At 60.2% G+C, this 115,343-nt stretch carries 103 protein-coding genes (2 of these 103 running past the window's edge); 54 read left to right on the forward strand and 49 right to left on the reverse strand.

Annotation, left to right across the window (positions count from 1 at the left end):
* The 3 genes in view from tssK to tagH are tightly spaced (at most 56 nt apart) and all read right to left on the reverse strand, a layout consistent with a single transcriptional unit that may run on beyond the window.
* Positions 1-342: the beginning of a type VI secretion system baseplate subunit TssK gene (gene tssK, locus IH404_RS00265; RefSeq protein ID WP_005792507.1), read on the reverse strand. It extends 993 nt beyond the left edge of the window; the window shows 342 of its 1,335 coding nt (coding positions 1-342); it begins with the start codon at positions 340-342; its stop codon lies beyond the left edge, outside the window.
* Positions 343-360: 18 nt separating this feature from the next.
* A complete protein-coding gene (tssJ, locus tag IH404_RS00270) occupies positions 361-870 on the reverse strand; it encodes a type VI secretion system lipoprotein TssJ (RefSeq protein ID WP_005792508.1) in 510 nt (169 codons plus the stop codon).
* A 56-nt stretch (positions 871-926) separates the two neighbouring features.
* The gene (tagH, locus tag IH404_RS00275; RefSeq protein ID WP_194439595.1) at positions 927-2,273 is read right to left on the reverse strand and encodes a type VI secretion system-associated FHA domain protein TagH; all 1,347 of its coding nucleotides are present in this window, start codon (positions 2,271-2,273) and stop codon (positions 927-929) included.
* Positions 2,274-2,666: 393 nt separating this feature from the next.
* On the opposite strand from tagH, the gene tssA reads away from it, so the two are divergent.
* The 12 genes from tssA (at position 2,667) to IH404_RS00335 (ending at position 19,917) form a co-directional block, all read left to right on the forward strand.
* Entirely contained in the window at positions 2,667-3,686 is a 1,020-nt protein-coding gene (gene tssA / locus IH404_RS00280; RefSeq protein WP_194439597.1) for a type VI secretion system protein TssA, read from the forward strand.
* A gap of 54 nt (positions 3,687-3,740) precedes the next feature.
* Complete coding sequence (tssB, locus tag IH404_RS00285) at positions 3,741-4,247, forward strand: type VI secretion system contractile sheath small subunit (protein ID WP_003195557.1); 507 nt, start codon at positions 3,741-3,743, stop codon at positions 4,245-4,247.
* Between the two features lie 2 nt (positions 4,248-4,249).
* A complete protein-coding gene (gene tssC, locus IH404_RS00290) occupies positions 4,250-5,746 on the forward strand; it encodes a type VI secretion system contractile sheath large subunit (protein ID WP_005792511.1) in 1,497 nt (498 codons plus the stop codon).
* A 172-nt stretch (positions 5,747-5,918) separates the two neighbouring features.
* Positions 5,919-6,407: a type VI secretion system tube protein Hcp gene (locus tag IH404_RS00295; RefSeq protein ID WP_005792512.1), complete on the forward strand. Its 489-nt coding sequence runs from the start codon at positions 5,919-5,921 to the stop codon at positions 6,405-6,407.
* A 78-nt stretch (positions 6,408-6,485) separates the two neighbouring features.
* Positions 6,486-7,001 carry a type VI secretion system baseplate subunit TssE gene (gene tssE, locus IH404_RS00300; RefSeq protein WP_005792513.1) on the forward strand — a complete coding sequence of 172 codons (516 nt, stop codon included), beginning with the start codon at positions 6,486-6,488 and terminating at the stop codon, positions 6,999-7,001.
* On the forward strand, positions 6,998-8,857 hold the full coding sequence (tssF, locus tag IH404_RS00305) for a type VI secretion system baseplate subunit TssF (protein ID WP_122732973.1): 1,860 nt from the start codon (positions 6,998-7,000) through the stop codon (positions 8,855-8,857). The genes tssE and tssF overlap by 4 nt, the downstream gene beginning before the upstream one ends.
* Positions 8,821-9,864 carry a type VI secretion system baseplate subunit TssG gene (gene tssG / locus IH404_RS00310; protein ID WP_122732972.1) on the forward strand — a complete coding sequence of 348 codons (1,044 nt, stop codon included), beginning with the start codon at positions 8,821-8,823 and terminating at the stop codon, positions 9,862-9,864. The genes tssF and tssG overlap by 37 nt, the downstream gene beginning before the upstream one ends.
* Complete coding sequence (tssH, locus tag IH404_RS00315) at positions 9,857-12,520, forward strand: type VI secretion system ATPase TssH (protein WP_194439598.1); 2,664 nt, start codon at positions 9,857-9,859, stop codon at positions 12,518-12,520. The genes tssG and tssH overlap by 8 nt, the downstream gene beginning before the upstream one ends.
* A gap of 156 nt (positions 12,521-12,676) precedes the next feature.
* Complete coding sequence (locus IH404_RS00320; protein WP_194439600.1) at positions 12,677-14,623, forward strand: type VI secretion system Vgr family protein; 1,947 nt, start codon at positions 12,677-12,679, stop codon at positions 14,621-14,623.
* A 15-nt stretch (positions 14,624-14,638) separates the two neighbouring features.
* Positions 14,639-15,073: a DcrB-related protein gene (locus IH404_RS00325; RefSeq protein ID WP_005792518.1), complete on the forward strand. Its 435-nt coding sequence runs from the start codon at positions 14,639-14,641 to the stop codon at positions 15,071-15,073.
* 14 nt (positions 15,074-15,087) lie between these two features.
* The gene (locus IH404_RS00330; RefSeq protein WP_194439603.1) at positions 15,088-19,446 is read left to right on the forward strand and encodes an RHS repeat-associated core domain-containing protein; all 4,359 of its coding nucleotides are present in this window, start codon (positions 15,088-15,090) and stop codon (positions 19,444-19,446) included.
* 24 nt (positions 19,447-19,470) lie between these two features.
* Positions 19,471-19,917 carry a hypothetical protein gene (locus tag IH404_RS00335; RefSeq protein WP_032803752.1) on the forward strand — a complete coding sequence of 149 codons (447 nt, stop codon included), beginning with the start codon at positions 19,471-19,473 and terminating at the stop codon, positions 19,915-19,917.
* A gap of 87 nt (positions 19,918-20,004) precedes the next feature.
* Here IH404_RS00335 and IH404_RS27740 read toward each other — a convergent pair whose 3' ends face one another.
* The 4 genes from IH404_RS27740 to IH404_RS00355 form a co-directional block, all read right to left on the reverse strand.
* Positions 20,005-20,988 (reverse strand): type III secretion effector protein, encoded by a 984-nt coding sequence (locus IH404_RS27740; protein WP_242462634.1) that lies wholly within the window; start codon positions 20,986-20,988, stop codon positions 20,005-20,007.
* Between the two features lie 285 nt (positions 20,989-21,273).
* On the reverse strand, positions 21,274-21,549 hold the full coding sequence (locus IH404_RS00345) for an HU family DNA-binding protein (protein ID WP_003195589.1): 276 nt from the start codon (positions 21,547-21,549) through the stop codon (positions 21,274-21,276).
* 191 nt (positions 21,550-21,740) lie between these two features.
* Positions 21,741-22,889 carry an FAD-dependent oxidoreductase gene (locus tag IH404_RS00350; protein WP_005792521.1) on the reverse strand — a complete coding sequence of 383 codons (1,149 nt, stop codon included), beginning with the start codon at positions 22,887-22,889 and terminating at the stop codon, positions 21,741-21,743.
* Between the two features lie 28 nt (positions 22,890-22,917).
* Positions 22,918-23,085: a rubredoxin gene (locus IH404_RS00355; RefSeq protein WP_005792522.1), complete on the reverse strand. Its 168-nt coding sequence runs from the start codon at positions 23,083-23,085 to the stop codon at positions 22,918-22,920.
* 195 nt (positions 23,086-23,280) lie between these two features.
* Here IH404_RS00355 and IH404_RS00360 point away from each other — a divergent pair, with 195 nt between their 5' ends.
* Positions 23,281-23,844, forward strand: a complete 564-nt coding sequence (locus IH404_RS00360) for a chorismate lyase (protein ID WP_194439605.1) — start codon at positions 23,281-23,283, stop codon at positions 23,842-23,844.
* Positions 23,844-24,734 carry a 4-hydroxybenzoate octaprenyltransferase gene (gene ubiA, locus IH404_RS00365; RefSeq protein WP_194439607.1) on the forward strand — a complete coding sequence of 297 codons (891 nt, stop codon included), beginning with the start codon at positions 23,844-23,846 and terminating at the stop codon, positions 24,732-24,734. The genes IH404_RS00360 and ubiA overlap by 1 nt, the downstream gene beginning before the upstream one ends.
* Positions 24,735-24,842: 108 nt before the next feature.
* On the opposite strand, the gene IH404_RS00370 is transcribed toward ubiA, so the two are convergent.
* A complete protein-coding gene (locus IH404_RS00370; RefSeq protein ID WP_122732688.1) occupies positions 24,843-25,220 on the reverse strand; it encodes a hypothetical protein in 378 nt (125 codons plus the stop codon).
* 154 nt (positions 25,221-25,374) lie between these two features.
* Here IH404_RS00370 and phoB point away from each other — a divergent pair, with 154 nt between their 5' ends.
* From phoB to IH404_RS00385, 3 genes are all read left to right on the forward strand, one after another.
* Entirely contained in the window at positions 25,375-26,064 is a 690-nt protein-coding gene (gene phoB, locus IH404_RS00375; protein ID WP_005792526.1) for a phosphate regulon transcriptional regulator PhoB, read from the forward strand.
* Between the two features lie 81 nt (positions 26,065-26,145).
* Complete coding sequence (phoR, locus tag IH404_RS00380) at positions 26,146-27,432, forward strand: phosphate regulon sensor histidine kinase PhoR (RefSeq protein ID WP_236648093.1); 1,287 nt, start codon at positions 26,146-26,148, stop codon at positions 27,430-27,432.
* Between the two features lie 208 nt (positions 27,433-27,640).
* The gene (locus IH404_RS00385) at positions 27,641-28,981 is read left to right on the forward strand and encodes a hemolysin family protein (RefSeq protein ID WP_005792528.1); all 1,341 of its coding nucleotides are present in this window, start codon (positions 27,641-27,643) and stop codon (positions 28,979-28,981) included.
* A gap of 62 nt (positions 28,982-29,043) precedes the next feature.
* Here the strand turns inward: IH404_RS00385 and IH404_RS00390 are convergent, their stop codons facing one another.
* From IH404_RS00390 to IH404_RS00430, 9 genes are all read right to left on the reverse strand, one after another.
* Positions 29,044-29,343, reverse strand: coding sequence for an XRE family transcriptional regulator (locus IH404_RS00390; RefSeq protein ID WP_005792529.1), 300 nt, complete (start codon positions 29,341-29,343; stop codon positions 29,044-29,046).
* A 4-nt stretch (positions 29,344-29,347) separates the two neighbouring features.
* A complete protein-coding gene (locus tag IH404_RS00395) occupies positions 29,348-29,671 on the reverse strand; it encodes a type II toxin-antitoxin system RelE/ParE family toxin (protein ID WP_005792530.1) in 324 nt (107 codons plus the stop codon).
* A gap of 186 nt (positions 29,672-29,857) precedes the next feature.
* Positions 29,858-30,757, reverse strand: a complete 900-nt coding sequence (locus IH404_RS00400) for a response regulator (RefSeq protein WP_005792531.1) — start codon at positions 30,755-30,757, stop codon at positions 29,858-29,860.
* 167 nt (positions 30,758-30,924) lie between these two features.
* Positions 30,925-31,686: a phosphate signaling complex protein PhoU gene (gene phoU / locus IH404_RS00405; RefSeq protein ID WP_005792532.1), complete on the reverse strand. Its 762-nt coding sequence runs from the start codon at positions 31,684-31,686 to the stop codon at positions 30,925-30,927.
* Positions 31,687-31,756: 70 nt separating this feature from the next.
* Positions 31,757-32,590 carry a phosphate ABC transporter ATP-binding protein PstB gene (gene pstB, locus IH404_RS00410; RefSeq protein ID WP_005792533.1) on the reverse strand — a complete coding sequence of 278 codons (834 nt, stop codon included), beginning with the start codon at positions 32,588-32,590 and terminating at the stop codon, positions 31,757-31,759.
* Positions 32,591-32,754: 164 nt separating this feature from the next.
* Positions 32,755-34,425, reverse strand: a complete 1,671-nt coding sequence (pstA, locus tag IH404_RS00415; RefSeq protein WP_122732691.1) for a phosphate ABC transporter permease PstA — start codon at positions 34,423-34,425, stop codon at positions 32,755-32,757.
* 15 nt (positions 34,426-34,440) lie between these two features.
* Positions 34,441-36,474, reverse strand: a complete 2,034-nt coding sequence (locus IH404_RS00420) for an ABC transporter permease subunit (protein WP_194440637.1) — start codon at positions 36,472-36,474, stop codon at positions 34,441-34,443.
* A gap of 417 nt (positions 36,475-36,891) precedes the next feature.
* Positions 36,892-37,878, reverse strand: coding sequence for a phosphate ABC transporter substrate-binding protein PstS (locus IH404_RS00425; RefSeq protein ID WP_005792536.1), 987 nt, complete (start codon positions 37,876-37,878; stop codon positions 36,892-36,894).
* Positions 37,879-38,074: 196 nt separating this feature from the next.
* On the reverse strand, positions 38,075-39,364 hold the full coding sequence (locus IH404_RS00430) for an MFS transporter (RefSeq protein WP_005792537.1): 1,290 nt from the start codon (positions 39,362-39,364) through the stop codon (positions 38,075-38,077).
* Between the two features lie 405 nt (positions 39,365-39,769).
* Between IH404_RS00430 and IH404_RS00435 the strand changes: the two genes are divergently transcribed.
* Complete coding sequence (locus IH404_RS00435; RefSeq protein WP_003176975.1) at positions 39,770-40,174, forward strand: acyl-CoA thioesterase; 405 nt, start codon at positions 39,770-39,772, stop codon at positions 40,172-40,174.
* A gap of 59 nt (positions 40,175-40,233) precedes the next feature.
* The gene (locus IH404_RS00440) at positions 40,234-41,133 is read left to right on the forward strand and encodes a D-hexose-6-phosphate mutarotase (protein WP_005792538.1); all 900 of its coding nucleotides are present in this window, start codon (positions 40,234-40,236) and stop codon (positions 41,131-41,133) included.
* Between the two features lie 57 nt (positions 41,134-41,190).
* On the opposite strand, the gene IH404_RS00445 is transcribed toward IH404_RS00440, so the two are convergent.
* The 4 genes from IH404_RS00445 to purE form a co-directional block, all read right to left on the reverse strand.
* The gene (locus tag IH404_RS00445) at positions 41,191-41,727 is read right to left on the reverse strand and encodes a DUF3299 domain-containing protein (protein ID WP_032803754.1); all 537 of its coding nucleotides are present in this window, start codon (positions 41,725-41,727) and stop codon (positions 41,191-41,193) included.
* Between the two features lie 77 nt (positions 41,728-41,804).
* Positions 41,805-42,050 (reverse strand): GlsB/YeaQ/YmgE family stress response membrane protein, encoded by a 246-nt coding sequence (locus tag IH404_RS00450; protein ID WP_005792540.1) that lies wholly within the window; start codon positions 42,048-42,050, stop codon positions 41,805-41,807.
* 105 nt (positions 42,051-42,155) lie between these two features.
* Positions 42,156-43,241 (reverse strand): 5-(carboxyamino)imidazole ribonucleotide synthase, encoded by a 1,086-nt coding sequence (locus tag IH404_RS00455; protein WP_194439609.1) that lies wholly within the window; start codon positions 43,239-43,241, stop codon positions 42,156-42,158.
* 11 nt (positions 43,242-43,252) lie between these two features.
* Positions 43,253-43,744: a 5-(carboxyamino)imidazole ribonucleotide mutase gene (gene purE, locus IH404_RS00460; protein ID WP_003195648.1), complete on the reverse strand. Its 492-nt coding sequence runs from the start codon at positions 43,742-43,744 to the stop codon at positions 43,253-43,255.
* Positions 43,745-44,128: 384 nt separating this feature from the next.
* Between purE and IH404_RS00465 the strand changes: the two genes are divergently transcribed.
* Positions 44,129-45,997: a hypothetical protein gene (locus IH404_RS00465; protein ID WP_194439611.1), complete on the forward strand. Its 1,869-nt coding sequence runs from the start codon at positions 44,129-44,131 to the stop codon at positions 45,995-45,997.
* 60 nt (positions 45,998-46,057) lie between these two features.
* Here IH404_RS00465 and IH404_RS00470 read toward each other — a convergent pair whose 3' ends face one another.
* Positions 46,058-46,969 (reverse strand): LysR substrate-binding domain-containing protein, encoded by a 912-nt coding sequence (locus tag IH404_RS00470; protein ID WP_005792544.1) that lies wholly within the window; start codon positions 46,967-46,969, stop codon positions 46,058-46,060.
* Positions 46,970-47,152: 183 nt separating this feature from the next.
* Here IH404_RS00470 and aspA point away from each other — a divergent pair, with 183 nt between their 5' ends.
* From aspA to IH404_RS00505, 7 genes are all read left to right on the forward strand, one after another.
* Positions 47,153-48,577, forward strand: a complete 1,425-nt coding sequence (gene aspA / locus IH404_RS00475; protein ID WP_003195657.1) for an aspartate ammonia-lyase — start codon at positions 47,153-47,155, stop codon at positions 48,575-48,577.
* Between the two features lie 392 nt (positions 48,578-48,969).
* Positions 48,970-50,415, forward strand: a complete 1,446-nt coding sequence (locus IH404_RS00480) for an alanine/glycine:cation symporter family protein (RefSeq protein WP_194439613.1) — start codon at positions 48,970-48,972, stop codon at positions 50,413-50,415.
* 76 nt (positions 50,416-50,491) lie between these two features.
* Positions 50,492-51,469, forward strand: coding sequence for an asparaginase (locus tag IH404_RS00485; protein ID WP_005792546.1), 978 nt, complete (start codon positions 50,492-50,494; stop codon positions 51,467-51,469).
* A 49-nt stretch (positions 51,470-51,518) separates the two neighbouring features.
* Complete coding sequence (locus tag IH404_RS00490) at positions 51,519-52,511, forward strand: AraC family transcriptional regulator (protein WP_005792547.1); 993 nt, start codon at positions 51,519-51,521, stop codon at positions 52,509-52,511.
* 132 nt (positions 52,512-52,643) lie between these two features.
* The gene (locus IH404_RS00495; RefSeq protein ID WP_005792548.1) at positions 52,644-53,678 is read left to right on the forward strand and encodes a histone deacetylase family protein; all 1,035 of its coding nucleotides are present in this window, start codon (positions 52,644-52,646) and stop codon (positions 53,676-53,678) included.
* Complete coding sequence (locus IH404_RS00500) at positions 53,675-54,766, forward strand: polyamine ABC transporter substrate-binding protein (protein WP_005792549.1); 1,092 nt, start codon at positions 53,675-53,677, stop codon at positions 54,764-54,766. The genes IH404_RS00495 and IH404_RS00500 overlap by 4 nt, the downstream gene beginning before the upstream one ends.
* A 151-nt stretch (positions 54,767-54,917) precedes the next feature.
* Positions 54,918-59,522 (forward strand): DUF6543 domain-containing protein, encoded by a 4,605-nt coding sequence (locus IH404_RS00505; RefSeq protein ID WP_194439615.1) that lies wholly within the window; start codon positions 54,918-54,920, stop codon positions 59,520-59,522.
* 19 nt (positions 59,523-59,541) lie between these two features.
* On the opposite strand, the gene IH404_RS00510 is transcribed toward IH404_RS00505, so the two are convergent.
* Positions 59,542-61,080 carry a PLP-dependent aminotransferase family protein gene (locus IH404_RS00510; RefSeq protein ID WP_005792551.1) on the reverse strand — a complete coding sequence of 513 codons (1,539 nt, stop codon included), beginning with the start codon at positions 61,078-61,080 and terminating at the stop codon, positions 59,542-59,544.
* A gap of 87 nt (positions 61,081-61,167) precedes the next feature.
* On the opposite strand from IH404_RS00510, the gene IH404_RS00515 reads away from it, so the two are divergent.
* From IH404_RS00515 to IH404_RS00525, 3 genes are read left to right on the forward strand one after another with little or no spacing between them, the layout of a single operon-like run.
* Positions 61,168-61,806 (forward strand): FMN-binding negative transcriptional regulator, encoded by a 639-nt coding sequence (locus IH404_RS00515; RefSeq protein WP_005792552.1) that lies wholly within the window; start codon positions 61,168-61,170, stop codon positions 61,804-61,806.
* Positions 61,803-62,249, forward strand: a complete 447-nt coding sequence (locus IH404_RS00520) for a GNAT family N-acetyltransferase (RefSeq protein ID WP_005792553.1) — start codon at positions 61,803-61,805, stop codon at positions 62,247-62,249. The genes IH404_RS00515 and IH404_RS00520 overlap by 4 nt, the downstream gene beginning before the upstream one ends.
* Before the next feature lie 10 nt (positions 62,250-62,259).
* Positions 62,260-62,931 carry a GNAT family protein gene (locus tag IH404_RS00525; RefSeq protein WP_005792554.1) on the forward strand — a complete coding sequence of 224 codons (672 nt, stop codon included), beginning with the start codon at positions 62,260-62,262 and terminating at the stop codon, positions 62,929-62,931.
* A 43-nt stretch (positions 62,932-62,974) separates the two neighbouring features.
* Here IH404_RS00525 and IH404_RS00530 read toward each other — a convergent pair whose 3' ends face one another.
* Positions 62,975-63,877, reverse strand: a complete 903-nt coding sequence (locus tag IH404_RS00530) for a homocysteine S-methyltransferase family protein (protein WP_194439617.1) — start codon at positions 63,875-63,877, stop codon at positions 62,975-62,977.
* A 114-nt stretch (positions 63,878-63,991) separates the two neighbouring features.
* Here IH404_RS00530 and IH404_RS00535 point away from each other — a divergent pair, with 114 nt between their 5' ends.
* Both IH404_RS00535 and IH404_RS00540 read left to right on the forward strand, forming a co-directional pair.
* Complete coding sequence (locus IH404_RS00535) at positions 63,992-64,813, forward strand: ABC transporter substrate-binding protein (RefSeq protein WP_005792556.1); 822 nt, start codon at positions 63,992-63,994, stop codon at positions 64,811-64,813.
* Positions 64,810-65,580 (forward strand): amino acid ABC transporter permease, encoded by a 771-nt coding sequence (locus IH404_RS00540; RefSeq protein WP_005792557.1) that lies wholly within the window; start codon positions 64,810-64,812, stop codon positions 65,578-65,580. The genes IH404_RS00535 and IH404_RS00540 overlap by 4 nt, the downstream gene beginning before the upstream one ends.
* A gap of 3 nt (positions 65,581-65,583) precedes the next feature.
* On the opposite strand, the gene IH404_RS00545 is transcribed toward IH404_RS00540, so the two are convergent.
* Together IH404_RS00545 and IH404_RS00550 are read right to left on the reverse strand one after the other, a co-directional pair.
* Entirely contained in the window at positions 65,584-65,862 is a 279-nt protein-coding gene (locus IH404_RS00545; protein WP_005792558.1) for a helix-turn-helix transcriptional regulator, read from the reverse strand.
* Positions 65,859-67,184 (reverse strand): HipA domain-containing protein, encoded by a 1,326-nt coding sequence (locus IH404_RS00550; protein ID WP_032803756.1) that lies wholly within the window; start codon positions 67,182-67,184, stop codon positions 65,859-65,861. Before IH404_RS00550 ends, IH404_RS00545 begins: the two co-directional genes overlap by 4 nt.
* Before the next feature lie 282 nt (positions 67,185-67,466).
* On the opposite strand from IH404_RS00550, the gene IH404_RS00555 reads away from it, so the two are divergent.
* Together IH404_RS00555 and IH404_RS00560 are read left to right on the forward strand one after the other, a co-directional pair.
* Positions 67,467-68,768 carry an autotransporter outer membrane beta-barrel domain-containing protein gene (locus IH404_RS00555; protein WP_005792560.1) on the forward strand — a complete coding sequence of 434 codons (1,302 nt, stop codon included), beginning with the start codon at positions 67,467-67,469 and terminating at the stop codon, positions 68,766-68,768.
* A 125-nt stretch (positions 68,769-68,893) separates the two neighbouring features.
* Positions 68,894-70,285 carry a hypothetical protein gene (locus IH404_RS00560; protein ID WP_194439618.1) on the forward strand — a complete coding sequence of 464 codons (1,392 nt, stop codon included), beginning with the start codon at positions 68,894-68,896 and terminating at the stop codon, positions 70,283-70,285.
* A gap of 67 nt (positions 70,286-70,352) precedes the next feature.
* On the opposite strand, the gene oadA is transcribed toward IH404_RS00560, so the two are convergent.
* Positions 70,353-72,161 (reverse strand): sodium-extruding oxaloacetate decarboxylase subunit alpha, encoded by a 1,809-nt coding sequence (oadA, locus tag IH404_RS00565; RefSeq protein ID WP_005792562.1) that lies wholly within the window; start codon positions 72,159-72,161, stop codon positions 70,353-70,355.
* Positions 72,162-72,172: 11 nt separating this feature from the next.
* The gene (locus tag IH404_RS00570; RefSeq protein WP_003195732.1) at positions 72,173-73,588 is read right to left on the reverse strand and encodes an acetyl-CoA carboxylase biotin carboxylase subunit; all 1,416 of its coding nucleotides are present in this window, start codon (positions 73,586-73,588) and stop codon (positions 72,173-72,175) included.
* A gap of 196 nt (positions 73,589-73,784) precedes the next feature.
* Between IH404_RS00570 and IH404_RS00575 the strand changes: the two genes are divergently transcribed.
* Entirely contained in the window at positions 73,785-74,759 is a 975-nt protein-coding gene (locus IH404_RS00575; RefSeq protein WP_005792563.1) for a LysR family transcriptional regulator, read from the forward strand.
* Here IH404_RS00575 and IH404_RS00580 read toward each other — a convergent pair.
* The 3 genes from IH404_RS00580 to IH404_RS00590 all read right to left on the reverse strand — a co-directional run bounded on the left by IH404_RS00580 (position 74,689) and on the right by IH404_RS00590 (position 78,936).
* Entirely contained in the window at positions 74,689-74,886 is a 198-nt protein-coding gene (locus IH404_RS00580; protein WP_087945270.1) for a hypothetical protein, read from the reverse strand. The genes IH404_RS00575 and IH404_RS00580 overlap by 71 nt on opposite strands.
* A 146-nt stretch (positions 74,887-75,032) precedes the next feature.
* Positions 75,033-75,899 (reverse strand): transcriptional regulator HexR, encoded by an 867-nt coding sequence (gene hexR / locus IH404_RS00585; RefSeq protein ID WP_003177007.1) that lies wholly within the window; start codon positions 75,897-75,899, stop codon positions 75,033-75,035.
* 163 nt (positions 75,900-76,062) lie between these two features.
* Positions 76,063-78,936, reverse strand: a complete 2,874-nt coding sequence (locus IH404_RS00590; protein WP_194439620.1) for an EAL domain-containing protein — start codon at positions 78,934-78,936, stop codon at positions 76,063-76,065.
* A 279-nt stretch (positions 78,937-79,215) separates the two neighbouring features.
* Here IH404_RS00590 and uvrD point away from each other — a divergent pair, with 279 nt between their 5' ends.
* The 3 genes from uvrD (at position 79,216) to IH404_RS00605 (ending at position 83,045) form a co-directional block, all read left to right on the forward strand.
* The gene (gene uvrD / locus IH404_RS00595; RefSeq protein WP_005792565.1) at positions 79,216-81,399 is read left to right on the forward strand and encodes a DNA helicase II; all 2,184 of its coding nucleotides are present in this window, start codon (positions 79,216-79,218) and stop codon (positions 81,397-81,399) included.
* Positions 81,400-81,632: 233 nt separating this feature from the next.
* A complete protein-coding gene (locus IH404_RS00600; protein ID WP_005792566.1) occupies positions 81,633-82,502 on the forward strand; it encodes a Tim44 domain-containing protein in 870 nt (289 codons plus the stop codon).
* A 135-nt stretch (positions 82,503-82,637) separates the two neighbouring features.
* Positions 82,638-83,045 (forward strand): SMI1/KNR4 family protein, encoded by a 408-nt coding sequence (locus tag IH404_RS00605; RefSeq protein ID WP_005792567.1) that lies wholly within the window; start codon positions 82,638-82,640, stop codon positions 83,043-83,045.
* 16 nt (positions 83,046-83,061) lie between these two features.
* On the opposite strand, the gene IH404_RS00610 is transcribed toward IH404_RS00605, so the two are convergent.
* Positions 83,062-84,825, reverse strand: coding sequence for a cation:proton antiporter (locus IH404_RS00610; protein WP_005792568.1), 1,764 nt, complete (start codon positions 84,823-84,825; stop codon positions 83,062-83,064).
* A gap of 292 nt (positions 84,826-85,117) precedes the next feature.
* Between IH404_RS00610 and IH404_RS00615 the strand changes: the two genes are divergently transcribed.
* Positions 85,118-85,603: an acyl-CoA thioesterase gene (locus IH404_RS00615; protein WP_003195747.1), complete on the forward strand. Its 486-nt coding sequence runs from the start codon at positions 85,118-85,120 to the stop codon at positions 85,601-85,603.
* 26 nt (positions 85,604-85,629) lie between these two features.
* Here the strand turns inward: IH404_RS00615 and pdxY are convergent, their stop codons facing one another.
* Positions 85,630-86,502 (reverse strand): pyridoxal kinase PdxY, encoded by an 873-nt coding sequence (pdxY, locus tag IH404_RS00620; RefSeq protein WP_005792569.1) that lies wholly within the window; start codon positions 86,500-86,502, stop codon positions 85,630-85,632.
* Positions 86,503-86,619: 117 nt separating this feature from the next.
* Between pdxY and IH404_RS00625 the strand changes: the two genes are divergently transcribed.
* Positions 86,620-87,015: a DUF3301 domain-containing protein gene (locus IH404_RS00625; protein WP_005792570.1), complete on the forward strand. Its 396-nt coding sequence runs from the start codon at positions 86,620-86,622 to the stop codon at positions 87,013-87,015.
* On the opposite strand, the gene IH404_RS00630 is transcribed toward IH404_RS00625, so the two are convergent.
* The 4 genes from IH404_RS00630 to dksA are packed head-to-tail and all read right to left on the reverse strand — an operon-like array spanning position 87,009 to position 90,297.
* Positions 87,009-87,971 carry a CobW-like GTP-binding protein gene (locus IH404_RS00630; RefSeq protein WP_005792571.1) on the reverse strand — a complete coding sequence of 321 codons (963 nt, stop codon included), beginning with the start codon at positions 87,969-87,971 and terminating at the stop codon, positions 87,009-87,011. The genes IH404_RS00625 and IH404_RS00630 overlap by 7 nt on opposite strands.
* Before the next feature lie 44 nt (positions 87,972-88,015).
* Entirely contained in the window at positions 88,016-88,660 is a 645-nt protein-coding gene (locus IH404_RS00635; protein WP_194439622.1) for a DUF1826 domain-containing protein, read from the reverse strand.
* On the reverse strand, positions 88,660-89,865 hold the full coding sequence (gene zigA, locus IH404_RS00640; protein ID WP_005792573.1) for a zinc metallochaperone GTPase ZigA: 1,206 nt from the start codon (positions 89,863-89,865) through the stop codon (positions 88,660-88,662). Before zigA ends, IH404_RS00635 begins: the two co-directional genes overlap by 1 nt.
* A 27-nt stretch (positions 89,866-89,892) precedes the next feature.
* Entirely contained in the window at positions 89,893-90,297 is a 405-nt protein-coding gene (dksA, locus tag IH404_RS00645) for an RNA polymerase-binding protein DksA (RefSeq protein WP_005792574.1), read from the reverse strand.
* Positions 90,298-90,424: 127 nt separating this feature from the next.
* Between dksA and IH404_RS00650 the strand changes: the two genes are divergently transcribed.
* A complete protein-coding gene (locus IH404_RS00650; protein WP_032803757.1) occupies positions 90,425-90,793 on the forward strand; it encodes a hypothetical protein in 369 nt (122 codons plus the stop codon).
* Here IH404_RS00650 and IH404_RS00655 read toward each other — a convergent pair.
* Entirely contained in the window at positions 90,790-92,001 is a 1,212-nt protein-coding gene (locus IH404_RS00655; protein ID WP_194439624.1) for an N-acetylmuramoyl-L-alanine amidase, read from the reverse strand. The two genes, IH404_RS00650 and IH404_RS00655, sit on opposite strands and share 4 nt — an antisense overlap.
* A gap of 128 nt (positions 92,002-92,129) precedes the next feature.
* Here IH404_RS00655 and folE2 point away from each other — a divergent pair, with 128 nt between their 5' ends.
* From folE2 to IH404_RS00685, 6 genes are read left to right on the forward strand one after another with little or no spacing between them, the layout of a single operon-like run.
* Entirely contained in the window at positions 92,130-93,020 is an 891-nt protein-coding gene (folE2, locus tag IH404_RS00660; protein ID WP_194439626.1) for a GTP cyclohydrolase FolE2, read from the forward strand.
* Positions 93,017-93,685 (forward strand): ATP-binding cassette domain-containing protein, encoded by a 669-nt coding sequence (locus IH404_RS00665; RefSeq protein WP_005792578.1) that lies wholly within the window; start codon positions 93,017-93,019, stop codon positions 93,683-93,685. The genes folE2 and IH404_RS00665 overlap by 4 nt, the downstream gene beginning before the upstream one ends.
* Positions 93,685-94,551: a metal ABC transporter permease gene (locus IH404_RS00670; protein WP_005792579.1), complete on the forward strand. Its 867-nt coding sequence runs from the start codon at positions 93,685-93,687 to the stop codon at positions 94,549-94,551. Before IH404_RS00665 ends, IH404_RS00670 begins: the two co-directional genes overlap by 1 nt.
* A gap of 11 nt (positions 94,552-94,562) precedes the next feature.
* Positions 94,563-95,441 (forward strand): metal ABC transporter substrate-binding protein, encoded by an 879-nt coding sequence (locus IH404_RS00675; RefSeq protein ID WP_005792580.1) that lies wholly within the window; start codon positions 94,563-94,565, stop codon positions 95,439-95,441.
* Positions 95,438-95,998, forward strand: coding sequence for a DapH/DapD/GlmU-related protein (locus IH404_RS00680; protein WP_194439628.1), 561 nt, complete (start codon positions 95,438-95,440; stop codon positions 95,996-95,998). The genes IH404_RS00675 and IH404_RS00680 overlap by 4 nt, the downstream gene beginning before the upstream one ends.
* 3 nt (positions 95,999-96,001) lie before the next feature.
* Positions 96,002-97,339 carry a dihydroorotase gene (locus IH404_RS00685; protein ID WP_194439630.1) on the forward strand — a complete coding sequence of 446 codons (1,338 nt, stop codon included), beginning with the start codon at positions 96,002-96,004 and terminating at the stop codon, positions 97,337-97,339.
* Here IH404_RS00685 and IH404_RS00690 read toward each other — a convergent pair.
* The gene (locus IH404_RS00690) at positions 97,336-97,857 is read right to left on the reverse strand and encodes a DUF3617 domain-containing protein (RefSeq protein ID WP_194439632.1); all 522 of its coding nucleotides are present in this window, start codon (positions 97,855-97,857) and stop codon (positions 97,336-97,338) included. The two genes, IH404_RS00685 and IH404_RS00690, sit on opposite strands and share 4 nt — an antisense overlap.
* 130 nt (positions 97,858-97,987) lie before the next feature.
* Here IH404_RS00690 and cls point away from each other — a divergent pair, with 130 nt between their 5' ends.
* Positions 97,988-99,427, forward strand: coding sequence for a cardiolipin synthase (gene cls / locus IH404_RS00695; protein WP_005792584.1), 1,440 nt, complete (start codon positions 97,988-97,990; stop codon positions 99,425-99,427).
* 76 nt (positions 99,428-99,503) lie between these two features.
* On the opposite strand, the gene cfaB is transcribed toward cls, so the two are convergent.
* From cfaB to IH404_RS00735, 8 genes are all read right to left on the reverse strand, one after another.
* Complete coding sequence (cfaB, locus tag IH404_RS00700) at positions 99,504-100,688, reverse strand: C17 cyclopropane fatty acid synthase CfaB (RefSeq protein WP_005792585.1); 1,185 nt, start codon at positions 100,686-100,688, stop codon at positions 99,504-99,506.
* A gap of 87 nt (positions 100,689-100,775) precedes the next feature.
* On the reverse strand, positions 100,776-101,564 hold the full coding sequence (locus IH404_RS00705) for a DNA-binding domain-containing protein (RefSeq protein WP_005792586.1): 789 nt from the start codon (positions 101,562-101,564) through the stop codon (positions 100,776-100,778).
* Positions 101,555-102,400, reverse strand: coding sequence for a DUF692 domain-containing protein (locus IH404_RS00710; protein WP_005792587.1), 846 nt, complete (start codon positions 102,398-102,400; stop codon positions 101,555-101,557). Before IH404_RS00710 ends, IH404_RS00705 begins: the two co-directional genes overlap by 10 nt.
* A gap of 67 nt (positions 102,401-102,467) precedes the next feature.
* On the reverse strand, positions 102,468-102,719 hold the full coding sequence (locus IH404_RS00715) for a membrane protein (protein WP_003195792.1): 252 nt from the start codon (positions 102,717-102,719) through the stop codon (positions 102,468-102,470).
* Positions 102,720-102,835: 116 nt separating this feature from the next.
* Positions 102,836-104,722 (reverse strand): cation-translocating P-type ATPase, encoded by a 1,887-nt coding sequence (locus IH404_RS00720; RefSeq protein ID WP_194439634.1) that lies wholly within the window; start codon positions 104,720-104,722, stop codon positions 102,836-102,838.
* Positions 104,719-105,753: a protease modulator HflK gene (locus IH404_RS00725; protein WP_005792589.1), complete on the reverse strand. Its 1,035-nt coding sequence runs from the start codon at positions 105,751-105,753 to the stop codon at positions 104,719-104,721. Before IH404_RS00725 ends, IH404_RS00720 begins: the two co-directional genes overlap by 4 nt.
* Positions 105,750-106,739, reverse strand: a complete 990-nt coding sequence (locus IH404_RS00730; protein ID WP_194439636.1) for a protease modulator HflC — start codon at positions 106,737-106,739, stop codon at positions 105,750-105,752. The genes IH404_RS00725 and IH404_RS00730 overlap by 4 nt, the downstream gene beginning before the upstream one ends.
* Positions 106,740-106,751: 12 nt before the next feature.
* Positions 106,752-108,677 (reverse strand): protease modulator HflK, encoded by a 1,926-nt coding sequence (locus IH404_RS00735; protein WP_194439638.1) that lies wholly within the window; start codon positions 108,675-108,677, stop codon positions 106,752-106,754.
* Positions 108,678-108,985: 308 nt separating this feature from the next.
* Here IH404_RS00735 and IH404_RS00740 point away from each other — a divergent pair, with 308 nt between their 5' ends.
* From IH404_RS00740 to IH404_RS00765, 6 genes are read left to right on the forward strand one after another with little or no spacing between them, the layout of a single operon-like run.
* Positions 108,986-109,609: a CDP-alcohol phosphatidyltransferase family protein gene (locus tag IH404_RS00740; protein WP_005792592.1), complete on the forward strand. Its 624-nt coding sequence runs from the start codon at positions 108,986-108,988 to the stop codon at positions 109,607-109,609.
* Positions 109,610-109,619: 10 nt separating this feature from the next.
* A complete protein-coding gene (locus IH404_RS00745) occupies positions 109,620-111,368 on the forward strand; it encodes a bifunctional alpha/beta hydrolase/class I SAM-dependent methyltransferase (RefSeq protein ID WP_194439640.1) in 1,749 nt (582 codons plus the stop codon).
* Positions 111,369-111,370: 2 nt separating this feature from the next.
* Positions 111,371-112,669: a phosphatase PAP2/dual specificity phosphatase family protein gene (locus IH404_RS00750; protein ID WP_194439642.1), complete on the forward strand. Its 1,299-nt coding sequence runs from the start codon at positions 111,371-111,373 to the stop codon at positions 112,667-112,669.
* On the forward strand, positions 112,659-113,102 hold the full coding sequence (locus IH404_RS00755; protein WP_194439644.1) for a hypothetical protein: 444 nt from the start codon (positions 112,659-112,661) through the stop codon (positions 113,100-113,102). The genes IH404_RS00750 and IH404_RS00755 overlap by 11 nt, the downstream gene beginning before the upstream one ends.
* 9 nt (positions 113,103-113,111) lie before the next feature.
* Positions 113,112-113,732: a lysophospholipid acyltransferase family protein gene (locus IH404_RS00760; protein ID WP_103734102.1), complete on the forward strand. Its 621-nt coding sequence runs from the start codon at positions 113,112-113,114 to the stop codon at positions 113,730-113,732.
* Between the two features lies 1 nt (position 113,733).
* Positions 113,734-114,666 carry a phosphatidate cytidylyltransferase gene (locus tag IH404_RS00765; protein WP_005792597.1) on the forward strand — a complete coding sequence of 311 codons (933 nt, stop codon included), beginning with the start codon at positions 113,734-113,736 and terminating at the stop codon, positions 114,664-114,666.
* Positions 114,667-114,730: 64 nt separating this feature from the next.
* Here the strand turns inward: IH404_RS00765 and IH404_RS00770 are convergent, their stop codons facing one another.
* Both IH404_RS00770 and glmS read right to left on the reverse strand, forming a co-directional pair.
* The gene (locus IH404_RS00770; RefSeq protein WP_194439646.1) at positions 114,731-115,096 is read right to left on the reverse strand and encodes a hypothetical protein; all 366 of its coding nucleotides are present in this window, start codon (positions 115,094-115,096) and stop codon (positions 114,731-114,733) included.
* Positions 115,097-115,180: 84 nt separating this feature from the next.
* Positions 115,181-115,343 carry the end of a glutamine--fructose-6-phosphate transaminase (isomerizing) gene (gene glmS, locus IH404_RS00775; protein ID WP_005792598.1) on the reverse strand. The gene runs 1,670 nt beyond the window's last position, so 163 of the gene's 1,833 nt are visible here — the last part of the coding sequence; its start codon lies beyond the right edge, outside the window — the gene reads right to left on this strand; the stop codon is at positions 115,181-115,183.

The raw sequence follows: 115,343 nt of genomic DNA on the forward strand, positions 1-115,343 counted from the left end.
CTCAACCGTGTCACGCGCACCGGCACGCTTGAGCGGCAGGGCCAGGTACACCAAGCCGTCGCGCAGGTTGTCGTCGATACTCAAAGGGCTCGGCGCCAAATCATCCTGGGGGATATTGAAGGGCGTGCCATCGGGCAACAGGCCGCGGGCCGATACGATCGCCAGTTTGCCCTGGGCCAGCAGGCCCTGGTCGATCAGCAACTCGGAAAAACCCCAGGCCCCTGCCGACAACGGACGGCTGCGCGCGTCGATTAGGTTTTCCAGGTAACGGTCATGCTGCTGGAAGTGCTGCGTTGCGATGAACATGCCTTCCGACCAGACCACGCGATTGTTCCAGGACATGGGGGCTCCGATTGCTTGTTATTGGGCTGGGCTGGAGGGGGAAACCACGACGTCGGCGCGCACGGCACGCACATCGAGGCTGATCTGGTATTCGCTGGATTGGCGCGGCGCTACGTTGATCACGGCGCGCCATTGCGCGCGGTCCAACTCGCGATAGCCCACCAGCACGCCGATCTGGCGCGTGGCCGGGTTGAGGTCGCGCTGAATGCTCAATTGCTGGCCGGGTTGCACCACCACTTCGTCCTGGTCCAGCAGGTCGAGGCCGAGGGTGGATTGCGCACGGTCAGCCAGGGCGAAGTAATCGGAGCGGGAAAAGGTCGCGGCGTTTTTCAGTTCGAAAATACGCACCCGCACCGGCGCAGCCTGGCCATTGGCGCCGGGGTTAAGCCCGGCGATCGCGTGGAAATGCAACTCGACGGCGGCGCTGTTGGCTTGCGTGTCGGCAGCCGCTTCGGGTTTGGCCGCATCGTTTGCACACGCGGTCAGCAGCAGCGCGGTAGCAGCTGCGAGTAAAAACCTGGGAATCATCCTGCGTCCTCAATGACGTGTTTAGCTATCCGTTTTATCCATAAGTGCGACGCGCTTTAGCGTCGCTGTCGTGCGCTATGCTCTTCGTAGGCCCGGCTGAATTCGCGACCGAACAGGTCCTGGAAATCCTCCTGGGCCTCGCGCGAAATGTTGCTGTAGAGCTCGGTAAACTGCTGCCAGTACTGGGCCTGGCGCGAGCCGTTGAAAATGCTCGAAAGGCCACCGGGCTTGCCCATGCGTTCCTCCAACTGCGCCGGTTCAAAGCGCGTGAGCAGGTGTTTGATCGCCGCCTCCACGCCGGCCATCACGGCCAACTGGTGGGCGCGCAAATCGTCGAAACTGTCCCGTACCGCGATGTCCGGCGCCATAAACGCCTGGTTGCCATGACGAAGCAGCAGCAGTAACGCTTCGTCGGCATTCGGGGCGAATTTCAACGGGTTGTTTTCGGCGGGGCGGATCATCGTCTGCTGCATACGGAACTCGCCCTTGAGGCTAGCCCGGGCGCGCAATACGTCGATCAGGCCCTCGACCATCAGCCGGTAGCTGCGGCCGATGCTTTCCATCTGGGCGCTGGCGTCGGCCTGGTCCAGGCGCAACTGGTCGAGACCGGCACCACGCAGGAAGGCTTGCAACAGGTCGGTAGGTTGCGCAGCGTCGGCCACGGTGAGCGCAACCGGCTCGACCACGGGCGGCGGAGCAATCGGTGCTGGGGCAATCGGCGCCGGGGCAGGCGCGGCATTGGCGACCGGCGCGGGCGCAGGCGCGTCGCCAAACAGGTCCCAGTCTTCAGGAATGACAGCGCCTTGCACCACCGGTTTCTCCACTAGCGGTACAGCAACCGGAGCCGGCGGGCGGAAATCGTGTTGTTCGGATGGCACATGGTCCGCCACGGTGGGCGGCGGCACGGCGGTGGGGCTGAGGAAGTCGAACAGGTCTGGCAGGGTCTCCATCGACGAGGCGCCGTGGAATTGCGGCGCGATCATCGGCGTAGGCGCAGGCGGACTCGCCACAGCGCCCATCAGCGCTTCGAAGCTGTTTGGCGACTCACCGGCAAACGGCTGGCTGTCGACGGCTTGCACGTTGAAGTCGATGCGCGCCTGGATTTCGTAATCGCCGATGCGGATCAACTCGCCATCTTGCAGCGGCTCGCTGTTACCCCGGCGCATACGAATACCGGCCTTGACCAACTCCACACCATTGGTGCTGTTATCGGTTAAGTAATAACGGCCATCTTTGTATTGAATAACGCAATGCTGGGAGGAGACGAGACGCTCAGGATCAGGCAATACCCAGTCATTATCCGAACTGCGACCAATAGCTATCCTGCCCTGATCCATGGACTTTTCAGCGCATTGCCCTGGGGTAATCTTGTGATAACTAGTGATAGTCAAACACAGCGACATCTTGCCTCCTTGCTGATGCATCGCGCGCGGTCTACCCAAAGGGCCACGCTTCCCTGAAGATTTGCCCGCGGTCGCGAAAACGACCGCCAAAATCTGCTTTTACCAGCATGATCGCTGATCTTAACTGGCTTGCATGACAAAAATCCTCCATGGGCACGCCTTTCGACCCGCCAGTCGCGCAGGTTGTTAAACACCGCACATCTGTCACAGAGGGCGAATAGCTTACCTTGACAAGGCATAAGTACTACACCAAAAATGCACAACTTCTTGAACATCAGTGATGGCGCAGTAGTGGCACTCTGATTGTATGACCAAGAAAACATGCACAGTTCATTGCGCAACTAATGCATGCGTTGCCCGCCTTCCAGCGGGCTGATAAGGAGATCGAATTCAGTGGATGTGCCGTTGCTGCTCACCGCCGTTTCTGCAACTTCGCCCTGTGGCGAAGACATGGAATATGACGCGCAATTTCTGCAATTGGAACGTGATGCCAAGGGCCAGCCCGAACGCAGCATGGGCGACTCGATCCTGCCCGCCGAGCCGCCGGAGTGGCGCAGCATCCAGCAGCAGAGCCTCGACTTGTTGCAGCGCAGCAAAGACCTGCGCATCACTCATTTCCTGCTGCAAAGCTCCCTCGCCTTGCAGGGCGTGGCCGGGCTGGCTGAAGTCCTTGGCCTGATCAACGCCTTGCTGCGCGAATACTGGGCCGACGTGCATCCACGCCTGGATGCCGACGACGACAACGACCCCACCGTGCGCATCAACGCCCTGACCGGCCTGACCTGCGACACCAATATTCGCCTGTTGCGCGAAAGCATCCTGACACGCTCACGCACCTTCGGGCCCGTAAGCCTGCGCGCCGCGCTCAATGCCAGCGGCCTGCAGAATTTTGCCGACGAGCAGCTGGGCAACCAGCAGCTCAACGCAGCATTCCTCGACAGCGACCCCGAGCTGCTGCAAGCCACCCGCGACGCGTTGATCGCAGCGCGTACGGCCTGCGAAGCCATCGAGCAACAGGTCAATGACCGGGTCGGCTCCGCCCAGGGCGTGGACCTCAGCGCCTTGAAGCAACCGCTCAAACAGGCCCTGCAAATACTCAATCAAGCGGTGCCTGGCACCGACAGCAGCAGCGAACCCGAGGCCGTCAGTGAAGACAATGCCCCCTCGGTCGATTTCGCCGCTGCGCCCGCAGCCCCTCGCCCGACGGGCGACATCGCTACTCGCGATGATGTGCTGCGCAGCCTCGACAAAATCCTTGCGTACTACACTCGGCACGAGCCTTCGAGCCCGCTGCCGGTGTTGTTGAACCGAGCGAAAAATCTGGTGCACGCCGACTTCGCGGCCATTGTGCGCAATCTGATTCCCGACGGCATGTCCCAATTTGAAAACCTGCGCGGCCCGGACAGCGAGTAAGCCGCCGGACCGTGCAGTAACAACACCGTCGCTCAAGCGACCAGGAGCAGCAACGTGGCGAAGCAAAGTTCTCAGAAATTCATCGCGCGCAACCGTGCGCCTCGAGTGCAGATCGAGTACGACGTCGAGCTCTACGGCGCCGAGAAAAAGGTCCAGCTGCCCTTCGTAATGGGTGTGATGGCCGACCTCGCCGGCAAGCCCGCCGAGCCGCTGGCACCCGTGGCCGACCGCAAGTTCCTTGAAGTGGACGTCGACAACTTCGACTCACGCCTCAAGGCCATGCAGCCACGCGTGGCGTTCCACGTACCCAACGAGCTGACCGGCGAAGGCAACCTGAGCCTGGATATCACCTTCGAAAGCATGGACGACTTCAGCCCGGCCGCCGTAGCGCGCAAGGTTGACTCGCTGAACCAGTTGCTCGAAGCCCGCACTCAGTTGGCCAACCTGCTGACCTACATGGACGGCAAGACCGGCGCTGAAGAAATCATCATGAAGGCGATCAAGGACCCGGCACTGCTTCAGGCACTTGCCAGCGCGCCCAAGCCTGCAGGGGAGCAGTAATCATGACTGACAATACCGCCCGCGAAGGCAGCCAGATCCTGGGTGCTACCGAAGAAGCCAGCGAGTTCGCCAACCTGCTGCTGCAAGAATTCAAACCCAAGACCGAGCGTGCCCGCGAAGCCGTGGAAACCGCGGTGCGCACCCTGGCCGAACAAGCCCTGGCGCAAACCGACCTGGTGTCCAACGACGCGATCAAGTCGATCGAATCGATCATCGCCGCCATCGACGCCAAGCTCACCGCCCAGGTTAACCAGATCATCCACCACCAGGATTTCCAACAGTTGGAAAGCGCCTGGCGTGGCCTGCACTACCTGGTCAACAACACCGAGAGCGACGAGCAACTGAAGATTCGCGTGCTCAACATTTCCAAGCCGGAGCTGCACAAGACCTTGAAGAAATTCAAGGGCACCGCGTGGGACCAGAGCCCGATCTTCAAGAAGATGTACGAAGAAGAATACGGCCAGTTCGGCGGCGAGCCTTACGGTTGCCTGGTAGGCGATTACTACTTCGACCAGTCGCCACCCGACGTGGAACTGCTGGGCGAGCTGTCGAAAGTCTGCGCCGCCATGCACTCGCCGTTCATCGCGGCCGCATCGCCCACCGTAATGGGCATGGGCTCTTGGCAGGAACTGTCGAACCCACGCGACCTGACCAAGATTTTCACCACCCCGGAATACGCCGGCTGGCGTTCGCTGCGTGAATCGGAAGACTCGCGCTACATCGGCCTGACCATGCCGCGCTTCCTGGCGCGCCTGCCATATGGCGCCAAGACCGACCCGGTGGAAGCCTTTGCCTTCGAAGAAAACACCGACGGCGCCGACAGCTCCAAGTACACCTGGGCCAACGCCGCCTACGCGATGGCGGTGAACATCAACCGTTCGTTCAAGCACTACGGCTGGTGCTCGCGCATCCGTGGTATCGAGTCTGGCGGTGAAGTGGAAAACCTGCCGGCCCACACCTTCCCTACCGATGACGGTGGTGTGGACATGAAGTGCCCGACCGAAATCGCCATCAGCGACCGCCGTGAAGCGGAACTGGCGAAGAACGGTTTCATGCCGCTGCTGCACAAGAAAAACACCGACTTCGCCGCGTTCATCGGCGCCCAGTCGTTGCAGAAGCCGGCTGAATACGACGATCCGGACGCCACCGCCAACGCCAACCTGGCCGCACGTCTGCCGTACCTGTTCGCCACCTGCCGTTTCGCCCACTACTTGAAGTGCATCGTGCGCGACAAGGTCGGCTCCTTCAAAGAGAAGGACGAGATGCAGCGCTGGTTGCAGGACTGGATCCTCAACTACGTCGACGGCGACCCTGCGCACTCCACCGAAACCACCAAGGCCCAGCACCCATTGGCGGCTGCCGAAGTGATCGTGGAAGAAGTCGAAGGCAACCCGGGGTATTACAACTCCAAGTTCTACCTGCGCCCGCACTACCAGCTTGAAGGGCTGACGGTGTCGTTGCGACTGGTATCGAAGCTGCCTTCTGCCAAGAGTGCATAAGTAACTGTTGAACCGGTTCTTCTGTGGGAGCCGGGCTTGCCCGCGATGCAGGCGACGCGGTCTGCCAGCCAGACCGCGGTGATGCTATCGCAGGCAAGCCAGCTCCCCCAGAAAAGCACTGCCCCATTGGCGGTAACCCAACATCGTGGCTGAGACCACACAGGGAGAAAACATGGCTGTTGATATTTTCATCAAGATCGGCGACATCAAGGGCGAGTCCATGGACAAGGCCCACAAGGACGAAATCGACGTATTGAACTGGAGCTGGGGCATGGCCCAGTCCGGCAACATGCATGTTGGCGGTGGCGGCGGCGCGGGCAAGGTGAATATCCAGGACCTGTCGCTGACCAAGTACGTCGACAAGGCTTCGCCCAACCTGATGATGCACTGCGCCAGCGGCAAGCACATCGACAAGGTCAAGCTGACCGTGCGCAAGGCCGGTGGCGAAAGCCAGGTCGAGTACATGGTGATCAACCTGGAAGAAGTGCTGGTCACGTCCCTGAGCACCGGCGGCTCGGGCACCGATGATCGCCTGACCGAGAACGTGACCCTGAACTTCGCCCAAGTGATGGTCGACTACCAGCCGCAGAAAGCCGACGGCACCAAAGACGGCGGCGCGATCAAGTTTGGCTGGAACATCCGTTCCAACACCAAGCGCTGATAGCCCCTGTGGCCGTGACCCCGCGCCACGGCCACAGGCATCTTGTCCCTCTCGCAACCCGTCCGTGGAGCTGCTTTGGTGGTAACTGAAATCGCTTCCCGCGACCGTCTGCAACCGTCCCTGCTGGACCGGCTGACCGACGACGACCCGACCAATCCCAAGGAAAGCGCCGACAAACGCGTGCTATCCCTGACCCAATTGAAAGCCTCGGTACTGCGTGACCTGGCGTGGCTGCTCAACACCACCTCGTTGCTTGATGCCGATGCGACGCTGCACACCCCGGCCGGTACCTCGGTGGTCAATTACGGCCTGCCGGCACTGGCGGGCAACAGCGTTTCCAGTGTCGACATCAAGGCCCTGGAAGCCCTGATCTACCAGGCCATCGCCACCTTCGAGCCACGCATCCTGCGCCACACCCTGCGGGTCAAAGCCCGTGTCGGCCATGGCGAGATGAACCACAACGCCCTGAGTTTCGAGATCGAAGGCGACCTGTGGGCACAGCCAGTGCCGTTGCGCCTGCTGCTGCAAACCGACCTCGACCTGGAGTCGGGCCATGTACGCGTGGTCAATGCCGACCAGCGGAGACGCCCATGAATCCGCGCCTGCTGGAGCTGTACAACCAGGAACTGCACCACGTGCGCGAAAGCGCCGCCGAGTTCGCCAAGGAATACCCGAAGATCGCCAGTCGGCTGACCCTGTCCGGCATGGACTGCGCCGACCCCTACGTCGAACGCTTGCTTGAAGGCTTTGCCTACCTCACGGCCCGGGTGCAGCTCAAGCTCGACGCCGAGTACCCGACCTTCACCCACAACCTGCTGGAAATCGCCTACCCGCACTACCTGGCGCCCACCCCGTCGATGACCGTGGTGCAGTTGCAGACCGACCCGGATGAAGGCTCTCTGGCCAGCGGTTTCCCCCTGCCCCGCGACACGGTACTGCGCGCCGCCCTGGGCCGCGAAACCCAGACCTGCTGTGAGTACCGCACCGCACATCCAGTAACGCTGTGGCCGTTGCAGGTCAGCGCCGCCGAATACTTCGGCAACCCCGCCGCCGTGCTCGGTCGCCTGGCCGCCAGCGAGCCGAAAGCCAAGGCGGGTTTGCGCCTGACCCTGCGCACCGGTGCCGAATTGCCGTTCAGCAGCCTTGAGCTGGATAACCTGCCGCTGTACCTCAGCGGCGCCGATGAGCAACCATTCCGCCTCTACGAACAACTGCTGGGCAATGCCTGCGCGGTGTTTGCACGCCAACCCGGCGGCGATTGGGTTGAGCGTTTGCCCCAAGACGCGTTGCGCTCCCGCGGGTTTGACGATGCCGACGCGGCGATGCCGGTAGTGGCGCGGGCGTTCCAGGGCTACCGGCTGTTGCAGGAATACTTCGCCCTGCCCCACCGCTTCCTGTTCGTCGAGTTTGCCGAACTGGGCCGGGCGGTCAAGCGTTGCGACGGCCAGGAGCTGGAACTGATTGTGCTGTTCGACCGCCACGAACCGAGCCTGGAAGGCAGCGTTGGCGCAGCGCAGTTTTTGCCCTTCTGCACCCCCGCGATCAACCTGTTCCCAAAACGCGTGGACCGCATCCACTTGTCTGACCGGGTCAACGAACACCACGTGATCGCCGACCGCACGCGGCCGATGGATTTCGAGATTCACTCGTTGAGCGGCATCACCGGCCACGGCACCGGGCCGGAGCAGCCGTTTTTACCCTTCTATGCGGTGCGTGATCCGTCGCGTTATGGCCGTGACCAGGCTTACTACACGGTGCGCCGCGAGCCACGCGTGCTGTCCAGCGACCAGCGCCGCAACGGCCCGCGCTCCACCTACGTGGGCAGCGAAACCTTCGTCAGCCTGGTGGACAGCCGCCAGGCGCCCTACGGCCATGATTTGCGCCAGTTGGGCGTCACGGCGCTGTGCACCAACCGTGACTTGCCGCTGTTCATGAGCGTGGGCAACGGCAAGACCGATTTCACCCTGGCCGACAGCGCTCCGGTGCTTTCAGTGCGTTGCGTCGCAGGTCCCAGCCGCCCACGCGCCAGCCATGCCCACGATGCCAAGGCCTGGCGCCTGATCAGCCAGCTGTCGCTCAATTACCTGTCTTTGAGCGAACAGGGCCAGGGTGCCGGCGCCCTGCGTGAGTTATTGCGCCTGTACGGCGACAGTAACGACGCCGCTCTGCAATTGCAGATCGAAGGCTTGCGCGAAGTCAGCAGCAAGGCGGTGACCCGGCGCCTGCCGATGCCCGGGCCGATCGTGTTTGGCCGGGGCCTGGAAATCACCCTGCAATTCGATGAAAACGCGTTTCGCGGCACCGGTGTGTTCCTGCTCGGTGCGGTGTTGGAGCGCTTCCTGGCACGCTATGTGTCGATCAACAGTTTTACCGAGACGGTGATCCGTACCACCGAACGCGGCGAGATCATGCGATGGAAAGCCAAGCCCGGACGGCGTCCGACCCTGTGAGTACCCTGGATGCGATGCATCAGGAGCCCTGGGAATATGACTTCTTCCAGGCGCTGCGGCGTATCGAGTGCGAATCGCCGGACCTGCCGCGCCTGGGCCATTCCCTGCGCCTGTCGGATGACCCGTTGCGCCTCGGGCAACAGGCCGATTGCACCTTCGCGCCGGCCACGCTGGCGTCGGTCGACCCCGGCGGCGACGGCAAGCCGGCGCGGCTGGAGCAGTTCTTCTTCGGCCTCGGCGGCCCCAACGGCCCACTGCCGCTGCATATCACCGAGTACGTGCGCGAGCGTCAGCGCAATAACGCCGACAGCACCAGCAAGCAGTTCCTGGATGTGTTCCACCATCGCTTGCTGACGCTGTTCTACCGAGCCTGGGCCGAGGCGCGTCCGACGGTCAGCCACGACCGGCCGGACGATGACTACTGGTCCGCACGCCTCGCCGCCCTCAGTGGCCGCGGTATGCCAAGCCTGCAGAATCAGGGCCTTATCCCGGATACCGCCAAGCTGCACTACAGCGGCCACCTGTCGGCGCAAACCCGCTACCCGGATGGCTTGAAGGCGATCCTTGGCGAGTATTTCGGCCTGCCGGTAGCGATCGAGGAATACGTCGGCCAATGGCTGGAATTACCCGAGCGCAGCCGCGTCGGTGTGAGCGCCAACCAGTTGGGCGTGGATTTTTGCCTGGGCCGCTTTGTGTGGGACCGCCAGCATAAATTCCGTATCCGCCTGGGCCCGCTCAAGCTGGACGACTACATGGGCATGCTGCCCGGCAGCCAGCCATTCAACGAGCTGGTGGCCTGGGTGGCCGAGTACCTGGGCCATGAACTGGACTGGGACCTGAACCTGGTTTTGCAACAACCCGAAGTTCCGGCACTGCAACTCAACGGCCAGTTCCGCCTGGGTTTCAACACCTGGCTCGGCCAACCTGCGCATGACGCCAACGACCTAATCCTGGCCCGGCATTACGCCGATCACGCCACTACCTCAAGGAATCCAGAGCATGGGTGAAATCAGTCGCGCCGCACTGTTCGGCAAACTCAACAGCGTGGCCTACAAAGCCATCGAAGCCGCCACCGTGTTCTGCAAGTTGCGGGGCAATCCGTATGTGGAGCTGGCCCACTGGTTTCACCAGTTACTGCAATTGCAGGACTCGGACCTGCACCGCATCATCCGCCAGTTCAATGTAGAGCCGGCGCGCCTGGCCCGTGACCTTACCGAGGCCCTGGACCGCCTGCCGCGCGGCTCGACCTCCATCACCGACCTGTCCTCCCACGTGGAAGAAGCGGTGGAACGTGGCTGGGTGTACGGCAGCCTGATGTTTGGCGAAAGCCAGGTGCGCACCGGTTACCTGGTGCTGGGCATTCTGAAAACGCCGAGCCTGCGCCATGCGCTGCTGGGCTTGTCCGCCGAATTCGACAAAATCAAGGCCGAAGCCCTGAGCGAGCGCTTTGACGAGTATGTCGGCGACTCGCCGGAAAATGCCTTGAGCGCCAGCGATGGTTTCAATGCCGGTGCAGTGCCGGGTGAAGCCAGCGGTGCGATGGCGCCGAGTGCGATGGGCAAGCAGGAAGCGCTCAAGCGCTTCACCGTTGACCTGACCGAACAGGCCCGTAGCGGCAAGCTCGACCCTATCGTCGGCCGTGACGAAGAGATCCGCCAACTGGTAGACATCCTCATGCGTCGACGCCAGAACAACCCGATCCTCACCGGTGAGGCCGGGGTGGGCAAGACCGCCGTGGTCGAAGGTTTCGCCCTGCGCATTGTCGCCGGTGATGTGCCACCCGCCTTGAAAGACGTGGAACTGCGCAGCCTCGACGTGGGCCTGCTGCAAGCCGGCGCCAGCATGAAAGGCGAGTTCGAACAGCGCCTGCGCCAGGTCATTGAAGACGTGCAGGCGTCGCCCAAGCCGATCATCCTTTTTATCGACGAAGCCCATACCCTGGTGGGCGCCGGTGGTGCCGCCGGTACAGGTGACGCGGCCAACCTGCTCAAGCCCGCTCTCGCCCGTGGCACCTTGCGCACCGTGGCCGCGACGACCTGGGCCGAGTACAAGAAACACATCGAGAAAGACCCGGCGCTGACCCGCCGTTTCCAGGTGGTACAGGTTGCCGAGCCGTCGGAAGACAAGGCGCTGCTGATGATGCGCGGCGTGGCCTCGACCATGGAAAAACACCACCAGGTGCAGATCCTCGATGAAGCCCTGGAAGCCTCGGTCAAGCTGTCGCACCGCTACATCCCGGCGCGCCAGTTGCCGGACAAGTCCGTGAGCCTGCTGGACACCGCCTGCGCCCGTGTCGCCATCAGCCTGCACGCAGTGCCCGCCGAAGTGGACGACAGCCGTCGCCGCATCGAAGCGCTGGAAACCGAGCTGCAAATCATCGCCCGCGAACAGGCCATCGGCATTGCCATTGGTACGCGCCAGAGCAACAGCGAAGCCCTGTTGAGCACCGAGCGCGAGCGCCTGGCGACCCTGGAAAACCGTTGGGCCGAAGAGAAAGCCCTGGTGGATGAACTGCTCGCCACCCGTGCCACCTTGCGCGAAAAGGCCGGCGTCGTAGACAGCGGCAGCGATGAACTCCGCACGCAACTGATCGACCTGCAACAACGCCTCACCGCCCTGCAAGGCGAAACCCCGCTGATCCTGCCGACCGTGGATTACCAGGCCGTGGCCTCGGTGGTCGCCGACTGGACCGGCATCCCGGTGGGCCGCATGGCGCGCAACGAACTGGAGACCGTGCTCAACCTCGACCAGCACCTGAAAAAACGCATCATCGGCCAGGACCACGCCCTGCAGATGATCGCCAAGCGCATCCAGACTTCCCGCGCCGGCCTCGACAACCCGAGCAAGCCGATTGGCGTGTTCATGCTGGCCGGCACCTCGGGTGTGGGCAAGACCGAAACCGCCCTGGCACTGGCCGAAGCCATGTACGGCGGCGAGCAGAACGTCATCACCATCAACATGAGCGAGTTCCAGGAAGCCCACACCGTGTCCACCCTCAAGGGCGCGCCACCGGGCTATATCGGCTACGGCGAAGGCGGCGTGCTGACCGAAGCGGTGCGGCGAAAACCCTACAGCGTGGTGCTGCTGGATGAGGTAGAGAAAGCTCACCCGGACGTGCATGAGATCTTCTTCCAGGTGTTCGACAAGGGCGTGATGGAGGATGGTGAGGGTCGGGTGATCGACTTCAAGAATACCCTGATCCTGCTGACTACCAACGCCGGGACCGAGCTGATCTCCCAAGTGTGCAAAGACCCGGCGAACATCCCCGAGCCGGAAGAGATCGCCAAGGCCCTGCGCCAGCCGTTGCTGGAGATTTTCCCACCGGCACTGCTCGGGCGCCTGGTGACCATTCCGTACTATCCGCTGAGCGACGAGATGCTCAAGGCGATCACCCGCCTGCAACTGAACCGCATCAAGAAGCGCGTGGAGAGCACCCACAAAGTCGCGTTCGACTACGACGACGCAGTGGTCGATTTGATCGTCTCGCGCTGCACTGAAACCGAAAGCGGCGGGCGCATGATCGACACTATCCTCACCAACAGCCTGCTGCCGGACATGAGCCGTGAGTTCCTCACGCGCATGTTGGAAGGCAGGGCGCTGGCGGGGGTGCGGATCAGCAGTCGGGATAATGAATTGCACTACGACTTCAGCGACGCAGATTGACCTGACGGGACACGGTCAAAATGTGGGAGCTGGCTTGCCTGCGATAGCGGTGTATCAGTCAACATCAATGTTGAATGTTCAATTGCTATCGCAGGCAAGCCAGCTCCCACATTGGATTCGGTTCCTTCAGTAATCAAGACCTTTACAGGACGCCCAATGCTATTCAACCAAGCCTCACGCCTGGCCAAGATCACCAGCCCTCTCGGGCCGGATGTGCTGTTGCTCAATGAAATGGGCGGCGGTGAAGAGCTGGGCAGGCTGTTCAACTATGAGCTGCAACTGACGTCCCTGGACGCCAACATCGACCTCAACCAGTTGCTCGGCAAGCCCATAAGCGTGGGCCTGCAACTGGCGGACGGTGGCGAGCGGCACTTTCACGGCATCGTCGCGCGTTGCAGCCAGAACATCGACCAGGGTCAGTTCGCCAGTTACCAGGTCACCCTGCGCCCATGGCTGTGGTTGCTCAGCCGCACCTCCGATTGCCGGATTTTCCAGAACCTGAGCATCCCGCAGATCATCAAGCAGGTGTTCCGCGACCTGGGTTTTTCCGATTTCGAAGACGCCCTGAGCCGACCGTATCGCGAGTGGGAATACTGCGTGCAGTACCGCGAGACCAGCTTCGATTTCGTCAGCCGCCTGATGGAACAAGAAGGCATCTATTATTTCTTTCGCCATGAACAGGATCGCCACGTGCTGGTGCTGGCCGACGCCTATGGCGCCCACACCACGGTGCCGGGCTACGGGTCGATCCCCTACTACCCCAAGGACGAGCAGCAACGCGAACGCGACCATATGCACAACTGGCACCTGGCGCAGGAGGTGCAGCCGGGTTCGCTGGAGCTCAACGACTACGACTTCCAGCGCCCCAGCGCGAGCATCGACGTGCGCTCGGCCATGCCGCGCCCGCACACCGGCGGCGACTATCCGCTGTACGACTACCCCGGCACCTACGTGCAAAGCGCCGATGGCGAACACTACGCACGTACCCGCATCGAAGCGCTGCAAACCCTGCATGAGCAGATCGAGTTCGCCGGCAATGCGCGTGGCCTGGGGTCGGGCCATCTGTTCAGCCTCACCGGCTTCAGTCGTCAGGATCAGAACCGCGAATACCTGATCGTCGGCTGTCGCTACTACATCGTCCAGGAAAGCCTGGAGAGCGGAGGCGGCTCCGGTTCGGCGCAATTCGAAAGCAGCCTGACCTGCATCGATGCACAACAGAGTTTCCGCCCACTGGCCAACACCCATCGCCCTATCGTCAAAGGCCCGCAGACTGCATTGGTGGTGGGCCCCAAAGGCGAGGAAATCTGGACCGACCAGTACGGCCGCGTGAAGGTGCATTTCTACTGGGACCGCCACGACCAATCCAACGAGAACAGCTCGTGCTGGATCCGTGTGTCGCAATCCTGGGCCGGCAAGAACTGGGGCTCGATGCAGATTCCACGGATTGGCCAGGAAGTGATCGTCAGCTTCCTCGAAGGTGACCCCGACCGGCCGATCATCACCGGGCGGGTGTACAACGCCGAGCAGACTGTGCCTTACGACCTACCGGAAAACGCCACCCAGAGCGGCATGAAAAGCCGATCGAGCAAGGGCGGCACACCGGCCAACTTCAATGAAATCCGCATGGAGGACAAGAAGGGTCTGGAACAGTTGTATATCCATGCCGAGCGCAATCAGGACATCGTGGTGGAGGTGGATGAAAGCCACTCGGTGGGGCATGACCGCAACAAGAGTATTGGCCATAACGAGACGGTGACCATCGGCAGCAATCGCCTGCGGGTGGTGCGCAACAACGACACGGTGATCGTCGGTGGCGCCAAGTCCGACAGTGCCGCCACGCACTACACCATCGAAGCCGGCGAGAATCTTCGCCTGGTGTGCGGTGACAGTGTGATCGAGCTCAAGGCAGGCGGGGATATCAACCTGACCTGCGGCTCGTTCAACCTGTTTTCCACCGGCAGCAGCAAGATCCAGACAAAGGGCAAACTGGACATCAACCTGGGCAGTGACAAGGGCACATCACCCGGCGCCCAGGGCGTGCAAGACACGATCAAGTCCGCCGTCGAATCAAAATTCCCCGGCAAGCCCGGCGCTGGTCAATAACGAGATTTCTTCATCATGAATTACCTGATCAACGAAGCCCAATTCACCCTGCCCGATGCCGAGGTACAGGACACCTCGATCAATATCCTCAAGTTCGCCAAGCTGGGCACCACCCTAGTGGTGAGCCGCAGCCCATTGGCGGACGGCGAGAGCTTGCAAAGCAATTTCGAAGGCCAGCTGAAAAAACTCGAGCAGCAGGTCAAGGATCTGCGCTATTCCCCTGCACAAGCGGTCCAGGTCGGGCCGAAGCAGGACATTGACGCCTTTGAAGTACAGAACCGTTTCAACAAAGGCAGCGACAACATTTACCAATATCAGCTGGCAATGCAGATACCCGGCACCCGCCAACTGATTGCGCTGAGCTACGTCAAGACCCAGCCCCTGGGCCCTGTCGAGGCGGCTCATTGGGCAACGCTGAAAAACACGCTCAATTTTACTGCTACGCCCTGAGTCGAGCCTGAGCGATGAGTGACGATCTCTGGGCTGCCCGCGAAGGCGACGCACTGCTGCACACCTCGGTGATGGCCGATATTCTCGGCGGTGTGCTGGAAGTGGCCGCCTATGCGGCGATCACTACCGTGGGCTGCCTGGCCGTTGCCGGGGCGGTTTTCCTCGCGACCGGTGCAACCATTGCCACTGGTGGCGTCGCATTGGTGTTGGTAGTGGGCGCGGTCGTCGGCATCACCGCGGGCCTCACGGGGGCGGACCTGAAGATATCCAGTTGGTGCGAGTCCGCCGCTAACTGGGTGTTCCCGCCGGTGATCGATGCGTTCATCACCAGCGGCTCGCACAACGTGTTCATCAATGGCAAAAAGGCTGCCCGCGCTGCCGGCAAGATGACGGCTGTGCCCGTCGCGCCCAGCGAGCCGGCAGCGCCGAGCTTCCTGGATATGGCAGGTGAGTTTTTCTCGCAGATGTGGCGCCCGACCGTCGCCTCGCCTGCGCCCGGCACCGAGCCGTGCCCGCTGGATACCGTGGGGTGCAACAAGCACCCGCCGATGCCGCTGCAATTCATTGCCGAGGGTTCCAGCTCGGTATTCATCAATGGTCAGCCGGCGGCACGCAGCGGGGATCGCAGTACCTGCGATGCGAAGATTGGGACGGCTGAGGGCCTGATTTCGCCGGATGTGCGCATTGGTGGCGAGACCATCGTGGTGCAGGAGATTCGCAGCGGGAAAACGCCGGGGGTGGGGCTGGCGATTGCCGTGGTGATGGCATTGCGGGGCAATGTGAAGTGTTTCTGGACCAAACTGCCGTGCATGATCGGAAGTGCGTTGGTGGGCGGCGCGATTTCTTATGGGACCGCCAAGGTCACCTCTGCGCTCAAGGGCGCCATGAATGGCTCGCCCAATCCGGTGCACAGCGCGACAGGGGCCAAGGTCTTGGGCGAAGAGGAGGAGTTGGACTTTGTTCTGCCCGGCCTGCTCCCTATCGATTGGCAACGTTTCTACAACAGTCTCGATACACGTCGCAACGGCCTCTTCGGCGCAGGCTGGAGCGTCGACTATGAGGTGTCGGTCGAAATAGATGCCGACGAAAACCTGTTCTATATCGATGAGCAGGGACGGCGCCTGGAGATCGGTTATATCCCGTTGTCCGGTGGAGCGTTCGATCCGGGCGAAGGCCTTGCGGTGAGACGCAGCGGTGAAGGCGCGGTATTGATTGAGAGCATCGACGGTCTGTATCGGCTGTTCGAAATCGACCCGCAGAACAACTCACGGATGCGCTTGCACCTGCTGGGTGATCGCAATGAAGGGCGGATCTTTCTCGATTACGATGCCCAGGGAAGGCTTCACCGCTTGCGTGACACCCATGATTTCATGCACGTCGAGTTGAGTTATACAACTCAGCATCCGCGTCGTGTGAGCCACATCGAGCGGCGATACCTGCGCCAGGACCACTTCGATGCACGCAGCGACGTACTTGTCAGTTATCGCTATGACAGCAACGGCGATCTTGCCGAAGTATTGGATGCACAAGGCACGACCCTACGACGCTTTGCCTACGACAGCAGCAGACGCATGGTCGAGCACCAATTGGCGAGTGGTCTGCGTTGCTTCTACCAATGGGCTCAAGTACCTGGACCAGACGGCCAGGAATGGCGCGTCAGTCGGCACTGGACAGATGCGGGCGATGAATACACCTTCGACTACGACTTGGATGCGGGCATTACACGCGTAACCGATGGGTTGATGCGCGTCAGCACTCGGCATTGGAACCCGCAATATCAGATCACCCGATACGTTGATAACGCAGGCAGTATCTGGGAATTCGAATGGAACGAAGATCGCCAGTTTGCAGGCGCGATTGACCCAAAGAACGGCAGATGGCGCTTCTGTTACGACGACTCCGGCAACCTGAGTACAGTGACCGATCCGCTGGGCAGGACCCGTGGCACACAATGGCTTGCGCATTGGGCATTGCCTCAGGTTGAAACCGACCCTGCGGGCAATAGTTGGCATTACCGCTACGACCAACGTGGCAACTGCATTGAGGAAGTCGATCCACTGGGCAACCGCACGCGCTATGTCTATGACGGTTTCGGACAGCCGGTGCGCATCATCGATGCGACGGAAAAATCCAGAACATTGCATTGGAACGAGTGGAGCCAACTGGTCGAAGAAGTGGATTGTTCGGGTTATCCGACGCGTTATCAATACGATGCGTTTGGCAATCTGGTGGTGCAGACCAATGCCGAAGGTGAATCGGTGCGTTACCGATACGGCCCTCAGGCGCTGCTTCTGGAATGTCAGCTTCCGGACGGCCGCGTCGAACAATTCCAACGCAGCGCAAGTGGTTATCTGACTGCCCACGTAGACCCTGCCGGCAGCACCACACGCTATGCCTATGACATTCGCGGTCTGGTCAAACAGCGCTGGGACGCGCATAACCGTTCGGTCATGTTCGATCATGATGCCTACGGACGTCTGAGCAAGCTGACCAACGAGAACGGTGAGAGTTATCGCTTTGAGTGGGATGCAGCCGACCGCATGGTGCAGCAGCAGGACCTGGATAAAAGCCGGCGCTGCTACACCTATGACCCGCTGGATGATGTCGTCGCCGTTGACTACCTGCCGGGAACGGAAGGTGAGCCGGTAGCGCCGCTGTCACATCAGTTTCAGCGAGATCCCGTGGGACGCCTGGTCAGCAAAATAACTGCGGACGGTACCACCAGCTACGCGCACGACCTCAACGACCAACTGGTCGGTGTTACTTTCACGGCGCCTGATGGTAATGAGCAATTACTTGGCTTCAGCTATGACGCCATGGGGCAGCTCCTTGAGGAGAAAAGCTCGGCAGGGTCTGTGCAGCATCGTTACGACGAACTGGGAAATCTGATTCAAACCGGCTTGCCTGATGGTCGATGGCTGAACCGCCTGTATTACGGCAGTGGCCACCTGCATCAGTTGAATCTCGATGGAAAGGTTATCAGCGACTTCGAGCGTGATCGCTTGCATCGCGAAGTGCAGCGTACCCAGGGTCAACTCAAGACAAGTACCGCCTATGATCGAAGTGGAAGGGTCCGCTCGCGTCAGCGGCGCAGCATCGATCAGCCGTGGCAGCTGCCACCACTGGTAGAGACCGACTATAGCTACGATCCCAGCGACAACGTGATTGGACGTCATCGTGTCGATCGCGTGCACGATCATCAAGAGCATCTGGGTTACGACAGTACCGAACGGATTCTTGTCAGCCACCAGGCAGGACGGAGCGAAACCTGCGCCTATGATGCCGCAGCCAACCTGCTCGATAGTTCACATCAAGGTGGCTTGGTAAAACATAACCGGCTGCTGACCTATCAAGATAAGCGTTACCGGTACGACGCCTTGGGTCGCCTGGTCGAAAAGCGCAGTGCCTCTCGCGGTTTACAGCGCTTTGTCTACGATGCGGAAAGTCGTCTGATTGAAGTACGAAATGATAGCGGCAACAGGATAAGGATGACCTATGACCCCCTGGGGCGTCGCATTGAAAAAGCCGAGTATGGCAGCGATGGCTATCAGTTGGGGATGACGCGCTTCCTCTGGGACGAGCTGCGTCTCTTGCAGGAATCCAGGCATAGTCAGTCCAGCCTTTATATCTATGAAGATGAAGGCTACAAGCCCGTAGCCCGGGTCGACGGCACGGGGCCTGTGCAAAAAATCCGTCACTACCATAACGACCTCAATAGCCAGCCGGAGCAGCTAACCGAAGAAGACGGCGAAGTCATCTGGCGGACCAGTTACCGAATGTGGGGCGGTACGGTGGAGGAAGTGCGCGAGCCTACCTACATCGAAGAGCAGAACTTACGGTTTCAGGGGCAATATCTAGATCGAGAAACGGGACTGCATTTTAATACATTCCGGTTTTACGACCCGGATATCGGGCGGTTTACCACACCGGATCCTCTTGGGTTGGCGGGAGGGATCAATCTCTATCAATATGGGCCGAATCCGATCGCCTGGATCGACCCGTGGGGCTGGAAATGTTGGAGCACAGCAAGGAAAGGTGTTTGGAAAGCCGCGGGTGCCAATGCCCGGCCAGGCCAGTACTCAACTAGAAACCTGGCTCGAATGGCCCTAGGCAAGGCACCGCAGATGAGAATAGAGGTTCGTTATCGTAATACTCTGAGAAGCCGACTAAAGGGACGTGTTGGCAGGACCAAGGAAATCACGGTGTCGATGGAGCTGAATCATCAATACATTCCACAACGCGCCGGATCAAAAGTGGCTCATGAAGATTGGAACTTGACCAAGGCGACGCCTTGGGGGCATGAGTCAATGGACAAGTATCGCCATACCGGCTGGGATTTGGTGAGAATTGTAAAAACCACAGGGCAATTTTAGAGAACCCTTTCAGGAGCAGCAGATATGAGTGAGTTGACTGATTTTCACGTTTTCTGGGGCACGGCAATGACTGTCGCGGAAAAAAAATCTGCCTCGATGGAAGATGAAAGCGCAGAGGATTTTGCTCGCAAGCTTTACGAAGAATATGTAGCGCAAGGCGCACCGAAAAATAAAAAAAAATGGCTAACGGAGCGACTCGATAACGAATACCTTTGCATGAAGGATAAACCCGTATGGGTAGGCGAACCTGCCTGGCTGTATCATCAGGGGCACCCTATGGTCTTTTTGCATCAATTCCTGGTACCCCCTACAGCGCAGCACATCAAAGAAAGGATATCGCTAGGTGAGACTGTTTATGTATTTGGTGCAAAACACCTTGTTAAAAGGCCGACAGGGGATATATGGACCGATATCTATCGGATGGCTGTGCAAACTTACGAGGGGGAAACAACGTGGGAAATCTTCAAGTAACCTCAAGGTTTTATTTCACATAAAAAATCTAAAAAGAGGACGGGACGGATTTATTCAGCTAAATCCGCCCTCATTGCATTTACAAATCTAGTCAGCGTCAGCTTCGTTCTGCTTAAGTGTGACCAATGTTTTAACCATCTTATTCATAAACGCGTAGCGCTTTTCAACATTTTCCATACGCGCCTTGTCAGTCGGCGCCTCCGATGACTCAGACGCCTCATACGGGGTATAGATAAGCCCGTAACGCTTAGCGATGTCGGGCATTTGGCTTTCTATCGCGTCCATCCGCTTCTCAAGGTTGGTTAAACGCCCCTGTGTATCCGTTGGCGCGTCGGGGCTAGCTACCACAGCCTTCGCGTCTGGGCCTTCGTTGATGAAAATGATGCTGTTGGTCAGAGACTCAGTGTTTATTTCTGCGCCTGTAAGACGCGCCTGCATTTTTTGCTCCTCCGTCGCGGCAGGGTCTACGGTACCCGTCGTGCCGTCTGGTTTCTTTACTTCTGCTCCAGGCATCTTTGCCTGTGCTGCAACCCTTTCTTCCAGGCCTTTGGAAACGAAATGCTGCCCCACGGTAAAACCGCTATTGACCAAATTGCTGGTCCCTGACGTTAGAAGCGCATTACGTATAGTCATCGCGACTGACGGCGAAACCGGTGGGAAAGCGTTGTTCTGTTGCAAGCCGACAATGTCATTTCCAGTGTTACGTGCCGCCCCGGGACCGTTCGATCCTCCCGCTGGCTTTGGGGGCGTGGGTTTCGGCTTGGGCGCGGGAGGCGCGGGCTTAGGCTTGGGCTTGGACTCGGGTTTAGGTTTGGGCTTGGGTTTGGGCTTGAAGCTGATCCTTGGCGTGCCGAGTCTTTCAGCAGCACGTTTGCTTCGACTAACGAGTTCCTCAGGGGTCGCTTGAGGGTATTGAGCGCTCCCTTTGTTCTGACTGTAATCCGGTTTATCGTTTGAACTATTTGCCTCGGTACCCGTACTACCCGACGTCGACGGCGATTTGATCTCCGTCTTTTTTTGCTGGGTTAATGGCGTGAGCAATGGAACAAGGGGCTGATCGAAGATTTGCATATATACACCTCTAAAAATTAGTTTAGAGCGCGCTCCCTGCTGTCTCATGCCGTATGTGTCAATCCGTACCGATGTAGTTCCATATCAACTATATAATTCGATTATTACTCAATAAAAACTCGCTACAACTCAGCTTCCACTTCGACCATTAATAATTCTGCAGGAGACAACTGCTTATATTCCCCACTGCCCTTTTTTCACCCCCAATAAAAATGGGCACCCGACCCAGTCGACGTGCCCATTTTCTTTACCGCCCCGTCTCCCTTCGAGACGGTACCGCTTAACTTACGGGTTGACGCTGTCTTTGAGCGACTTGCCCGGTTTGAACGCTACGGTGTTGCTTGCCTTGATCTTCACAGGCTCACCGGTTTGCGGGTTTTTGCCGGTGCGGGCGCCGCGGTGGCGTTGCAGGAAGGTGCCGAAACCCACCAGGGTGACGCTATCCTTGCGGTGCAGGGCGCCGGTGATTTCTTCGAGTACGGCGTTAAGGACGCGGTTGGCCTGCTCTTTGGTGAGGTCTGCTTTTTCAGCGATGGCGGCTGCGAGATCTGGTTTACGCATAAATGAAGCCTCTTTGACGGTTTTTTGTTGTTATGTCCGTGCTGCTCTCTGGTGGAGCAGCGCCCAAGGCGCCGCAGGCTCTACTCTGCGGCAGACGGGAGTGAGGATGGCACGCCCTCGCACGCTCCGCCAGTCTCCAGGCGACCTTTCTACAGGCGAAACGATGCTGATTCCGACAGAACGGCTGGCATTTACGCCAGCAATGGCGGAAGTTCTTTGTTCAGGGCCAGTTTTTCCATAACGGCGCTGCCGGTCAGCGCGTAACCCAGCAGGCGGCCGCTGGCATCGCGACACAGGGCCTTGATGTCGGCGCCCTGCCCTTCGACGCTCCACACACCTTCGGTGCCCCGTGGCGCAGGTGACACCACCAGCGGGCAGACCGGGGTTTTCACGGTGATCGGCATAGGCCCATAGCTCACCGCCGTGGCGTTGCCGGCCAAGGTTTGCGCCAGGGCACGGGCGCAACTCATCAGTGGCATCACGTACAGCAGGTTCAAACCGTCGACTTCGGCGCAGTCGCCCAGGGCGTAGATGTTGGCGTGGGACGTCTTGAGGTGACGGTCCACCATGATCCCGCGATTGATTTGCAGGCCGGCGGCGGCGGCCAGGTCTACACGAGGACGCAGGCCGATGGCGGACACCACCAGGTCACAGTGGATCACATCACCGTCCGACAGGTGCGCCTCAAGGCCATCAGCCGTGCGTTGCAGGCGATTGAGCACCGGGCCCAGGTGGAAACGCGCGCCGATGCCTTCCAGCCCGGCTTGCACCGCTGCAGCAGCCGCCGGGTGCAGCAGGGTCGGCATGACCTGCTCGCACGGCGCAACCAGATCGACTTCATAGCCGCCGAGGATCAGGTCGTTGGCAAATTCGCAGCCGATCAGGCCGGCGCCAAGCAACAACACGCGACGTTTGCCGGCAGCCGCGGCGCGAAAGCGCGCGTAGTCTTCCAGGTCGTTGATCGGAAAAATCAGTTCAGCCCCATCGCCTTCGACCGGTACACGCACGGTTTCTGCGCCCCAGGCCAGGACCAGGTCGCGGTAGGCCACCGCTTCCTCGCCGATCCACAGGCGCTTGTGGCCCGGGTCGATGCCGCTGATGCGTGTGTGGGTGCGCACTTGGGCCTTGAGTTGCTCAGCCATGGCGCCGGGTTCGGCCATGCTCAGGCCATCGGCTTCCTTGTTCTTGCCAAAGCCGGTGGAGAGCATGGGCTTGGAGTAGGAGCGCCCGTCATCCGCGGTGATCAGCAGCAATGGAGTCTCGCTGTCGAGCTTGCGAAACTCCCGGGCTACGTTGTAACCGGCCAATCCTGTGCCGATGATCACGACGGGTGCGTTCATTCCCTTCTCCTTGTAGTACGTTTCTTAATTAGATGATTTCGATCATTTCGAAATCCATTTTGCCCACACCGCAGTCCGGGCACAGCCAATCTGCGGGGACATCTTCCCACCGGGTGCCTGGTGCAATACCGTCATCCGGCCAGCCGTCCTCTTCGTTGTAGATCAAGCCACAGACGATACATTGCCACTTCTTCATTACGAGCTTCCTCAAGTCCAGGCATTTTGGCCGGCGGTCGATGGATCCAGCGTTGCCGCACAGCTCAGGGCGTTTTGTACTGATCGGGGCCGGCAGATGCAAGCACGATCGACGCAAACGGCCGGTTTGGCGCGGCAAAAGTTCAGGGTGCCATGGTAAGCTCGCCGCCTCTTTTGCTGCCAATACTGACTCACCGTGCCGCACTCAATCGCCCCTTCCGATGCTTGCCAATGGCTGACCCAGAGCCTTCTGAGTCCCTTGCCCACGCCCTTGACCCTCAACTGGCTGTTTGACGAAGGCTCGCTGACGCGACGGCTGACTTGGCTGTCCAACGAGGGTTTCAGCGTGACGCCGCTGTTCGAAGGCTGGCAGCCATTGCGCGACGATGAATGTGCCGCCCTGGGCCTGGCCCCGGCCAGCATCGGCTGGGTGCGCGAGGTGTACCTGCGTGGGCATGACCAGCCGTGGGTGTTTGCCCGCAGCGTGGCGGCACGCAGTGCCTTGCAGGGCGACGGGCTGCACATGGACGAGCTGGGCAGTCGCTCGCTGGGGGAGCTGTTGTTCTGCGACCGCGCCTTTACCCGCCAGGCCATCGAAGTGTGCCATTACCCTCGCCCATGGCTACCGGCAGCGGACCAGACCGACGGTTTGTGGGCGCGCCGCTCTCGCTTCGATCGCGGCGCGCTGAGCGTGCTGGTGGCAGAAGTCTTCCTGCCGAGTTTCTGGCACGCGCTGCATGACCATCCGGAGAACTGCTGATGTATCAACGTCTGCTCAAGTCCTTGAACCGCCTGAACCCCAGGGCCTGGGATTTCATTCAGTTGACGCGCATGGACAAGCCCATTGGCATCTACCTGTTGCTGTGGCCGACATTGTGGGCACTGTGGATTGCCGGCGAGGGTTCGCCGTCGCTGCTTAATATCGTGATTTTCGTGTTGGGCGTGGTGCTGACCCGCGCCGGTGGCTGCGTGATCAATGATTGGGCTGACCGCAAGGTCGATGGCCATGTGAAGCGCACCGAGCAACGCCCACTGGTGAGCGGCAAGATCAGCTCGAAAGAGGCATTGGTGTTTTTTGCCGTGCTGATGGGTGTCAGTTTCCTGCTGGTGCTGCTGACCAACGCCAGCACTATCCTGCTATCCTTGGGCGGCCTGGCGCTGGCGGCCAGCTACCCGTTCATGAAGCGCTACACCTACTACCCACAGGTGGTGCTGGGCGCAGCGTTTTCCTGGGGGATGCCGATGGCGTTTACCGCCGAGACCGGCCATCTGCCCGCCACCGCGTGGTTGCTGTATATCGCCAACCTGTTGTGGACCGTGGGCTACGACACCTATTACGCCATGACCGACCGTGATGACGACTTGAAGATCGGGGTGAAATCCACCGCCATTCTGTTCGGCGATGCTGATCGTGTGATCATCCTGACCCTGCAAGGGCTGTCGCTGGTGTGTCTGTTGCTGGCCGGCACGCGGTTTGAACTGGGAGGTTGGTTCCAACTGGGGTTGCTGGCGGCGGCGGGCTGTTTTGCCTGGGAGTTCTGGTACACCCGTGATCGGGACCGTATGAAGTGCTTCAAGGCGTTTTTGCACAACCATTGGGCGGGGTTGGCGATTTTTGTCGGGATTGTTCTGGATTACGCGGTTCGGTAGTGCAGGACTGACGCCATCGGGGGCAAGCCCCCTCCCACATTTTGAAAGCATTCACAAATCAAGTGTGGGAGGGGGCTTGCCCCCGATGGATTCAGCAGCACCGCAGGCTTATGGCTTGATGATGTGCCAGGCACCACCCTTGCCATCCCCGGTCTTGTCACCGGCCTTCTTGTCGTCCTTGTAGGTGTAGACAGGCTTGCCTTTGTAGGCCCACTGGCTGGTCTGGTCGTCGCGGGTGATCACCGTCCAATCACCGGTCTTGGTGTCGGTGGATTCTGCCTTCAGCGGTGGCCAGTTGGTCGCGCACTGGTCCTTGCACACTGACTTGCCATCGGCGTCCTTGTCGAAGGTGTAGAGCGTCATGCCCTTGTGATCCACCAACATCCCGTCTTTAGTCATCGCAGGCTCTGCCGCAAACGCCAGGCCTGGCAGCGCCAACGCTGCGGATAGCAGCAGGGCTTTCCAGGAAATCGTGCTGTAAGTCATCGGAACCTTCCTTTTGTGGTTGTCAGGATTCGGACCCAAAGGGTAGTCCAGAGTGCCCTGAATTGCCCAAGCGACTAAATTACTGTCACACGACTGCAATAATTCCGTTATCTAATGCGGCGCAAGACAGTTAAATGACAAGAGGATTTCGAGCATGGTTGGCAGGAGCATTCTGATTGTTGACGACGAAGCGCCCATTCGCGAGATGATCGCCGTTGCGTTGGAAATGGCCGGCTATGACTGCCTGGAGGCGGAAAACTCCCAGCAGGCCCACGCCATTATCGTCGACCGCAAGCCGGACCTGATCCTGCTCGACTGGATGCTGCCCGGCACGTCCGGCATCGAGTTGGCCCGGCGCCTCAAGCGTGACGAACTGACCGGGGATATCCCGATCATCATGCTCACCGCCAAGGGTGAAGAGGACAACAAGATCCAGGGCCTGGAAGTGGGCGCTGATGACTACATCACCAAACCTTTTTCCCCTCGGGAGCTGGTGGCGCGCCTCAAAGCCGTATTGCGCCGTGCCGGCCCGACCGATGGCGAAGCGCCGATCGAAGTCGACGGCCTGATTCTGGACCCGATCAGCCACCGCGTGACCATCGACGGCAAGCCCGCCGAGATGGGCCCGACCGAATACCGATTGCTGCAATTCTTCATGACCCACCAGGAGCGCGCCTACACCCGCGGCCAATTGCTGGACCAGGTGTGGGGCGGCAATGTGTATGTGGAGGAGCGCACCGTGGACGTGCATATCCGCCGCTTGCGCAAAGCCTTGGGCGACGCGTACGAGAATCTGGTACAAACCGTGCGCGGCACCGGCTATCGGTTTTCCACCAAAAGCTGAGCCAGCCCCTTCCTCCCTTAACAGCTGACAAGGACGCATGTTTAAGTGAACCAGAACTGGCATGGCACCCTGATCCGCCACATGCTTCTGTTGATCACTGCTTGCCTGCTGGTCGGGCTGATCAGTGGCTATTACGGCTGGAGCCTGGCCGCCGGCATCGCGTTGTACCTGGGCTGGACCCTCAAACAATTGCTGCGCCTGCATGAATGGCTGCGCCAGCACAAACCCGACGAGGCGCCGCCCGATGGCTATGGCCTGTGGGGCGAGGTGTTCGACAGCATCTACCACCTGCAACGCCGCGACCAACGGGTACGCGGGCGCCTGCAAGCGGTGATCGACCGGGTGCAGGAATCCACCGCCGCACTCAAGGACGCGGTGATCATGCTCGACAGCGACGGCAACCTTGAATGGTGGAACCGCGCGGCCGAGACCCTGCTGGGCCTCAAGACGCCCCAGGACAGCGGCCAGCCGGTGACCAACCTGGTACGCCACCCGCGCTTCAAGGAATACTTCGAGCAGGACAACTACGAAGAGGCCCTGGAAATCCCCTCGCCCACCAATGACCGCGTCCGCATCCAGCTGTACCTGACGCGCTACGGCAACAACGAGCACCTGATGCTGGTGCGCGACGTCACCCGCATCCACCAGCTGGAACAGATGCGCAAGGACTTCGTCGCCAACGTCTCCCACGAGTTGCGCACGCCCTTGACGGTGATCTGCGGCTACCTGGAGACGCTGCTGGACAACGTCGACGAGATCAACCCGCGCTGGAGCCGCGCCCTGCAGCAGATGCAGCAGCAGGGCTCGCGCATGCAGACCCTGCTCAACGACTTGCTGCTTTTGGCCAAGCTTGAAGCCACCGATTACCCCTCGGATAACCACCCGGTGGCAGTGCAAAGCCTGCTGCACACCATAAAGAATGACGCCCAGGCGCTCTCCGGTGAACGCGGCCAGCAGATCACCCTGGAAGCCGACCCAACGGTGCTGCTCAAGGGCAGTGAGGGCGAGTTACGCAGCGCGTTCTCCAATTTGGTGTTCAACGCGGTGAAGTACACCCAGGACAAGGGCAATATTCGTATTCGCTGGTGGGCCGACGAACAGGGCGCGCACCTGAGCGTGCAGGACTCGGGTATCGGCATCGACGCCAAGCACCTGCCGCGCCTCACCGAACGCTTCTACCGCGTTGACTCCAGCCGCAACTCCAACACCGGCGGCACGGGGCTCGGCCTGGCCATCGTCAAGCATGTGTTGTTGCGCCACCGGGCACGCCTGGAAATCAGCAGCGTGCTGGGGCATGGCAGTACGTTTACCTGCCATTTTCCGACAACGCAGGTAACGCGTTCGCCAGTGATCGACAATGATGAATAACTCAAATACAGCACAAATCTAAATGTGGGAGGGGGCAAGCCCCCTCCCACATTGGATTTGTATGCTTTTGGAGAACAGGTTCCTTGCCCCGCCCGGCAGCGGGCACTAGGCAAGCGCCCCGTCAGCCGCTACATTGGCCGACTTGCGCCTGCCTTTCAGGCTCACCTGTCATCCCTTATTGAACACACGGAACCTGCAAAACCCCATCATGGACCCTTCCCCTGGCATTACCCTCGCTACACTCTTCGCCGATTTCGGCATGATTCTTTTTGCACTGATCCTGGTACTGCTCAACGGTTTCTTCGTTGCGGCGGAATTTGCCATGGTCAAACTGCGCGCCACGCGGGTCGAGGCCATCGCCCACAAGAACGGCTGGCGCGGGCAGATCCTGCGCACCGTTCACAGCCAGCTCGACGCCTACCTGTCGGCCTGCCAGCTGGGTATCACCCTGGCTTCCCTGGGCCTGGGCTGGGTCGGTGAGCCGGCCTTTGCGCACATCCTCGAGCCTATGCTCGGTGCCATCGGCGTGCAGTCGCCGGAGGTGATCAAGGGCGTGTCGTTCTTTGCCGCCTTCTTCGTGATTTCCTACCTGCACATCGTGGTCGGTGAGCTGGCGCCCAAGTCCTGGGCGATTCGCAAGCCCGAGCTGCTGTCGCTATGGACGGCGGTGCCGCTGTACCTGTTCTACTGGGCGATGTACCCGGCCATCTACCTGCTCAACGCCAGCGCCAACGCCATCCTGCGCATCGCCGGCCAAGGCGAGCCTGGTCCGCACCATGAGCACCATTACAGCCGCGAAGAACTCAAGCTGATCCTGCACTCCAGCCGTGGCCAGGACCCGAGCGACCAAGGTATGCGCGTACTGGCTTCGGCGGTGGAAATGGGCGAGCTGGAAGTGGTCGACTGGGCCAACTCCCGGGAAGACCTGGTAACCCTGGACTTCAACGCCCCGCTCAAAGAGATTCTTGCGCTGTTCCGTCGCCACAAATTCAGCCGGTACCCGGTGTATGACGCGGTGCGCAATGAGTTCGTGGGCCTGTTGCACATCAAGGATCTGCTGCTGGAACTGGCCGCCCTGGACCATATTCCCGAATCCTTCAACCTGGCCGAACTGACCCGCCCGCTTGAACGCGTCTCGCGGCACATGCCGTTGTCGCAACTGCTGGAGCAGTTCCGCAAAGGCGGCGCGCACTTCGCCCTGGTGGAGGAAGCCGATGGCAAGATCATCGGCTACCTGACCATGGAAGACGTGCTGGAAGTACTGGTGGGCGATATCCAGGATGAACACCGCAAGGCCGAACGCGGCATCCTCGCCTACCAGCCCGGCAAATTGCTGGTACGTGGCGACACGCCGTTGTTCAAAGTCGAACGCCTGCTGGGCGTCGACCTGGACCACATCGAAGCCGAAACCCTGGCCGGCCTGATCTACGACACCCTCAAGCGCGTGCCGGAAGAAGAGGAAGTGCTGGAAGTGGAAGGCTTGCGGATCATCATCAAGAAGATGAAAGGGCCGAAGATAGTACTGGCCAAGGTCTTGCTGCTGGACTGACCTTCGATTGCCCAATGCAAAATTGGGCAATATCCCAAGCGTCGTGACGACCTAAACGATCGTCACGCAGGCAGCGCGTTGAAACAGATATCCACATTCATCTGCGCCGCGGCCGACAGATTGACTAACGCATCAAGAGAACACTTGTCGATCTTGCCATTGAGTACGTCGTTCAGGCGAGGCTGGCTGATACCCAGCCTTAGCGCCGCATCCTTCTGGGACAGCTCCCAGCTACGAATGGTGTTGCACAACTCCAACAGCAACTTTGAGCGTAGGCGCATATTGGCGGCTTGCGCTGGCGTGTCCTCCAGAGCATCCCACACAGAGTTGAAACGTTCGGTATGTAACTTTTGATTTGTCATGGGCTTAACCTAATTCCTGCAATCTGGCACGCGCCAATTCGATATCCCGCCCTTCGGTTTTCCGTGTGGTCTTGCGCAACGCGTGCAGCACATAGACAGCTTCCGGCCGATTGACCACGTAGAACACTCGAAACGCACCCGACTCTTCAGTGATCCGAATCTCATTGACGCCCCTTCCGATCGTTTTCATCGGCTTGCAATCGAAGGGCTGCTCACCCTGTTGCAACAGATCCAACTGAAAACCGGCTGCCCTTCGGGCGTCGAGAGGAAAATCCTTGAGATCCTTGAGCGAGCTTCCTAGAAACACCACATCCTTGTGCCTTGGCATTGATTTCTCCTTTCCTGGAAAGAAAAAGCGTAATCGACGACTCAACCAAAGGCGGTGCAGCTTTGTTTCAAGGCATAGCAAAGGCTCGACAACACTGAAGCGTTATCGAGAGCCTATATCGGAACAGATATAAATCAAGCCATCTAGCAGGAATCAGACAACCGGTCGGTTGCTTGATTCAGGCCATCAGGCACCCGGCACAAAATGCTTCTGCGCCGTGCCGCGGGCGATCAGGCGTGAGATGTAGTCCAGCTTCTGCGCATCCTGGTCGATAAAGCGAAAGGTCAGTTGCAACCAGTCGCTGTCGGGCCTGGGCTCGTAGGCGACGATGGCATGCAGGTAGCCGTTGAGGCGTGCGACTTCGGCATTGTCGCCCTGCTCAAGGTCGAGCACGGCGCTTTCCAGTACCTGAGGCAGGACGTCGCCGCGCTTTACCACCAGCAACGCTTCCTTGATGCTCAGGGCCTTGATCACGCATTGCTGAGTGCCACTGGAGAGGCGCAACTGGCCCTGACCGCGACTGCCAGCCGGCGCCGCTGCTGCCGGGGCCTTCACGGGTGGGGTGTTGAGCAGACCTTTACTGGGCGCCGCCACCGGAGCCGGCTTGACCGCTTCGGGTCTGCCGCCGGTCAGGGCGCTCAGGGAGTCGTTGCCGAAGGCCGAGTTCATCTTGGTCGGCGCGCTGGCGATCAGTGCGTCGAGGCGGCCGATCTTGTGCAGGGCCTGCTTGACCTTGTTCAGCAGTTGCTCGTTGGTGAACGGTTTGCTGACATAGCCGGAAACGCCGGCCTGGATCGCCTGAACCACGTTTTCCTTATCGCCACGGCTGGTCACCATCACGAACGGCATGGCCTTCAGATGCGCTTGCTCGCGGCACCAGGTCAAGAGCTCAAGACCGGACATCTCAGGCATTTCCCAGTCACACAGCACCAGGTCGAAGGTTTCGCGCATCAGGATGGATTGCGCCTTTTTGCCGTTCACCGCATCTTCGATCTTGATTCCGGGGAAGTAATTGCGCAGGCACTTCTTCACCAGGTCGCGAATAAACGAGGCGTCATCCACCACCAATACACTGACTTTGCTCATCGACCCTTCATCCTATAAAAACCTCGGCTGGCAGTACGCCTGACTGATGGCATTTTGCCAAAACCTTGCAGTCACGTTCGGACTTTATTCGCCGCCCGCGCAAAAAATTCAGCTGCCACAAACGAAAACGCCCGGCCAATGGCCGGGCGTTAATTTCACGGGCAACCTTACTTATCGTCAGATTCGCCTGGAACATTAGGCGTTTGATCGGCGGAGCCCTCAACTTCGGCCTTCATGCGCTTGAGGCCCATGTGCCGAACGTCGGTACCGCGCACCAGGTAGATCACCAGTTCCGAGATATTACGCGCGTGATCGCCGATCCGCTCCAGGGAGCGCAGCACCCAGATAATGCTCAAGACCCGCGAGATAGAGCGTGGATCTTCCATCATGTAGGTGGCCAGCTCACGCAAGGCGGTCTTGTACTCGCGGTCGATGACCTTGTCGTACTGAGCCACCGACAACGCCAGGTCTGCATCGAAACGCGCAAACGCGTCGAGGGCATCGCGCACCATGTTGCGCACCTGGTCGCCGATATGGCGCACTTCCACGTAACCGCGTGGCGCTTCACCTTCTTCGCACAGTTGGATGGCACGGCGGGCGATCTTGGTGGCTTCGTCGCCAATGCGCTCCAGGTCGATCACCGACTTGGAGATGCTGATGATCAAACGCAAGTCCGAGGCCGCCGGCTGGCGACGGGCAAGAATGCGCAGGCACTCTTCATCGATATTGCGTTCCATCTGGTTGATCTGGTCATCGATCTCGCGCACCTGCTGGGCCAGGCCCGAGTCGGCCTCGATCAGCGCGGTGACGGCATCGTTGACTTGCTTCTCCACCAACCCGCCCATCGCCAGGAGGTGGCTGCGCACTTCCTCAAGCTCGGCGTTGAACTGCGCGGAGATGTGATGGGTAAGGCCTTCTTTGCTAATCATGTTGGCGTCCTTGGAGCGTCCGGTAAGGTGCGGAGAACCGCAGCGTCAGTGCAATCAGAACCACAGCTTCCTAGCCGTAGCGACCGGTGATGTAGTCTTCGGTCTGCTTCTTCGCCGGATTGGTGAACAGGGTATCGGTATCGCCGAACTCCACCAGCTTGCCCATGTACATGAACGCGGTGTAGTCCGAAACCCGCGCCGCCTGTTGCATGTTGTGGGTCACGATAACGATGGTGAACTTGGACTTGAGCTCGTAGATCAGCTCTTCGACTTTCAGGGTCGAGATCGGGTCGAGCGCCGAGCACGGTTCGTCGAGCAGCAGCACTTCCGGCTCTACGGCGATGGTACGGGCGATCACCAGACGCTGCTGCTGGCCGCCGGACAAACCAAGTGCCGACTCGTGCAGACGGTCCTTGACCTCGTCCCACAACGCGGCGCCCTTGAGAGCCCATTCAACCGCTTCGTCGAGAACGCGCTTCTTGTTGATGCCCTGGATGCGCAGGCCATAGACCACGTTCTCATAAATGGTCTTGGGGAACGGGTTGGGCTTCTGGAACACCATGCCCACCCGGCGTCGCAACTCGGCCACGTCTTCACCCTTGCGGTAAATATTGGTGCCGTAGAGATTGATCGCGCCTTCCACACGGCAACCGTCCACCAGGTCATTCATACGGTTGAAGGTGCGCAGCAATGTCGACTTGCCGCAGCCGGACGGGCCGATAAAGGCGGTCACGCGCTGCTTGGGGATGTTCATGCTGACGTCGAACAGCGCTTGTTTTTCGCCGTAGTACAGGCTCAGGCCCGGGACTTCGATGGCCACGGTTTCCTGGGCCAGGCTCAGGCTCTGTTTGTCGCGACCCAGGGCAGACATGTTGATGCCGTGAGGTTGGTTTTCGTGTTGCATGGGATGCTCCCTGTGCTACCAATTCGTTTCGTTGAACCGCCGGGGCGGCTTACTCAAATTCTGTGTCTGTGGGAGCTGGCTTGCCTGCGATGGCATCACTGCGGTCTGACTGATACACCGCGTCGTCTGCATCGCAGGCAAGCCAGCTCCCACATTGGACCGTGTCAGCTATCCAGCGCCTTGTATTTTTCGCGCAGGTGGTTACGAATCCACACCGCCGACAGGTTGAGCGTGGCGATCACCAGCACCAGCAGCAACGCGGTGGCGTACACCAGCGGCCGTGCGGCTTCGACGTTGGGGCTCTGGAAGCCGACGTCATAAATATGGAAGCCCAGGTGCATGATCTTCTGGTCCAGGTGCAGGTACGGATAGTTGCCGTCCAGCGGCAGCGACGGCGCCAGCTTCACTACCCCCACCAGCATCAGCGGCGCCACTTCGCCGGCGGCGCGGGCCACGGCGAGGATCATGCCGGTCATCATGGCCGGGCTGGCCATCGGCAGCACGATCTTCCATAGCGTTTCCGCCTTGGTCGCGCCCAGTGCCAGGGAGCCTTCACGCACCGTGCGAGGGATCCGCGCAAGGCCTTCTTCGGTGGCCACGATCACCACCGGCACCGCCAGTAGCGCCAGGGTCAGAGAGGCCCAGAGCAGGCCCGGAGTACCGAAGGTCGGCGCCGGCAAGGCTTCGGCGAAGAACAGGCGGTCAACCGAACCACCCAGTACATAGACGAAGAAGCCCAGGCCGAATACGCCGTAGACGATGGCCGGTACGCCCGCCAGGTTGTTCACGGCGATACGGATGATCCGCGTCAGGGTGTTCTGCTTGGCGTACTCACGCAGGTACACCGCCGCCAGCACGCCAAACGGGGTGACGATCATCGCCATGATCAGGGTCATCATCACGGTGCCGAAGATGGCCGGGAAGATCCCGCCTTCGGTGTTGGCTTCCCGTGGGTCATCGCTGAGAAACTCCCAGACCTTGCTGAAGTAGAAGCCGATCTTGGTCAGGGTGCCCATGGCGTTCGGCTGGTAGGCGTGCACCACTTTGCCGATGCCGATTTCCACTTCCTTGCCGTTGCCGTCGCGGGCGGTCAGGGCATCGCGGTTGAACTGGGCGTGCAGGTCGGCCAGGCGCGCTTCGATATCTTGATAGCGGGCGTTGAGTTCGGCGCGGTCGGCGTCCATATCGGCCTGGGCGGCGGCATCGAGCTTGCCTTCCAGTTCCAGTTTGCGCCCGTGCAGGCGGATGCGTTCCAGGCCGGCGTTGATCGCACCGATATCGGTTTTTTCCAGGGTCTTGAGCTGGGCGGCGAGCTTGTTGACACGGTCCACGCGAGCTTGCAGCTCTGGCCATGCGGCCTCGCCTTCAGCGATGACCTTGCCGTCCTGCTTGACGTTGACCAGGGTGCCGTAGAAGTTGCCCCACTCACGACGCTCAATGGTCATCAGGTTGGCCGGCTTGGTCTGGTCCTTCAACCATTCGCCGACGATCCAGGTGAAGTCGTTGCCGTTCAAGTCGCGGTTGCCGACCTTGATCAGCTCGCGGGTCATGAATTCCGGGCCCTGGTCCGGCACCGGCAGGCCCGCGCTCTTGAGGCGCTCACGCGGCACTTCTTCTTTCTGTACCACTTCGCCGATGACGATATGGTTGGCCTGGCTCGGCACGTTGTAGTTGGCCTGGATCAGGTCGGCCGGCCAGAAGTGGCCCAGACCACGCACGGCAATCACAGCCAGCAAACCAATGGTCATGATGACCGCGATGGACACCGCGCCACCGCTGATCCAGACGCCTGGGGCGCCGCTCTTGAACCATCCATTCAGGGAGTTCTGTTTCACAGACTTCTACCTTTCTTAAAGCGACGAGTATTTCTTGCGCAGACGCTGACGAATCAGCTCGGCGAGGGTGTTCATGATGAACGTGAACAACAGCAGCACCAGCGCCGAGAGGAACAGCACGCGGTAGTGGCTGCCACCGACTTCCGACTCGGGCATTTCCACCGCGACGTTGGCCGCCAGGGTGCGCAGGCCCTCGAACAGGTTCATCTCCATCACCGGGGTGTTACCGGTGGCCATCAGCACGATCATGGTTTCACCCACGGCACGGCCCATGCCGATCATCAGCGCCGAGAAAATCCCCGGGCTGGCGGTCAGGATCACCACGCGGGTCATGGTCTGCCACGGCGTGGCGCCCAGGGCCAGGGAGCCCAGGGTCAGGCCGCGGGGTACGCTGAACACGGCGTCTTCGGCGATCGAGTAGATGTTCGGGATCACCGCAAAACCCATGGCCAGGCCAACCACCAGGGCGTTGCGCTGGTCGTAGGTGATCCCCAGGTCATGGGAGATCCACATGCGCATGTCGCCGCCAAAGAACCAGGTTTCCAGGTACGGGCTCATGTACAGCGAGAGCCAGCCCACGAACAGGATCACCGGGATCAGGATCGCGCTTTCCCAGCCGTCCGGCACCCGCAGGCGAATCGATTCGGGCAAGCGGCTGAAGACAAAACCGGCGACCAGGATGCCGATCGGCAACAGCATCAGCAGGCTGAAAATCCCCGGTAGATGCCCTTCCACGTACGGCGCCAGGAACAGGCCGGCGAAGAAGCCGAGGATCACCGTCGGCATGGCTTCCATCAGTTCGATCACTGGCTTGACCTTGCGGCGCAGGCTCGGGGCCATGAAGTACGCGGTGTAGATCGCGGCGGCAACCGCCAGTGGCGCGGCCAGCAGCATGGCGTAGAACGCAGCCTTCAACGTGCCGAAGGTCAGCGGGGCCAGGCTCATCTTGGGTTCGAAGTCGGTGTTGGCGGCGGTGGACTGCCAGACGTATTTAGGCTCGTCGTAGTTCTCGTACCAGACCTTGCTCCACAACGCGCTCCACGAGACTTCCGGGTGCGGGTTGTCGAGCAGCAACGGTTGCAGCTTGTCGCCGGCCTCGACGATCACACGGTTGGCCCGTGGCGACATGCCGAATAGGCCCTGGCCGTCGACCACCGGGTCCACCAGCAGGGTACGGTGGGCGGTGCTGTGGAACACGCCGAACTTACCCGAGGCGTCGAGCGCGGTGAAACCTTTGCGGCGCTCTTCAGCACTGATTTCGACAATGGGCGCAGTGCCCATCTGGAAGGTGCGGATCTGTTTCAGGCGTTGCTCGCCATCCGGGTCGCGGGCCATGAACCACTGGGCCAGGCCGCCCTTGGAGTTGCCGACGATCAGCGAGATACCGCCCACCAACTGAGTGCTGGCGGTGACTTCGGCTGCGCCGTCTTCCAGAAGTTTGTAGCGACCGTTGAGGCTGTTGTCGCGCAGGCTGAACACGTCGGCCAGGGCGCGACCGTTGATCACATACAGCCACTGCTGGCGTGGGTCGACGAAGATGGCTTTCACCGGTTCGGTCATCTGCGGCAGCTCGATGCGCTTCTGCTCGCTGGTGACTTCACCGGTCATCATGTTTTCTTCGCGGCTCAACGACAGCACGTTCAGGTACGAACCCGCCGAACCGGCCACCACCAGGGTGGAGTCAGTGGCGTTGAGGGCGACATGCTCCAGTGGGCGACCGGCCTCATCCAACACGATCGGCGTTTCGCCGTAAGGGTATTCAATCGCTGGGGTGATGGTCTTCTTGCCGTCCGGGTACGACACTTTATAGGTGTGGCGGAACACCAGGGACTGGCCATTGGACAAACCAAGGATAACCAGCGGGCTGCCCGGCTGGTCTTCACCAATAGAAGCAACGCTGGCACCGGCCGGAAGCGGCAGGTCGACACGCTTGAGCTCTGCACCGCTATCCACTGCAAAGAACAGCGCTTGGCCCTTGTCGGAAACCCGCATGGCAACCTGGTTCTGTTCTTCAAGGGAGATCATCAACGGCTTGCCGGCGTCCTGCATCCAGGCGGGTGTCAGCGCGTCTTCCCTGGTCAACGAGGCGCCCTGGAACAGAGGTGCAACGACGTAGGCGAGGAAGAAGAAGATCAGGGTGATGGCGCCGAGGACGGCGAGGCCACCAACCAGCACATACCAGCGGGTCAGGCGATCCTTGAACGCGCGAATGCGGCGCTTGCGTTGCAGCTCAGGCGTATTGAAATCAATGCGCTTGGGGGGAGAAGTTGTCGTCATGGTGGAATTGGCCAGATCATTCATGCGCACACCCTAGCGATCCTGTATGACAGAAAGATGACAGTGCAGTGACGCAACAAATCCGCCGCGAAGCAAAGCTGGCAGCGGACTTAAAATTAGGGATGTAACCGGGCTTTGTGTGGGAGCGGGCTCCCACACGGGCCCGGTATTACACCGGGTATCGCAGGCTTAGTTGCCTTCTTTCAGACCCAGCTCAGCCAAGGCCTTGGCGGCCACTTTGGCAGGCAGTGGGATGTAGCCGTCCTTGACGACAACTTCCTGGCCCTGCTTGGACAGCACCAGTTTCACAAACTCGGCTTCCAGCGGGGCCAGCGGCTTGTTCGGGGCTTTGTTGACATACACGTAGAGGAAGCGCGACAGCGGGTATTTGCCGTTCAGGGCGTTTTCTTCGCTGTCTTCGATGAAGTCAGTGCTGCCTTTCTTGGCCAGGGCCACGGTCTTCACGCTGGCGGTCTTGTAGCCGATGCCCGAGTAACCGATGCCGTTGAGCGAGGAGCTGATCGACTGCACCACTGAAGCCGAGCCAGGTTGTTCGTTGACGTTAGGCTTGTAGTCGCCTTTGCACAGGGCTTCTTCCTTGAAGTAGCCGTAGGTGCCGGATACCGAGTTGCGACCGAACAATTGCACTGGCTTGTTGGCCAGGTCGCCGGTCACACCCAGGTCGCCCCAGGTTTTAACGTCAGCTTTGGCGCCGCACAGGCGAGTCGAGGAGAAGATCGCGTCGACTTGCTCCATGGTCAGGTGCTGGATCGGGTTGTCCTTGTGCACGAACACCGCCAGGGCGTCCACGGCAACCGGGATAGCGGTTGGCTTGTAGCCGTACTTCTGCTCGAAGGCCGCCAGTTCGGTGTCCTTCATCTTGCGGCTCATCGGGCCCAGGTTGGAGGTGCCTTCAGTCAGCGCAGGTGGCGCGGTGGCGGAACCGGCAGCTTGAATCTGGATGTTGACGTTCGGGTATTCCTTCTTGTAACCCTCGGCCCACAGGGTCATCAGGTTAGCCAGGGTATCGGAGCCGACGCTGGACAGGTTGCCCGACACACCAGTGGTCTTGACGTACGCCGGGATTGCCGGATCAACACCAGCGGCCACCGCGTTGGCGGTCGCAACGCCAGCAGCGACAAAAGTCATTGCCGCCATCAAACGTTTCAGTTTCATGCCTTGCTCCTAGCAGATAGGGATAATTGGATCGGGGCCAAGTATCGAGAGGCCGTGTGAACACTCTATGTCTGCAATGTGACAATTAGATGAAAGGCCACTATCGGGAAGCAAAGGTATGCGAAGTCAAAAACGGAACACACACTCTCTTGTGGCGAGGGAGCCTGCTCCCTCACCACAGTAGATCAGGCTGGCGTTAGCGGCCGCGTTTCCACAGATACCCACCCACCAACATCCCCATCACACACAGGACGGCCACATAGTAAGCCGGGCCCATCGGGCTCTCCTTCATCAGCAGCGACACCGCCAATGGCGTCAACCCGCCGAACACGGCATAAGCAACGTTGTAGGAGAACGACAGGCCGCTGAAACGCACCACCGGCGGGAACGCCTTGACCATCACGTAGGGCACTACACCGATGGTGCCCACGAACAAACCGGTCAATGCGTACAACGGAAACAGCCAGTCCGGGTGGGCCATCAGGCTGTGATACAGCGTCCAGGAGGTCGCCAGCAGCAGTGCGCAACCGGTGACCAGCACGCGACCGGCGCCAAAACGGTCGGCCAGGGCACCCGAGGCGATGCAACCCAGGCTCAGGGTCACGATGGCCAGGCTGTTGGCTTGCAGTGCCACCGTGGGGCTGAAGTGGTAGACGGTTTGCAGCACGGTCGGCGTCATCAGGATAACCACCACGACGCCGGCGGACAGCAGCCAGGTGAGCAACATCGACAACACAATGGCGCCACGGTGGTCACGCAGCACTGCGCGCAACGGCAGCTCGGCAGCCAGGGTCTTGCGTTGCTGCATCTCAGCGAAGATCGGTGTTTCATGCAGCCAGCGGCGCAGATACACCGACAACAGACCGAATACACCACCAAGCAGGAATGGGATCCGCCAGGCGTAATCGGAGACCTGCTCCGGGGTATAGGCCGTATTGATCGCAGTAGCTACCAGCGAGCCGAGCAGAATACCGGCGGTGAGGCCGCTGGTCAGGGTGCCGCAGGCGTAGCCGATGTGGCGCGGCGGAACGTGCTCGGAGACGAACACCCAGGCGCCCGGTACTTCGCCGCCAATCGCCGCCCCCTGGATGACGCGCATCAGCAGCAGCAAGAGCGGCGCCCACAGGCCAATCTGCGCGTAAGTCGGCAGCAAGCCCATGATCAGGGTCGGCACGGCCATCATGAAGATGCTCAGGGTGAACATCTTCTTGCGCCCCAGCAGGTCGCCGAAGTGCGCCATGATGATGCCGCCCAAGGGGCGGGCCAGGTAGCCGGCGGCGAAGATGCCGAAGGTCTGCATCATGCGCAGCCATTCGGGCATGTCGACGGGGAAGAACAGTTTCCCGACCACGGTGGCGAAAAACACAAAGATGATGAAGTCGTAGAACTCCAGCGCCCCGCCCAAGGCAGACAGCGACAGGGTTTTGTAGTCGTTGCGGGTCAGCGGGCGCGAGGGCTGCGCACTGCTTGCGGGCACGGAGGACATGGCAAGGCTTCTCTTATAGTAATCATCGTAAAGGACTGCACGCCCGTGACTTGCGGCGGGTTTGGCAAGATAGCAAATCGCCTGAAAAAGCACAGCGCCAGGAACACAGTTGCGCGCAAAAGCCCCGATACAGCGTCTATTTACCGACCAAATGAGCGTCCGGAGGTCGTCGTGGCGCCAGGGTCTCGATATACTCGCCAGTGCAAGCGCCAGACCCGCTGTCTTGAGGGGCTGCTGTGCCAAAACGTTGTTGGGTACCATCCAGCCGATTTGGCAGAGTTTCCCTTTAGTTCGCCTTACGAGAAACGCATCGAGCGGTGTATGTTGGTGCTGAAACGTTTTTCCAGAAGACGGCTATCCACTTCAAATACCCATGAAGCGTCACGGGTCAGAGGCACCCTCGGCATGATCGAACTCGAACAAGAAGATCCTATCCCGCAAGGCGATCTCGCCCTGCAAATCACTGCACTGCCGCGTGAAACCAATGGTTTTGGCGATATCTTCGGCGGCTGGCTGGTCGCGCAGATGGACCTGGCAGGCACGGCAATGGCCAGCAAGGTCGCCGGCGGGCGCGTAGCCACCGTCGCCATTGATCGCATGGCCTTCCTGGTACCGGTAGCCGTGGGTGCACAGCTTTCCTTCTATACCCAGGCTCTGGAAATTGGTCGCAGCTCGATCCAGATGATGGTCGAAGTGTGGAGCGATGACCCGCTGTCCAGCGAATGGCGCAAGGTCACCGAGGCGGTATTTGTGTTCGTCGCCATCGACGGCAGCGGTCGCACCCGTTCGGTACCGTCACGGGCGCGTTAAACCTCGCCGGGTTTTAACGGTCAATTGCCCCATTGCCTGCCACTTGAGAGAGCTTTGTTATGCCTACGCCCCACGTTGAGACGATGAAAATCGACGAGCTGGACTGCTGGCGCATCCGCCACAACGGCGCCGAGCTGATGGTGGCCCAACAGGGTGCGCATATCTTCAGTTACCAGCGCGAGGGCGAACAGCCACTGATCTGGCCGAACCCTGCGGCGGTGTTCAAGCGGGGCAAAGGCATCCGTACCGGCGTGCCGGTGTGCTGGCCGTGGTTTGGTGTTTTCGACCGTAACCCGCAGAGTGTAAAAGCCATGCGCCAAAGCGATCAGCCTGCCGGCGCCCACGGCTTTGTGCGCACCGCGCTCTGGGAGTTGGCCGGGACGGCAATCGAAGGTGAAGCCCTGCGTATCGAGCTGGTGCTGCCGACTCCTGCGAACGGCTTCCCCGGCTGGCCCCATAAGGTCGACTTGAAGTTGAGCCTGCTGCTGGACGACCAACTGCATATCCGCCTCACCAGCCACAACCGCGGCACCGACACCGTGACCTTCAGCCAGGCACTGCACACCTACTTCGCTGTGAGCGACGTGCGCAACGTGCAGGTCGAGGGGGTGGATGGCTTGGCCTATATCGATACTGCTGATGGGTGGACCGAGAAGCAGCAAGCCGGGCTGCTGCACTTCACTGGCGAAACCGATCGCATCTACCTGGATACACCGGCGCAGTTGAGCATTGTCGATAAAGACTGGCAGCGCCGCGTCCAACTCACCAGCGAAGGCTCGAAGTCCACTGTGATCTGGAACCCCTGGACCGAACGGGCCAAGGCACTTGATGACATGGCTGACGATGGCTGGCAGGGCATGTTGTGCATCGAGACGGCGAATGTGCTGGATGATGTGGTAAGCCTGGCGGCCGGTGAAAGCCACACTCTGGGCGTGAGCATCACCAGTATCACCTTGTAAACCCAATCAAATGTGGGAGGGAGCAAGCCCCCTCCCACATTGGTTATGTGTTGGGCTTTAGAGATCGGACTCCTTCACCACCCGCACCTTCCCCGCCTCCAGCGCATACGCTGCATCCGCCAAGTCGTTATTGACCTTCTCCACCTTCAACGTGCCCGTGACCCATAGCGGCGTGTAGATATCATCCAGCTTCAACCCCTTGGGATACCGCACCAGCACCAGTTGGTTAGGCGGCGGTGGCGGCACATGGATGCAGGCGCCCGGATACGGCACCAGGAAGAACAGCGTGCTGCGGCCTTTGGCATCGGTTTCCAATGGCACCGGATACCCACCAATGCGGATATTCTTGCCGTTCATGGCCGCCACGGTCTTGGTGGAATACATCACCGCAGGCAGGCCCTTGCTCTGCTTCAAGCCACCCTTTTCGGTGAACGTGCCTTGGGCTTCGGGGGAGTTATGGTCGATCTCGGGCATGGCTTCGAGGGCTTTCTGGTCCGAAAGCGGCATCAGGTCGAGCCAGTCGGTTTCCGGCAGTTCGCCAGCGTGCGCCAGGCCAGAGCCCAGCAGGAGGAGAGTCAAGAATAGACGGCGCATGGAGAGGCTCTGCAAATACAAGTGCCGAGCATTCTAGCCCTCTGCGCCTGCGCAGCGCAGAGGACTTTGTCGGCTGATTACTTCTTTTTGATCAGGCCGTAGATCACCAGCAACACGATGGCACCTACCAGCGCGCCGATGAAGCCCGCGCCCTGGCCTGCCTGGTAGATCCCCAGGGCCTGACCGCCGTAGGTGGCCGCCAGCGAACCTGCGATACCCAGCAGGATGGTCATGATCCAGCCCATGCTGTCGTCGCCAGGCTTGAGGAAGCGCGCCAGCAGGCCGACGATCAAGCCGATAAAAATGGTTCCGATGATACCCATGGCATTTCCCTCTGATTGGTATGAGTCATGCCAAAGCCTAGTCAGGCTTTGGCATCCTGCAATCAGAGAGACGGCGAGCCCCAATGGTTCCCGCCGTGGCCAGGCTTATTGTTCGGCGATCAACGCCTCAACCTTGAGAATCTGCGCTTGCAGCGTCGCACGATCCTTGCAGCGCAGGTTGGCGTGGCCGACTTTGCGTCCGGCCTTGAACGCCTTGCCGTAGTGATGCAGGTGGCAATCATCGATGGCAATCACCCGCTCAACCGGCGGTACCACGCCGATGAAGTTGAGCATGGCGCTCTCGCCGACCTTGGCCGTGGAGCCCAACGGCAAGCCCGCCACGGCCCGCAGGTGGTTTTCGAACTGGCTGCATTCGGCGCCTTCAGTGGTCCAGTGCCCGGAGTTGTGCACACGCGGGGCGATTTCGTTGGCCTTGAGGCCACCGTCGACTTCAAAGAACTCGAACGCCATCACGCCAACGTAATCCAACTGCTTGAGCACACGGCTGGAATAATCTTCGGCCAGGACCTGCAGCGGATGGTCAGTACTGGCTACCGACACTTTCAAAATACCGTTGACGTGGGTGTTGTGCACCAACGGATAGAAGCGGGTTTCGCCATCACGGGCGCGTACGGCGATCAGCGAGACTTCGCCGGTGAACGGCACGAAGCCTTCCAGCAGACAGGCAACGCTTCCCAGCTCGGCAAAGGTACCGACCACATCGGCCGCGGTGCGCAGGACTTTCTGACCCTTGCCGTCGTAACCCAGGGTGCGGGTTTTCAACACCGCAGGCAGGCCGATGCTGGCGACGGCCGCATCCAGATCTGCCTGGGACTGGATATCGGCGAAGGCCGGTGTCGGGATGCCCAGCTCCTTGAACATGCTTTTTTCGAACCAGCGGTCGCGAGCGATGCGCAGGGCTTCGGCGCTCGGGTACACAGGCACGAACTGGGACAGGAAGGCCACGGTTTCGGCCGGGACGCTTTCGAATTCGAAGGTCACCAGGTCGACTTCATCGGCCAGTTGGCGCAGGTGGTCCGGGTCGCTGTAGTCAGCACGCAGGTGTTCACCCAGGGCTGCGGCGCAGGCGTCCGGCGCAGGGTCCAGGAAGGCGAAGTTCATGCCCAGCGGCGTACCCGCCAGGGCCAGCATACGGCCCAATTGGCCGCCACCGATTACTCCGATTTTCATCAATAACAACCTCAGGCGATGCGTGGGTCTGGATTGTCCAGCACGCTGTCTGTCTGCTCAGCACGGAATTTTTTCAGCACCGCATGAAACTGCGGGTGCTTGGCGCCCAGGATGCTGGCCGACAGCAAGGCTGCGTTGATCGCACCGGCCTTGCCGATCGCCAGGGTTGCCACCGGAATGCCAGCCGGCATCTGCACGATGGACAACAGCGAATCCACGCCCGAGAGCATTGACGACTGCACCGGCACGCCCAGGACAGGCAGGTGGGTCTTGGCCGCACACATGCCTGGCAGGTGCGCCGCACCGCCGGCACCGGCGATGATCACCTCGATGCCACGGGATTCTGCTTCATCGGCATACTGGAACAGCAAATCCGGGGTGCGGTGGGCAGAGACCACCTTCACTTCATACGGAATGCCGAGTTTTTCCAGCATATCGGCGGTGTGGCTAAGGGTGGACCAATCGGACTTGGAGCCCATGATCACGCCAACCAATGCACTCATCGTCGTGCCTCTTCTCTCTGGGCGCCCGCAGGCGCGTCAAAAAACAACAAGCCACGCGGGAAATCCGGCGTGGCTTGGTGTACGAATTAAGGCCGGTTGGACCGGCCGAAGGCCGCGCAGTATACCGTAATAATCCAGATAAACAGCCCCTGAGATGACCATCTGTCTTACACGGTTAAAACACACCGTCTTGTCTTGCGGGTCAACAAACCGAGCCCCCTCTACAAGCAAAACATCTTCGCCTCCTTTTTGATTTTTATTCGGTAAACGGTAGACGGTTACGACAACCTCTGATGCTTAATCGTCAAGACACCTTATAACGAGAACTTTATTCTATTAACGGTTTTATAAAACCCTTTAAATAGAATGTTAAGGATAACAAGTATGACGCTCCCTACCCCTGACCAGCCATCGGCTGAAAGCATCATAACGATGGAAATGCCCTTGCCGGCATTTATATTGCGCAGGTTTAACGAAAACGTAAGAGACACACTGGCTGATTTCCCCGACTTCATAACGAGTGCATTCGCATTACTGAACCAAGCCCTCGAACCATTCTTGCATGAGGCCACGCTCGATGAGATTGTCTTCCTCACCTCGCAAGCGTTCTCAGACAATGCGCCAATACCGAGCGAAAATAAACTGATCGCTATTATCCATTCAATACTATTCTTCGATTCGGCACCGACAAGCTACAACAGTGACTGCGTTTTTCTCAGCACAGGAGGCCCCAGGCCACATCTGCTATCAATCGACTATCAAACTGTAATCCACGCAGTCCTGTTTAAACTCAAGGGCATCAACTATTACCTGGATCTGGTCGATAACTTCTGGACCGCCCCTCATAAAGCATTGCCACTCACCAACAAAGACTATGTCGCCAACGCCATGGCCGTCCAATTACAGTGCGCCAGAAGCGTGAGAACAGCGGATAGCTCTCTTAACCTGGAAAGTGCTTCTTTACTTTTACGCCTTGCAGATTTAAACATCGTACCCGCGGTGTGCTTCTATAAGATATCGCTTACACTACCAGCGTCAGAATCCCAGCCTGACATTCCGCTCACCGGCGCCTTTTTGATCACACTGAAACCTGAAAACCACATCGGTGACAAGAATCCCTGCGTGCTGTATATGCCCCGAATGAAAATACAGCAATTTGATTCTGTTGCCATGGTAAAGGCCTATCTGGCTATTTATCTTATCAATCCGCAGATAGAAAAAAACCCACTATTCCCGTGCATCGCCTTCAGTCAACGCGCTGCCACTCATCGCTTGATCACTCAAAGGAAATTGGATGAGCAGAACATTCGCCTGGCCAGCTTTTCAACGGATCAATTATTCTTCAGTGACTACATCCAGGGGCTGATCGACCAACAAAAACAGAATCTCATCCATATGTGGTCAGTGGCGGATCACCCGCCCATCCCGCCCGAACACTTGCAGAACACCCTTCGTCGTTATTGGATAAATCACCGAGATTTCGATTTTTTCGGCGAGTGTCTGAAGAACCATGCGCTTCCTGCATTGGAGGCCTGGAAAAAAAACCAAATAACCGCAGGAGCACCAGAGAATAATCAACCCGCTAACGTACCGGAGACGCCTCCTAGCGCAATCGCAGAAAACGAGAAAAAGCCATTACGACCGATAAAACTTCACATCATTCTTCATCAGGATCTTGAATTTAACACCTGGCAATTTTTATCGGACCTTTATTTTAAATGGTCACTCAAAACATACACCTTTGCCTCAATAAAAGAATATTATTTTTCTTGGGTGATTGATGAAATTGAACAATTATCAGGTCGCACTGTTGAACTCATAGAAATAAAAAAAGAGTCCGCACCCGAACTGTATAAGTTCAAATACCACTCGGACACCACTCTCGACGCCAGCACCCGATGGGTGAATGCGGTGACTGAATATTTAAATAAAACATCGCAAACCACGTCCCCCCTTGACAAGTTCATCCTGCTCACTCGCCATATCCCGGTCCCAAGTGAGGCACGGGGGTTCGTCAATGAAATTGGAGGTCAATTTGCAATCGCGACGCTCCAAAACTACCGAACGGCCGCACATGAAGTAGGGCACATGCTGGGTGCGGAGCATGACGCAGGAGAGATCATCTACAATGGCTGGTGGAACGAAACAACCATGCACGTAAATGACGAATTCTCAGTTTTGCGCCTCAATGCCTATCGATTTAGCGACAGAAACAGAGAAACCATCAAAACCTACCTTGGCCAGTTCGATTGATTGATCGCCGCTGCCCATCCAAATAAAGGTGAAGGTCCAACCCCGCGGCCTTCATCTTTTTCAACCTCCAGGACTCGCCGCCCCACCCTCCAACTTGCGCCACAGCAACCGCACGTTCGCCTTGCGCACCAACGCGCAGCGATACAGACGAATCTCCAGCGGCACATGCCATTGCGGGCCGCCGCACACCACCAGTTCGCCACGCGCCAGTTCGGCACGCACACTCAACTGCGGCACCCAGGCAATCCCCAAGCCTTCCAGCGCCATGCTTTTGAGGCTGTCAGCCATGGCGGTTTCGTACACGGTGGTAAAACGCAGGGCGCGTTGGCGGAGCAACAGGTTCACCGAACGCCCCAGGAACGCACCAGCACTGTAGGCCAGCAACGGCACACTGCCCTCACCTTCCAGATCGAACAGCGGTTTGCCATCGGCATCGGCGGCGCACACCGGGAGCATCTCGGTGTTGCCCAGATGCAGCGACGGGAAGATTTCCGCGTCCATCTGCATCGCCGCGTCCGGATCGTAGAACGCCAGCATCAGGTCACAGCCGCCTTCACGCAGGGCGTGCACCGCATCGCCGACGTTGGTGGCGACCAGTCGGGTGGCGATGTTCAAACCCTCGTTGCGCAGTTGCGCGATCCAGCGCGGGAAGAAGCCCAGTGCCAGGGAGTGGGCGGCAGCCACTTGCATGACTTCACCCTGCCCGCCTTCCAGGTGATGCAAATGCCGCAGTACTTCACCGAGCTGTTCGACCACGGTGCGCGCCGTCACCAGGAACAACTGCCCCGCCGCTGTCAGCTCCACGGGCGTGCGCGAGCGGTTGACCAGGGTCAGGCCCAACGCGGCTTCCAGGCTGCGGATACGCCGGCTGAACGCCGGCTGGGTCACAAAGCGCCGTTCCGCAGCCTGGGAAAAGCTGCGGGTCGCCGCCAGGGCGCTGAAGTCTTCCAGCCATTTGCTTTCAAGGTTCATCATTGCCTCCCACGCCGAATGCACCATTTTGGCACACACGCCCGCCATCATGGCTGGGTCACATCCACATTATGCCGTTTGTGCATAGCCCAGTGTTTAACAGCATTGGCCCAAAAACTTCTACAAGCCTAGCATTCGCAGCGTTCCGGCCAGTTCCGGGTCCATATCGAGATGATTTCCGTCATGTCCTCTGCTGCATCTTTCCGTACAGAAAAAGACCTGCTTGGCGTACTCGAAGTACCTGCTCAAGCGTATTACGGCATCCAGACCCTGCGAGCGGTGAACAACTTCCGCCTCTCGGGCGTTCCGATTTCGCATTACCCGAAATTGGTGGTCGGCCTGGCAATGGTCAAGCAAGCAGCAGCTGACGCCAACCGCGAATTGGGCCAGCTCAGCGAAGCCAAGCACGCTGCCATCAGCGAAGCCTGTGCCCGCCTGATCCGCGGCGATTTCCACGAAGAGTTCGTGGTGGACATGATTCAAGGCGGCGCTGGCACTTCAACCAACATGAATGCCAACGAAGTCATCGCCAACATCGCGCTGGAGGCCATGGGCCATCAGAAAGGCGAATACCAATACCTGCACCCCAACAACGACGTGAACATGGCGCAGTCGACCAACGACGCCTACCCGACCGCGATCCGCTTGGGTCTGCTGCTGGGCCATGACGCGCTGCTGGCCAGCCTCGACAGCCTGATCCAGGCGTTCGCCGCCAAAGGCGCCGAGTTCAGCCATGTACTGAAAATGGGCCGCACCCAATTGCAAGACGCCGTGCCGATGACCCTCGGCCAGGAATTCCGCGCCTTCGCCACCACCTTGGGTGAAGACCTGGCGCGCCTGAAGACCCTGGCGCCGGAGCTGCTCACCGAAGTGAACCTGGGCGGCACCGCCATCGGCACCGGCATCAACGCCGACCCACGCTACCAGGCCCTGGCCGTCCAACGCCTGGCCACCATCAGCGGCCAGCCGCTGGTACCGGCGGCTGACCTGATCGAAGCCACCTCCGACATGGGCGCCTTCGTGCTGTTCTCGGGCATGCTCAAGCGTACCGCGGTGAAGCTGTCGAAGATCTGCAACGACTTGCGCTTGCTGTCCAGCGGCCCACGCACCGGCATCAATGAGATCAACCTGCCGGCGCGCCAGCCAGGCAGCTCGATCATGCCCGGCAAGGTCAACCCGGTGATTCCGGAAGCCGTTAACCAGGTGGCATTCCAGGTCATCGGCAACGACCTGGCCCTGACCATGGCAGCCGAAGGCGGCCAACTGCAACTGAACGTGATGGAGCCGCTGATCGCCTTCAAGATCTTCGACTCGATCCGCCTGCTGCAACGCGCCATGGACATGCTGCGCGAGCATTGCATCGTCGGCATCACCGCCAACGAAGCACGCTGCCGCGAACTGGTGGAGCACTCCATCGGCCTGGTCACCGCGCTGAACCCCTACATCGGCTATGAAAACGCCACCCGCATCGCGCGTATCGCTCTTGAAAGCGGCCGCGGCGTGCTGGAACTGGTGCGTGAAGAAGGCTTGCTCGACGACGCCATGCTCGACGACATCCTGCGCCCGGAAAACATGATCGCTCCACGCTTGGTCCCGCTGAAGGCCTAAGCGTTTGTTGCACCGCTCACCAGGCTGAGGGACTAGACACCTCTCACCTTTTGAGGGCCTGAAGGCTCGTTCTTCAGGCCCTTTTTTTTGCCTCAAGGTTGTGAAATGAAGCCCATAAAAACTCCAATATCGCCCTGCAAACCCACCTTGCTTGCCACCGCGTGGCTGAAACCTTTAATCAGCCCGTGCAGACGGATCAGTCTCGCCTAGGTATAGTGCCGCCCCTCTCGCGTCTGCGGCCATCGGTAACGAGGCCCGGGTACCACGCGAAACCGCATGAATAACAACACCCGCAAAAGGATGGGGATCGAAGCGTCGTGCACTGCCTGGTGCTGAGCGATGCGTCGGACCGTCCTGCGTTTGCCATCAGAAAAATCAGCGAGGAACACTCCATGCTCGAAGTCATCAACGACTTCCTCTCAGGGAAAGTACTGATCGTGCTCATAGTCGGGCTCGGCGGTTATTTCACGATCCGCTCGCGTTTCGTTCAATTGCGTCACTTTTTCCACATGTTCTCGGTGTTTAAAGACAGCCTCAAGAGCAGCGCCGGTCAACTCAGCTCGTTCCAGGCGCTGATGCTCAGCCTGGCCGGCCGCGTGGGTGCCGGTAACATCGCGGGTGTCGGTATTGCTGTGACCCTGGGTGGTCCGGGGGCGGTGTTCTGGATGTGGGTCACCGCGCTGGTGGGCATGTCTTCGAGCTTTATCGAGTGCTCCCTCGGCCAGTTGTACAAGCGCACCGACGCTGAAGGCACCTATCGCGGCGGCCCGGCCTATTACATCCAGCACGGCCTGCAGAAGCGTTGGCTGGGGATGGTCATGGCGTTCCTGCTGCTGGTGACCTTCGGTTTTGCCTTCAACGGCCTGCAAGCCCACGCCGTGACCCACTCGCTGAACAACGCCTTCAGTCTGGATACCACTTACACCGGCCTGGCGCTGGCGGTGTTGCTGGGCCTGGTGTTCATTGGCGGGATCAAGCGTATTGCTTCGATTGCCGACCTGCTGGTGCCGGTCAAGACCCTGGTCTACATCGCCGTGACCCTGTACGTAATCGTGCTGCAATTCGACCACGTGCCGGCCATGCTCGCGACCATCGTCAAGAGCGCCTTTGGCCTTGACCAAGCCTTCGGCGGCCTGGTCGGTAGCGCGATCATCATGGGTGTGAAGCGCGGCGTGTTCGCCAACGAGGCCGGCCTGGGCAGCGCACCCAACGTTGCGGCGGTGGCTTCGGTAGAACATCCGATTGCCCAAGGCGTGGTGCAGGCGTTCAGTGTGTTCCTCGACACGTTCATCATCTGCACCTGCACCGCATTGCTGATCCTGCTCTCCGGTTTCTACACCCCGGGTTTTGAAGGCGACGGTATTGCCCTGACCCAGAACTCCCTGGCGGCGGTGGTCGGTGACTGGGGCCGCATGTTCATCTCGGTGGCCCTGGCGTTGTTCGTGTTCACCTCGATCATGTACAACTACTACCTGGGCGAGAGCAACCTGCGCTTTCTGGTCGGCAATAACCGCAAGGTGCTGATGGGCTATCGCGCACTGGTGCTGGTGCTGATTTTCTGGGGTTCGATCGAGAACCTGAGCACCGTGTTCGCCTTCGCCGACATCACCATGACCATGCTGGCCTTCGTCAACCTGTTCGCCCTGGCGTTCCTGTTCAAGATCGCCATGCGCATCCTCAACGACTACGACAACCAGCGCGCGGCGGGCATCAAGACTCCGGTGTTCGATTCCAGCCAGTTCCCCGACCTGGACCTGGACCGCAAGGCCTGGCCGGCCAATCCGGTGAAGCCTGAAGCAGCACCCTCGGCTGAACTGAGCGCTCAAGCGCAACGTTGATCACCGCTAGATGACACGCCGCCCGGCCTTGGGCATGCTCTGGGCCCGGCGGCGTTTTTCGTTCAGGAGATTTCTCATGCAACCAGCTAACAACGTGATGGTGCTCTACACCGGCGGCACCATCGGCATGCAGGCCAGCGCCAATGGCCTGGCGCCCGCTTCAGGTTTTGAGGCGCGTATGCGCGAACAGCTTGCCGACGCGCCAGTGCCCGCGTGGCGCTTCCAGGAAATGTCGCCACTGATCGACAGCGCCAACATGACCCCTGCCTACTGGCAGCGCCTGCGTACCGCCGTGGTTGAAGCCGTGGACGACGGCTGCGACGCGGTGCTGATCCTGCACGGCACCGACACCCTGGCGTACAGCGCGGCGGCCATGAGTTTCCAATTGCTGGGCTTGCCCGCACCGGTGGTGTTCACCGGCTCGATGTTGCCGGCCGGCGTGCCGGACAGCGATGCCTGGGAAAATGTCAGCGGTGCTTTGGCCGCATTGGGCGAAGGCCTGGCAGCGGGTGTACACCTGTACTTCCACGGCGCGCTGATGGCGCCGACCCGTTGCGCAAAAATTCGCAGTTTCGGGCGCAATCCGTTTGCGACCTTGCAACGCCAGGGTGGCATTGCCCGCGCCGAGTCCCTGCCGGCCGCGCTGGATTACCGTCAGCCCAAAGCCTTGGCGAATGTCGCCGTGCTGCCGTTGGTGCCGGGTATTGATGCCGCGCAACTGGACGCCGTAATCGGCAGCGGCATTCAGGCGTTGGTACTGGAGTGCTTCGGCAGCGGCACCGGGCCAAGTGACAACCCAGCCTTCCTGGCCAGCCTTCAACGTGCGCAGGACCAGGATGTGGTGGTGGTTGCTATCACCCAATGCCATGAAGGCGGTGTAGAGCTGGACGTCTACGAGGCCGGCAGCCGCCTGCGCGATGTGGGCGTACTGTCCGGTGGCGGCATGACCCGCGAGGCAGCGTTCGGCAAGCTCAACGCCCTGCTCGGTGCCGGGCTGGAGACCAGCGAAATCCGTCGCCTGGTGGAATTGGACCTGTGCGGCGAACTGAGCTGACCGGCATGTAACTTGCTCTACTTCCAGCCTCTCCTGGCTGGAAGTTCCCATGCTGCACTCCCACCTCACCACCCTCAATGCCGTGTCCTTGGTACTCAGTACCTTCGAGGCCGAAGGCTTGCCCCACGAAGCGTTGCTGGCCGGCAGCGGCATCTGCGCGGCGGACTTGAGCCGCGCCGACACGCGCATCGCCACGCACCAAGAGATGCAAGTGTGCGCCAATGCCGTGGCCCGTCAGCGCGATATCGGCCTGATCGTTGGCCGGCGTATGCATGTTTCTTCCTACGGCATACTGGGCTATGCCCTGCTCACCAGTGCCACTTTCGGTGACGCTTTGCACCTGGCCCTGCGGTATCCGGCGCTGTTGGGAACACTCTTCGAACTGAGCCTGGAGGAAGACGGCGAACGTATCTGGTTCACGGCCGGCGACTACCGCGAAAACCCGGCCCTGACCGCCTTCAATGTCGAGTTGTGTCTGGGATCACTGAAGGTCATCTGTGACGACCTGCTCGGCCATCCCCTGCCCTTGCTGGGCGCCCGTTTTGAGCACGACGCGCCGGATTATCAGGCGCGCTACGCCGAGAGCTTCGACTGCCCGCTACAGTTTCAGGCTATCGCCAACGCGTTCGCCTTTGATAAACGCTGGCTTGCCCAACCGTTGCCCCTGGCCGACACGGTCACCCACCAGGCCATGGTCGAACGTTGCCGCAAACAAAATACCGAATTCACCGGGCGCGAGGCCTGGCTGGGGCGAATCCGCCAGTTGCTGGCCGCACAACTGCACGCCGCCCCTGGGCTCGATGGCCTGGCGCAGCAGATGAACTGTTCGGCGCGCACCCTGCGCCGGCACCTGCATGACCTGGGCTGCAGCTATCAGGAACTGCTCGATGAGTTGCGCTTTGAACGCGCCAAACAGTTGTTGGCTGAGAACCTGTGGCCGATCCACCGAATTGCCGAGACGCTGGGGTTCAGCGAAACGGCGAGTTTCAGGCATGCCTTCGTGCGCTGGAGCGGCGTAACGCCGAGCCAATTTCGTGCATGACGCGCCAATGAGGGGCGAATTGCGGACACACACTTTGGCCATATTGATCCCCTTTTGGCCGCTCCTGACGTTCTCATAAACCGCGCCCACCGCAAGACTGCATACACCGATACAGCCTGCGGAGAACAACAAATGCTGACGATCTACTCGGACGATCACCACCTGCACCACGGCCGTTGTGAACTGATGGACGGGCAACTGATGCCCTGCTTTGAAATGCCCTCGCGTGCCGACCACGTGCTGCAACGGGTCAAGGCGCGGGAACTGGGACCGGTGCAGGCACCGCAGGATTTCGGCTTGGCGCCGCTGCAACGCGTTCATAGCCGCGACTATCTGGACTTCTTCAAGGGCGCCTGGCAACGCTGGACCGAATACGGCCAGGACGGTGACCTGTTGCCCTACACCTGGCCCGCCCGCACCTTGCGCCGCGTGATGCCCACCAGCCTGCACGGCCAATTGGGTTATTACAGTTTCGACGGTGGCGCGCCGATCACCGCCGGCACCTGGCAAGCGGCCTACAGCGCCGCGCAAGTCGCCCTCACAGCCCAGGCCGCCATCGCGCAGGGCGCCCACAGTGCCTTCGCGCTGTGCCGCCCGCCCGGGCATCATGCCGCCAGCGATTTGATGGGCGGTTATTGCTACCTAAACAACGCAGCCATCGCGACCCAGGCGTTCCTTGATCAGGGCTGCAAAAAGGTCGCGATCCTCGACGTGGATTACCACCACGGCAACGGCACGCAGTCGATTTTCTACCCACGCAACGACGTGCTGTTCACCTCGATCCACGGCCATCCGGAGGCAGAGTTTCCGTTCTTCCTCGGGTATGCAGATGAGCAGGGAGAAGGCATCGGAGAAGGTTTCAACTTCAATTACCCGCTACCCGCAGGTGCAGGCTGGGAGGCTTGGAGCGCAGCGCTTGAACAAGCCTGCACAGAGATCGAGCGCTACGCCGCCGACATCATCGTGGTGTCCCTGGGCGTGGACACCTTCAAGGACGACCCTATCTCGCAGTTCAAGCTCGACAGCCCGGACTACCTGGCCATGGGCGCGCGCATTGCCCGCCTGGGCAAGCCCACGCTGTTCGTGATGGAAGGCGGCTACGCAGTGGAGGAAATCGGAATCAACGCCGTCAACGTGCTGGAAGGTTTCGAGGAAGCAGCCCAATGAACATACTCAAGTCGCTCGCCCTGTGCGCCGTGGTTGTCAGTGGCGCAGCCCAGGCCGAAGAAAAAACCCTGAAGGTCTACAACTGGTTCGACTACATCACGCCCAAGGCGCTGGAAGACTTCAAGGCCCAGCACCCGTCGATCAAGTTGGTGTATGACATCTTCGACACCAACGAAGCCCTGGAAGCCAAGTTGCTCACCGGCAACTCCGGCTATGACGTGGTGGTGCCGTCCAATGTGTTCCTGGCCAAGCAGATCGAAGCCGGTGTGTTCCAGCCCCTGGATCGAAGCCAGTTGCCCAACTGGAAACACCTGGACCCCAAGCTGATGAAGCTGATCGAAGCCAACGACCCCGGCAATCAATACGCCGTGCCCTACATGTACGGCACCATCCTGATCGGCTTCAACCCAGCCAAGGTCAAGGCAGCCCTGGGCGACAACGCCGCCGTGGACAGCTGGGACCTGATCTTCAAGGAGGAAAACCTCAGCAAGCTCAAGCAATGCGGCGTCGCACTGCTGGACTCGCCCTCGGAAATCCTGCCCCTGGCGTTACAACACCTTGGCCTGGACCCCAACAGCGACAATCCCAAGGACTACGACAAGGCCGAAGCGCTGATGATAAAGATCCGCCCGTATATCACTTACTTTCACTCCTCCAAATACATGGCCGACATCGCCAACGGGGATATTTGCGTGGCGGTGGGCTATTCCGGCAGTTTTTCCCAAGCCGCCAACCGTGCCAAAGACGCCAAGAATGGCGTGACCGTGGACATGCGCCTGCCCAAGGAAGGCGCGCCGATCTGGTTCGACATGCTCGCCATTCCCAAAGGCGCCAAAAACCCGGACGACGCCTACACCTTCATCAACTACCTGCTGCAACCCACAGTGATCGCACCCATCAGTGACTTCGTCGGGTACCCCAACCCAAACAAGGACGCTACCGAGAGGGTCGACCCGGCCATTCGCCACAACCCCAACCTGTACCCGACCGACACCGCCATGGCCACGCTCTACACCCTCATCCCCCTGGACAGCAAAGCCGAACGCGCCAGGACAAGGGCTTGGACCAGGATCAAATCCGGCACCTGAAGCACCTTGGTTTGACGTGTACCTTCGAATGCGCTTGTGAAGGTGGCCTATCTAAGCACCGCCTCTCTGTGTGGCCGCGCCCTAGCATGGAAATTTCTAGCCTTGACCTCAGGGCTGGTTCCACCAAACGGCCAGACAGGGAAGCCTCACCATGAACGCCCCCGCTTCAACGACCACGCCCTCGAACACATCACGTCAGGATGCACGCATAGCGCTGCTCACCCAATTCTCTACAGGTCCTTCGTTCAGGGAGACTGCAACCCTGCTGCTGCGCGAGGCGCTACAGGAGCAGTACCCGACGCTGGATATCGACCCGGACACCGTCATGCTCGCAACGCCCACCTGGAACCTGGATGACGACCGGGTCAGCGCCGGCCCCACCGAGTACCAGGCTCTGAGTGACATCCTTGCCAGGCAGGCAGTGCTGGCGGTGCCGATCTTGTACCTTCAGGGCGAGCACTTTCTCACGCAGCAACCGATCATCGAGCCGGCAGTACACCTGCCCGTGCGCGTGAATGAAATCGCCAAGACCATCAACCAACTGGCGCCCTCGATGCTGCGGGCCTATCAGCAACAAACGATCAACTATTGGAATCAAACCAACGGCAGCGGCCCACATTGGCACGAGCTGTCGAACCTGCTGCGCACGGTGTGGAATGTCGAGGCCGCCGATGACTGGACCGCCACCGAGTGTGCCATGGCTCGCGCCCTGTTCACTCACCCCGACAAAGCCGACAGAAAGGGCAACGACCTCTACAAGCTCAGGGCTTGCCTGGTTGATATCGACCGAGTCGACGATGAAGGGCAGGTCAAGCACGTCAATGATGTGATCATCGCGGTATTGATCGGCGAACACGAAGGCAAAACCACAGTCCTCACGCATTCGCTGCTCAAGGGTTATGAAAAGTTTCCTTCGCTGGAGCTCCTGGGCCAATCCTTGCCCGCGCACCTGTCGGGCTCTGTCACGGACCCGCAAATCCAATGGCGTCTGTTTGAACCGGATGGCAATTTCTTTGATCACCAAGCCTGTGCATTGGTGTCATTGCAGATCGATACCATCGCTGAAATCGACTTCTCCGACCTGCGCAAAACCAACAACGTCGATATGGCACTGGGCACGCCACCTGCTGCTGCCCCGCCGCCTGCGCAAAGCAGCCCGGATCTGGCCTGGTACCGCGAGCAGATGCCCGACTGGCTGACAAATGCTTCACCCAGCGACTCGAATTTCTATGCTCGGCACCTCAAAGACCTCGCCGCGCTGCATAACCAGAATGCCGGTCGGTCGTTCCTGGACGACGTCCCTACTATCGAGGCGTACGCGTTGAAGGTCATCAAGGCAAAGGTGATCAAGGACCACCCGGATAGCACTAACCTGCCCTTGGAGAAGATCTTCCTGCAAATAGAGAGCCCGGTCGTGTGGGGCACTTTCGTCGTCCCGGGCCAGGTTGAGAGCAACAGGTTCAGCCTGGTTGAACTGGCCCTGCAAAACCTGATTGCAGTGCCCGTCGGTAACAAAGTCGTCAAGACCAGCAATGGTTCAAACCTGCCTGAGTGGATGACCCCTGCCTATTTTGAATCGCTGGCCACCGATGCCGATATTGGCCGTACCTACCCTGCGCTGATCAAGGAAAAGCTGCTGGATGACACTCGGGAATCTGCACGCCGTAATACGCTATATAGCCAACACCTGCGTATCCAACTGCCGATGCAGGCCTTGCAGGCCAAGATCCGCCAGGAAGACAACATTGACGAGCGTGGCTACCGTTATGTGACCGCCGTGATGCAAGAAAAGGCCACTGACAGCAAAGTGGACGGGCAAACCATCGTACTCAGGCCCTTGGCCTTCGTGCCCACCCGGCGCACGGATACCTCTGTGGACACGGTCGCCAACATGTACGTGATAGGCCCCGAAGACCCGGCGGCCGGGCCATGCCTTTTGTACCGGCCGCTGTTCACGCCGGCCCTGATGCAGTTCCCGTCGCCGGCCAACCTCATCTATACGATCGCGCAATCGAGCAGCTTGTGCGAGTCGGTCTTGGCCTGGCTGCCGGATGCGGTCCGCAGCGACTATACCAACTATGTATTTCCCGGCTCGCTGCCTTCACCTTGGGCGGTCGCCGATTACCTGGTGGAGCCCGACAAGCTATGGACCATGAGCGGGCCAATGACCTTGGGCACCGAAGTACTCAACGGTGATCGATTCACCACAATGTTCAAGGCCAATGCCCAGGCCCTGATAGAACTGGCCGACCGCCAATCGGTGTCCAACGCCGAAAGCCGTTGGGCGACCTTTAAACACGCAGGCTGGGTGATCTTCAATGGGGTGCTGCCGTTTCTGGGGCGCACCATCGGCACGGGCGCCTGGATCTGGCAGGTGGTCGATCAGCTGCAAACCTTTGTGCAAGCGCATGACCACGACGAAAAACAAGCCGAGTGGTCGGCACTCACCGATGTCCTGTTGAACCTCGGCATGGCGATCACGTTGCACGCCGCCAGCCGCAGCCACCGTACCGGCTACCCACGCAAGACCACGCCAAAGCGGACCAAAGCGACCAGCACAAAGCAGGTCACGATCAAACAAGAGGTGACCCTGACCAAGGAGTTGCCGGCCACACATTTACCGCACCTGCACACCAGCGGCGCAATCAAGCGCATACCCAGCGAACTCGCAACCGTGCTCGACAGCTTCAAGGTCAGCAAACCGCAAGGCCTCGGCGCGGCGCAAACCGCAAAAAACCAGTACCAGCATCTCTTTCATCAGGCACAAAAGTACTACGCCCCTGTGGGGGAACGCTGGTTTGAGGTCAGTGCCGGTGAAGATGAAGCGGTAGTCATCATCGACCCGAAGCAGCCCGGTCGAACAGGACCTGCGTTGATTCACAACGCTCAGGGCCAATGGTTCATCGACACTCGTCTGCGCCTGCGCGGCGCCGGTTCCAAGCAGCTGCAGGAACAGTCAAAATCCAAAGCTGAGATCAACGCGATAGAAGCCAAAAGACGCCTGACGCTATTTGAACAAAACAAACCCACTGCGCAATTGGAGTTGCAGCAGGCCCATCTGGCGATGTCGGACACCGCGTCATCCACTTCATCCGAAGTCAGCCGCCAAACCTACCTGCAAAAACTCAAGAGCCAGAGCAGCGACTACGAGAAGGCACTGCAACAGCTCAAGATATTGAATACGTTCTCGCCCAGCGCGGACTATCAGCAACACGCAATCCGCTACGTGAACGCCCAACTGGAGCTGACCCGGACCGGTATCACCGAAGCGCAAGTCGCCTTCACACCTAAACTCAAAACCGTGCTGGACCAGGTCGAACATCAAATCAGCCATCCAGAGGAACGTCATATCGACGATGCCCGCATCATGAGCGAATTGAGCCAGGACATGATCCAGCGCCTGAACTACAGCCAATCGCGGCTTACCCAACTCAAAGCGCTGGGTGAGCTGGGATTCGAGCAAATTCGCAACTACCGGAGTCAATTGCCAAGCTACACCGCCCGCGACCTCAGGGCCTTGCAAGTGTCTTTGGCGCGCAACTTATGCCTGGACGGCGACAGCATCGCCACAGCCTCGTCAGCCTGGAGTGCCATTGACACCATCGTCGACACCGCCAACCTGTCGATTCAGGCCTTGCATGAAACGTCGATGGAGCGTAGCCAGGCGCGCTTGGATGAACGCATCGAAACCCTTGGCAGCCTGGTCGAACAGTTCAAGATCATCGACGAACGCCTGCAGGATTTCCCCGACGAGTTTCCTGACGCAGCGCTGCCTGCACGTATCACGACCCTGCGCGAAAAAATCCGCGATTTCTACCGCGAAACCCTGGGTAGCCTGGAGCTGCTGCACGCGGATCGGGACACGCTCAGAAGCCGCCCGACGCCGCCTTTAACACCGCCAAGAGCAAAGCAAAAAATCATTCACACGCGCTACAACGGGGTATTGGTGGGAATACCACGACTGACAGAGGCCGGCGATGAAACCGGCATGGTGGATGTCATCTCTCCTCTCAACCAGCAGATCATGGCGACCTTCCACGAAAAAACCCCAGGTGTGTGGGTGCAGCACGTCAATCCCGTCGAGACCACTACCACCACTACTCTGGACGTCGCCACCAGTATCAGCCTGGCCCAGAAGCTTCTGGACGGGTTGGGGGCCTTCAAGCAGCGCACTGGCCAACAGGCGATCAAACCGGAGCGCAGCGCTACTGGCATCGAATGGCTGTACCACGAGCACGCGTTAAAACTGGAACAGGCCTCTGCAAACATTGAGCAGGCCCTGACCCAAAGCAACTCCACCGAGAGCAACGGGGGCTCTGCGGCTCTGGTCAACAAACAACTGGGCGAAGCGGCGCAGGCACTCTATCAAGAGGCGGCTCGCCAGAAACTGCAAATGATCAAGAAACGCCCACCCACCATCAATAGCGTGGAATGGCTTAAGCAAAACAACGAGATCGTAATCAAGAGAACCGTCAAGCGCCGCCGGCTCAAAGGGCCTGTCAAGGTCTACCTGGATGAGTACACCCTGAGTAACCGCAGTGATAAAACTGTGCTGTGGTATGCACACTTCCATTATTCGGCCGAATGGGTGCCCGCCAGGGCTTTTCTCAGGGGGCGCCTGAAAACCCCGCAAGAGCACGCCCGGGGAGTAGATGCCGACAGTCTTGACGGCCTCAACGAACAGCAAAAAACCGCGTTCTACCTCAGCGAAATAAACCGGGACCAGGCCCAGCGGTTGTTTTTCAAAGTGAAGTAACCTCAGTGCCGGATCGTATTCAAGCCAGCCACACCCGACGCAAGCGGGCCAGCGCCTGTGCGATGGCCGCCTCAGGCACGGCAGCGAACCCCAGCACCAGTCCGGCACGCTGGTCCGATGGTGGGCCGGTATCTGCCAGCCAGTAGCCGCTCAAGCCGTTGATCTCGACATCCACCGCGCGGGCTTGGGCAAGCAGCGCTTGCTCACGGGCCAGACTGTCCACGCGCACCGTCAGGTGTAAGCCTGCCGCAACGCTAGGCAAGGCGCCGACGCCTGGCAGTTCGCTGGGCCAGCCGACCAACAAAGCGTTGCGGCGGCTCAGGGCCGCACGGCGCATACGCCGGACGTGGCGCTGGAAATGCCCCGCCGCCATGAATTCGGCCATTACGGCCTGAGTGCTGACTTCGGAATGACGCATGTCCACGGCGCGGCGCCGAGTAAAGGCCTCTACCAGACCCGGCGGCAATACCAGGTAACCCAGGCGCAAAGCCGGGAATGCCACCTTGCCGAAGGTGCCGACGTACAGCACTCGACCATTGCGATCCAGCGCTGCCAGTGGCGACAGGGGCGCACCGGTGTAACGGTACTCACCGTCATAATCATCCTCGACGATCCAGCCGCCAGTACGCTCGGCCCAGGCCAGCAACTCCAGGCGCCGCGCCAGGCTCATCACCACGCCCAACGGGTACTGATGGGACGGCGTGACATAGGTCACCCGGCAATCCTTCAGGCGGTTCAAGACCTCGCAGTCAATACCATCGCCATCCACCGGCACGCCATGCAATCGGCCACCTGCCAACGCAAAGGCATGGCCTGCCGCGCGATAACCCGGATTTTCCACTGCCACGCCATCCCCAGGCTCCACCAGCAACTGTGCACAAAGGCTGATTGCCTGTTGTGCGCCACTGGTGATCACTATTTGCTCAGTCGTGCACTGCAGACCTCGCGCAGTGCGCAGGTAAGCGGCGATCAAGCCACGTAGACGTTGGTCACCGGCCGGGTCGCCGTAGCACAACTGCGCCAGGTCCGGCTTGCGCCAGAACGCCCCGTTGAGCTTGGCCCACACCTCAAAAGGGAATAGATCGAAGGCCGGTACCCCCACCCGAAAAGCCCGCGGCGGACCACAAGGAGGCTGAACCAAATGATTATGTTTGACCCTGTCCAGGCCAACACTGTGGATAACTTCACTGGCCTGAGTGCGCGCATTATCCAGACGATTTGTGGATAAGGCTGTGGGTAAGCCTGTTGAAAACCCTGTGGATAGTTTTGTGGATAGTTTTTTTGCTGTGGGCAGCTGCGAGACGTAGGTGCCGTCTCCCACCCGGCTTTCAATAAACCCCTCGGCATACAACTGATCGTAGGCGCGTACCACACTGTTGCGCGAGATCGACAACGCCGCCGCCATATCACGGGTGGCAGGCAAGCGCGTGCCACTGACCAGTCGCCCATCCAGCACGCGCTGGCGCAGCGCATCGTACAGCTGGCGTGTCAGGCCCTGGCGGCGATCCAACTCGATGCCAGCAGGGTCGAACGACATCGAGGGGATGAGGGGCGGCATATTGGACCTATGAAATGAGGGCTAGATGGCTCTTACAACGAGCCATTAGCCTGCCTAGGATGCAGGCATTCGCCAAGGAAAATTTCCATGTACACACCTCGCGCCTTCGCCCTCGATGATTTGCCCCAAATCCAGCAACTGATCCAGCACACGCGCCTTGCGCAGTTGGTGACCGTGGGTGAAAACGGCCTGCAGGCCAGCCACCTGCCGTTGCTGCTCAATCCCGACGAAGGACCCAACGGTACGCTTTATGGGCATCTGGCCAAAGCCAATCCGCAGTGGCGCGACCTGCAAAACGGCAGTGAAGCACTGGTCATCTTTGCTGGCGCCGAGGCGTATGTCAGCCCGGCGTTTTACCCCTCCAAGGCTGAGCACGGCAAAGTGGTGCCCACCTGGAATTACCTCGCCGTGCACGCTTACGGCAAGGCCGAGGTGTTCAGCGACGGCGAGCGATTACTCAAGGTCGTCGGCGCCCTCACTGATCACCACGAACGCGGCCGCGCCCAACCTTGGGCCGTCGGCGACGCGCCGGACGACTACATCGACGCGATGCTCAAGGCCATCGTTGGCTTTGCCCTGCCTATCGACCGCCTGGTCGGCAAACGCAAGCTCAGCCAGAACCGCAGCGCAGCCGATATGGCCGGCGTACGTGAAGCCCTGGCCGGCAGCGCTGATCTGCGCGACCAGAATCTCGCCCGTTTCATTCCCCAAGGAGTTGCAGAATGACCCCGATCGACATCCGCCAAGTCACCGCCGCGGACCACGCCGCCTGGCTACCGTTGTGGCTGGCCTACTTGAAGTTCTACAACACCGAACTACCGGACGCCATCAGCCAAAGCACCTGGCAACGCCTGATAGACGCTCGCGAGCCGACCCACTCGGCGCTCGCCTGGCAGGACGGCAAGGCGGTGGGCATGGTTAACTTCATCTATCATCGCTCCAACTGGAGCATCGAGAACTCGTGCTACCTGCAGGATCTTTTAGTGGATCCATCCCAACGCGGCACCGGCGTGGGTCGTAAGCTGATCGAGTTCGTCTACGCCACCGCCAAGGCCGATGGCTGCTGCAAAGTGCACTGGTTGACCCACGAGACCAACGCCACCGCGATCCAACTCTACGAACGCATCGCCGAACGCCCTGGTTTCATCCAATTTCGCCAAGGTCTTTAAGGAGCCCAGCATGTCCACTTCCCTCGCCGACTGGAAAGGCGTCCCGTCACCCACGGTTCAACTGCTTGAAGGACACTTTATCCGCCTGGAAAAACTCGACCCGGCGCGCCACGGCGATCAACTGTGGCAAGCCCTACAAGGGCCCGGTGCTGACCCGAAGCTATGGGACTATTTGCCCTACGGCCCGTTTCCCGAGCGCGGCGCCTTTGATACCTGGCTGAACAACCATGCGGCCCATAGCGACCCGTATTTTTTCAGCGTGATCGACCGCGCGAGCGGTCAGGTCCAGGGCATCCTCAGCCTGATGTCCATCGTCCCAGCCCAAGGCCGCGTTGAAATCGGCCACGTCACCTTCGGCGCGCCGATGCAGCGCTCGCCAAAAAGTACCGAAGCGGTTTACCTGCTGGCCAAGTACGCGTTCGAACAGGGCTACCGCCGCCTGGAGTGGAAGTGCAACAACAGCAATGCGCGCTCCAGGTATGCGGCCGAGCGATTGGGGTTCAGTTTTGAGGGGGTGTTCCGCCAGCATATGGTGGTCAAGGGGCAGAACCGGGATACGGCGTGGTATTCGATCCTGGATTCGGAATGGCCCAAAGTGGGCGCGGGGTTTGAGGCGTGGTTGTCTGAGGCGAACCAGAGCGGTTCGGGCCAGCTGAAAACGCTGGCCGACTGCCGGATCTAGATCTCACTCGCACCGCCCCTCCCACACTTTAATCTGCGGTGGATCAGTTGGTCAGGCGCTGCGCCAGCACCGCAATATGCTCCGGCCCGATGCCACAGCACCCACCCAAATGGCTGGCGCCACGCGCCTGCCAATCAGCAGCCCAATGCAGGTAACCCGGTGGGTCGAGGTCGTCGCGCAACGGGTCCAGGCCATCGTTGGCCGTGGCTTCCTTGGGTTGCGGCGGGAAGGCGTTGGCGTAGGCGCCGATCTGAATCGCTACGCCCAACCGCTCGAAGGTCTCCCGCGCGGCATCGATCGCCGCGCCGATCACTTCCGGCTGGCTGCAGTTGAACAACAACACCTGCACACCCAACTGCGCCGCCGCCTCGGCCGCTTCCGCTACCGGTTCGCCGGAGCGCAGGCGCGGTACGTCGTCAGTGTCTTCATCTTTCAAGGTGAACGACAGCCAGAACGGTTTACCGTCCTGCGGCAGCCCGGCATGAATCGCTCGCGCTTCAACGATTGAGCTCTGGGTTTCCGCCAGCCACAGGTCGACGTGAGGTGCCAGGCCCTGCACCAGCGGTGTCAGCAACTCGCTGACCCGCTCCGGCAGGAACAAGTCGGGCCGGTAGGAGCCAAACAGCGGCGGCAAGGAGCCAGCGACACGCACCGCCTTGCCGGACGCCTGCACCGCCCGTCGCGCCAACTCACCGGCCAATGCGGCCAGCGCCTGGCCTTCGGCGGCGAAGCGCGCCTCACCAATATGAAAGGGCACCACCGCGTAGCTGTTGCTGGTAATCACGTCGGCACCGCTGTCGATATAGGCCGCGTGTACCGCCTCCACCGCTTGCGGCGCTTCGCTCAAGGCCAATGCCGACCACTCCGGCTGGCGGAACGGCGCGCCACGGCGTTGCAGTTCACGGCCCATGCCACCATCGAGAATTACTGTGCGTGCTGCGCCCATATGCTTTTTACTCATATGCTTATGAAAATAACTCACTATGAGAGTCGTTCTTATAACTATTTAATGCGTACCGTTCGGTTAATAACAACCTCTTTTTTATTCAGGTGTTCGATTTTGAAATTCAGACCGCTGTTGGCCCTGGGCCTGACGATGTTGGCTGCTTCCACCCAAGCCTTTGGCGGTGCCACGCTGGATCGTATCGAGCAGAAGAAGGAACTGGTCGGCGTGCTGATGGAAAGCTACCCGCCGTTTTCATTTCTCAACGAGCAGAACCAGCTCGACGGTTTCGATGTGGATGTGGCCAAGGCCGTGGCGCAAAAGCTTGGCGTGAAGCTGCGCCTGGAAACCCCTTCATGGGACGTCATTGCCGCTGGCCGCTGGAGCGGGCGCTATGACATTTGCATCTGCTCCATGACCCCGAGTAAGGCACGCGCCGAGGTGTTCGACTTCCCGGTTGAGTATTACGCCTCGCCCGCGGTGATCGTGGTCAACGCCAAGGATGATCGCATCCACGAAGCCAAGGACCTGAGCGGCAAGAAAGTCGGGCTCACCAGCGCCTCCAGCTACGAGAGTTACCTGAACAAGAGCCTGGTCATCGAAGGCGCCGAAGACACGCAGCTGCAGTACCCGTTCGAAGACGTGCAGATCGCCCCGTACGATACCGACAACGTGGCCTTCCAGGACCTCGGCCTGGGCGCCGGCGTGCGCCTGGACGCAATCCTCACCAACCTGGTTACCGCGCAGCCGCGCTTGACCCAGGACAAGCGCTTCAAGCTGGCCGGCGCACCGCTGTATTCGGAGCCCAACTCGGTGGCCATCGAGAAAGGCGACGCGCAGTGGGACAGCAAAGTGCGTGAGGTCTTCGCCCAGCTCAAACAGGACGGCACCTTGAGCAAGCTGTCGCAAAAATGGATCGGCGCCGACATCAGCCAATGAGTTTTCGCATACGGCTTTACCTGACCTGGGCGGCGCTGTTCGCCCTGTTTGCCAGTTTCTTCCTGAGCTTTGACCTGAAGTTCTCGATCATTCTCGACAAGCTGCCCAACCTGGTCGGCCTGCACCTGGCGCCCAACGGTTTTCTGCAAGGTGCGGCGCTGACGCTGTTCCTGTGCCTGTGCGCCATGCTTGCGTCATCGGTGCTGGGCTTTATCACTGCGCTGGGGCGCCTGTCGAAAAGCGCGGTGGCGTTTGGCATTGCCAGTTTCTACGCCTCGTTCTTTCGTGGCACGCCGCTGCTGATCCAGATCCTGCTGATTTACCTGGGCCTGCCGCAACTGGGCCTGGTGCCGGGCGCCATCGTCGCCGGGATCATCGCGTTGTCGCTGAACTATGGTGCCTACCTGAGCGAGATTTTCCGCGCCGGCATCCTCGGCGTGCCCCATGGTCAACGCGAGGCCGCGCTGGCCCTGGGTATGCGTGACCGGGAAATTTTCTGGCACGTCACCCTGCCCCAGGCCATGCGCACCATCATCCCCCCGGCCACCAACCAGTTCATCTCGATGCTCAAGGACTCGTCGCTGGTCTCGGTGATGGGAGTATGGGAAGTGATGTTCCTGGCACAGTCCTATGGCCGCTCCAGCTACCGCTACATCGAGATGCTCACCACGGCGGCAATCATTTACTGGGTGCTTTCACTCGGACTGGAGCTGATCCAGGCGCGCATGGAGCGGCATTTCGGCAAGGGGTATGTGCGGCGCGGCTGAAGCTCAAGATCTGTTGCGTCGCAACTTGACCACGCCCATCTGCATACCGAAAGGTCGCAAGACCGCGTTAAGCGATTTCACGGTCTGATTGCCCTCGCCGTGTTCGATGTGAACGAGGGTGCGCACAGAGATTTTGCACATTCTGGCAAACTGACTCTGGTGCAAACCCGTAACTTCGGTGCGCAGGCGACGTACAGCCTCGGCGAGTTCCAATGTCCCATCGGCGAGGGAGGTCTGAATGCTTTCGATCAGCAGGGTTCGCTCTTCAACGCTGCGGCTCATGTCAGCCCCCATTCTTTAAGACGTCGCGGCAAATTCTTCAAGGCGATCGCAGGGTGATTCATGGTGACTGCCGGCAAGCCACTGGTGCTCAGAATGTCCGGCAACGCCGATAGCTGTTGCGCTATCACCCTGAGATCTTCGAATAGCTTCTGGCTGTCGACAAGGTCACCCAGACTGTCACAAACCCCTCGCCAATCCACCTCCCCTGCTCGCTCCAGCTCTTTAGGCCACTTGGTACTGCGCGTAACCCCTTCGTCGTCCATTACCATGGGTGCCATGTCGTATATAGGTGCGAGGCGCAGGGTGTTCGCTTCGCGGATAATCGATGTATTACGGCCGTGATTGTCCGAGTTACCGAGGATTTTATTCAACAGGTCGCGCTTAAGGTATTCAGCGACCAGGGCTGGCACCTCGTGCGACTGACCCGCCTCTCGCCACAAGCCAATCAACAACTCAAGTACTTCACGATGTGCCATGGCACTGCCGGGAACGGTGACACCCGCCAATGAGTAAATTGATTCCACCGCGTAACGCTGAACGCCTTGGGCAGTGACCTGTCGATCAAAGCGGTGCATCCACACACTCGGCTTGCTCGCTTCTTCCAGAGCCAGCCCTGAGGCAGCTACGGTATCCATGCCCAAGGTCTGCAGAGCTTTGTAATAGTGGTATTCACTACGCAGGATATCCTGATCCGTCTGCGTGCCTTTATTGCGCGCAAACTTCACAAACCAATGTTGTTTAACCTGTTGATCATCCAGCACGGCATCCGGGTACAGCAAACCTTGTTGGTTTTCTGTCAGCAGCAGTTTGGGCGCCTCACCGCCCGCACCTGTCGCACCACCGATGGCCGCTCCTTGCTCATAGGCGTATTCAAGAAAGCGGCTGTCGCGCTGGACCACGTCATGGCGCTCAAATCCCATGGGGGGTCGCATGTCCAAGGCTTCAATCGACTCCTTGATGCGCATGTGACCGATGGGAGCGGGCGTGCTGCGCATCAGCAGAAATAGATCTGCGCTTATGTCATCCGTTTTTTCCCGACCCACACGCGCCATAAGAAAACGCTTAGCCGCCCCCGCAGGGGCGAGGTCATGCACAAAAGCGGGAGCACATGAGGCTCTATTACCTCCCCATTCCAGAGGAAATCTGGCGCTAACAGCCTTGTCGAAGAGGCGGCTCATGTCCTCAAGATGTTCCACCAAGTAGTGCTGGTCATAGCCAAAACTGCATCGGCTTTCAAAACCTTGCTGCGGTGTATCAAAAGTCAGAAACATAGCATCCCGCCAATGGCCTTCGACGTAGGTTTGTAAGGTCAGACGGAGCATGGTTCGCACCTGCAAGTTAATGCGTTTATCTACGCATATCAGACGTTAAATATGCAATATAGTGCATACTTTAGCGCAAACCCAGCTTTTAATCTGCATTAAAATGCGTAGAACCAATAGGCGCGGTAGCGAAACAAGCACCACAGTTTGGCCACTGGCAGATAAGTTTTTAATCGCACCTGACTAAAGACAACTCCCGCAAACCAGCGGTCAATGGCCTGACAGTTATCGCCCCACGCTCCCGCTACATTCCCGACCTCATTCATCAGAGGTCGGGAATTCATGCCCTTTACATCCCAAAGAATCGCAGCGTTCATCAGCCTTGTTATTGCCGTCAGTGTGCAACCTGCACAAGCGCGGGGTGACATCGAATACACATCATTTTCTTACCAACCCTATGATTCGCTCGACACTGAGTGGGCCTTCGAACCTGAAGTCGGTACGCCGCCAATCCCTGGGCCCTACCCCGGCTACTTCATTGGCCAAGCCTCCACCTACAATGGCGTGCAAGTGGCCAAGGTGCTGGAGCCGGCGCTGCTTGAACTGCTCAAGTCCGGCGAATTGACCTCGGAGGAGCTCAAGGAGCTGCAAAAGGTAAATGACGCACTCGCCGCACAGCCCGGCGGGATCGGCGCAGCCCTGGAGCAATTGGCCGGTAGCCAGAACGCGAACCTGCTCAGCGCCACATACGCCGTCACCAGCCACATCAGCAGCCAATTGCTCTCGTCCCTGCGCAACCTGCCCGACGACGACAACGGTCGTTTCTGGGTACAAGGGTTGAGTAACGGCGGCCACCTCGACCCACGAAGCGGCAGCGCCGGACTGAAGCACGATAGCAAGGGTCTGATGCTGGGCGCCGACTGGGCAGTGGATAACGCCTGGCGTGTGGGTGTTATGGGGGCAAAATCCGCCAGTGACCTGAAGGCGCACCGCTTCTCCACCGAACTGGACAGCTTGCACCTGGGCGCATACGCGGTGCGTCAGGACGGCCCGCTGGCCCTTCGCCTGGGGGCGATTTACAGCAGCCATGCCGGGACCAATCGGCGCGACGTCAACCTGCTCGATTACAAGGACTCGCTCAAGTCTCGTTACGATGCCCAAAGCCAAACGCTGTTCTCTGAGCTGGGCTATCAATTGGGCAGCCAGGACCTCCACATCGAGCCTTTCGCTGGCCTCGGCTACCAGCGTCATCACCGCGACGGTTTCAAGGAAAGTGGCGGCCTGACCGCGCTGAACGTCGGCGCGCAGACCCAGCAGAACCTTAACAGCACCGTTGGCCTGCGCCTGGCGACGGTTTACAGGCTCGATGATCAGGTCAGCCTCACGCCTCACCTCAGCGCCGGCTGGAAACACCTCTACGGCGCGGTTGACAGCCAGGTGCACCAAACCTATCGCAATGCACCCGTTGCGCTTGATGGCTTCACCATTACCGGCACGTCCCTGGACCGCAATAGCCTCGACGTAAACCTGGGCCTTGATCTTGCGTTATCCAAGCAACACACCCTGGGCCTGGCTTACAGCGGCCAAGCTGGCACCCATAGCCGCAACCAGGGTTTGAAGGGGCAATGGACGATGAGCTTTTAACCGAGCATCGTCAGACGACATCCCGACAGCGAGCCTTCTTACAATCATCTGCTCTGCCAGCCGACATCTGTCGGCTGTTACCTGCGTTAGTTTTCGACCTCAAGCACACTTGAGGTCGAAACCCAATGTTACGAGTACCCCACCAGTTTGCGGCCTATATCCCCCTGCCTGGCTGTCCGGCAACAGCCCCTGTTTATGCTGAAAAAAGTAACGCTATCGAACTCGCCACCGGTGGTCATTTTACCAACTACGGGCACATATCCACCGGGCCTTCCACGCGCTTCAAGGAGTCGTATAGCGGCATAAGCGCGAACAGCGCAGAAAGCATAATCGTCAACCACGGAGCGGTAGCGGGTGGCAGCAACGGCATCAAAGCCACCGACGATGTGACGCTGATCAATCACGGCGTAATCATCGGCCATAAAGGGGCCGGTCTGAAATCCAAGGGCAATGCAGACGTCGTCAACTACCGCATCATCAGGGGCGCGGATGCCCAGCGATCCAAAGAGAATGATGGCGACGGTGATGGCCTGGACATCGACAAACGTGCACGCGTGCACAACTACGGGCTCATTGAAGGCACCGGGGCCAATGGCGCGGACAAGAACGGAGCCCCCAACACCAGCGAAGGCATCGCCATGGGCGGCGGCGAAATCTATAACCGTGGAGTTATTCGCGGCGCACATCATGGGGTGCTGGTAGACAATGGGGACTTGGGGCCGGCCTATGGGAGCACCTCGTTGATCAACGAGGGCATCATCACCGGTCGCAACGGCTACGGCGTCAGGCTGATCGGAGAACACAATGACCAAGTCACCAACGATGGGCTGATAAGCGGCACCGAAGGCATCGCCCTGGATATGGGGGGTGGCGATGATGTGTTGACTGTGCGCGGTAACGCTCAATTCAACGGCAAAGTAGACGGTGGCAGTGGCACCAATCACGTCGTGCTGGACGATGTCCAAGGTGGCACTTTCAACGGCGCCCGCCGTATCCAGCACCTGTGGATAGGCAGCGGTTCCTGGACCCTCGACGGTGCGCTGGACGCCAATCAGCAAGGCCGAGTCTCTCGCGGGGCAACGCTGATCAACCAGAGTCACATCGGTGGCTCAATGACGATTGATGCAGGCGCAACTTACACCGCAGGCACGGTAACCAATCTTGACGTTGCCGGCACGCTGCTGCTGGACCCTGCGCTGAAAAGCCAGACGCGAATCAAGCACGACCTTGACCTGGCAAACGGGTCGACCCTGGCCTTCATCCTCGGCATGGGAGAAGCGCACAGCACCTTGAAAGTCGGCAACAGCGCCCGCCTCAAGGGCACAACACTGAATATCCAGGTCGAACACGAAAACGACGAACTGCTTACCCGCCAGTTACGTGTTATCGACGCTGCTCAGATTGAGGGACGCTTCAACAGGATCACCAGCAACCTTAAAACCTTGACGCCGAGGCTGATCTACACACCCAGCGGGGTCTTTGTCAGTTTCAGGCGCCAACCCTCTACAGAGGCCTGAATTCCAGGCAAAAAAAAGGAGGGCACCTGCCCCCCCGAGGATTAAGCGGTAGTGTCGAAGGCTGTTATCAGCCTTCGATCTCAATCAGGATCTCACCCGGGTTGACCCGGTCGCCCTTGGCCACATGAACAGCGGTCACCTTGCCGGCAATCGCGGCCTGCACTTCGGTTTCCATCTTCATGGCTTCGGTAATCAATACAGCCTGGCCGGCCTTGACCACGTCGCCTTCCTTGACCAGCACATCAACGATATTGCCCGGCATCGCCGTGCTGACATGGCCGGGTTCGGTGGCGTGCTTGCGCTTGCTGCCGCCACTGCTGACGAACTCGTTGAGCGGCTCGAACACCACCTCTTCTGGCATACCGTCGATGGACAGGTAGAAGTGGCGCTTGCCTTCAGCTTTCACGCCGACACCGGTGATGTCCACACGGTAGCTTTCACCGTGCACGTCGATGACGAATTCAGTCGGCACGCCTTCGCCACCGGCACGTGCCACACCGCCTGCCTCCGGAATCGGCAGCAGGACTTCAGGGGCCAGAGTGCCTGCGTCGCGTTCTTCAAGGAATTTGCGCCCGATATCCGGGAACATGGCGTAGGTCAGCACGTCTTCTTCGGACTTGGCCAACGTGCCGATTTCACCGCGCAGCTTGGTCATTTCCGGCTTGAGCAAATCAGCCGGACGAACGTCGATGACCTCTTCGCTGCCGATGGCCTGACGGCGCAGCTTTTCGTTCACAGTGCCCGGGGCCTTGCCGTAGCCGCCTTGCAGGTAGAGCTTCACTTCGTTGGTGATGGTCTTGTAGCGCTCACCGGCCAGCACGTTGAAGAACGCCTGGGTGCCGACGATCTGCGAGGTTGGAGTGACCAGCGGCGGGAAGCCGAGGTCTTCACGTACACGTGGGATTTCGGCCAGCACTTCACTCATGCGATTGAGGGCGCCCTGCTCTTTCAACTGGTTGGCCAGGTTGGAAATCATCCCGCCCGGTACCTGGTTGACCTGCACACGGGTGTCGACTGCCGTGAACTCGCTTTCAAACTGGTGGTACTTTTTACGTACCGCGTAGAAGTACAGGCCAATTTCCTGCAGCAGCTCCAGGTCCAGGCCGGTGTCGAACTCGCTGCCTTTAAGGGCGGCGACCATCGACTCGGTGCCCGGGTGGCTGGTGCCCCACGCGAAGCTGGAGATGGCGGTGTCGATATGGTCGGCGCCGTTTTCGATAGCCTTGAGTTGGCACATCGCAGCCAGGCCCGCGGTGTCGTGGGAGTGGATAAAGATCGGCAGGTTCTGCTCGGCCTTGAGCGCCTTGACCAGTTCGCCAGTGGCATAAGGAGTCAGCAGGCCGGCCATGTCCTTGATCGCGATAGAGTCGCAACCCATGGATTCCAATTGTTTGGCCTGGGCCACGAATGCATCGACGGTGTGCACCGGGCTGGTGGTGTAGGCGATGGTGCCCTGGGCATGTTTGCCGGCAGCCTTGACCGCTTCGATGGCCACACGCAGGTTACGCACGTCGTTCATGGCGTCAAAGATGCGGAACACATCGATACCGTTGACGGCAGCCTTGGCCACGAAGGCCTTGACCACATCGTCGCTGTAATGGCGGTAGCCCAGCAGGTTCTGGCCACGCAGCAGCATTTGCAGGCGCGTGTTGGGCAACGCAGCGCGCAGTTTGCGCAGGCGCTCCCACGGGTCTTCTTTCAAAAAGCGCACGCAGGCGTCGAACGTTGCGCCACCCCAGACTTCCAGGGACCAGTAGCCGACTTTGTCGAGCTTGTCGCAGATCGGCAGCATGTCGTCGGTGCGCATACGAGTGGCCAGCAACGATTGATGGGCGTCGCGCAGGATAGTGTCGGTTACGAAAATCTTCTTGCTCATTCTTATATTCCTCACAGGCCTGCGTGGGCGGCGATGGCGGCAGCGATGGCCAGGGCCAGCTCTTCGGGTTTGCGCTTGATCGAGTAGTTGGTCAGCTCAGGGTGGCTTTCCACGAAACTGGTGTTGAACTGGCCGCTGCGGAATTCCGGGTTGCGCAGGATTTCCTGGTAGTAGGCGGCGGTGGTCTTCACGCCTTGCAGGCGCATATCGTCCAGGGCACGCAGGCCGCGGTCCATGGCTTCTTCCCAGGTCAACGCCCACACCACCAGTTTCAAGCACATGGAGTCGTAGAACGGTGGGATGGTGTAGCCGGTGTAGATCGCTGTATCGGTACGCACACCGGGGCCGCCGGGGGCGTAGTAACGGGTGATCTTGCCGAAGCTGGGCAGGAAGTTGTTTTTCGGGTCTTCGGCGTTGATGCGAAACTGCAACGCGAAACCACGGTGCTGAATGTCTTCCTGCTTCACCGACAGCGGCAGGCCCGAGGCAATGCGGATCTGTTCGCGGACGATGTCGATGCCGGTGATTTCTTCGGTGATGGTGTGTTCCACCTGCACCCGGGTGTTCATCTCCATGAAGTACACCTCGCCCTCGGCGAGCAGGAACTCCACGGTACCGGCGTTCTCGTAGCCCACGGCCTTGGCCGCACGCACCGACAGGTCGCCGATGTAGGCGCGCTGTTCAGGCGTCAATTGCGGGCTGGGGGCAATTTCGATCAGCTTCTGGTTGCGACGCTGGATCGAGCAATCGCGTTCGAACAGGTGCACCACGTTGCCAAAGCTGTCACCGAGGATCTGCGCTTCGATGTGCTTGGGATTGACGATGCATTTTTCCAGAAACACTTCCGCCGAGCCGAACGCCTTGGTGGCCTCGGAAATGACGCGGGGGAAGGCTTGTTCAAGTTCTTCGCGACTGTTGCAACGACGGATACCGCGCCCGCCACCACCGGAAGTGGCCTTGAGCATCACCGGGTAACCAATGCGGTCGCCTTCGGTCAGCGCTTCGTGGATATCCGCGACGTTGCCCTCGGTGCCGGGAGTGACCGGCACACCGGCCTTGATCATGCTGCGGCGCGCTTCGGTCTTGTCGCCCATGCGGCGAATCACTTCGGCCGAAGGGCCAATGAACTTGATGCCGCGCTCGGCACAGATATCCGCCAGTTCGGCATTTTCCGACAAGAAGCCGTAGCCGGGATGCAGCGCGTCGCAACCGGTTTCCACCGCCAGGTTCACCAGCTTGCGCGGGTTGAGGTAGCCGGCCAGGGGCTCGGCACCGATGCTGTGGGCTTCGTCGGCACGTTTGACGTGCAACGCGTGGCGGTCGGCGTCCGAGTAAACCGCGACCGAGCGAATGCCCATCTCGGCGCAGGCACGCACGATTCGTACGGCAATTTCACCACGGTTGGCGATCAGGATCTTTTTTATCACTTGGAAATTCCCTTGAGCCGATTGCTGCGTTTTTCGACCCGCTTGAGGTGGGTCGGCGCGTGACCAAATGTTTCATGACAGTCGCGAGACACACACTAAGCCCGCCAAGGGATTAACAAAAATCAATAATTATTGGGTCATGCATAAGCAAAGACTTATAGTTGCCGGTATGGCCGGGGCTGAGAGGGGATAAATAATGCGTAAGTCATTGATGAGGCTGACATTAAGGCAACTTCAGATCTTTCATGAGGTGTGCGATTTGCGCTCTTACAGCCGTGCCGCCGAGGAAATGTCCCTCACGCAACCGGCCGTCAGCCTGCAAATCCGCCAGCTGGAAGAACTGATCGGCCAACCGTTGTTCGACTACGTCGGCAAGAAGCTCTACATGACCGAGGCCGCCGAAGCCCTGCAACGGGCCAGTCGCGATATTTTCGGACGCCTGGAAAACCTCGATATGCAGCTATCGGACATGCAGGGCTCACTGCAGGGCCAACTGAAGCTGGCGGTGGAATCGAGCGCCAAGTACTTCGTGCCGCACCTGTTTGCAGCTTTCAAGCGCCAGCACCCGGAAGTGCAACTGCACCTGACCGTGGTCAATCGTGCCCAGGTAATCCGCAGGCTTTCGGATAACCGCGATGATCTGGTGATCATGTCCATGGTGCCCCAGGACATGGGCCTGGAATTCCTGCCGTTTCTCAATAATCCGATTGTCGCGGTGGCGCTGCCGGATCATCCGTTGAGCCTGCAAGGGCCGCTGCGCCTGCAAGACCTGGAGCCTTACACGCTGCTTGTCCGCGAACCAGGTTCCGGCACGCGGCTGGCGTGCGAAGAGTACTTCAAGGAAAAACGCGTGCACTTCACACAGACCGTGGAAGTGGCCTCGGCCGAGGCGCAACGAGAGTGCGTGGTCGCAGGTTTGGGTGTGGCGCTGCTGACGCGCCACGCCTTGAACCTGGAACTGGCCACCGGCGGGCTCAAAGAGCTGCCGGTGGAAGAACTGCCGCTGTACCGCAGTTGGTGCCTGGTGCAGGCCAAGGCCAAACGCCTGTCACCGGTGGCCCATGCGTTCCTGGGCTTTATCCGCAGCGAACGGGTGCAGATCAGCGCGCTGGCTGAGCGTTTCGCTGGGCAGCCACGGGTGCCTGCCAATGGAGTTCCGGGTAGTCACTGATGCTCTGGAGCAACTGGCGCTCTTCGCAACGGTCTTCGATGGCGCGACGGAACGCCATGCGGCGCTGGTCTTCCTGCTGACGACGGGTCTTGACGGTGCTGTTGCTGTCTTCGTAGTGCCGAGTCATGTGGAGTCTCCCAATGCGAGTACGGGGGAGTACAGGATGGGCGCGACGGATGACGGGGGGATGACAGCCTCATGAAGATTCTGGATGCATGGAGAATCTAATGTGGGAGCAAGCCCCCTCCCACATTGAGCTCTGTGTGCAGGTATTTAGTCGTCGAGGGCTTTGACGGACTTGGGTGACAGACGCAGGCTACGCAAGCTGCGTTTAACGCTCTTGAGGTGGTTGACCAGGCTCGGGCCGCGAGCCATGGCCACGCCCATCGCCAACACGTCGATCACCACCAGGTGGGCAATACGCGAGGTCAGCGGTGTGTAGATTTCGGTGTCTTCATGCACGTCGATCGCCAGGTTAACCGTGGACAGCTCCGCCAATGGCGTCTGGCTCGGGCACAGGGTGATCAGCGAAGCGCCGCTTTCACGCACCAGGTTGGCGGTGATCAGCAGGTCTTTGGAGCGACCGGACTGGGAAATACAGATGGCCACGTCAGTGGGCTTCAACGTCACTGCCGACATCGCCTGCATGTGCGGGTCGCTGTAGGCCGCGGCCGTCAGCAGCAGACGGAAGAATTTGTGCTGGGCATCGGCAGCCACCGCGCCGGAAGCGCCAAAGCCATAGAACTCGACGCGCTGGGCCTGGGACATCGCGGTCACAGCCTTTTGCAGCTCCACCGGGTCGAGCTTCTCGCGCACTTCCATCAGGGTGTGCAGGGTGGTGTCGAAGATTTTCAGGCTGTAGTCGGCGACGGAGTCGTCTTCATGGATGGCAAACTGGCCAAAGCTCGCGCCGGCCGCCAGGCTTTGCGCCAGCTTGAGTTTCAAATCCTGAAACCCGGAGCAACCAATGGCGCGGCAGAAGCGCACGATGGTCGGCTCGCTGATACCCACGCTGTGAGCCAGATCGGCCATGGAACTGTGCATCACGGCCGCAGGGTCAAGCAGCACATGATCGGCAACCTTGAGTTCCGATTTGCGTAACAGGTGGCGCGACTGGGCGATATGTTGCAACAGGTTCAAAGGGCAGGACTCTTGTTATTGGCAGGTGCCAGGGATGTAGCAAGCTTGTAGTTATACTACAAGAATTGTCGTTTTGCCCGTTCGATGCATCACTAAATCGCCCTGCTCCCCTCTGGTTTCAGCGGGCAGACGCCATGTAGCCATAAAGGCAGCCAACGCGGCGTTAAGAAAAATCTGCATTTTTGCGTAACAAATCCGCCAGCCCTTCGGCGTGCATTGGCGGGCTGATCAGATAACCCTGCACCTCATCGCACTGTTCACCGCGCAGAAAATCCAGCTGCTGCTGATCCTCCACGCCCTCGGCCACCACCTTGAGCGCCAGCCCATGGGCCATGGCAATGATAGCCCGCGTGATAGCGGCATCCTCACGCGCCTGACCGAGACCACGGATAAAGGCCTGGTCGATCTTCACGTAATCCACAGGAATACGCTTGAGGTAACTGAGGGACGAATAACCGGTACCAAAGTCGTCGATGGCCAGCTTCACCCCCAGGTCACGCAACTGCTGGAAAGTGGCGATGATGTGCTCAACGCTATCGAGCAACTGGCTTTCGGTGAGTTCCAACTCAAGGTATTGCGGGTCCAGTCCGGTCTCTTCCAGGACCTGGCGTACCAGGCTGACCAGCTTGCCCTGACGCAGCTGATGCACCGACAGGTTCACCGACACGCGAATCGGCGCCAGCCCCTGGCGCTGCCACTCGCAAGCTTGCCAGCACGCCTGGCGCAGCACGAACTCTCCCAACGGCACGATCAAGCCGGTTTCTTCAGCCAGGCCGATAAAGTCCCCCGGCGGCACCATGCCCCACTGCGGATGCTCCCAGCGAATCAGCGCCTCGGCGGCATTCAGCTTGCCGGTCGCCAGGCACAACTTCGGCTGGTAGAACACGCTCAGATGGCGCTCCTCGATCGCTTTGCGCAGGTGGTTTTCCAGCTGCAGACGCTCCAGGGTGCTGGCTTGCAAACTGTCGGTGTAAAACTGGAAATTATTGCCGCCCAGATGCTTGGCGTGCTGCATGGCCATATTCGATTGGCTGACCAACGCAGAGATTTCCCGCGCATTATCTGGCAGCAAGCTGACACCCATAGAAGCACTGACCACCAGTTCGTGCCCCTCCACCGTTACCGGTACCCGCAGTTTCGCCAACAGCCGCGTCGCCACGCGCGCCAGGCTCGACAAATTGCCGTAGGCATCGAACAGCACCGCGAACTCATCGCCGGACAAGCGCGCAATGGTGTCGGCTTCGGGCAGCGCATTGATCAAACGCCGGGCCATTTTCTGTAACAACTGGTCGGCCACTTCATGGCCCAGGCTGTCATTGAGCAGCTTGAAGCGGTCCAGGTTGATATGCAGCAGCGCCAGGCTGCGCCCGCCCTGGCGCACGCGTTGATGGGCTTCGTGCAGCCGTTCGCGAAACAGCGAACGGTTGGCCAGGCCGGTCAGCTCGTCATAGTGAGTAAGGTAGCGCATACGTTCTTCGGATTCGCGCCGTGCCGAAAGATCGGCGAAAAAGCCTACAATATGGCTGACGTTTCCCCGAACATCGCGCACCACATTCAGTTGCAACCACTGCGGGTAGAGCTCGCCGTTTTTACGCGTTTCTATCAACTCGCCCTGCCAGGTGCCACGGCTGAGCAGGGCCTGGCGGATCATCGGGAAGTGGCGTCGCGCATCGCGACTGCTGGGCAGCTCCACGACATTGCGACCAAGCATGTCGTGGATGTCAAAACCGGTGACACGGCTGAACGCTTGGTTCACCGCAATCAGCGCGTACTCGGGATCAAGGATCACGATCCCCTCGCTGGCCGCCTCGAACACCGTCGAGGCGAGCCGTTGCTGTTCTTCCAGCGCCTTGCTGGCACTGATGTCGCGGCGCGTGCCGAGCATCCGCACGACGCGGCCGTTAGGCGCACGTTCTACTGCGCGCCCACGGTCCTGGATCCACATCCAATGCCCATCGCCATGACGTATCCGGTATTCCACCTGATAATCCTCACTGCGACCTTTCAAGTGCTCCACCAGCGCGTGCTTGAGCAATGGCAGGTCGTCGGGGTGCAGGCGCGGCTTGAGGTGGCTGAGCATCGCCTTGACGTATTCAGGCTCCAGGCCGAACAGTTCCTTGAGCTGAGTGTGATGGACTTCGTCGGTTTGCAGGTTCCAGTCCCACAGGCCCAGTTCACTGGCTTGCAGGGCCATGGCCAGGCGCGCTTCGCTGGTATTGAGGGCGAGGCTGGCGGCATCCAGTTCCTGGCTGCGTTGCGCCACGCGGTCTTGCAGGCCGATTTGGGCTTCGCGCAGGTCCTGCTCGACCTGGCGGCGCTGCTCGACTTCACGCACCAGCTCCAGGTTCAGCTGCTCGCTGCGCTGCCGGGCCTGCTGCAGGTGCTCGATCAGGGCCTGGTTCTGGAAGCGACGCAACAGCCCGCGCTGGATCAAGCGGTTGACCTGCCACGCCACCAGGCTCAGGGACGCCAGCAGGATCAGGCCAAGCACGCCCCAGCCCTGCTGCTGTGGGGTGCCATTGCAGAAAAGATAAGTAATGGCCGGCAACAGGCAGGGCAAGGCAAATGACAGGAAGGCCCAAAGGCTCACGGCATAGGCCACGCTGGCCGACAAGGTAGCGGCGCCGATCAGGCCGAACACCCAGGCCTGATGCATGAAACTGTCGGTGGGTACCAGGGCGATGGCGGCAATGGACAGGGTAAGGCCGCTGACCGCCGAGCCGAGCATGAACATACGCCGCCACACCGGTTGGGCCTGGCGGCTGGGCATGGCCGAATCAAAAGCCGCCACCTGGATCACGCGCATCGCCACCAGAGCGAGTAACCAGAGCAACCAGAGACTGTCGAGCAGGTAGTGCTCGGGATTCCACAGCAACCAGGCGCAGACCAGGCCATTGACCAGCATCAGCAGCGTCGGCAGCAACGAGCCCTGATACAGCAGGCGTGTGCGCTCGACCGCCATTTGGGTTGCATAGTGTTTGCGGATGACCTGCGCGGGCGCCACCGAGGGGCCAAACAGGTCAGTGCTAAGGGTCATAGGCGATGTTCTTATAATGGTGAACCCGAAACGTCGACGGAGCATACACAAGCAAGCGCCTGGGCCAAACTGCCCCACGTCATAAAAAACCGCCTGCAATGGGCCGCAAACCTTTGGCCCAGACAGCTTGAGCAAGACGCGGCGCGGGCTGCGGCCCATGACCGACCGGTCATCCCTCGCGACAGAATCTTTGCCCGCTGGGTGGTGTGCGAAGTGTTTTGCGTCGACCACCGGGCATTGGGATTTGCCCGAGCCCCTTTAGGCCCATAGAATGCGTCGATGCGCGATGATCTCTCTCTTTTGCTGAACTCCCTCAACGATGCCCAACGCCAGGCCGTAGCGGCCCCCGTTGGCCGTCAGTTGGTCCTGGCCGGTGCTGGCTCCGGTAAAACCCGAGTGCTGGTGCACCGTATCGCCTGGTTGATCCAGGTCGAAAACGCGTCCCCGCATTCCATCCTGTCGGTGACCTTCACCAACAAGGCCGCTGCCGAGATGCGCCATCGCATCGAGCAGTTGATGGGCATCAGCCCGGCCGGCATGTGGGTGGGTACCTTCCACGGCCTGGCGCACCGCCTGTTGCGGGCCCATTGGCAGGAAGCGGGGCTGAGCCAGACCTTCCAGATCCTCGACAGCGATGACCAGCAACGCCTGGTCAAACGGGTGATCCGCGAACTGGGCCTGGATGAACAACGCTGGCCGGCGCGTCAGGCCCAGTGGTTTATCAACGGCCAGAAAGACGAGGGCCTGCGCCCGCAACATATCCAGGCCAGCGGCGACTTGTTCCTGGCCACCATGCGCAGCATTTATGAAGCCTACGAGGCGGCCTGCGCACGCGCCGGCGTGATCGACTTCTCCGAACTGTTGCTGCGCGCTCTGGACCTGTGGCGTGACAACCCCGGTTTGCTGGCCCATTACCAGAAGCGCTTCCGCCACATCCTGGTCGACGAGTTCCAGGACACCAACGCCGTGCAGTACGCCTGGTTGCGCCTGCTGGCCAAGGGCGGCGACAGCCTCATGGTGGTGGGTGATGACGACCAGTCGATCTACGGCTGGCGCGGCGCGAAAATCGAGAATATCTATCAGTATTCCGAGGACTTCCCGGACGCGGTGACCATTCGTCTGGAGCAGAACTACCGCTCCACCGCCGGGATTCTCAAGGCCGCCAACGCCTTGATCGCCAACAACACCGGGCGCCTGGGCAAAGAGCTGTGGACCGACGGCGGCGAAGGCGAAGCGATCAACCTGTATGCCGCGTTCAACGAACACGATGAAGCACGCTACGTGGTGGAAACCATCGAAAGCGCGCTGAAAACCGGGCTGGCCCGTAGCGATATCGCGATTCTGTACCGCTCCAACGCCCAATCGCGGGTACTGGAAGAAGCCTTGCTGCGCGAACGTATCCCGTACCGCATCTACGGCGGCCAGCGTTTCTTCGAGCGTGCCGAAATCAAGAACGCCATGGCCTACCTGCGCTTGCTCGAAGGCCGTGGTAACGATGCGGCGCTGGAGCGGGTGATCAATATCCCGGCCCGCGGCATTGGCGAGAAAACCGTTGAAGCGATCCGCGACCATGCGCGCCATGCCGATGTGTCGATGTGGGAAGCCATGCGTTTGCTGATCGCCAACAAAGGCTTGACCGGCCGCGCCGCCGGGGCCTTGGGGGTGTTTGTCGAGCTGATCGAGAACCTGGCCGCCAAGTGCGCAGAAATGCCCCTGCACTTGATGACCCAGACCGTGATCGAGCAGTCCGGCCTGATCGCCTACCACGAGGCGGAAAAAGGCGAGAAAGGCCAGGCCCGGGTCGAAAACCTTGAGGAACTGGTCAGCGCTGCCCGCGCCTTTGAAAACACCGAGGAAGATGAAGAGCTGACGCCGCTCGCCGCCTTCCTGGGTCATGCATCACTGGAAGCCGGCGATACCCAGGCCGATGAGCATGAAGACAGCATCCAGTTGATGACGTTGCACAGCGCCAAGGGCCTGGAATTCCCCTATGTGTTCCTGGTGGGCATGGAAGAAGGCCTGTTCCCCCACAAGATGAGCCTGGAAGAGCCCGGCCGCCTTGAAGAAGAACGCCGCCTGGCCTACGTGGGCATTACCCGGGCGATGCAGAACCTGGTGATGACCTACGCGGAGACCCGACGCCTGTATGGCAGCGAGACCTACAACAAGGTGTCGCGTTTCGTACGTGAAGTGCCGAAGGGCTTGATCCAGGAAGTGCGCCTGTCCAACAGCGTCAGTCGCCCGTTCGGGGGCGGCCAGCAGCAGAACTCCAGCACTATGTTTGCCGGTTCCGAGATTCCTGAAACCCCGTTCAGCCTTGGCCAGCAGGTCAAACATGCGATCTTCGGCGAAGGTGTGATCCTCAATTTCGAAGGCGCCGGTGCCCAGGCCCGGGTGCAGGTGAACTTCGCCGAAGGCAGCAAGTGGCTGATGATGGGTTACGCGAAGCTCGAAGCGGTCTGAAGCGAGCTGTTTGTGGCGAGGCAGCTTGCTCCCTCGCCACAAGAAACACTGCGTAACATGAAGATTATTGGCCCGCCCTTGTTTTAGAAGAGCACGGGCCAATATCTGTAGTTAGTCCTACAGACCCTTCGGATTTGGTCTTACGCAAAAGCCCGAAACATTATGCCGCTAGCCACTGCCACGACACCTGTGCAACATGGCGCGCGTGCAATCCACAAATGGGAATTCCCTTTATGAAACGTTTTCTTAGCATCGCCATGGCGTTGTGCATCGGCTTGACGATGAGCCTGGACGCCAACGCCAAACGCTTCGGTGGCGGCAAAAGCTCTGGCGCAGCGCCGACTCACCAAACCAGTCAAATGGCTCCATCCGCCGGTGCCGGCGGTGCTGCCGCAACTGCGGGTGCAGCCGGTGCGGCTGGCGCTGCTGCCAAGGCCGGCGGTGCTTCGCGCTGGTTGGGCCCTCTGGCCGGTATCGCCGCCGGTGGCCTGCTTGCGTCCATGTTCATGGGCGGCGGCTTCCAGGGCATGCAGATCTTCGACATCCTGATCCTGGCCGTCATCGCCTTCGTGATCTTCCGCTTTATCGCTGCCCGTCGCCGCAAGCAGCAGGAGCACCTGGCTCCAGCCGGCGCGCCGATGCAGCGTGAAGTGTTCGAGCAGAAGCCAGCCATGGGTTCGATCTTCGGTGGTTCGGCAGCACCTGCCGCCGCCCGTCCGGTGATCAATGCTCCGGCCTGGTTCAACGAAGAGCGTTTCGTAGAAGCGGCCCGCAGCCACTTCCAGTCCCTGCAACAGCACTGGGACGCTAACGAAATGGACAAGATTGCCGAGTTCGTGACCCCGCAACTGCTGGAGTTCCTCAAGCGCGAACGCGCCGAGATCGGCGATGCGTTCCAGTCGACCTACATCGACGACCTGCGCGTACAGCTTGAAGGTGTGGATGATCGTGCCGACAAGACTATCGCCACCCTGACCTTCAGCGGCGTGTCGAAGTCGTCGCGTTTCGACCAGGGCGAAGTGTTCAGCGAAAGCTGGAACATGGAACGTGCCCAGGGCGAGAACCAGCCATGGCTGGTCGCCGGTATCCGCCAGAACGGCTGATACTCACGCGTTTGAGCAAGCGGTAACAAAAACCCCGGACATGTCCGGGGTTTTCTATTTCACGGTTGCACTTATAGCGAGCTACTGTATAAAACGCCCCTATAAACCGCGCCATCTAGCAAGAGGATCCCGGCCGTGGAAGAAATCATCGAACAATTGCGTGAAGCCAACGAACCGGTCCCGGTTCCTTTGGAGCTGCCTGACGAAGACCTGCTGGTGGAGATCGAGGAACAACTGTTCATCGACATCCCCTTTGTCTTCCGCGAATTCCTGCTGACTGTCAGCGACGTGGTGTACGGCAGCCTGGAGCCGGTGACCGTCACCGACCCACAATCCCATACCTACCTGCCGGACGTTGCCGCCAACGCCTGGGACGCCGGCGTCGACCGCAGCATGATCCCGATCTGCCAGGACGGCGATGACTACTACTGCGTCGAAGAAGACGGCACCGTGGTGCTGTGGTCCGGTGAAGAAGAACTCGTTACCGAAGAAACCTGGGAGTCGGTGTGGCACTGGGCGCGGGACGTCTGGCTGGAAAGCTGAGTCCCACACCCAACCTTTAGTGCTCCGGCGTATCCTTGTGGTTATCTAATGTTTCCAACAAGGCCACCTGCATCCGCGTATGCACCCGGATAAACCAGCGCCAGAGCACCGCAGCCACTGCAGCCGTGACCACGGCGATCAGCACCAGCAACTTGTTGGTCGGCAGAATGCTGGCCGACAAGGCTGCCAGTAACAGGAAGATCACCAGCAGTGAGAGCAGCGGAATCAGCTCCGCGATCACCCTTCGCACACGCTGGGTATGCCGCCCGGCCATCTCCGGCTTCACACTCATCTCGGCCAGCAACATCGACAGCGCCTTGAGCTTGCGATACGCCGCAATCAGGAACGGCAGCGACAACAGCAGCGCCCCGCCCCAGATCAACGCCTTCTGCCAGCTCTGATCACTGATCCAGCCTTCCAGATACCCGCCGATGCGCGCCGCGAAAAAACTGCCAGCGAAGAAGATCGCGATCACCAGTGCCAGATTCACCCCGACTTGCAGGATGATCTTGCGGATCATCGAGGCCAGCATTGCACCCTCGCCCTGGGGCTGGATGCTGCGCAGCCATTCGCCATACAGTCCGAATACCCGGCTCATGCGCTTGGGCATTACCGCTGCGATCTTCAACGACAGCGGGTCAGCCCCGCGAATCAGGTAGGGGGTGAGCAAGGTCGTAATCGCCGAAACAGCCACGGCCACCGGGTACAGGAAGTCGCTGGTCACCTGCAAAGTCATCCCCAGCGCTGCGATGATGAAAGAAAATTCGCCAATCTGTGACAGCCCCATACCGACCCGCAACGAAGTACGACCATCATTGCCCGCGATAAAAGCGCCCAGGCCACAGGAGAGCATTTTGCCCAGCACCACAGCCACGGTGATCACGGCGATCGGCCACGCGTATTGCAGCAAGATCTGCGGGTCGATCATCAAGCCAATCGCGACAAAGAAGATCGCGCTGAACATGTCGCGAACGGGTTCGATCAAGCGCTCAATCTTAATCAACTGACGGGATTCAGCCATGATCGCGCCAATCAGGAAGGCGCCGAGCACCATGCTGTACTCCAGCTTCACCACCAGCAGGCAGAAGCCGAAACACAGGCCCAACACTGTGATCAGCAGCATTTCGTTGCTTTCAAACTTGGCCACGTAAGCCAGCAGGCGCGGCACCAGCAAAATGCCGATCACCAGCGCGACGATCATGAACAGTGAGAGTTTGCCGACCGTGGAGAACACTTCGCCTGAGCTGACCGTGCCACTGACGGCGATGCTAGACAGCAGGGCAATGATGCCGATGCCCAGGATGTCCTCGACGATCAATACCCCGAAAATCAGCTGGGCGAAACGCTGGTCTTTCATCTTCAGGTCATTGAGGGCCTTGACGATGATGGTGGTCGAGGAAATCGCCAGGATCGCGCCGAGGAACAGCGAGTCCATGGTGCTCCAGTCGAACCAGCGGCCAATCTCATAGCCGATCCAGATCATCAGGACGATTTCCAGGAAGGCCGCGATAAACGCCGTGGCGCCCACCTTGAACAGCTTGCGCAGGCTGAACTCCAGGCCCAGGCAGAACATCAGGAAAATCACCCCAAGCTCAGCCAGGGTCTTGATCGTGTCTTCATCATGGATCAGGCCAAACGGCGGGGTATGCGGCCCGATAATAAAACCCGCGACGATGTAGCCCAGCACCACCGGCTGCTTGAGGCGGTGAAACAGGATGGTCACAACCCCTGCCACCAGCATGATCACGGCCAGGTCCTGGATAAAGCTGATGGCGTGCATGGCGAGGGACTCCTTGAGGTACCAGCGCTTTTCCCACTTCCGGCCGCCTTTGTACGGTCGCAAAGAGCGGAAGGAAAAGTCTGCCTTGATCGTAAGAAATGCCCTGAGATGGGCTTTTGAAGGTTAACACCGCGACTTCTGCTGAAAAGCCGGTGCAATATATGGAAACAGATCGATGCACGCGTGACGGCAAGCTGCCCACCAGCGTCCCGTTAGGGATGGCGCTGCAAAGACTCCAGCACCCGCAGAGGTGCCCTCCCCCCAACCAATGCCTACAACCCGTGAGTGTGCTATGGAACCCGGAAACGCCCAGCTGTCGATGACGGTACTGATGACCCCTGACATGGCCAACTTCTCAGGCAATGTCCACGGCGGCACGCTGCTCAAGTACCTCGACGAAGTGGCCTACGCCTGCGCCAGCCGTTATGCCGGTCGTTATGTGGTCACGCTGTCGGTGGACCAGGTGATTTTTCGCGAACCGATCCATGTCGGTGAACTGGTGACTTTCCTCGCGTCGGTCAACTACACCGGCAATACGTCGATGGAAGTGGGCATCAAGGTGGTGACCGAGAACATCCGTGAACGCTCGGTGCGCCATACCAACAGCTGTTTCTTTACCATGGTGGCCGTGGACGACCAGCGCAAACCTGCCGCCGTGCCGCCGCTGCAGCCGCAGAACAGCGAAGACAAGCGCCGCTTTGTGCAGGCCCAGCAGCGTCGGCAGATTCGTCAGGAGCTGGAAAAGCGTTACCGGGAGATCAAAGCCGACGCGCCGTAATTTGTAAACCCACGGGCTCCCTGTGCTTACAAACTGATCGGTGTGGCTTCGAAGCGCACACGAGGGTGGGCAATACGGTCCTGAGCCCGCACCAGTTCCAGTTCATAACTGGCGCAGGCCTGGGTCTCCAGTAGCACTTCATGCACCGCTGCGGCGGTGAATTCAAAGGCTGCCACCAGGCTATCGCCCAACAGCACCCGCGCCAGGAACAGGCCCGACGTCAGGTCACCCACACCCACCGGCTGACGCGGGAACGCCAACAGCGGCCGACGCAAGTGCCAACTGCCCTCAGCCGTCACCAACAGCATTTCAAAACCTTCCGGCAGTTTGCCTGGGTAATCCAGGTGCTTGACCAGCACCGCTTTGGGCCCGCGGGCCAGCAACGCCTTGGCCATGACCAGGCAATCAAACAGCGATTGCGGCTTGCGCCCGGCAAAGCTGTCCAGTTCCAGTTGGTTGGGGCACAGGAAATCTGCCATGGCCGCAGCCTCATCAAGCAGGAAATCGCTGACCTCCTGTGGCACGATGCAACCCTTTTCCGGGTGGCCCATCACCGGGTCGCACAGGTACAGCGCCTTCGGATTGATCGCTTTGATACGGGCCACGCCGCTAAGGATTGCACGGCCCTGATCGGCGCTGCCCAGGTAGCCGGACAGCACCGCGTCACAGTTGCCCAGCTCACCAATCGCGGCAATGCCTTCTACCAAGGCCGGAATTTGCTGCGGCGCCAACACTTCGCCCGCCCACTGTCCATACTGAGTGTGGTTGGAGAACTGCACCGTATTGAGCGGCCAGACATTCACTCCCACACGCTGCATGGGGAACACGGCGGCGCTGTTTCCGGCGTGGCCAAAGACCACATGAGACTGGATCGCAAGCAGATGAGGTGTGCGTTTCATGCGGGAGATTTCCGTAAAGCCGTTGAAATTCTGGCCGCGCAGTATGCGACTAAACGCAGCCTGTACGACAGACCGGCGACGCAGTTAAGCTGCTCTCACTTTGTTGGAGTTCATGGAATGCTGACCCTGGGAAACATCTTCGTGCTGATGCTGCTGGCGACTGGCGCCGCCTGGGTTTGGCACAACCACGGCCTGCGTGAGCGGGCGCTGGAGCGGGTCAAGCAGCATTGCGCCAAGCTTGATATCGAATTGCTCGATGGTGCGGTTGCGTTGAAACGCATCGGTTTTGTGAAGGATGCCAATGGCCGGCGGCGCCTGGCACGCGTCTATAATTTCGAATTCACCGTGACCGGGGAAACCCGCCATGCCGGGACGATCACCCAATTCGGCGCCCACAGTGCGCAGATCGAACTGGCACCCTACCCGTTCGAAGCCAAGGAACCACTGCCTAGCGCCGAAGTGATCGAATTGAGCCAATGGCGCCAGGACCACGCCACCAAGAACCGTCAGTAGCGGCAGGCTGCCAGCGCAGCCTGCAATGCGGCCACGTCCCGTGGTTCGCTGAAGATCAATTCGATACGCGAATCGCGTCGCCATTCGCTGGGTTGCCAGGTTAGGACGCTGTTATCCACAGCATTGGCCGAAACCCAGTCTTCGCCGCTGTGGATAACCAGTTTGGCACGATGCCAGTCGAGGCCTGATAGCCAGCGATGCAGACGGCTGACATCGAATTGCTGGCTGGGGTGCCATCGCCAGCCGATACTCCACCCCCCCTCCTGGCCCTGACTCAAACAGATGGGCAAGGCAGGATCGCTCCAGATGGCCGGCATTTGCGCAAGGCCTTCAGGCGCCGCGAAGTTATCCACAGCCGCTTGGGCCTGCGCATTCAAGCCCGGCAACTGGTCGATTGGCAGCTGAGCCTGGCGTGTCCAGTAAAGCGCGCAATCGGGTAGCTGCCGTTCAATCGCCTGACGCTGTGCGGCATTCAGGGCCTCATCCTTGTTCAACACCAGCAGGCCAGCACTTGCCAGCGCCGCTTGCTGTGCCTGCGGCAAGGGCTTGCCTGCTGCCAACGCCTGGGCATCCAGCACCAGCACGCTGGGCTGCACGGCCAGCACGTCTTGCCATGGAGCTTCCCGCAGTTGTTTGAGCAACTGCGCAGGATGACCCAAACCTGAAGGTTCTATAAACAGCCGATCCGGTTTGGCCTTACGCAGCAAACGGCCCAGGCCTACCTGGAACGGTGCACCATTCACACAGCACAGGCAGCCACCCGCTACCTCGCCCAAGGCGACGCCGTCAGCGTCTTGAGTCAGCAAGGCAGCGTCCAGGCCGATCTGGCCAAATTCGTTGATCAGCACCGCCCAACGCTCGTTGGCCGGGCGCTGAGCGAGCAGGTGCTTGATCAGGCTGGTCTTGCCGGCGCCCAATGGGCCGGCAATCACATGGGTGGGTATGTTCTGCAACATTGGAAACATCATTCTGGCCGTGTAGAGCGTTTGATCCTACGCGGTTATGCCAGCCAATCCAGCGTCAGGATCAACCGGCGCTCATCGGCCTTGAGCGCTGGCGAACGATGGATCAGGCCATGCCCTTCGTTGCCGTGCCATTTGGTGCCCTTGAGCAGCGCCACCTCACCGCAGTGGATCTGCTCGATACGCCCGGTAGGTTCAGCATCCGCCTGGCTCAGTTTGCGGCGATCCATCACACCTTCGCGCAACCATTGGCTGCCGATACCGGCATAGGTGGTGATCAGCCGAACCGGCACATGATCAACGTGAAAACGCGGGCACATGGCCTTGTCCAACAGCCGCAAACGTACGCCAATACGCTTGGCGCCGAGCAGGCAGGCAAATGCACTGACCAGCCATGACAGATCGGCGATAAAACCTTCGTAACCCTCAAGATCGCGGCAACTGGATGCCAGACCCTGCAAGTTCGGCACGGCGTCCTCGTTTTCGAGCTCAATCACCAGGGATTCGGCGAGCGGCTCATTGAGCGCCACCAGCAAAGCGCCGAACTCGGCGATATGCAGGGGCAGCTGACGTTGCCACAGCGCCAGGTTGACGCCATCTTCGAGGATATCGGACAGTGCCAACGGAGTTTGCCCACACGTCTGGCGGATCACGGGGCGCAGGGGGATAACCGGGGCCAGCATCAGGCGACCTGCTCATACCAAGGGCCGAAAGGATCAGGCAGCTGGCGCCAACCTTCGACACCCAGGGCCATTTCTTCATCATTGAGCAGGCAGGCATCCAGCTCCGCACGCATCAGGTTGAAGTCGATGTTTTGCCCGATAAACACCAGCTCCTGGCGGCAGTCCCCTGTGCTCAGTTGCCAGTTGCCCATGATCGCGGCCACGCTTTCCTCGTCCTGTGGCCATTGGCTTTTTGGCACAAAGCGCCACCAGCGTCCGGCAAAGCCATGGCGCATCAAGCCACCGGCCTGGGACCAACTGCCGGCGTCCTGATGTTTGCTGGCCAACCAGAAGAAGCCCTTGGAGCGCAACAGTTTGCCGTTCACCCAAGGGCGATCGATAAAGTCGAAAAAACGCTGTGGATGGAAGGGGCGGCGCGCACGGTAAGCGGTGGAGGCAATACCGTATTCTTCGGTTTCCGGCACATGCTCACCGCGCAGCTCCTGCAACCAACCCGGCGCCTGGGCAGCGCGTTCGAAGTCGAAACGGCCGGTGTTGAGGATCTTGTGCAGCGCCACCTCGCCCATGACCATCGGGATAATTTCCGCCTGGGCGTTGAGGCGCTCAAGGATGGCCATCAATTCTTCACGCTCGCGGCTGCTGATCAGGTCGATTTTGCTGATCAGGATGACGTCGGCGAATTCGATCTGTTCGATCAACAGGTCAGTGATGGAGCGCTCATCTTCTTCACCTAGGGTTTCGCCGCGGGAAGCCAGGCTTTCGGCGGCCTGGTAGTCGAGCAGAAAGTTCATGCCATCGACCACGGTAACCATGGTGTCCAGGCGTGCAATGTCGGCCAGGCTTTGCTCGTTTTCATCGCGAAAGGTGAAGGTTTCGGCCACGGGCAGCGGCTCGGAGATACCGGTGGATTCGATCAGCAGATAATCGAAACGCCCTTCCTTGGCGAGCTTGGCGACTTCTTCCAGCAAGTCTTCACGCAAGGTGCAGCAGATGCAGCCGTTGCTCATCTCCACCAGTTTTTCTTCGGCACGATTGAGCGTGACGTCGCGCTGCACCTCGCTGCCGTCGATGTTGATTTCGCTCATGTCGTTGACGATCACCGCCACCCGCAAGTTGTCGCGGTTGCGCAGGACATAGTTGAGCAGTGTGCTTTTACCGGCGCCGAGAAAGCCGGACAACACGGTCACGGGGAGACGATTGGGCATCAGGTATTCCTCATCAGGGTTGGCCGGTCAAACTGCCCGTTTATGGCGTTCGCGCAGCTCTTCACGTTCTTTGGCTTCGATACACAGGGTTGCGGTGGGGCGCAGCAGCAGGCGTTGCAGGCCGATGGGCTCGCCGGTTTCACGGCACCAGCCGTATTCACCGCGGGCCAGCAGCTCCATGGCGTCGTCGATCTTGTCCAACAGCTTTTTTTCCCGCTCGAGCAAGCGCAGTTGCCATTGGCGTTGTTCTTCGGCGCTGCCGATATCCGCCAGGTCGCTGTTGGTTTCCTGCTCGCGCAGCGCCTGGAACTCAGCGTCGATACGCGCTTGCAGTTCATCGCGCTGAGCCAGCAGCAGTTCGCGGAAGAAGCGCTGTTGGGCTTCATTCATGTAGTCAGTAGCCGGTTGGGCCAGCAATTCTTGTTCGGTCATGGGAAACGGTTCACGGGTGGGTCTGTGCTTTTATGTTATAGTATAACAATACAAATAAGCCAACCTCCCTTGCTCCTCACGACGAAGGGCGCAATGCTTGATCACTTTCGCCCCCCCGAGAAACACGATGAGATACGTACTGTGCGCCCTGCTATTGGCAACCGCAGGACCTGCCTGCGCCCAAGTCCCAAGCCCGTTGGCCAACTGCACCCGCAGCGCCACCTTGCTGGCTTGCGTGGACCCGCTGGGCAATGCCTACAGCGTGGCGACTGCGGGCAACATCACTTACCTGCGCGGTTTCGAAGTGATCGGCAAACGCTATTGGGCGCAGACCAATAGCCGCTATGGGCAACTGACGTTCTTCACCGGGTTGGCATCGGATGGCGAGGCGTGGGTTGGCTACACGCGTCGCGTGGGCTGGACCACCATCAACCGGTTTTCCAGTTCAGGCGGCGCCAGCGCCAAGTTCACCTGTAACCGAATGACCGGCTGTTAAGCCTGGGTTTTGTGCTGTTCCTGCACCCAAGCCATGTAGCTGTTGATGGGCGGGTTCTTCTGGAAGTACTGTTTCAAACCTTCAAAAAGCCGATCCGCCACCGCTTGTTGATGACGCGCCGTCACCAGCCTCTGGGCGTCTCGCGCGTTGGAGATAAACCCGGTCTCCACCAGAATCGAAGGCACGTCCGGTGACTTGAGCACCGCGAACCCTGCCTGTTCCACCCGCTTCTGATGCAGGCTGGTGATGCTTTGCAAGCTGCCCAATACCGCGCTGCCCAATTGCAGGCTGGAGGCGATGGTGGCGTTCATGGACATGTCGAGGATCACCCCGGCCAGCATCGGATCCTTGTCCTTCAGATTGAGTAACGTCGTGGCGCCCAAGAGGTCTGCGCCGTTCTCGCGCTGGGCCATGAACCGCGCCGTGGCAGAGGTGGCACCGCCTTCCGACAACGCATACACCGAAGCGCCCGATGCAGTAAGCCGTGGCGCGGCGTCGGCGTGCACCGAGATGAACATATCGGCCTTGTGCTTGCGGGCGATGTCCACGCGCTTGCGCAGCGGTACGAAGAAGTCGTCGTTGCGCACCAGCTTTACGGCAAAACCTTTTTCACGTTTCAAACGTTTCGCCAGCAACTGGGCGATCGACAGCACCACATCTTTTTCGCGCTGGCCCTTGGAGCCGACAGCGCCCGGGTCTTTGCCGCCATGGCCGGGGTCAACCACCACAATGATGTCGCGTTTGGGATGCGCCTTGTCCGCCGGCACCACCAAGGGCGCCGGTTCAGCAGCGATTTGACGGGGCGCGTGCGTGGCGTTGGTCAGGTCCAGCACCAGGCGATGGCCTTGGCCATCCTGGGGCGGCAGCACAAAACTGTTGAGCTGCATCGGCGCGACCAAATCCAGGACGATACGCGTATCGCTCTTGCCGAAATGCCCGGAGCGGATCGAGGTAATCCCACTGTTCTTCAGCGCCAGTTGGGAAAAGTCGCCGCTGAGCCCGGCGCCACTCAAGTCGATGATCAGACGATCCGGCGACGTCAGGGAGAACGTCTTGTATTGCACCGGGCCGCTAAGGTCGAACACCAGCCGCAGCTTATCGTCAGAGCGCCACAGCCGCGCATTGCGGATCTGCGTGGCGTAGGCCCCCAAAGGCAACGTGAACAAGGGGCTGACCAGCAGCAGGTTAAGGAGCTGACGTCTGTGCATGACATATACCGCAGATAAAGGAGCATCCCTACTCGACAGGACTGAACAAAGGCTGGGACAGAAATTTCATCGTGACGACTATTGTTATACTATAACATGACCAATCATTTCCAACGATGGACCTGCTCATGAATGCGCTGACTCTGCCGGATATCGCCGCGCAGGCTTCACGCCAAGCCTTGCCACTTGACTGGGTGGGCATGTGCGGCATTGCCCTGCCTGTGTTGCTCGACGGCCAACACCTGGCCGCTAAAGCCGATGCGGGCGTAAGCCTGAACGACGGCACGGCCCGTGGCATTCATATGTCACGCCTCTACCTGGCGTTGGAAATGCTCGAACAGCAACCCCTGACACCTGCACTTTTGCGTAATGTACTGCAGCGTTTTCTCGACACACATGAAGATTTATCTAAGAACGCCTACCTGCGTATTCACACAAATCTGTTGTTAAAACGCCCCGCGTTGGTCAGCCCTTTGGAGGGGTGGAAAAGCTATCCGGTCAGCATCGAAGCGCGCCTGGAAAATCAGATGTTCCACGTGGAACTAAAAATTGACGTTACTTATTCCTCAACGTGCCCTTGCTCCGCTGCCCTGGCCAGACAGCTGATTCAGCAGCAGTTTCTCGAAGATTTTGCCCACACACCTCTGCAGCATGAGGACGTGTTGAGCTGGCTGGGCAGCGCCAACGGTATTGTGGCCACGCCCCATAGCCAACGCAGTACCGCGCAGTTAAACGTTCAGCTGCAGGGTGACGATCTGGCGATAGTCGACTTGATCAACGCTGCCGAAGCAGCTTTGGGCACTGCCGTACAAACCGCGGTGAAACGTGCGGATGAACAAGCGTTCGCCCTGGTTAACGGACAGAACCTCATGTTCTGCGAAGACGCCGCACGCCGCTTGAACCTCGCGTTGAAGCGCTCGAATGCCGTCAAAGCCTTCCACCTCAAAGTGATCCACGCCGAAAGCCTGCACGCCCACGATGCGGTGGCTGAAAGCCGTTGGACGAGAGACTTTGCATGATTACCTGCCACGCTTTGCGCTGGGGCGCCCCCGGCCAACCACTGACGCCGGCGCTGAACCTGACGCTGGAAAAAGGTAGCCTCACGGGGATTATCGGCGCCAATGGCACCGGCAAGAGCAGCCTGCTCAAAGTAATCGCCGGGGTGCAAAAGCCGCTGACGGGCAAGGTGCATGTCGATGTTCCACGTCGCGGCGGCTTGTCGTTCTTGCCCCAGCAACAACACCTGGATCGTCAGTTTCCGATCAGTTTGCAAGAGCTGGTGGCTGCCGGTTTCTGGGGCACCCAGCTGAATTCACATGAACGCAACGAGCGCCTGCACGCCGTATTGGACGACTGGTGTCTCAGCGGTTTGGAACAGCGCCCGCTGATGGCGTTATCCGGTGGCGAACTGCAACGCGCCCTGCTCGCCCGTATGAGCCTGGCCGACTCCCCCATCCTGCTGCTCGACGAACCCCACGCCGCCCTCGACGAAGACGGCCAGGCACTGTGCTGGAAACACATCCATACCTGGCACAACCAAGGCCGCACGCTGGTGGTCGTCTGTCATGACTTGGCGTCCGTGCGTCACCACACCCAGCACGTGCTGCTGCTTAAAAACACCGGCTGCGTGTTCGGCCCCAGCAAAGAGCTGATCCGCCCGCAACCACAGATGCAGGTGGCCTGATGCACCTCACCGCTCACCTGTGGATGCCATTCCAGGATTTCGTGTTTATGCGCCGCGCACTGATCGGCGGGTTGGTGCTTGCTTGCAGCACCGCCCCCTTGGGCGTGTTCCTGATCCTGCGACGCATGAGCCTGATCGGTGACGCCGTGGCTCACGGCATTCTGCCGGGCGCCGCACTGGGCTTCTGGTTCGCAGGGCTAAGCCTGCCCGCGCTGACCCTCGGCGGCCTCGGCGCCGGCCTGAGCATGGCCGGCCTGGCGGCGTGGATCACCCGCCGCACCGGCCTGCGCGAAGACGCCAGCCTCGCCGCCATCTACCCCATTTCGCTCGCGGCCGGTGTATTGATCCTGGGCATTGCCGGCAAACGCTTGGACCTGCTGCACCTGTTATTCGGCTCCGCCCTGGCCGTGGACGAAACCACACTGACCGGAATGCTCTGGGTGTCCAGCTTCAGCCTGATCGCCATGGCACTGATCTACAAACCCCTGCTGCTCGACACCCTTGACCCGCTGTTCCTGCAAACCGTCAGCCGCCTTGGCCCACTGGCCCACGGCCTGTTCCTGACCCTGGTGGTGCTGAACCTGGTGATCGGTTTTCAAGCCATCGGCGCACTGATGGTGGTGGGCTTGATGATGCTGCCGGCCATCGCTTCACGCTTCTGGAGCCGGCGCCTGCCGGTGTTGATCGCAGTATCGGCGGTGCTGGGATGCCTCTCCGTGTGGCTGGGTTTGCTGCTGTCGTTCTACTACTCACTGCCCAGCGGCCCGGCGATCGTGCTGGTGGCGGGCGCCGGATATGTGTTGTCCGTGGTATTCGGTCCGGTGCATGGCTTATTGCGCCGCCCTCCTTTGCCTACATCCTCATGAGGTGTTTCCCGATGCGCGCTCTTCTTGTGTTGTTCAGTCTGTTGCTGCCGCTGTCGATGGCTCACGCCGCAGACAAACTCCAGGTAGTCACCAGCTTCAGTATTCTCGATGACATCACCCACCAGATCGGTGGCGACCATATTCAGATCAGCAACATGGTCGGCCCGGACGCCGATGCTCATACCTATGAACCCACACCGGATGACGCCAAAGCGCTGCTCAAGGCCAAGGTCATCATCAAGAACGGTCTAGGTTTCGAGCCGTGGCTGGATCGCCTGGTCACCAGCACTGAAACCACCGCTACGGTCGTCACCGCCAGCAAAGGCGTGATCTCGCACACCATGGACGAAGACGGCGAGACCATTCCCGACCCACACGCCTGGCACAACCTGGCCAACGCCGAAATTTATGTGAGCAACATCACCAAGGCATTGGTGGCCGCCGACCCTGCCAATAAAAGCGACTACCTGCGCAACAGCCAGGCTTACCTTAAACAAATCCACAGCCTGCTGGCCGAGGCCAAGGCCAAGTTCGCTGCACTGCCGTCGGGCAACCGCCGCATCGTCACCTCCCATGACGCCTTCGGCTATTTGGGCCAGGCGTATGGCATCCAATTCCTCGCGCCCCAGGGCTTGTCTACCGAGCGTGACCCGTCGGCCGCCGAAGTCGCCGCGCTGATCACCCAGATCCGTAAAGACAAGGTCAAAGCCGTGTTTATCGAAAACATCAAGGACTCGCGCCTGCTCAAGCAGATTGCCGATGAAAGCGGCGCGCAGATAGGCGGCACGCTGTACTCCGACGCCCTCGCCGCTCAAGGCCCGGCCAGCACCTTTATCGGGCTGTTCGAATACAACCTGAACACCCTGTGCGCGGCGTTGAGCAAACCATGATCCGCAAAAACCCTTCAGGTGACCTGCCGGTAATTGCTGAATCAGCCTACGTCGACAAGACTGCGATCATCTGCGGCAAGGTCATCATCGGCGAGAACGTCTTCGTCGGCCCCTACGCCGTGATCCGCGCCGACGAAGTCGATGCCAGCGGCGCCATGGACCCGATCACGATCGGCGCGAACTCCAACATCCAGGACGGCGTGGTGATCCACTCCAAGTCCGGCGCGGCGGTGACCATTGGCGAGTTCACCTCCATCGCCCACCGTTCCATCGTCCATGGCCCCTGCACAGTCGGCGACCGCGTGTTCATCGGCTTCAACAGCGTGCTGTTCAATTGCGCCGTCGGCGATGGTTGCGTGGTGCGCCACAACTCGGTGGTCGATGGCCGCGACCTGCCCGAGGCCTTCTACGTGCCCTCCACCACCCGCATCGGGCCTAACACCGACCTGTCGCAATTCCCGCCGGTGAGTGTCAGCGCCTCGGAGTTTTCCGAAGACGTGGCACGCACCAACGTCGACCTGGTGCGCGGCTACAAAGCCTTGCAAAACGAGTTCTGAGCCATGAGTCGCCTGCTGATACGCAACGCCCGCCTGGTCAACGAGGGCCAGGTATTCGACGCCGACGTGCTGGTCGCCAATGGCCGTATCGAGAAGATTGCCGCCAGCATTGAAGGCGCTGACGAACCGGTAGAAATCGACGCCAAAGGCCAGTGGTTGCTGCCGGGAATGATCGATGACCAGGTGCATTTTCGCGAACCCGGCGCGCCAGACAAAGGCAGTTTCTACAGCGAATCCCGTGCCGCGGTGGCCGGCGGTATCACCAGCTTCATGGACATGCCCAACACCCACCCAGCCACCTTGGACCTGCAATCCCTGGCCGATAAAAAGCGCCGCGCTGCGTTGCACTCAGTGGCCAACTACGGTTTTCACTTTGGCGTAAGCCACGACAATCTGGATACCGTCGCCGGCCTCGACCCCTGTGAAGTGGCTGGAGTCAAAGTGTTCATGGGCGCCTCCACCGGCAACATGCTGGTGGACGACCCACGTATTCTGGACCGTTTGTTTGCCGAAGTGCCGACCATTCTGCTCGCGCACTGCGAACACACCCCGAGCATCCTGGCCAACGAGCAACGCTTGCGCGAGCGCTTTGGCGAGCGCATTCCCGCTGTCGCTCATCCACTGATCCGCGACGCCGAAGCATGTTATCGCTCGTCATCGTTTGCCGTGGAACTGGCCCAGCGCCACGGCACGCGACTGCACGTGCTGCACCTGACCAGCGCCCGCGAACTCGCGCTGTTCGAAGACAAGCCCCTGGCCGAAAAACACATCACCGCCGAGGTCTGCCTGCATCATCTGCTGTTCGACGACCGCGACTATCACCGCCTCGGCCACCAGATCAAATGCAACCCGGCCATCAAGACACGCGCCGACCGCGACGCGCTGCGCCTGGCGTTATTAAGTGATCGCCTGGATGTGATTGGCACTGACCATGCGCCGCATACCTGGGCGCAAAAACAATTGGGCTATCGTGAAGCACCCTCGGGTTTACCCCTGGTGCAGCACGCCCTGCCGGCACTATTGGAGTTGGTGGCCGACGGGCATTTGCCTCTGACCACACTGGTGGCGAAAACCAGTCATCGGGTGGCCGACCTGTTTGCCATTCCTGATCGCGGTTACCTGCGTGAAGGCTATTGGGCCGATCTGGTGTTGATCAAACCTGAGCCTCAGGGCAAACCGGTCAGCAGCCAACCGATTCTCGCTCGTTGCGGCTGGACACCCTTTGCAGAGCGCAGCTTTCGTCACAGCGTGAGCACCACGCTGGTGTCCGGCCACCTGGCCTGGCACAACGGCCAGGTGGTCGACAGTTGCCAGGGCTTGCCCCTGCACTTTCTGCGTTAAGCGCGGGGTTTGACCGTACCGCAATCGTTGCCCAGCCACTGAGCGTGGCTGTCCAGGCTGCCCTTCTGCTGGATGCCCGTGGCATTGAACGTACCATTGACGGTGGTGGTGAATTCCTTCTGGCTTTGGAAGGTCGCTACACCCGTGCCCTGGGCTTTGGGGCAGCTGAAACGGAACTTCCATTGGTTGCCGGTCTTGTCAGTCACTTCCTGCTTGCAGCCCGATTGCGGGTCGGTCAGCGGGATGGAATCGGTGGCAACCTGGGCTGGGGTCAGGCACACCTGCACACCCTTACTGGCCATGTTGATGCCTTGCTTTTCGAGCATGGCGCGCTGTTCAGGAGTCATTTGTTGCTTGAGCTGACCGAGGATCAGCGACAGGTCCGGCAGGTCCTGGTTATCGACTTTCATATTGCTGGTGGTCAACTCCCACAAGCCCGGCGCCAGCATCTGCGCCTGCGCCGCCACCGGCAGCGACAAACCAACAACCATGGCCAAACCAAGCAGACGAGCATTCATCGGGTAACTCCTGGGTAATTGTGCGTGTTAGACGTCGCAATGCGGCCAGTGTTGCACGGCAAATAAAATAGCGACATTCGCAACGGTTCATGGTCTGTTACGCACTGGACTGCCTGGAGTAATGTCGTTCATGGATTTCTTTGGCCCGCACCTGCTCGCCTACTTCATTGCCACGCTGCACGTTCTCGGGAGCCTCGCCGCAATTCACGCGGTACTGACTGTCCGCACCGCCCAAGGCTCGATCGCCTGGGCCTTGTCGCTGATGTTCATGCCTTACCTGACGCTGATCCCTTACCTGATCTTCGGCCGCAGCACCTTCGACGCGTACATCCAGGCCCGTCGCCAGGCCAACCAGGAAATGCACACGGCGATCGCCGAACTGAATTGGCGCCCGTGGGTAGAGGAAGCGCTCGCGGCGCGCAACTCCAGTGCCTATGCCTCCCTGCGAGCCATGCCCAAGCTCGGGCGCATGCCGTGTCTGGCTAATAATGAAGTGCGCCTGTTGATCAATGGCGAGGCTACTTTCGGCGCGATTTTCGAGGCGATTCGCAATGCCAGGACCGCCGTGCTGTTCCAGTTTTTCATCATCCATGACGATGAGCTTGGCCGCCAATTGCAGGTGCTATTGAAGGAAAAGGCCGCCCAGGGCGTAGACATTTACGTGCTGTACGACCGCATCGGCAGCCACGCCCTGCCCCATCGCTACGTACAATCGCTGCGCGACGCCGGGGTGCAGGTCAAGGCGTTCGCCACCCGCAGCGGCTGGCTCAATCGTTTCCAGGTCAACTTCCGTAACCATCGCAAGATCGTGGTGGTGGACGGCATCACCGGCTTTGTCGGCGGGCACAATGTGGGCGATGAGTACTTGGGCAAAAAGCCGCCGCTGGCGCCATGGCGCGATACCCATGTACAGGTCACAGGCCCGGTGGTGGCCTGCCTTCAGGAGTCGTTTGCCGAAGACTGGTTCTGGGCGGCACGGCAACTGCCGCCGCTGATCCTGCCGGACGCCTACCCCGAAGACGGCGTGCTTTGCCAACTGCTCGCCAGTGGCCCGGCAGACCCCTATGAAACCTGCTCGCTGTTTTTCGTCGAGGCCATCCACGCCGCGACCGAGCGGGTATGGATTACCAGCCCGTACTTCGTCCCCGACGAAGCCGTATTCGCCGCACTGCGCCTGGCGGTATTGCGCGGGGTGGATGTGCGTCTGCTGCTGCCGTCACGGCCCGACCACCGCATCGTGTATGCGGCGTCCAGCCTGTACGCCATCGAAGCCGTGCGCGCAGGTGTGCGGGTGTTCCGCTACAAGCCCGGGTTTCTGCATCAGAAGGTGGTGTTGGTAGACAGCGAAATCAGCGCCATTGGCAGCGCCAACATGGACAACCGTTCGTTCCGGCTCAATTTCGAAGTGATGTTGCTGACGGTGGATGAGGCTTTCGCCAGCCAGGTTGAACACATGCTCCTGGACGATTTTGCCCTGTCCCATGAAGTCAGTCAGGAAGAAAGCCGCGAGACGCGACGCCTGCAACAGTTGGGGATGCGGGTGGCGCGCTTGATCTCACCGATTCTCTAACAGACAACGCAGGGAAAATGTGGGAGGGGGCAAGTCCCCTCCCACATTTGGATCTTCAGTGTTCTGGAAAATCGGCTCAGCGGTAGAGATCTTCCCGCGTCCACGGCAACTCATGGCCCCCATCGGCATGGGGTTTGACCGCCAATATCTGATGCAAATTGATCCAGCCCCGAGCAAACGCATAAGCGCAACCGGCCAGGTAAAGCCGCCAGATGCGCAGCGCCTGCTCCGGCACCATCTTCGCCGCCGCTTCCAGATTGTCTTCCAGGCGCTCGCTCCAATGGTCCAACGTGCGGGCGTAGTGCAAGCGCAAACTTTCGACATCCACCACTTCCAACCCGACCTCGCTGATCTCGGCAGTCATCATCGCCAGGTGAGGCAGTTCGCCGTTGGGAAATACGTAGCGCTCGATAAACTCCCCAGCGCCTCGGCCCACTGGGCGACCATCGGTGTGTTTGGCGGTAATGCCATGGTTCATCACCAGGCCGCCTTCACGCACGGCACCGAACAGCGTCTGACAGTACTGCGCCAGGTTGGCGTGGCCGACGTGTTCGAACATACCCACGCTCACCACTTTGTCGAAGCGGCCATCCTGGGGCAGGTCGCGGTAGTCGAGCAGTTGCAGGTCGACCTGATCCTCCAGGCCCTCTGCTTTCACACGCTCCCTGGCCAGCGCCAGCTGTTCCTTGCTCAAGGTGATACCAAACACCTTGACTCCGAATTCCCGCGCCGCAAACCGCGCAAGCCCGCCCCAACCACACCCCACGTCGAGCAGGTACTCGCCCGGCTGCAGCCGCAGTTTGCGGCACAGGTGACGGAATTTGTCTTGCTGGGCCTGGTCGATGGATTCGCTGCCGGTTTCAAAATAACCGCAGGAGTACGCCATGTCCTGATCCAGCCATAGCTGGTAGAACTCGTTGGACAGGTCGTAATGGTAGGAAATGGCTGCCGCGTCGGTGGCCTTGTCGTGGATCGAGCGCACCGGACGGCTGCCTTCGTCGTCATCGATCAAGGCGTGGCTCAACTCGTCACATACCCTGATCACCTCGGTGATGGAGCCTTCCAGCTCCAGTTTGCCTTCGACGAAGGCTTCGCCCAGTGAATCGAGCGTTGGGTGGGTCAGCTTGGACACCATCGTGGGGTCCTTGACCACAATCGTCACACTGGGCTCAGGTCCCAAGTTGAATTCATGGCCGTCCCAGAGTCGAAGACGCAACGGTAGCTGAAGATTCTGTAAGGCCGGTGGAAGTTGCGCGAGCATGAGTAATCCCCCCTTGTTTCAGACGTCTGGAGTGAGGGTAGACCATCCGAAGACAAAGTAGGAGGCTATCGATTTAATAGCACGTCTCTATGGGGCCCGGAATTCGAGCAAACCGTCCTGGATCCACTGTTTCAGCCACGTGGCCGCTTGCAGCGACGCACCCTCTGAATAAGTGACTGCCAACTCTGCGCACAGTTCTGAAAAATTCCAGCCGGTAGTCACCATCCCTGCCAGTGCACAGGCTTCGTCAGGCCCCAGGCTGCGGTAGTGACACACATTCTGATGACGCCATACCAGGCAGATTTGCATCGGGTCCAGCGCCTGGCTGCCGGGAAAACCCGATGCATCCTTGCTGGCTCGCCAGATCGCCACCGTGTTGAAACGGCACAGCAAATGCTGCACTGAAGGCGCCAGGCTTACCTGCAGCGTCGGCCAGTCCCCGGGTGCCAATTGCGCCATGTCATTCACGGTCAGCGGCGTACCCTGGGGTGCATCGAACGCCAGGGTAAACGCCCACTCCAGGCGCGCCAATTCAGCCAGCGGTGCACTTTGTTCTGCGACCAAGTGCTCAAGGATAAACATCGAAAAGCGCTCACCGAGCCAACGCAGGCTGTAGTGGGCCGAGGGGTAACGGCGAACGTAGGCTTCGCTCAGCGCGGCAAATTCATCATCACCCAGCCAATATCGGATAGCGCTGAAGTCATGGCACAGCACTTCCTTCAATCGCGACAGATAGGCGTTGTGGTAAATCGCCAGGCCGGTGTCCACATCCAGGGTCGGCCCCCCCAGCAAGGTGGCGGCAAAGCTGCTGTTGGCAGCGCAAGGTTCAGATAACAGGTGCTCTTCAAAAGCCAATTGCCAGTCGATCAGGCGCATAGCGATCTCCTGGCCAGGGCGCTGGCAGCCAGCTCGCGGGCCTTGCTCAACTCAGTGAGCAACTCTTCGAACGGCGGGAAATGATCATCGCGCTCCAACAGCGTCGACACCGGCCCCAAATGCTCCAGGGTCTGTTGGTAAAGCGCCCACACCGGGTCGCACACAGGATGGTCGTGGGTGTCGACCACATAGTCGCCGTAGTCCATATGCCCGGCCAGGTGCAGTTGGCGGATGCTCTCGGGCGGCAGGTTGCGGATAAACGTCCAGGCATCAAAGCCATGGTTACGCGCACTCACATACACATTGTTCACATCCAGCAGCAACTGGCACCCGCTCAGGTGGGCCAAAGCGTTGAGGAACTCCCACTCGGTGAACTCATCAGCCTTGGAGCGCACATAGCTGGAGACGTTTTCCAGCACCAGCGGGCGCTGCAACACGTCCTGCACCTGACGCACACGACCGGCCACGTGATAGAGGCTTTCTTCGGTGTAGGGCAGCGGCAGCAGGTCATGCAACTGGTGCGCGCTGCCGCGGCTCCAGCACAGGTGATCGGAAATCCACGCCGGCTGGATGCGCTCGGCGAGCTGTTTGATTTGCGCAAGGTAATCGGTATCGAGGGCATGGGGCCCACCGATGGACAAGGACACACCGTGCATTACCACGGGGTAACGCTCGGCTATCGCATCCAGGTAGTACAAGGCTTTGCCGCCCTGCACCAGATAATTCTCGGAGATCACTTCGAACCAATCCACGGCCGGCGACTGTTCGAGGATCTGCTGGTAGTACTCACTGCGTAAACCCAGGCCGTAACCCAGACTTGGAAGGGACGCGGACATGACTCACTCCTGGGCAAAGTGTCCGCAGCGGTGGCAGGCAGCCGCCGCGGTTGCACTCGTTTGCCGGTTACTCGCCGACTTTACCGCCAGCGGCGTCGCAGGCCGATTTAGTCATGGCCTTGAAGCCCATCCCTTTGCACTCGCCCTGGCCCTTGCACGCGTGGTCCTTGGTTTTGCAGTCGTTCATGCCTTTGCAGGAGGTCACGCCGTAGCAGTGAACGGTGGCGTCTGCGGCTTGTACCTGAGTGGCCACACCCGCGAACAGAGAAGCAGCGGCCATCGCGAGGGCGGCACCAGCAGCAGCGGATTTAATGCTCATTGTTGTATTCCTCATGATCAGTAGTGGAGCCGGTCCGAACGGATTGTTCAGTCTCGACACACCACTAGAGTGAGGCCCCCCATCGGCGTTACAGCCGTGTGCAAATATTTCTGAAATTATTCATCAAGCTTCAACAGAGGCTCCTGGAAGCGTAATAACCGCCCAGCGTTACCCAGCACCAGCAAGGTACTGAGGTTATGCAGCACCGCCGCAATCATGGCACCCGCCGCGCCCAACCAGCCAAAGGCCGCGAACACCACGATGGCCAACGTCCAGCCCAGGCCGATGATCACGTTCACCTGCAACGTCTGCCGGCACTGGCGGCTCAAGCGCACGCAGGTACCCAGGCGGCGCAAGTCGCTGCCGATCAACACCACGTCCGCCGATGCCAGGGCGATATCGGCACCGCCCGCCCCCATCGCCACACCAACCACACCGGCCTTGAGCGCCAACGAATCATTGATGCCATCGCCCACCACCATCGGCCGGAAGCCGCTGCTGATTTCACCCAGCACGCGGTTGAGCTTGTCTTCCGGCAAGGCTTGGGCTTCGACATCACTGATGCCCACCTCCAGCGCCAGGCTGTCGGCCACGCTTTGGCGGTCGCCGGTCAGCAGCAACTGGCGGCCCAGGCCCAAATCACGCAACTCTTGCAGGGCCTGGCGCGCCTCCGGCTTGACGCTGTCGGCCAGCAACAGCCAGGCCAGGAAATCGCCGTTCAACGCCAACCCGGCAATTGGGCCGTCATGGCTGGGAACGCCGCTGGTGACGATGCCCAATTGTTCGAACAACTCCGGCCGCCCCAGCGCCGCTTCGCCCTGTTCGGTCTGTGCGACCACGCCCAGGCCCTGACGCTCGCGAATGTCGGTGAGCGCCAGTAACTGCTCCTGAGTCGCCAACCCCGCCAACGCTCGGCTGACCGGGTGACTGCTCGCCGAGCCGAGGCTGGCCGCCAGGTTCAGCAGCTCCTGGCGATCCGGTGCGGTGGTCTCGATGGACTGCAAACGCAGGGTGCCAAAGGTCAGGGTGCCGGTCTTGTCGACCACCAACGAGGTCAGGTCAGCCAATTCTTCGAGAAACGCCGAGCTGCGAATCAGAATCCCATGACGCGCCGCCACGGCGATCCCGGCAATCGCCGTGGCCGGCGCCGACAGCACCAAGGCACACGGGCACGCCGCCACCAGCACCGCCAGCATCGCCTGCGCATCGTTGGTGACGAACCAGGTGACCGCCGCCAGCAACAGCACCAACACCATATAGCTACCGGCATAACGCTCCAGCAGCCGAGTGATCGGCGGCTTGGAGCGCTCGGCGTTCTGCATCAGTGCGATGACTTTGCCCAAGGTCGATTCGTTGCCAGTGCGCGTCACTTCAAGGCGCAACAGACCATCAAGGTTGATCGCGCCACCAAACACCTGCACGCCAACGCCGGCTTCCAGCGGCACTGACTCACCGGTGATCGGCGCCGTGTCCAGGCTCGCCTGGCCGGACAGCACCACGCCATCGGCCGGCACGCGGTCGCCGGCGCGCACTTCGACGATATCGCCGGGGTTCAGCGTGGCGTTATCCACTTCGGTGATGGATCCGTCAGCCTGTACCAAACGCGCGTGGCTGCGGGTGAGTTTGCCCAGGGCATGGATCGCTTCCTGGGAGCCGATTACGCTGCGCTCTTCCAGCACATGGCCGAAGATCATGATGATCGGCAACAACGCGGCGGTGAGCAGATCGCCGGTGGCCCAGGCGCCAAGCATGGCCAGGGCAATCAGTTGGTCGGTGATGCCGTGCAAGCTGGGAAAGCGCAGGCTGTACCAGGCCGAACGCATCACCGGCACCGCCACCAACAGCGATGCCACCCCCAGCAGCAATTGGCTCACACCGTTCTGATCCGGCGCCAGCCAGCGCCACACCAGGCCCAGCACGAGCAACCCAAGGGCGAGCATGGCCAGGGTCAATTGCCGGGCAGCGCTGCGCTGTTCGGCCGAGGTCAGCATGGGTGCGCTCATTGTTCGGCTCCCTGGATGATCAAGCGGGAGTCGTCTTTGGGATCGACGGTGGTCACGGAACCCGCCTGGCCGAGAATCTTCGGCAGGCGTTCGCGGTATAGGCGCAACAGCAAGCCGGGGTCTTTGACCTGGGCGAGGCTGGCGACGGTAGCGGTTTGCGCCTGGGCATTGGCCAAGCGTTCGCTGGCCTGGGCGTGGGCGACTTGCACCTGGCGGTCAGCCTCCTGATTCGCGGTCTGGGTGAGTTTTTCCGCTTCGGTGCGGGCGTTGGCCACCGCTTTATCCGCTTGCTGGCTGGCGGTCAGCACTGCGTTGAAGGCATTCACCGCCGGGCCCGGCAGGCTCGATTGCACATCGACGCGGGTGACTTCGATGCCCAGGCCCAAGCCGCTGGCAGCCAACTCGGCCAGGCGTTTATTGATGCCTTGCACCAAGTCGCCGCGCAGTCGCTCGCGGCGTTCGGCGGCGCCATTGTCGCTGCCGATCAGTTCAGGGCGTGCTACCAGAATGGTGTCCAGATCCCGCGCTGCCGTCAGGGCTACGGCGCTGCGCGTCACCAACCGATCCAGCGCAGGCAACACGTGGTCGCCCTGCAACACGAATGCATAGGGCTCGGTCACCTTGTAGAACACCCGCACATCCAACTGCACCACCCCGGCATCGCCGGTCAGCAGGTAGCCGGAACCGGCCAGGGCATCGCTCAACGGCGTAGCGAAACTGGCCACGCGATCGGCCTGCAACGCCGCATCGGAACGCAGCAGGTTCTCCACTCGGCGCTCGATCACCCGGTCCGCCGCCGGCAGCAACACCACCTGCTCGAACGGCTGCGGCCAGGCCAGCAACAGCCCGGCGTTCTGAATGCGATCAAGGGCACCGAAGTGCAGGACCACCGCGCGATTCTGCGGGTCGATCTGGCGCACATTGGAAAAGGCCCAGGCCAACGCCGCCAACACAGTGACCGCGTACAGCGCCAGGAAGGTCAGGCGCCCGGCCTGAATCCAGGGGCTGTCGGGACTGTCGCGTTCGCTCATGGCTGGATGTCCTTCGGCCCATCCACCAGGGCGCGGAACGGCGCGGCGTCGGTGCGCAGGATGATTTTGGTACCCGGCGTGACCACCGTGCCCAAGGTATCCAGCGAGCGTAGCAGGTTGTACAACTGCGGATTACCCGCGTAGGCACGGCCATAAATCTGCGCGGCTTCTACCCGCGATTGCGCTTCGATATCGGCGGCTTTCACCGTGGCATCGGCCTGCACGATGCGCGCATCACGCTCGGCGGCGGAGCGGATTTGCGCCGCTTCGCGCTTGCCCACGGCGGTACGTTCAGTGGCGATGGTTTCCCGCTCGGCGCGCATACGATCAACCGTGGCGGTGAGTGTCACCGAAGGCAATGTCAGGCGCTCGATGCCGACCTGCGCCACGCGCACGCCGTAAGTGGCGAGCAATTGTTGATCAATCTGCTGGCGCAACTGCGCTTCAAAATCGGCGATACGCACTTGGCTGGCGTCGGTGTTGATCAAGCTGGACAGGTCAAAGCTGGCCGCCGTGGTTTCCAGCGCCGAGCCGACGAAGGTGCGGATCTGCCGCGCCGCTTCGTCCGGCTGGTTCTGCACTGCGCGCATGAAGCGCTGCACATTGTCGGCATCGCCCTGCACCTGCCACGCCACATAGGCCTGCACGATAATCCGCAGGCCATCGCGGGTGCCCACGTCCTGCAAGCCACTGGACGTGGTGCGCAGGCGCAGGTCCACCGGGATTGCCGCTTCGAATGGCGCCGGCCAGCGCCAGCCCAGGCCCGGTTCCAACAACACTCGCGCGGGGTTGCCGAAGCGGGTAATCACCGTGGCCTCGCCGGAGCGCACCTGCACCAGGCTCGCCGCTGCCACGGCAAACAGCACCAGTAACGCCGCCAAGGCCATGCGCCGCCAAGGGAAAGGCCCGGCCGCTTGCTCATCACCATGGTGGTGATGGTGGTGGCCGTGATGATGATGACCGTGATCGTGGGAATGAGCGCTCAACAGACAGACTCCTTATTGAACGGCTTTGCGCGGCGCCAGTGGATCGGCGGGCAAAGTAAAAGAACGCAGATCAATCGTCGGCGCACTGTCGGCGCCCAAACGATGATCCAGAATAAGCAGCTTGGCGTGGGCCAGGCCCAGGCTCAGTTGGCTCAGGTACTGTTCCAGCACGAAAGCCTGGCCCGCCGCGGCATAGGCTTTTTGTTCGGCGGCAAAGCGCAGGTTCGCCGCTTGGGCGCCAGCATTCACTTCGCGGGCGCTGGCCTGGGCCTGATCACGGACGGTGCTGGCTTGCAGCAGCGCCAGGTTGGTCTGCTCGCTGGCCGCGCCACGTTCACGGGCAATCAGTGCCTGGGCGCCGATCTGGGCGGCTTGCACACCGTGGTAAGCATTGGCGGCGCCAGCCGGTGGGTGGATCGCTTCAACCACCGTGGCGAGGATCTCCACCCCGCTGTCGAGGGTGTGCAGGTCTGCTTGCACCGTGCGGCCAATCTCGTCGGCGAGGCTGGTGCGTTGTTCACCGAGCAATTCGTCGAGGGTGCGCGAGGCAAAGTCATGCACCAGGATGCGGCTGGCGGTGCTGCGGATCAGGGTGGGTATGTCCGCGCTGTTGTATGTGGCGGCAAGCGCAGCCTGGTCGGTGAGGCCGATGCGGTAGACAAATCGCACGTCCATGTTGACGATCTGGAAGCCCTGCTTATCGCCGCTGCTGCTGGCGATGACCTGGGATTTGTCATTCACATGGCTGGCGTCCCACAGGCGGTTGGCAATCAACGGCGCCGGGCCTTCGGCAGCGGCCAGCTCCGGTGTGGCGGCTTCGCTGACGCTGGTCGCCAACTCATGCACCACGCCGTTCTCCACGTTGAGTACGCGACCCAGCGGCCACGGCAAACCCGTATGCAGGCCGGGGCCGAACACCTCGACCGGTTTGCCGAAGCGCTCATAAATCCCACGCCCTTGCAGAGGTACTTCATGCACGCCGGTCAGCGCCCAGCCTACCGCCAGCACCACCAGCAACACCGGCAGGAAAGCCCGGCGCATGTAGGTGAAGGCCCAGATCTGGCGTAGGTCGATGCCAAAACGGTTGTGCAATTCATGCTGCAACGCCAGCAACGGTTGTGGCGGCCAACGCAGCAGGCCGGCGATAAAACTCTGCGCCATCAAGCGCGGCTCAAGGCGCGGCTGGCGCGGGCTGAACAGCGACAGCACGCCCCGCAGCAGGAACTCCAGCGCCACCAGCGCCGGCAACAGGCCGACGAGTGTCGCCAGACGCAGCGGCCACACCGACTCGGCATTGGCAAACAACAGGCAGATGGCACTCAGCACCAGGCAGATAATCGCCACCCGACTCAACTGCGCCAGCTGTGAAGCTTCCGGCCACTGGGCGGCGGTTTCCTGGGCCAGGCGACGCTCGAACACCAGCAAGCCAAAAGCCAGCCCCAATGCCAGCGCCGCACCGATGCTGGCGGACTGACCGATGGCCGCAGCAGGCAAGGCCAAGTCCCAGAACTGGATAACGCTGACCAACGCCAGCAACGACCAGCCAGCCAACCACAGCACCGGTGCGCCAACTTGCGCCAGCAGGCCGTTGCCGAAACGGTTGATCAGCCCCTTGTGCCAGGCAGTGGGCTCAATGGGTTGCTCAATCAACTCAGCGCTCGGCACCTCCAGCGCCTGGGCACGCCAATCAGCCACCCACCAGGCCGACTGCAACCCGGCCACCAACAGCAGCAGGGCCGAAGCGCAGTTGATCAACACCACCGGCCAGATCGACAGTGGCGCAAACAACGCCACGAACAGCGCCAACACCCATCCGCTGATCGCCAGGGTCGTCAGGCTGATACCCGCTTGGCGTAACCGACGGGCATGGAACAGCCCTTGCTGAAAACGCGCCAGGCCTTCTACCGAAGCGCCATCAGCTTCTAAATCCACCTGCATCCGCTCAATGCCCACCTGTACACAATTCGTTACGATATAACACGAAGCGTGAAATTTTTGTTCGCTTTTGCATCCACTCTGAATCCCTTGTGGGAGGGGGCTTGCCCCCGATAGCAGTGTGTCAGTCGACTGATTAGTTACTGGTACACCGCAATCGGGGGCAAGCCCCCTCCCACATTTGTTTTGCTGTGCTCTCTGGATTGTGACTAACCCCCTATAAACACGAGCCATCACTGGTGTCGGCTGCGATTAATCGGCACACTCCGAAACAGCTTTTCGCGGGTTCACGGACAAGGAAGCGCCACCCCATGATTTCCATCTACCAACTCAAACCGCGGTTTCAAAACCTGCTGCGCCCGCTTGTGCAGCGCCTCTACGACAACGGCACCACCGCCAACCAGATCACCGTGCTGGCCGGAGTTGTTTCGCTGCTGGTGGGGTTGTTGATCGCAGGCTTCGCCCAACACCTCTGGCTGTTTGCGTTGATCCCTTTATGGATGATCGTGCGCATGGCCCTCAACGCCATCGACGGCATGCTCGCTCGAGAATTCGGCCAGCAGTCACGCCTCGGCGCTTACCTCAATGAACTGTGCGATGTGATCGCCGACAGCGCGCTGATCCTGCCCTTTGCCCTGATCCCCGGCGTGAGCCCGGTGCCGGTGGTGCTGGTGACACTGCTTGCGGTCTTCAGCGAGTACGCCGGTGTGTTGGGGCCGATGGTGGGCGCATCGCGTCGCTATGACGGGCCGATGGGCAAGAGTGATCGGGCTTTTGTACTGGGTGTACTGGCCACCGGCGTGGCGCTGGGCTGGCTCGGCGCCGGTTGGGTCGAGGCAGTGATGTGGCTGATCGCCGCCCTGCTCGCCTATACCTTGGTCAACCGGGTGCGTCAGGGCCTCAAAGAACAGCAACAAACTCCCCCTTCTGCATAAGGATTTTGCGATGCGCGAACAGCAAGAGCACACCTTCAGTACCCATGATGGCGTCGAGCTTTTCTACCGGCACTGGCCGGCCACGGCAGACGCCGGGCCGCGCAAGGCAATCCTGTTGTTCCATCGTGGCCATGAGCACTCCGGACGTATTGCCCACCTGGTGGATGAACTGGACTTGCCGGGGTTTGATTTCTTCGCCTGGGACGCCCGCGGCCACGGCCAATCGCCCGGCGAGCGCGGCGACAGCCCCAGCTTTGCCACCAGTGCCCGTGATGTGCAGACCTTCTGCGACCATATCGGCGCCACCTACGGCATCGAAGAGCAAAACCTGGCCGTGATCGCCCAAAGCGTCGGCGCAGTGATCGCGGCCACCTGGGTTCACGACTACGCGCCAAAAATCCGCGCCCTGGTGCTCGCCTCGCCCGCTTTCAAGGTCAAGCTGTACGTGCCCTTCGCCCGCCCGGGCCTGGCCTTGATGCGCAGGTTTCGCGGCAACTTTTTCGTCAACAGCTACGTCAAGGCCAAGTTCCTCAGCCATGACCCGGAACGGGTAGCGTCCTACGACAGCGATCCGCTGATCACCAAGGCCATCTCGGTGAATGTGCTGCTGGGCCTGTACGAAGCGGCCGACCGGGTTGTAGCCGACGCCCAGGCGATCCAGGTGCCTACCCAGTTGCTTATCTCCGGCTCCGATTTTGTGGTGCACCGTAAACCCCAGCAGCAATTTTTCGACCGCCTCGGCAGCCTGAAAAAAGAGCTGCATATCCTCCCTGGGTTTTTCCACGACACCCTCGGTGAACGTGATCGAGCCGTGGCCGTGAGCAGCGCCAAACGCTTTATCTTGCAGAACTTCGCACACCCGCTGGACCGCGCCTCTCTACTGGACGCCGACAAACTTGGCGCCACCTGCGCCGAATCCGAATCCCTTGCCGCGCCACTGCCACGCAATTCGCTGCGCGACCTCTACTGGCGCATGACCCGCGCCAGCATGGGCCTGGGCAAGAACCTGTCGGACGGCGTGAAACTGGGCTTCGACACCGGTTTCGACTCCGGCAGCACGCTGGACTACGTGTATCGCAATAAGCCTACCGGCAAGGGCGGGCTGGGGCGGATGATCGACACCAACTACCTCAACTCCATTGGCTGGCGCGGTATTCGCCAGCGCAAGCTGAACGTCGAGGAACTGCTGCGCCTGGCCATGACCAAGCTGCGTGACGAGCACCGCGAGGTCCGTATCGTCGATATCGCCGCCGGCCACGGCCGTTACATCCTTGAAGCCTTGCAGGGCGTATCGCCGTTGCCGGAGTCGATCCTGCTGCGCGACTACAGCGACATCAACGTGCGCGACGGTGGCGCGCTGATTCGCGAGAAGGGCTTGGGGGACATCGCCCAGTTCGTCAAAGGCGATGCGTTCGACCGCGCCGACCTGGCTGCCCTGGACCCCAAGCCGACCTTGGCCGTGGTGTCCGGGTTGTATGAGTTGTTTGCCGATAACGCCATGGTCGGTGGTTCACTGGCGGGGCTGGCCGAAGCTGTGGAACCTGGCGGTTACCTGGTCTACACCGGGCAGCCGTGGCACCCGCAGTTGGAGCTGATTGCCCGCGCGCTCACCAGCCACCGCCAGGGCCAGGCCTGGGTGATGCGTCGGCGCAGCCAGGCGGAAATGGACCAGTTGGTTGAAGCCGCGGGCTTTCGCAAGATCACCCAGCGCGTGGATGAGTGGGGCATTTTCACTGTGTCCCTGGCACAGAAGATCTGAACATGCGCGAACCCGGTTTATTGAAACCCGCGGTGCTCTGGCTGCTGCTATTGGCGCCGCTGTTTTTCAGCACCTACGGCTTCGCCACCTGGGTCACCAGCCAGCGCAGCGACGTCGGCACGCTGGTGTTCGGCTGGGAAAGCCATATGCCGTTCTGGGCCTGGACCATCGTGCCCTATTGGTCCATCGACCTGCTCTACGGCTTCTCTCTGCTGCTACCCAATACACGGCATGAGCTGAAACAACATGCACTGCGCCTGCTGAGTGCGCAGGTGATTGCCGTCAGCTGCTTCCTGATCTGGCCGCTGCGCTTCACCTTTGAGCGGCCAGAGCTGGACGGGGTGTTTGGCTGGCTATTCGCGGTGCTGGCCGGTTTCGACAAACCGTTCAACCAGGCACCTTCGCTGCATATCGCGCTGCTGGTGATCCTGTGGGTCATGTATCAGCGGCACACCCAGGGAGTCTGGCGCTGGGTGGTGCATGGCTGGTTTGCGCTGATCGGCATCTCGGTGCTGACCACTTATCAACATCACTTTATCGACTTACCCACAGGCGCCCTCGCGGGGTGGCTGTGCGTGTGGTTATGGCCAGTGGAGCACCCGAGCCCATTGTTGAGTGCGCGGTTGACGCGGGATACCCAACGCTGGCGCTTGGCCGTGCGCTACGGGCTGGGTACGCTATTACTGCTGGCACTTGCCCTGGTACTGGGCGGCGGCTGGCTGTGGCTGCTGTGGCCAGCGGTTTCCCTGGGTTTGATCACAGCCAACTACCTTGTGATCGGCGCGTCGGGCTTTCAAAAACGTGCGGATGGCCGCCTTACGCCTGCAGCCCGCTGGTTGTATGCGCCTTATTTAGCGGGTGCGTGGGTCAATTCGCGGCTGTGGACACGCAAACATCCACAGCCGGACCTGATTGTGGATAACGTCTGGCTGGGGCGCATTCCTACGGCCAGCGAGCAGGGTTCATTCAAGGCCATTGTCGATCTGTGCGCCGAACTGCCGATTAATCCACTGGGCCGCGCTTATGCCTGCGTGCCGGTACTGGACCTCATCACCCCGACACCCGACGAATGCCTGGAAGCCGCACACGCCATTGAACGCCTGCGAACGAGCGGCCCCTTGCTGGTGTGCTGCGCCCTCGGTTACTCCCGTAGCGCCACCGCTATCGCCGCCTGGCTGCTGAATACTGGCCGAGCCGCCACGGTCGATGAAGCACTGGCTATTATTCGTACAGCACGGGCCACTGTGGTCCTGCACCCCGCACACCGTAAAGCGTTGGAGGGTTTGCACCATGCCCGCTGATATGGAACTCCAGGTAGTCGCCAGCCTGCTACGCCGTGGCCGTTCCCTGGATCAGTTATCCACAGGCCTGACGTTGCTCGGCGTACTGTTCGGCCTCGCCCAACTGTTGTTGGCCAGTATCTCGACGATCTGCCTGCTGCTGGCCCTGTGGATGATCGTGCTGGGCCTGCTGCAAAAGTACTGGGCGCTGCGGGTGGCCTTCGACGCCGACCTGTTCGCCTTGCTGGCCCGCGACGTTACCCGCACCCCAGACCTTGATCAGGCCCTGCAAACCCTCGGCCTGCAATCGTCCAAGCGAGCCGGTCGGCCGTGGACCGAACGCCGCCGTGGCGCCCTTAAACTATTGCGTAAACAAGCCTGGTTGCTGGGCGCGCAAGCGCTGCTGACCTTGGGCGTCATCCTCGCCAGCCCTTGGCTGCCTTTCGCCGGATAAGGAATTCCCATGTTCGAACCCGTGGTCGCCACGCTGATTACCTCCATGGCCCGCACCGTCACCGGCGCTCGCAGCCTGTGGCTGGGGTGCGCGCCAGTACCGGTGCAACGTATCTATTTCGCCAACCACAGCAGCCACGGCGACTTCGTGCTGGTGTGGGCGTCACTGCCGCAGAACCTGCGCAAATTCACACGCCCGGTGGCCGGCAGCGATTACTGGAACAAGAGCGCGCTACGCCGCTACATCATCAACCGGGTGTTCAATGGCGTGCTGATCGACCGCGAGCGCAAAGAGCCTGTGGATAACCCATTGCTGCCCATGCTCGCAGCCTTGGAAGGCGGTGACTCGCTGATCATCTTTCCTGAAGGCACGCGCAATCTGGAGGACGGTTTACTGCCATTCAAAAGCGGCTTGTATCACCTGGCAAAAAGTTACCCACAGGCCGAGTTGGTTCCCGTGTGGATAGCCAACCTCAACCGGGTTATGCCCAAAGGGCGCGTGCTGCCACTGCCGTTGTTATGCACAACCAGCTTCGGTGCCCCCCTGCAATTGGAGGAAGGCGAAGACAAAGCCGCATTCCTCGCCCGCACCCGCGACGCCCTGCTCGCCCTCGCCCCGGAGCACTCCTGAAATGGATAGCCAAACCCTGATGTTGTTCGGCGGCATCGGCGCGATCCTGGTCATCGCCTCGCTGATCGGCCTGATCCTCAAGCTGCGCACCCGTGGCAGCCCCAACGCAGTCATCGACAACCTCAACGCCCGCATCAACGCCTGGTGGGTCATGGTGGTAGTGATCGGCGTCGCCTTCTGGCTCGGCACCGGCGCGGTGATCCTGCTGTTCTACGCGGTGTCGTTCTACGCCCTGCGCGAATTCCTCACCCTCACCCCGACTCGGCGCAGCGACTACCCGGCCCTGGTGGCCGCGTTCTACCTGGCCCTGCCACTGCAATACGTGCTGATCTACGCCGACTGGTACGGGCTGTTCTCGATCTTCATTCCGGTGTACGTGTTTTTGCTGCTACCGATCCTCGCCTCCCTGGGCGGCGACAGCACACACTTCCTGGAACGCGCCTCGAAGGTGCAATGGGGGCTGATGATCGCGGTGTTCTGCGTGTCCTTCGTCCCCGCCCTGCTGACGCTGGACATTCCCGGCTACGAAGGCCGCAACCTGCTGCTGATCGCCTACCTGGTGATCGTCGTGCAACTCTCGGACGTACTGCAGTACGTATGCGGCAAGCTGTTCGGCAAACACAAGATCGCGCCCAACCTGTCACCGTCGAAAACCGTGGAAGGTTTTGTCGGCGGGATCCTGTTGTCTTCACTGATCGGTGCAGCGCTGTGGTGGACCACGCCGTTCAACCCTTGGCAGTCGTTCCTGATCGCGCTGCTGATCAACTTGCTGGGCTTTGCCGGCGGGATTGTGATGTCGGCGATCAAGCGTGACCGCGGCGTAAAAGACTGGGGGCACATGATCGAAGGGCACGGTGGGATGCTGGATCGGCTGGATTCGGTGTGCTTTGCGGCGCCGATCTTCTTTCACCTCGTGCGCTACTGGTGGACCTGAGCACCAGCCCTCAATACTGACAAAGAACAAACTGTGGGAGGGGGCTTGTGTACTTTCAAGACCACTAGGCAGTGATCTCGACGTAGCTCGATTCCCCGCCTCCCGTCGCACCCGATAGCCAGCCCCAAACGAAACTCAGCGTGGTGCGCCCGGCGTGATCCACGCCTACCGTGCCACGTGACCACCCCGCGCGCAGTTCACCTTCCAGGGTTACGCACTGAAATAGCAGCTCGATGGTCTCTGCACCGGTCACCCGCCCGACCTGCGTGCCCACGCGAATCCGGCCACCCTGGTAAGTGCTCGAAATCACGCCATCTTCGATTTGGTAATGAAACACAGTGCCGGTGCCGGACACCCCTTTGGCGTTGTTCGCGACCGCAAACCGACGATCGTGCAAACGTGCCTGGACAGTAGCAGAAGGGTGTTGCATCAGTACGCATCCTTGAATTAAGCGAATCCAAAACGTAAAAAAGGGGCTGTTGAAAACAGCCCCTTTTGGGTACGTCAGTAAGCCTTACTCCACCGTCACCGACTTAGCCAGGTTACGCGGCTGGTCAACGTCGGTGCCCTTGAGCACGGCGACGTAGTACGACAGCAACTGCAGCGGGATGGTGTAGAGGATCGGCGACAGCGTGTCGTGGATGTGCGGCATGTTGATCACGTGAGTGCCTTCGCCA

Origin of the sequence: Pseudomonas sp. OST1909 (assembly GCF_015277575.1) — a bacterium.
GTDB classification, from domain to species: domain Bacteria; phylum Pseudomonadota; class Gammaproteobacteria; order Pseudomonadales; family Pseudomonadaceae; genus Aquipseudomonas; species Aquipseudomonas synxantha_A.

Bases quoted from the DNA above. Each gene is read 5' to 3' on its own strand.
- IH404_RS00720 (WP_194439634.1), bottom strand. From the start codon at position 104,722: ATGAGCGCACCCATGCTGACCTCGGCCGAACAGCGCAGCGCTGCCCGG.
- IH404_RS00430 (WP_005792537.1), bottom strand. From the start codon at position 39,364: ATGTCCTCCGTGCCCGCAAGCAGTGCGCAGCCCTCGCGCCCGCTGACC.
- IH404_RS00725 (WP_005792589.1), bottom strand. From the start codon at position 105,753: ATGAGCGAACGCGACAGTCCCGACAGCCCCTGGATTCAGGCCGGGCGC.
- IH404_RS00425 (WP_005792536.1), bottom strand. From the start codon at position 37,878: ATGAAACTGAAACGTTTGATGGCGGCAATGACTTTTGTCGCTGCTGGC.
- IH404_RS00295 (WP_005792512.1), top strand. From the start codon at position 5,919: ATGGCTGTTGATATTTTCATCAAGATCGGCGACATCAAGGGCGAGTCC.
- zigA (WP_005792573.1), bottom strand. From the start codon at position 89,865: ATGCCCAATCGTCTCCCCGTGACCGTGTTGTCCGGCTTTCTCGGCGCC.
- IH404_RS00530 (WP_194439617.1), bottom strand. From the start codon at position 63,877: ATGGGCGCAGCACGCACAGTAATTCTCGATGGTGGCATGGGCCGTGAA.
- IH404_RS00545 (WP_005792558.1), bottom strand. From the start codon at position 65,862: ATGAGCCGCAGCGTTGAAGAGCGAACCCTGCTGATCGAAAGCATTCAG.
- IH404_RS00495 (WP_005792548.1), top strand. From the start codon at position 52,644: ATGCTGACGATCTACTCGGACGATCACCACCTGCACCACGGCCGTTGT.
- IH404_RS00330 (WP_194439603.1), top strand. From the start codon at position 15,088: ATGAGTGACGATCTCTGGGCTGCCCGCGAAGGCGACGCACTGCTGCAC.
- IH404_RS00470 (WP_005792544.1), bottom strand. From the start codon at position 46,969: ATGAACCTTGAAAGCAAATGGCTGGAAGACTTCAGCGCCCTGGCGGCG.
- IH404_RS00665 (WP_005792578.1), top strand. From the start codon at position 93,017: ATGATTACCTGCCACGCTTTGCGCTGGGGCGCCCCCGGCCAACCACTG.
- IH404_RS00325 (WP_005792518.1), top strand. From the start codon at position 14,639: ATGAATTACCTGATCAACGAAGCCCAATTCACCCTGCCCGATGCCGAG.
- IH404_RS00355 (WP_005792522.1), bottom strand. From the start codon at position 23,085: ATGAAGAAGTGGCAATGTATCGTCTGTGGCTTGATCTACAACGAAGAG.
- IH404_RS00600 (WP_005792566.1), top strand. From the start codon at position 81,633: ATGAAACGTTTTCTTAGCATCGCCATGGCGTTGTGCATCGGCTTGACG.
- IH404_RS00520 (WP_005792553.1), top strand. From the start codon at position 61,803: ATGACCCCGATCGACATCCGCCAAGTCACCGCCGCGGACCACGCCGCC.
- IH404_RS00655 (WP_194439624.1), bottom strand. From the start codon at position 92,001: ATGCACAGACGTCAGCTCCTTAACCTGCTGCTGGTCAGCCCCTTGTTC.
- IH404_RS27740 (WP_242462634.1), bottom strand. From the start codon at position 20,988: ATGCAAATCTTCGATCAGCCCCTTGTTCCATTGCTCACGCCATTAACC.
- IH404_RS00690 (WP_194439632.1), bottom strand. From the start codon at position 97,857: ATGAATGCTCGTCTGCTTGGTTTGGCCATGGTTGTTGGTTTGTCGCTG.
- IH404_RS00580 (WP_087945270.1), bottom strand. From the start codon at position 74,886: ATGACTCGGCACTACGAAGACAGCAACAGCACCGTCAAGACCCGTCGT.
- phoU (WP_005792532.1), bottom strand. From the start codon at position 31,686: ATGATTAGCAAAGAAGGCCTTACCCATCACATCTCCGCGCAGTTCAAC.
- IH404_RS00555 (WP_005792560.1), top strand. From the start codon at position 67,467: ATGCCCTTTACATCCCAAAGAATCGCAGCGTTCATCAGCCTTGTTATT.
- IH404_RS00435 (WP_003176975.1), top strand. From the start codon at position 39,770: ATGATCGAACTCGAACAAGAAGATCCTATCCCGCAAGGCGATCTCGCC.
- IH404_RS00540 (WP_005792557.1), top strand. From the start codon at position 64,810: ATGAGTTTTCGCATACGGCTTTACCTGACCTGGGCGGCGCTGTTCGCC.
- IH404_RS00740 (WP_005792592.1), top strand. From the start codon at position 108,986: ATGATTTCCATCTACCAACTCAAACCGCGGTTTCAAAACCTGCTGCGC.
- IH404_RS00390 (WP_005792529.1), bottom strand. From the start codon at position 29,343: ATGACAAATCAAAAGTTACATACCGAACGTTTCAACTCTGTGTGGGAT.
- IH404_RS00485 (WP_005792546.1), top strand. From the start codon at position 50,492: ATGCAACCAGCTAACAACGTGATGGTGCTCTACACCGGCGGCACCATC.
- tssJ (WP_005792508.1), bottom strand. From the start codon at position 870: ATGATTCCCAGGTTTTTACTCGCAGCTGCTACCGCGCTGCTGCTGACC.
- IH404_RS00515 (WP_005792552.1), top strand. From the start codon at position 61,168: ATGTACACACCTCGCGCCTTCGCCCTCGATGATTTGCCCCAAATCCAG.
- pdxY (WP_005792569.1), bottom strand. From the start codon at position 86,502: ATGAAACGCACACCTCATCTGCTTGCGATCCAGTCTCATGTGGTCTTT.
- IH404_RS00345 (WP_003195589.1), bottom strand. From the start codon at position 21,549: ATGCGTAAACCAGATCTCGCAGCCGCCATCGCTGAAAAAGCAGACCTC.
- dksA (WP_005792574.1), bottom strand. From the start codon at position 90,297: ATGACCGAACAAGAATTGCTGGCCCAACCGGCTACTGACTACATGAAT.
- IH404_RS00510 (WP_005792551.1), bottom strand. From the start codon at position 61,080: ATGCCGCCCCTCATCCCCTCGATGTCGTTCGACCCTGCTGGCATCGAG.
- IH404_RS00505 (WP_194439615.1), top strand. From the start codon at position 54,918: ATGAACGCCCCCGCTTCAACGACCACGCCCTCGAACACATCACGTCAG.
- IH404_RS00575 (WP_005792563.1), top strand. From the start codon at position 73,785: ATGCGTAAGTCATTGATGAGGCTGACATTAAGGCAACTTCAGATCTTT.
- IH404_RS00670 (WP_005792579.1), top strand. From the start codon at position 93,685: ATGCACCTCACCGCTCACCTGTGGATGCCATTCCAGGATTTCGTGTTT.
- phoB (WP_005792526.1), top strand. From the start codon at position 25,375: ATGGTTGGCAGGAGCATTCTGATTGTTGACGACGAAGCGCCCATTCGC.
- IH404_RS00745 (WP_194439640.1), top strand. From the start codon at position 109,620: ATGCGCGAACAGCAAGAGCACACCTTCAGTACCCATGATGGCGTCGAG.
- IH404_RS00480 (WP_194439613.1), top strand. From the start codon at position 48,970: ATGCTCGAAGTCATCAACGACTTCCTCTCAGGGAAAGTACTGATCGTG.
- IH404_RS00455 (WP_194439609.1), bottom strand. From the start codon at position 43,241: ATGAAAATCGGAGTAATCGGTGGCGGCCAATTGGGCCGTATGCTGGCC.
- IH404_RS00710 (WP_005792587.1), bottom strand. From the start codon at position 102,400: ATGTCCGCGTCCCTTCCAAGTCTGGGTTACGGCCTGGGTTTACGCAGT.
- tssG (WP_122732972.1), top strand. From the start codon at position 8,821: ATGGAAAGCCAAGCCCGGACGGCGTCCGACCCTGTGAGTACCCTGGAT.
- IH404_RS00445 (WP_032803754.1), bottom strand. From the start codon at position 41,727: ATGCGCCGTCTATTCTTGACTCTCCTCCTGCTGGGCTCTGGCCTGGCG.
- IH404_RS00550 (WP_032803756.1), bottom strand. From the start codon at position 67,184: ATGCTCCGTCTGACCTTACAAACCTACGTCGAAGGCCATTGGCGGGAT.
- folE2 (WP_194439626.1), top strand. From the start codon at position 92,130: ATGAATGCGCTGACTCTGCCGGATATCGCCGCGCAGGCTTCACGCCAA.
- tssC (WP_005792511.1), top strand. From the start codon at position 4,250: ATGACTGACAATACCGCCCGCGAAGGCAGCCAGATCCTGGGTGCTACC.
- IH404_RS00450 (WP_005792540.1), bottom strand. From the start codon at position 42,050: ATGGGTATCATCGGAACCATTTTTATCGGCTTGATCGTCGGCCTGCTG.
- IH404_RS00335 (WP_032803752.1), top strand. From the start codon at position 19,471: ATGAGTGAGTTGACTGATTTTCACGTTTTCTGGGGCACGGCAATGACT.
- tssF (WP_122732973.1), top strand. From the start codon at position 6,998: ATGAATCCGCGCCTGCTGGAGCTGTACAACCAGGAACTGCACCACGTG.
- IH404_RS00610 (WP_005792568.1), bottom strand. From the start codon at position 84,825: ATGCACGCCATCAGCTTTATCCAGGACCTGGCCGTGATCATGCTGGTG.
- IH404_RS00750 (WP_194439642.1), top strand. From the start codon at position 111,371: ATGCGCGAACCCGGTTTATTGAAACCCGCGGTGCTCTGGCTGCTGCTA.
- IH404_RS00735 (WP_194439638.1), bottom strand. From the start codon at position 108,677: ATGCAGGTGGATTTAGAAGCTGATGGCGCTTCGGTAGAAGGCCTGGCG.
- cls (WP_005792584.1), top strand. From the start codon at position 97,988: ATGGATTTCTTTGGCCCGCACCTGCTCGCCTACTTCATTGCCACGCTG.
- phoR (WP_236648093.1), top strand. From the start codon at position 26,146: ATGCTTCTGTTGATCACTGCTTGCCTGCTGGTCGGGCTGATCAGTGGC.
- IH404_RS00590 (WP_194439620.1), bottom strand. From the start codon at position 78,936: ATGACCCTTAGCACTGACCTGTTTGGCCCCTCGGTGGCGCCCGCGCAG.
- uvrD (WP_005792565.1), top strand. From the start codon at position 79,216: ATGCGCGATGATCTCTCTCTTTTGCTGAACTCCCTCAACGATGCCCAA.
- IH404_RS00400 (WP_005792531.1), bottom strand. From the start codon at position 30,757: ATGAGCAAAGTCAGTGTATTGGTGGTGGATGACGCCTCGTTTATTCGC.
- IH404_RS00625 (WP_005792570.1), top strand. From the start codon at position 86,620: ATGCTGACCCTGGGAAACATCTTCGTGCTGATGCTGCTGGCGACTGGC.
- IH404_RS00770 (WP_194439646.1), bottom strand. From the start codon at position 115,096: ATGCAACACCCTTCTGCTACTGTCCAGGCACGTTTGCACGATCGTCGG.
- IH404_RS00705 (WP_005792586.1), bottom strand. From the start codon at position 101,564: ATGCGCCTGATCGACTGGCAATTGGCTTTTGAAGAGCACCTGTTATCT.
- IH404_RS00395 (WP_005792530.1), bottom strand. From the start codon at position 29,671: ATGCCAAGGCACAAGGATGTGGTGTTTCTAGGAAGCTCGCTCAAGGAT.
- aspA (WP_003195657.1), top strand. From the start codon at position 47,153: ATGTCCTCTGCTGCATCTTTCCGTACAGAAAAAGACCTGCTTGGCGTA.
- ubiA (WP_194439607.1), top strand. From the start codon at position 23,844: ATGTATCAACGTCTGCTCAAGTCCTTGAACCGCCTGAACCCCAGGGCC.
- IH404_RS00490 (WP_005792547.1), top strand. From the start codon at position 51,519: ATGCTGCACTCCCACCTCACCACCCTCAATGCCGTGTCCTTGGTACTC.
- IH404_RS00615 (WP_003195747.1), top strand. From the start codon at position 85,118: ATGGAACCCGGAAACGCCCAGCTGTCGATGACGGTACTGATGACCCCT.
- pstB (WP_005792533.1), bottom strand. From the start codon at position 32,590: ATGCAACACGAAAACCAACCTCACGGCATCAACATGTCTGCCCTGGGT.
- IH404_RS00320 (WP_194439600.1), top strand. From the start codon at position 12,677: ATGCTATTCAACCAAGCCTCACGCCTGGCCAAGATCACCAGCCCTCTC.
- IH404_RS00685 (WP_194439630.1), top strand. From the start codon at position 96,002: ATGAGTCGCCTGCTGATACGCAACGCCCGCCTGGTCAACGAGGGCCAG.
- IH404_RS00765 (WP_005792597.1), top strand. From the start codon at position 113,734: ATGGATAGCCAAACCCTGATGTTGTTCGGCGGCATCGGCGCGATCCTG.
- tagH (WP_194439595.1), bottom strand. From the start codon at position 2,273: ATGTCGCTGTGTTTGACTATCACTAGTTATCACAAGATTACCCCAGGG.
- IH404_RS00370 (WP_122732688.1), bottom strand. From the start codon at position 25,220: ATGACTTACAGCACGATTTCCTGGAAAGCCCTGCTGCTATCCGCAGCG.
- IH404_RS00715 (WP_003195792.1), bottom strand. From the start codon at position 102,719: ATGAGCATTAAATCCGCTGCTGCTGGTGCCGCCCTCGCGATGGCCGCT.
- tssH (WP_194439598.1), top strand. From the start codon at position 9,857: ATGGGTGAAATCAGTCGCGCCGCACTGTTCGGCAAACTCAACAGCGTG.
- IH404_RS00385 (WP_005792528.1), top strand. From the start codon at position 27,641: ATGGACCCTTCCCCTGGCATTACCCTCGCTACACTCTTCGCCGATTTC.
- purE (WP_003195648.1), bottom strand. From the start codon at position 43,744: ATGAGTGCATTGGTTGGCGTGATCATGGGCTCCAAGTCCGATTGGTCC.
- IH404_RS00420 (WP_194440637.1), bottom strand. From the start codon at position 36,474: ATGCAGGACGCCGGCAAGCCGTTGATGATCTCCCTTGAAGAACAGAAC.
- IH404_RS00755 (WP_194439644.1), top strand. From the start codon at position 112,659: ATGCCCGCTGATATGGAACTCCAGGTAGTCGCCAGCCTGCTACGCCGT.
- oadA (WP_005792562.1), bottom strand. From the start codon at position 72,161: ATGAGCAAGAAGATTTTCGTAACCGACACTATCCTGCGCGACGCCCAT.
- IH404_RS00440 (WP_005792538.1), top strand. From the start codon at position 40,234: ATGCCTACGCCCCACGTTGAGACGATGAAAATCGACGAGCTGGACTGC.
- IH404_RS00630 (WP_005792571.1), bottom strand. From the start codon at position 87,971: ATGTTGCAGAACATACCCACCCATGTGATTGCCGGCCCATTGGGCGCC.
- IH404_RS00500 (WP_005792549.1), top strand. From the start codon at position 53,675: ATGAACATACTCAAGTCGCTCGCCCTGTGCGCCGTGGTTGTCAGTGGC.
- IH404_RS00680 (WP_194439628.1), top strand. From the start codon at position 95,438: ATGATCCGCAAAAACCCTTCAGGTGACCTGCCGGTAATTGCTGAATCA.
- IH404_RS00675 (WP_005792580.1), top strand. From the start codon at position 94,563: ATGCGCGCTCTTCTTGTGTTGTTCAGTCTGTTGCTGCCGCTGTCGATG.
- IH404_RS00650 (WP_032803757.1), top strand. From the start codon at position 90,425: ATGAGATACGTACTGTGCGCCCTGCTATTGGCAACCGCAGGACCTGCC.
- IH404_RS00635 (WP_194439622.1), bottom strand. From the start codon at position 88,660: ATGCTGGCCCCGGTTATCCCCCTGCGCCCCGTGATCCGCCAGACGTGT.
- IH404_RS00525 (WP_005792554.1), top strand. From the start codon at position 62,260: ATGTCCACTTCCCTCGCCGACTGGAAAGGCGTCCCGTCACCCACGGTT.
- IH404_RS00560 (WP_194439618.1), top strand. From the start codon at position 68,894: ATGTTACGAGTACCCCACCAGTTTGCGGCCTATATCCCCCTGCCTGGC.
- IH404_RS00350 (WP_005792521.1), bottom strand. From the start codon at position 22,889: ATGAACGCACCCGTCGTGATCATCGGCACAGGATTGGCCGGTTACAAC.
- IH404_RS00760 (WP_103734102.1), top strand. From the start codon at position 113,112: ATGTTCGAACCCGTGGTCGCCACGCTGATTACCTCCATGGCCCGCACC.
- cfaB (WP_005792585.1), bottom strand. From the start codon at position 100,688: ATGCTCGCGCAACTTCCACCGGCCTTACAGAATCTTCAGCTACCGTTG.
- IH404_RS00465 (WP_194439611.1), top strand. From the start codon at position 44,129: ATGACGCTCCCTACCCCTGACCAGCCATCGGCTGAAAGCATCATAACG.